Genomic DNA, 97,691 nt, shown 5'->3' with positions numbered 1-97,691 from the left:
GAGAAGACCTGCGGTCGACCCTGGCGGCATCACCAGCACGCGCCGACAACGCCAAGCCCCTCCGAGCGGTCCGCTGAAAGCGTCCCGCAGATCGATCCCCTAACGGGACGGCCACGCACGGTCCCCCGCGTTCTACCTACCGACGCCGAAACGCTTGATACAGCGCGCCGATGATTACCAGAACACCGATTCCGACGAGGACCCAGGTACGGGGGTCCTCATTGACGCTGGTGCACACGCCCGGCGAGTTCACATAGTCCGCGCAGCTACCCGAACGGTCCCCAGCGAGAAGGACCACCACCACTAGTGCAACGAACGCGGTCGCGAGCCACCACCATCGAACACGACGCCGTTCCGATGCACCCATGACGAGACTGTACGACGACCCCGCGATCGCAGGGTGGCCGGGCTTCAAGGTTGTGCACGCGACCGCGAGCATCGAAATGTGCACGGTCGTCTGCACGAGTGCCGCGACGTCGCGGTGAGCCATGCAGACGACCGCGGGGAACGACAACGTCTCTCGACGCCCGGGAGGCGTCCGGTGAACCACCCCTACCGGACGCCCTGGTAGCAGCGGGCGGTTCGCCCTCGCATGCGCGGCAGCCGCCGACCCGGTGAGTGACACGGCGGCCACACTCGTCACGATCGGCCTCTGCGGGCCTGCGTAGCTTGAAACGTTCCGCTCACCGATCCCCTTACGGGACGGGCTTGGGCTGAGCGTAGGTAGGACGGCTCGCCCTCCGCTACTCCGACGAGGCAGCAGGCTCGACGGGACGTCCTCACGCTCCCAGCGAACAGAGAGGGTGTCCCTGCTAGGTGCTGGCAGAATGGACACAACAGGTCGGACCCGCGGATTCGCAGGTGCCGGCCCAGCAACGGAGACACCCACACTGACGCCGCGCAAGCGATCGTCAATCGGACTAGCCGCGCAAGCGGTGGATCTCACGTTCTGCGAAAGACCTTCCTCACCGAAGATCGTCGAGTCACATGCTCCGCGTCCCGCGACGTAGAGCCGAAACCGCTCAGACGATGCATCCCGGCGCGGAAGTAGCAACGCCCCTAGTAGTCAATCGATCTAGGCGCGACTGCGCGGGCTGTTGCGCCGGCATCGAGACTCTTGTGAGCGACTTCCTCGCAGCGACCGGTACGGTCGCAATCTTCCCCGCCCTTCTGAGCGGGCTCGCGACCTTCGGGCCGTGGGTCATCGGAATCGTCTGCGCTCTTTTCCTACTGATCATGCTGGGGTCGCGGGCGATCGATCTGTTGGCGCAAGCGATCGGTACCGTCGTTGTGCCACTCGTCGCCGTGTTCGGGAACAAGACCCGGAGTAGTAACGCTCGGGCTGCACTCGAATCGCGCCCCGATGCCGTTGAGCCTCGGAAGAAGGGACCTTCGTGAGCGGCGTCTCTAGGTGAGGAGCTGCGCAGGGACGCCGGCGGCGACGTCTTCGCCCTCGATGGTGGCGAATCCGGTGACTGTCCCGATTGCGTCGACGCCGAGCGAGGAGTCCGGGAACCGGGCGACGAGCGAGGCACCACGGTCCGTGACGTGGGTGACGTCATAGTTCGCCTGGGTGGCGCTCTCGAACTCGAAGACGAACGCCTTCGTCTCCTGCTCTGAGAGGCGGACGCCGAAGTGCTTCACCAGGGCGCCATCGGCGCCGGTGAGCTCGATGCCGTAGGTGAACCACTCCGCCGGCTGTCCCGGCCCGATCGGGTCGCCCAGAGTGAAGGTCGCGGTGATCCCGGAGGGTCGACGGCGACGTGAACGGCCAGCAGCTCGCGCGGGGTCGGGGTGCTCATGCGCTCACCCTAGAACCGCTACGGCCCCGTGGACACGTCCAGGGTCCGGTGGGAGGGTGGGCGCATGTCGAAGCCTCGGACCAAGCTCGCGCGTGCTGCGCTGATCAGCAACGGGATGGTCTGGTTCGGGCTGTCGTTCATGCTCTTCGCGATCGCCGGCGAGCAGACGTACGCGGCGTTCACCGGTGAGTGGTTCAACGTGCTCGGATGGGCGCTGATCGTCGCCGTGGCCGCCGGCCTGGCGGTCGTCGGGGTGATCGAGAACCGGAACATCCGGGCGGGGAAGAAGTACAGGCCGCGTCCTCGCCGCTGACCATCGCTCGAGCGCGGGTGGCCGTTCCACGCGCGTGACTGGGGGGTCGAGGGGGTTCTCCCCCTCGTGCGGGCCGGCCCGTTTCGGGTCGGCCCGCGCACGCGCTCAGAGTGCGAGCGTGTGGAGGATCAGGGTCGTGGAGGCGATGGGCTTTCCGAAGTCGGTGTAGTCGAGGGTCGCGCGGCGGTTGCTGATGAGATCGAGGGCGATCAGTTCCTCCTGGGACTCGTCCGTCGTGTCGCCGGGCTCCTCGTCCCATTCGCGCAGCACCTGGCGGTCGGCGTCGAGGACTTTCCACAGTCCCCAGACGTGGGCGATGGGGCCGGTCGTCTCGTATGTGAAGACGAGGGCGGTCGCGGTGGGCCAGCCGTAGGCGGCCGCGGCGACGATCAGCGCTCGCGCTGCGGCGGCGGTCGCGTCGGCGTCGCCGGACGCGGCCGCGGCGTCGACGGCGACCTCGGCCGCTCGCAGCGTCGGGTCCTCCTGGTACGGGTCGAAGCGGTGGGCGGGGCGGGGTGCGGTGGTCGTGGTGGTCATGGTCGGGCCTTCCTGTGCAGCAGTGGGAGAAGAGGAGGGGCGGGGACTGGCGCGAGCCGGTCCCCGCCGGGTGGGCTAGCTGAGCCCTGCGGCGTCGGTGGGGGTGCTGTCGCCGGTGACGACCTGCTCGACCGGGGAGAGCGCGTATCCCCAGGCCGCGAGCTGGCGGAAGTGCTCGGCCGTGCGCTCGTCGCCGCGGCGCCAGGACTCCTTGCTCGTGTGCGCCTCCTGCCCTCCGAGCAGGACGGCCAGCGCGACCAGGCGGGCCTTCGCGGGGTTCGCCTCGACCAGCGCCGCGAGGGCGTCGACGCGGTAGCCGGAGGGACGCTCGATGCGCAGCAGCGCGTGCGCGAGATCGCTGCCGTTGCTCATCCCCGACGACACCGCGAACCGGTGCGCGGTGAGGCCGAGAGCGATGACGCGATCCGCGTCCTTGGGGAGGGTCTTGCGGGCGAGGAACGTCGCGATCCCCTCGCGGCGCACCTTCTCGGCCGCGTTCCACGCCTTGTTGTTGGCGATGAGCACCTTCCGCTCCGCGGACTTCTCGGCATGCTCCTCCTCGGCCTCCTCCTCGGTCTGCGGCTGCTCGGGGGCTCCGTAGGCGTAGGTGAATCCGGCGGCGGTCGGGTCCTGAACCAGGAGCGTGACCTCGACCTCGCCGCGCCAGCTGGTGTCGATGAGCACTCCGCGGCCGGGAGCGGCGGCGACCTGCTCGGGAGTGACGCTCTTCCCGTCCTCGCCGCGCAGCTGCCGGATGGGCGTCCACGTCGCCTGGTCGCCGTAGGCGTCGGAGCGGGTGAGGGTCTGGAATCCGTTGCCGGTGTACTCGGCGGCGGTCGCTGCGAGGAGCGCCTGGTGCGCGGCCTCGTCGCGGAGGGTCTGCGCGGTGTGCTCGAACCGGGCAGGGTCGTGGGTGGCGACCTCGATCAGGTTCGCGCGGGCGTCGGCGTCGTCCTCGAACTCCAACAGCACCGCCGCCTGGTCCAGGGTCAGCTCGTGCTCGTGCAGAACGGACGTGACGGTCGCGGACTCCGCGACCGCAAGCCCCTTCTTAACCGCGTCGGTCTTGGTGCCGGTGCGCTTGGCGATCGCTACGGCGGTGACGCCCTCGAACGCGAGCTGCGCCCACGCGGCGGTGCGGTCCGCGACGCTCAGCTCGGCGCGCTGGTCGTTCTCGATGATCTGCTGCACGATCCGGTCCGCGGTCGTCTCGTCGCCCTCCACGACGTAGACCGGGATCGTGACGACCCCGGCCTCGCGGGCGGCGAGGGTGCGGCGCTGTCCGGCGCGGACGATGACGTTGCCGTGCTCGTCGCGGCGGGCGAGGACCGGGGTGATGACCCCGTTCTCGCGGATCGACGCGATGAAGTCCTTCGTCAGCGGGGCGCTGGTTCGGACGTTCGCCTCGATCACGAGGGCGGTCGGGTCGATGTGCTGAACGGTCCCGGTTCCGGTGGTGATAGTCACGATGGTTTCTCCTCAATCGGTGTGCGATCATTGAGGCGACAAGTCCCGTGGTTCTAAGCCAACTACGGGGCTTTTGTCGTCTTCCTGATCGTTTTTCTTTGCCTCTCCGGCGAGTGAAAACCAATTGAGTGGAGTCGGCGGAGTGACGGCTCTCTCGGGCGAAATAAGGGAGCCTGCGACCGCGTCCGAGAGAGACGGCACGCAGCCGACGGAGCGAGATAGGTTGAAACCGCGGAGAGGTGAAGAAAACCTGGAAACGCGCCGCGTAGCGGCTCCCGCCGGCGGTGCTCCGTCGCCGCTGCGCGTGCGGAGCTCGCGCCCCGCCGGAGAAACGACGTCGGTAGGCTTCGGGCAGGTGACGCTTGATCACCCCGAACGGGAGAACGACATGAACGCCGTGATCTACCGCATTCGCTCCATCGCCGCATCGCTCCGCGCGAAGTTCACCACAGCGCCGACGGCGCTGCCGAAGGATCCGTTCGGGGAGCCGCCCCGCGAGGCTCACGACCCGCACTCGTATCAGGAAGAGTCGTGGAAGGCACCTGCGCCCTCCACGATCAACTTCCACTAAAGCCATGCTCCCCGGGGAGTGTGAGGGGATCGCCCCTCGCGGGCCGGCTGGAAGGCCGGCCCTCCCCCACCTGCGACCCCTGCATGTGAGACCGAGATCCGACTGCTGGACGCGGCGGATCTGGGGCACACCGAGATCTGATCGTCGCTGAAGGCCGGGGTCCCGCTCCCGGCCTTCGTCATTTCTGGTCCCCACCCGGAAAGGGGCCGCCGCGGAGGGACATCTGCCCGTTCCTGCACGGATGTTCACGGTAACGTCAGCCGACTCCTCAGCGGCGAGGAGGTCGGCGGGAGCTCGTGCCCCCGCCTGCTGCCGCTCGGGGCACTCAGCGAGGACCGACCCAGAGGACGACCATGCGACGACGACACGCCCTGCTCCCTGGAGCGCTCACCGGACTGCTGCTGGCCTCCGGGCTCGTCGCCGGAGGGCCCGCCGCGGCTCCAGCGGCGGCCGCTCCGGTGGCCCCCGCTCCCGCCGCTCCCGCTCCGGACCGCCCCGTCGCGGCTCCGGACGCCGAGCCCACCGTGATCGAGCCGGAGGCGGACGCGACGACGCAGCAGGCCGCCCTCGCCCTCGACGCCGACTTCGTCGACGTCGAGATCCCGGCGCGCGCCCAGGTGCAGACGCACCGCGTGACGATCGCGCTCGTCGCTCCGCAGGGCACCGTCCCGGGCGGGTACACGACCGCCGACGCCGTCCGCGCCCTCGACCTCGTCGACCGGTTCTACTCCCGCGAGACCAGCGGGGCGATCCGCTTCGAGCTCGACCAGGTCGTCGACTGGCAGGTCGTCGACCAGCCGATCGGCTGCACGAACACGGGCGGACTGCAGGACTGGATCGCGCAGAGGACCGGCTGGCAGCGCGGACCGGGCAAGCACCTGGTCGCCATGGTGCCTGAGGGTGACCCGTGCCCGAACTGGGCCAACGGCGAGCAGTCCGGCGATCCCGATGACGGCGGACGCGCGTTCCAGCCCGGACCGGACGCGTACTTCCTCGCGCACGAGCTCGGCCACAACCTCTCGCTGCCGCACGCCTACAGCGTGAACTGCGCCACGACCCGCGACTACGCCTCCACCCCGCTGCCCGCGGACTGCCGCCGCGAGGAGTACGGCAACCGGACCGACGTGATGGGCGGCGCCTGGTCGTTCCTGCCGCTGTCGTCCCCGTCGCTGGCGCGCCTGGGCACGCTGCCGAACACCCGCCAGCCGGTCTGCGGCGCACCCCGCACCACGACGCTCGACACCCTCGGAGCCGGACCCGCCGGCCGGCGTGCGCTCACCTGGAACGACCCGCAGGACACGGGCATCCGCTACTGGGCGCAGTACAACGACCGCGCCGACACGACGTCCGACGGCGGCGCGTACACGAGTCCCTTCCAGGTGCGCCGCGACGTCTCGGGCGTGCAGATCCTGCGCTCGAACCCGGGCCAGCCGTACGCCGGCGACCTGCTCGAGCGTCCGGGCGACGCGAGCGAGGCGAACGAGTTCGTGCTCGCCGGAGAGAGCGCAGTGCTCAACTCCGGCATGTCCGTGCGGGTCGACCGGATCGACGAGCTCACCCGGACCGCGACGGTCACCGTGACCGTGCCGTGCACCGACTACGTCGGCGACATCGCTCCGCTCGCCTCGTCGACGAGCGCTTCGTACACCTCGCCGTGGACCTCGGTCGGAGCGGTCGCCGACGGCGCCGCCTCGACGATCTGGGGCTCCTGGCCCCGGGTCGGAGAGCAGCACGTCGAGCTGCGCTGGCCGAGCGCCGTGACCGTCGACAGCGCCTCGGTGCTGTTCGCGAGCGACGCGGCCGACGCCGACGGACGCGGGCTGATCCCCGCGCGGTCGTGGCGGGTCGAGCACCTGGTCGGCGACGTCTGGACTCCCGTGAGCGGAGCGGCTCCCGGCCGCGAGCGCGACGTGCTGAACCGCGCGACGTTCGCTCCGGTGACCACGACGGCGCTGCGGCTCGTGTTCACGGCGTGGGGAGCCGGCGAGTACGGCGGGTCCACGGGCGTGGCCGAGATCGAGGTGAACGGCATCGCCCTCGCGGCCTCGGCGGAGGCGCGCGGGACGCTGCAGAGCGTGACGACCGCGACGACGCGCGACCTCGCGCAGTCCGTGCTGGTGCGCGACTCCTCCGGTCGCGCCCTCGCGGGCCGCTCGGTGGGCTTCGCGATCACCGGGCCGGCGGCCTTCGAGAGCGGAGCGACGACCGCCGCGGTGCTGTCGGGCGCCGACGGCGTCGCCGCGCTCCCCCGGATCCGCACCGGCTCCACCGCCGGCACCGTCTCGATCACCGCGCGCGTCGACGGCGTGACGACGGCGCTGGCCGGAGCGAGCGTTGCGCCCGGCGCCTCCGTCACCGCGAAGGCGACCTCGCGGCTGATCCTCGGGAAGGTCGTCGTCACGGTGACGGCGACGAACACCGGCCGCGCGGCCGCCGATCTGACCGTCGTGACGCCCTACGGCACGGCGTCCTCGGCCGCGGTCGCCCCGGGCGCCACGGTGACCAAGGTGTTCCGCACGGGCAAGAGCTCGATCGCCGCCGGCACCGGCACGGTCACGGCCGTCTCGGGCGCCTCGCGCGCGAGCGTCTCGGTGGTCATCCCGCGCGCGTGACCGGGACGGGGGCTGCCCGCCCGCCAGGACGACTCCGTCCGGGCGGGCGGCTGCTGTTGGCGTCGAGGTGACGCGCCCGGCGACGTGCCGCGGCGGAGTGATCGGGGGACACGATGAGGCGGACGACCGCAGGGATCGCACTGGCAGGAGCACTGCTGCTCGCCCTGACGGGATGCGCGGGCGGAGGCGGGACGGTGGGCGAGGTCCGACTTGTAAGCATGACAACAAGTCAGCGCGGCCCGCTCGTCAGAACAGAGGAGGGAGCTGCCCTGAGGTGAGGATCAGCCGCAGCCCGACCGCGAGAAGAGCGCCCGTCGCGATGACGACTCCGACGATGAGCCGCCGCTCAGCGGCGCTGTCCGCCGCGGCGATCCGGTTCGCTCGGATCGCCTCCTCCTGCTCGATCAGGCGGCGGCTCGTCTTCCGACTCAGCCCCGTCAGCCGCTCGCCGTGCAGGCGCACACGGTCGGCCTCCTGCTGGAGTCGGCCGCTGGACAGGCGCGAGAGCTGATGAGCCGCGCGCGCGGCCCCGGGCCGCTCATCGACACGGCTGCGCTCGATCACGTAGTCACCGCCGGGATGAGGAACGCGATCAGCGCGGCGGCGTGGTCGGTGCCGTCCTCCCGGACGGGGAACCCTCCGAGCACCCACACCCCGGGGAGGGTGAGCGTGCTGCGGACGCCCGCGAGCAGCCGTTCGGTGCTGTAGCTCTCGTGCTCCTCGTAGTAGTTGCGCTCGAACGCGACGATGAGGCCGATCTGCTCGGGCGTCGCGCATCCGGTGTCGGCGTCGATGACCGGTCCGGTGCGGGCGGGGTCCGGGGTGAGGAACGCGATCAGTGCGGCGGCGAGGGCGGAGCTGTCGTCCTCGACGGGCTCGGCGCCCGGCAGGGCGTGGGCGTTGCGGACAGCGGCGAGCATCACGTCGTCGCTGTCGTCGGCGTTCTGGTCCCAGTGAGCGCGCTGGTCGGTGATGATGAGGGCGACCTGATCGGGGGTCGCGAGGCCGGTGTCGGTGTCGGTGCGGTACATGGTCTGTTCCTCTCAGCGGGTTGCGGCCAGCGCGGTGTTGATGTCGACGGTGATCCCGCGCTCCGCGAGGCGGTCGAGGGTGGCGGGCTCCTTCGCGATCTGCTGCCAGCCCTCGGGCGAGATGACGACCGCGGGATCCCCGTCCGCGTCGTTGAAGACGACACAGGTGCGCGAGTCGAGAACGGCCCCGGTGCGCGGGCAGAGGATGTTCTTGCTGACGAGGTAGGTGACCGTCTGGTCACGGAGGATCGCTTCGAGGGTGTCCATGTGTGTTGCTCCCGCTCCTGGCTGATCGTTTTTCTTTGCCTCTCCGGCGGGGAAAACCGTTTGAGTGGAGCCGGCGGAGTGACACCGATCACGGGCGAAATAAGCCCGTAGGGCGCGTCCGGGATCGGTGGCACGCAGCCGGTGGAGCGAAATAGGTTGGAACCGCGGAGAGGTGAAGAATCTCAATCAGGTTGTCAACAGCGCCGCAGGCTCCTCCGGCCGGCTCCGTCCGGCAGGGCGTAGCCGGCTCTTTGGGCAACCCCCGTGCCCGTCTGCTGAGTAGCGTGGGCGCATGGAACGCGACTTCTTGGTTCGACCGGCCCGGCCAGCCGATGCGGAAGCGATGGCGTTGGTACACGTCGCGTCCTGGCGAGACACCTACCGCGGAACCCTGGTGTCAGACGATGTCCTCGATGCTCCCGACCTGCTCGAATCAAGGGAACGATTCTGGATCGGTGCTCTGACAGACGAGCGATGGGCCGACATTCGAGTCGCCGTTGCGGAACGCGAGGGCGTCATCTTCGGCATTGCGATGTCGAATCCCACCGAGGGTGAGGAATGGACGTGGCACTTGAACGTCCTCTACGTCGCAATGGAACACCACGGAACCGGAGCAGGCGAGGCTCTCTTGAACGCAGTGATCGATCCTGGCGAGCCCGCAGCGCTCTGGGTCGGGGACCCCGTTCCGCGGGCGCAGGCGTTCTACCGCAAGAGCGGGTTCGCCCCCACTGGGACCGTCAAGATCGAAGGCGGCATCAGAGAGATCCGCATGGTCCGCCCGGCGTCCTGACCCGCGACCTTGGTGTCGGCGGTGACGACCAGCTCGACCGGGGAGAGCGCGTAACCCCAGGCCGCGAGCTTTTGCTCGTGTTCGCCTCCTCACCTTCGGTCCGGCCGCGAGGGGCGTCCCCCTCGCGCTCCCCTTCGGGCGAAACGGCGGCGTGCGCCCAGCCGGTCCAATGGACGTAGTAGAGGGTGCTGCCGTAATCGAGATTCCCGGACGTGATTTGCATTTCGCGGTCCTCCACCTCCGTCTCCGCGTGGTTCGTCGAGTGAGGCAGAATCGATTGACTGGCGGTCGGTGCTGGTGCTTCCCGGGGGGATGAATGGGCTCCAGCAGCGCAAGATCGCTCCCCGCCTCCTTACGGGTGCTTCGCGTACTCGGCCAGGTGCTCTTGATCCTGGTGGTGGTCGCGGCGCTCCTGCTGCAGTTCGTGGCGTCCCTCCCGACTCTGGGCAGGGTCCTCGGGGACTGCTTCAGTCCGGGATACGTCCCCGCCGAGGCGTACTGGTACGCCGTAGCCATCGTCGTCATCGCTACAGGCGTGTGGGTCGCCTCTGAGAGGAACCGGGCGACTGGCCACTCAAGAGCTCTGGCTTTCACTCTTCTCACGGTCGGCATTCTGGGCGCAGCGGTGTTCACGTTCGTTGCGTTCTTAGGCGCTGCGTTCTGGCACGCGAAAACGACAACCTCTCCTCCGCCGATGGATGGGGTCAATTTGGCGTTTTCATTGCGGCCTATGCGACCCCGGCGTTCGCGCTGATCCTCGCCGCGAGCCTGATGCTCGTTCGGCGGAGGGCTGCACCAGTTGCGATACCCGTGCCGCCCATCACATTCCTCGCCGTCGTGATCGCGAGCCTGGCGTTCCAGATCATCCGATCCTCGGTCGTGTGCTGAGCAGGGCAGTGCGATTCCGTCCCCGAGGGGCCGCCCCTTACGGACCAGCGCTGTCTGCGCTCTGACTCGAGCAGTCCATATCGACTGCCGCGACGGCGCGCTGGTGCCGACGCCGGTCACGCCGTCTTGTGGAGGGAGGTGAGCAAGGGCTCGCCTCGCCTCCAATCCGCTCTTGACCTCGAACCCCTATCTTCCTATTCTTCGATCATGCCCAGACGGAAGCAGGGAGCTGTCCTCCCCCTCGAGCTCGACCTCTTGGACGCGCTCATCGACGTAGGCGAGCCGATGCACGGTTTCGCCCTTGCAGCTTTGCTCGCCACCGGCGACGGCCGCCCACTCACCGCGCACGGCACGCTCTACAAGGCGCTGGGCAGGATGCAGGAGCGCGGCCTGGTCTCGTCGTCGTGGGAGGACAAGGCGGAGGCGAATGCGCAGGGTCGCCCTCCGCGCCGCTGCTACGAGGTGACGGGCGAGGGACGCGCAGTTGCACATGCGGCCGCTGCCGCCCGACCGAGCGCCATCGGCCGCGCGGCCTTCATCGTGGGCGGAACGGCATGAGCGCCCGGTCGTCGGCGGCAGTACGCCGCTCAACAGGCGCTGCGCTGCGCTGGTGCCGCTTCTACACACGCGGGCTGGATCCGCATTTCGCTGTCGAGCGGGCGGATGAGATCGCCTCCGACCTCTTCGAGCACACCAGGTGGGCGCAGGAAGCCGAACAGGTTCCCGCCCGCACCGCTCATCAGATCAGGTCGCGCACCCTCCGGGGTGTCGGCTCGGATCTGCTGTGGCGCCGTGCCCGTCTGCACGAGGGCAGCGCGGATGTTCTATACAACGCGCGGGTCGGGTCGCTCTCCACTGCACTCTGGGCGGTCGTGTTCGTGCTTGTTCTCGCCTCCGTCGTCTTCGGCGGGTGGGCGAGCATCCGCCTGGCCACCGAGAGCCCCATGCCGTTCGACACGGTGGCGCCGGTCTATGCGGCGACCGCCGCCGCCGCGCTCGCGCTGCTGCTACTCCTGCACCACCGGACACGGAGCGCCGGCGCCGTGCTGGGAGCAGTCGCCGTCTCCGTTCTTCCCACCATCGCCGTCGACGCGCTCTGGTACGTCAGCGCCACGGTCCCCGTGCTCGTGTCGTCCGTGTCCTCTCTCGATCTCGTTCTCCTTCTGCTGGGGAACGCGCAGGGACTCGTCCTGCTCGCGACAGTCCTCTGCTGGTCGATCGCACGGCGCCCGACTGAAAGCCAGGTGACGCTGTGACTGATCTCCGCCCTCGAGGCAGCACACGCCTTCGCGCCGCGATCGCCCTTGCCTCGGCAGGCCTGCTGCTCGCAGCAGGTTTCGGCGCCGTCCTTGTCGTCAACGCAACGTCGGCCGTTCAGGACTACGACGACGGCTACGCCGCCGCACGGGCAGCTAACCCGCCTGTGATCGCGGAAGACGTGTCCTCGTCGCCCGTTCCCTCGTCCGCGCCGACCGCTCGAGAGCCGGGAATGCCGTTCGAGCAACCGACTCCGACCGCAGCCCCCGACGGGCACCGGTACGACCAGTGGGGTGCCCGCCTCTACGACGACTCCGACGCACCGGATGACTTCACCTACCCGGCAAGCCTCGTCGGCGACGAGCTCACCAACGCTGTCACCTGGGTCGATATGCAGCTTCGAATCGCCGCCTGCATGCGCGAGGAGGGCCACGACTACACCTTCCAGCTGTGGTGGGAACGCTCGCCCGAGAACCAGGGCTCCGGACTTCCGGCCGCGGGCAGCGAGGCGTGGACCGCCCTCTACGGCACCAACCTCACTTCCACCGGCCCCTACGACTGGACCCAGGCCGGCTGCGACGGCCGGATCGTGCACGAGATGGGCAACGATGACGCGAACTAACCGCCCGACAGCCGAGCCCCAGGCAGCAGACGAGGGCCAGGTATGACTGCCGCCGCTGGAGCTGGAATACTCTTGCCCGCCGCGATCGGGCTCGTCTGGATGATCGTGATCAAGGACCCGAAGAGCACTGGTATCCGTGCACGGCTGATCTGGGCGGCAGCAAGCGTCATCGGCGTCATCGTCGTGGCGAGCCTCGCCGCTGACGCATTCTCTCAGCCCACCACGGACCGTGATCCACTCAGCGGAGCCGTGTCCTTCGCTCCCCTCGAAGGCATGCTGCTCGCGGGCAGCGCCGCGGTGTCGGTCCTCGTCCTCACCGCCCTTCTCTTCCTGTCGGGGCCTCCACGCCCGTTCGCATCCACTGATGATCCAAAAGAGCCTCGGTCGGAGCAAACTTCGTCGCCGGCCTTCGGGGAACGTGGCAACCAGACGAGGCGTGTCGCTTCGAAGACGGAGGCGCGGCGGATCGCTGGCTCTTCCCTGCGAGCGCACTCTGCTGGAACGGAGCGCAACTCGTTTCGGGCTACCTCACGCTATGCACTGTCGCTCTTGCGAGTGCAGGCGTTGGGCTGGTGTGCGCGACTCTCGCCCGCAGGGTCAGACGATCGTTCTGGGGTGCCCTGATGCTCGCATCGGCATTCACAGCCGGGGTCCTGCTGGTCTCGTACGCCGTTCACCCGCTGCTACTCGCGAGCGGCGTAGGAGGCCACAACCAGCCCTAGACCCATGTGATCTACAGCGAGAGCTGCTGTAGCAGCGACGGTTTGGCGGGCCTTTGGGGCCAGCGACGGAGCTGCGCTTTCCTCAAAGGCACCGTCGGAGAGCGAAGGCGGATCGTAGGGTCGATCGTCTCGGAACATCGCCCAGATGACGTTCAGGCGGCGCCGCGCAAGAGCGAGAATCGCCTGCTTGTGCGACTTCCCCTCAGCGCGCTTACGGTCGTAGAACCCTCTCGATTCGGTCTTCTGCTGCACGCTGACCATCGCTGCGAGGTAGCAGGCGCGCAGCAGACGCCGGTCGTACCGGCGTGGCCGGTGGTGATTGCAGCTGATCCTGCCCGAGTCGCGCGGCGCCGGGGCGAGGCCGGCCACGCCGGCAAGCCGGTCGGCGCTGACGTAGACGCTGAGGTCAGCGCCGGTCGACGCGAGGAACTCGGCCGAGAGCAGCGGACCGAAGCCCGGCATCGACCGCAGGAGCTCGGCAGCACGGCTGGTCTCGACCCGCGCGGCGATGCGCTGGTCGATCTCTGCAATGCGGCTTTCGAGAGTGATGACATCGAGTGCTAGTCGGCGGGCGAGTTCCGCCGCGATCGCCTGGCCGGGGAGCACGCTCTGCTGGCTCTTCGCGGCGGCGACTGCAGTGGCGGCGGTCGCGACCGCGGTCCGGCAGCCTTGTGCACCAAGCCACCGGGCGAGGCGCGACTCCCCCATTCTCCGGATGGCCTCCGGTGTGGCGTAGCCGGTGAGCAGGATGAGCGAGGCGCGGCTGGCGGAGTAGTTGAAGGCGCGCTCGAGCGCGGGGAAGTACTCGAGCAGGTGACCACGAAGCCGGTTGATCGCTCTGGTCCGGTCGCAGACGAGGTCCTTTCTGTGTCCGGTCAGCGCGCGCAGCTCGATTCGGGTCTCGTCCTCCACGCTCAAGAGTTGAAGGTCGCGCCGCATCCGCGCTTGGTCGGCGATGATCGCTGCGTCCTTCGCATCGGTCTTGCCATCACCGCGATAGGCCTTCGCGGCGTGGTGCACGGCATGTCCCGGGATGTAGACGACGGGCAGCCCGTGCGCCGCGAGGAGACCGAGCAGCAGCGAGGCTCCGCCGCTGCTGAGGTCGATCGCCCATAGGCACTCGTCGCCGACAGCCAGGTCGGTGACGGTGGCGATCAGTGCGAGCAGCGCCGTCTCGTCGTTGGCGACGCGGGCGGAGTGGAGCTTGGCGCCGTCTGCGTCGATGACGACGCAGTGGTGGTGCCCCTTTCCCGCATCGATCCCGGCCCAGATTTGCGGCATGGTCGCTCCCTTCGCAACGTCAGGTGGTGGTGATGGTCGCGCCGACTTTTCCTTACGCAGCGATCTGGTCGCTTCTCTCAATTAGCGGTCGAACCATCGGGTGGACGGCGGGCGGCCATTCTTCACAAGCCGTCACAGCGGCCAAAACGCAGGAGCCCTACCCGCCGTCCTCGGACGATCGACACACTACGACTGCACCGAAACCGCCCGAGCAACAAGGTAAGGAAAACGGATGGAACGGGCCGCATCGCGGCCTCCCATTGGCGGTGCTCCGTCGCCGCTGCGCGAGTGCAGCTCGCGCCCCGGAACGGGACACCGGGGAGCGTGAGGGGGTCGCCCCTCACGGGCCGGCGCCGCCGGCCCCCACGCTCGAGCGGGTCGTGTCAGCGTCGGATGCGACGATGGAGGCATGTGGGAACTGGCACACCGGACGCGCGCGGAATCGGCATCAACGGTGGTGCGCAGCAACGCGGCGACGAGCGCCGCGGCGATCCCGGAAGTGCGCGCAGCGATCCCGGAGGATCACGTCATCCTCTACGCGGTCCGGATCGCGAACGGCTGGGAGTAGAACCCACCGGGATTCGCTCGGAACCACTAGCGTTGCGATCAGTTCCGGAAAGCGATGGTCTCGTGATGGCAAACGTGTTGAAGTTCGTCGGAAAGGCATTCGTGATCGTCTTCCGCCTTCTGGGCGCGGCGGTGTCCGCGGGACTCGCCGCTCTGGGCGTGGGCAGCTTCCAGCAGCCCAACCCCGGACCGCCTCCGTCCTCTACGGAGAACCGCGAATATAGGCCGTAGAACGGCGAACTCTGCGGCGGATGGCGGAGTATCTCGGAGGACCGAGTCCTACTCAGCCGCGGAGGCGGCGCGGCGGCGGGGTGCGCGTTGGGTGGTCGTGGTGACGACGGCGGTCGCGCGGGTGAGGTTGGGGTCGATGGCGTCGGCTTCGAGGACGCGGCCGGTGCGGCGGTTCTCTCCTTCTCCCCAGGCGACGGTGCGCTCGTAGCCGACGACGATCACGGCGTCTCCCTTGTGGAGGGAGGCGAGGACGTGCTCGCCGAGTCCGAACTTCGCTTCCACGTAATGCGTGGTCGGGGCGTCGTGCGGGGTCCACTCCCCCGCGCGGTATTCGCCGGTGTTCTCGATGACGCGCAGCTTCACGATCTGCACGCGGCCCGCCTGCACGGCCTCGGGGTCGGCGGCGAGGTTGCCGGTGATGGTCCTGGTGCTCATCTGTCGTCTCCGTAAGTTTGGTGGCGGCCCGAGGGGGCCGGATGTGGCTTATCTGTCGTCGCCGATCGTGTGGCTCAGCAGGAGTGGCCGTCCGGTCCTCTGGGGTGCCCCTGGCCGCTAATTGAGATGTGCGTTTCGGTCGCTGTTTACGGAGATGACGGTTGGGTGCTCCTCGGGCTTACACGAGGCAGATCACGACTGAGGAGGACGGGTTGAACGATCGACAAGCTCACATCTGGGTGGGCATCGATGCAGGAAAGGCGCATCACTGGGTGACAGCGATCGACGACCAGGGCGCGATGCTCTGGTCGCGCAAGGTCAGCAATGACGAAAGTGCGATCCTCGACCCGCTCGCCGAAGTGCTTACTCTCGGCGAGAACTTCACCTGGGCAGTCGACATCGTCGGCACCACCTCTGCGCTGCTTCTCGCGCTGCTCGCAAGCCACGGACAGTCCGCGCTGTACGTCCCCGGACGGATCGTCAACCGGATGGCCGGCGCATACCGAGGCGAAGCGAAGACGGACGCCCGCGACGCCTACGTGATCGCCGAGACGGCGCGGCACCGGCACGACCTGACCCCAATCAGGCTGCCGGTCGAGATCATTGCCGACCTCAAGCTCCTGATCGCACATCGCGGCGATCTCGTCGCTGATCGCGTCCGCATGCTCAACCGGCTCCGCGACGTCCTGACCGGCATCTTCCCCCGCCTCGACCGCGCGTTCGACTACGCCGAACACAAGGGCGCTCTCACCCTCCTCACCGGCTACCAGACGCCCACCGCGCTTCGCCGGATGGGGCAGGTGCGCCTGACGAAGTGGCTGGCTCGCCGCGGCGTGCAAGGCGCGCCGGCGGTCGCGGAGGCTGCTCTCGAGGCCGCGAGCGGACAACAGACGCAAATCGGGAACGAGACGATCGCGGCGCAGATCATCGCCGACATCGCAACGCAGATCCTCGCCCTCGACAAGCGTCTCCGAACGCTGGAGAACCAGATCACCACGATGTTCCACGCGCACCCGCAGGCCGAGATCATCGAATCGATGCCCGGGATGGGTCCGATCCTCGGAGCCGAACTCCTCGCCGCAGCCGGGCCACTCGACAACTACGCCGACGACGGCCACCTCGCCGCAGCGGCCGGGCTCATACCCGTTCCGCGCGACTCCGGACGCCGGACCGGGAACATGCACCGGCCGAAGCGGTACAACCAACATCTGCGCCGCTCGCTCTACCTCTCAGCGCAGACCTCCGTCATCCGCGAAGGACCAAACCGCGACCTTTACCTCAAGAAACGTAGCGAAGGGTACAAGCACACGCAGGCGCTCCTCGCTCTCTCCCGACGACGCGTGAGCGTGCTTTGGGCCCTGCTGCGCGACAACCGCACGTTCACCCCGGCGCCTCCGATTCGCTCTGCACAGATGAGCTGAACCGAGGTGATGAGCACTACGCCTCGTCAAACCCGATCGCCGCTTCGAGCGCCCACTGACCGATCCCCGTATCTAACGGTTCCTGCGATCGCTCCGTGTCGCCGTCGGCAACGTGTGGCTCCACGGCGGCCCCTGACAGCGTTCTCCCACCACTGCACGGCGAACGGCGGACTAAAGATCTGGCGTCAGCGGGCGAAGGTGCGCCCGTAGACCGCCACGTCCAGTCGTTTGTCCCCTAGAGGCAGCGCGCTGGTGAGGACGCCTTCCCGGGTGAACCCGAGCCGCTCAGCAACGCGCCAGCTGCGCACGTTCTCGACCGCCGTTCGTATCTCGACTCGACGGATTCCGCGGGCTGGGACCTCAGTCAGCAGCGCGGTGCAGGCGCGAGTCACGGCACCGCGACCCTCGGTGGCGGCGTCGATCCAGTACCCGAGTTCCGCTGTCTGCGTGTAGGAGTTCATTCGAAGAGACGCTGAACCGATGATGGAATCGCCCGACATGATGACGGTCGGCAACACGGATTCTGCGATGAAGTCCGACAGCTGAGCACGAGTGAAGGCAGCAGTGCCATCGAGAGTTTGGTCGTAGAAGGCCCATGGCTCCCACTGCCTTAGACGCTCAAGATTGGCCACCGTCAGAGCGTGCATCTCCTCGACGGTGTCGAGGGTGCGTAGCGCGAGTCGGAATCCATCGCCGAGTTCGTGAGTGAAACGCATGCAATCAGCATCTCGTACACGGGCTGGTCCGTGCAGGAGCCCGGTCCTCCAAGGCTCGACAACCAGTCCCCTATCGGGACGATCGAGATAGGCGCGCTGTGGGACGGCCCCGGCCACGACCCCCTCGGAGGTCCCCGTCGACGCTCAAACGAAAGTAGGGCGCCTTGACGTCGTCATTGAGACTCCTGCTCGTGCGGTTGGTGGGTCCCGTCGGCGTCGACGGGTTCTCGTTCGCGGCCTCGGCCGCGGGGGTGTCGGTGGGGGGTGTCTCGATGCCCCAGGACGCCAGAGTGTCGCGGCGGGTGACCTCGACCGGCGGCTCGGACAGCGCTCTGCGCTGTTCGAGCTCGGCGCGTGTGACGGTGAGGTCCTGGACGCGGCACTCGTCGCCGTAGGCGAGGCGGTAGAGCCGGTCGGCCTCGTTCTCCAGCCAGTCGACTTCGCCTTGCCGGTCGGCTTGTCCGGCGAGGTACCCGGCCCGGTAGTCGTCACCGGTGATGTTCGGGCCGGTCATGCGGCGTGCTTCTCGATGAGGTCGGGGCGGAACCCCGACCAGTGGTCCTGGTCGCTCGCGACGACCACGGGGGCGGCGGAGTAGCCCAGCTCCTCCGTGACGTACGCGAGCGCTGCGGGGTTGGTGGTGATGTCGACGGTGGTGTACTCGATGCCCTTCTTCTCGAGCACCCGGTAGGTCATGGTGCACTGCACGCATGACGGTTTCGATTAGACGGTGAGCATCAGTCGTCCCACCGGTCGCCGCGGTGCGGGTCGTGCTCGTCGTTGACCGGGGACCAGGCGTGCAGCTCGGCCCACTTCTCGGCGGCGTCGGTGTGTCCGGTCTGGGTAAGGATTCTCAATCAGATTTGTCAAGCCAGCGGGGGTGGTCTGGCTCGTCTGTTCTTCCTTCTCTCCCAGCGTTTTTTTGCCTGGAAGGCACGTAGTGCCGAGCAGGGTCGGAGGCGGGAGCGCAACCCGGAGGGCGGCGGCGGAGAGGTTGTCGGCGCGATGTGAGGGAGCGCAGCGACCGCGTGCTGAGAACGTCGGAGGAGCTGGCCGCGCAGCGGCTTGCGTGGACGCCGGAGGCCCGTACGCTGCCGAAGGCTTCCAGGCAAAATGCGCGCAGCGCACAGCACCGCGTCGACCGGAGGTCGGCGTACATGTCAGTGCCCGCATCCGAGATCGTCTGCGCACCAGGAACGTGCTGCTCGATCGGGGTGCACGTGCGCTGTCTCTGTATGCAGCGCGTACCGCTGAGAAGCCGCATATCTCCGCGGAGCAGGCCGGTTCCGCCGCGCCACGGGTGCGAGCATGACCGTAGGAGGCCGGGATGCGTGACGCGGTGATGGTCGTCGAAGACGACGTAGAGATGGGCGAGCTCATCAAGCGGGGTCTTACCGGCGACGGCTACGACGTCGCCCTCTTCTCCAACGGGGTCGACGCGCTGAACTCGGCGCGCGACGCGGACTACGCCGCCGCGGTCCTCGACGTGATGCTCCCCGGCATGAGCGGCTTCGAAATCTGCCGGCACCTGCGCGCGACCGGCGCCACGCTCCCGGTGATCATGCTCACCGCCCGCGACGCCCTGCAGGACCGTGTGTTCGGCCTCGACGCAGGCGCCGACGACTACCTCGCCAAGCCGTTCCACTTCGAGGAGCTCTCCGCCCGCCTCCGAGCCATGATTCGCAGAGAGCACCTCACGAATCGCGCGCCGGTCATGATCGGGAACCTGCGCATAGACCCGTACGCCCACTCCGCGACGATCGACGGCGCCGTCCTGCCGCTGAGTCCCAAGGAGTTCGGAGTCCTCCGCGCGCTCGCGGCGCGTGCCGGGGACTTCGTGCCGCGGGAGGAGATCCTGCTCGAAGTGTGGGGGTCGGCGGACTTCGTGGACCACAACATCGCGGAGCAGTACGTCAGCTACCTCCGCCGCAAGCTCGTCGCCGGTGCCGCGTCGGTCGAGATCGTCACCCGTCGGGGTGCGGGCTACCGGCTCGGGGGGAAGCCGTGAGCTGGCGGTCCCTGTCGATCCGGGTGCGGATCACGGTGTCGAGCCTGCTGGTCGCGATGCTGTTCTTCGGGATCGTCGCGATCGTCGTCCGCGAGCAGCTGGACCACATCCTCGACGCCTCCACCATCGAGCTGGTCCGCTCGGGAGCGTCGCGGGCGCTGATCGAGGAGAGCCGCGACACCGCCGAGGCGGTCGTCGGCGGCGTCAGCAGGACACTCCTCCTCGCCCTGGCGATCCTCTTCGTCGTGTTCGCTGTGACGTCCTGGGTCCTCGTCGGCCTCGCGCTGCGCCCCGTCGGCAGGATGCGCGCGATCGCCGACCGGCTGCGCCAGGGACGCTCCACCGAGCTGCTCCCGGTCGGGCCCGCCCGCGACGAGCTCTCCGACCTCGCCTCGACCCTGAACGCGCTGATCGCGGACCTGCGGGAGTCGGCGGACCGGGAGCGGCGGCTCGTCGCCGACGCGAGCCACGAGCTGCGCACCCCGCTCGCCGCGCTGCGCACCCGGCTCGAGCTCGCTGAGCGGGTCCGCGACGATCCGGCGGCTCTCTACGCCGACGTCGTCGACGCGCGCCGCTCGATCGACCGCCTGCAGTCCCTGACCGACGGGCTGCTGATCCTCTCGAGGATCGACGCGGGCATCGCTACCGGCGACGCCTCCTCGGCGGCTCTGCGGGAGGAGGTAGCCGACAGCGTCGACCGCGCCCGGATGCTCGCCCGCGAGCGGGACCTCGCGATCGACTTCGTCGCCCCCGCCTCGATCGTCGCCGCCCGGTACCCGATCTCCCCGACCGATTTCGGCCGGATCCTGGACAACCTGCTCGCGAACGCCGTCACTGCGACGCCCGACGGCGGCAGCGTCAGCGCGACCCTCGTCGAGCGCGCCGAAGAGATCGTCCTCTCCGTCGACGACGACGGCCCGGGCGTTCCTGACGCGTTCCTCGCGGTCGCGACTGACCGTTTCACCCGCCCGGATGCCGCCCGCTCCCGCGACGGCGGCGCCGGCCTCGGGCTCGCGATCGTCGCCGGTCTCAGCCGCGCCGCCGGCGGCGAGCTCCGACTCCGCAACCTCGCCCCCCACGGCCTCGGTGTCGACGTCCGCATCCCCGCGACGCAGCCCCACCCGACCTCTCGCAAGGAGAACCGATGATCGACCCCCAATCCCTCCTCGACGGCGCCGGCCCCTGGGCGATCGCCCTGGTCTGCCTGATCGCCTTCGTCGAGACGGGCCTGCTGATCGGGTTCTTCCTCCCCGGTGACACCCTCCTCTTCTTCACCGGTGTCTTCGTCGCGACCGGCGTGATCTCCCTGCCGGTGCCGCTGGTGATCCTGATGGTCGCCGCCGCCGCGTTCCTCGGCGACCAGCTCGGGTTCGTCATCGGCCGCGCGAGCGGGCCGCGGATCTTCGAGCGCAAGGACAGCGGGCTCTTCAGCCGCTCGAGCGTCGCCCGCACCCAGTCGTTCTTCGACCGGTTCGGCGGCTGGGCGGTCACCATCGCCCGCTTCGTGCCGGTCGTGCGCACCTTCGCCCCCGTCGCCGCCGGCGTCGGGAAGATGCACTACGGCCACTTCGTCGGCTTCAACGCCCTCGGCGCCGCCGTCTGGTCCACCGGCGTGATCCTCCTCGGCTTCTTCCTCGGGCAGATCCCCGGCGTCGCGGACTTCGTGGGGAAGTACATCGACATCGTCCTCGTCGGCATCGTCGTTCTCAGCCTCGCCGGCATCGCCCTCACCTACTGGCGGCAGAAGAACCGCGCCGGACGCGACGCCTGAGCCCAGCGCTCAGGGGGTCGCCGTGACGGCCGCGCGCGGTCGGCGGAGCGCGATCACCGCGACCAGCAGCAGGAACACCGCGAGGGCCGCGAGCGTGACCGGGCCGGTGCCCAGGCCCAGGCCCTTCCGGTCGACCGGATCCGCGAGCCAGTCGCAGACCGAGGCGCCGAGCGGTCGCGTGACGACGTAGGCGGCCCAGATCGCGAGGACCGCGTTCCGCCCCGTGAACCGGTGCGCGAGCGCCGGCACCGCGATGACCGCCGCGAACAGGACCGCGGACGGCAGGTAGCCGAACCCGAGCGTCGACGCGGTCAGATCGCCCGCGGCCGTGCCGAGCGCGAAGGTCCCGGAGACGGCGAGCCAGTAGAACGCGGCCCGGCGCGGCGTCGTGATCGAGTGGATCGACAGCGTCCGCTCCACCCGCCACCACACGACGAAGACCGCCGCGAGAGCCAGCGCGAACCCGAGAGTGGAGACGAGATACGGGACCCCGGCGACCACGTGCAGCACGTCGGCGGCCATCGTGCCGAAGACACTCACCATCAGCACGGCCAGCCAGTACACCCACGGGATGTACCGGCGGACCGCGAACTGCAGCGCCAGCGCGGCGAGGAACGCGAGCCCTGTCGCGCCGACCACGATCACCGGGTCGAACGCGGTCGCGAGGAAGTCCGACCCCGTCTCGCCCATCCCCGTCGTCAGCACCTTGAGGATCCAGAACAGCGCCGTCGCCTCGGGCACCGTCGAGGCGGCGTACCGGCCGGCGACGAGATGTGAGCGGATCCGAGGGAGCGGAGGGCGGCGCTGATCGGTGAGGTGCATCATGCCGCCATGCTCGGGCAGCCTGCGGTACCCGGGGCTGGGGGCTTCGCCGGGTCCGTTGAACAAGCGCACAGCGACCCGCTCACCGGCAGCGCTGCCCGCTGCCTTCCGCCGTCATCTGGTCGGACGGTGCCCGGAGAAGCGCCGCCAACGGAACGACGGTGATGCAGCACGTTCGGTGTGCAGCCTGACCGCGAGCGGCGCCCAGACGATCAACGCCACCCCGGCGCCCAGGAGCAGCCCGCCGACGGTGTCGGAGATCCAGTGCGCACCGAGGTACGTGCGGCTGAGCATCATCGCCACCGTGTAAAGGGCTCCGGCGATGCGGACCCACCACAGCGGGAAGACGATCGCGAGGACCATCGCGGTCGTGGCGGCGTTCGCGCTGTGGCCGGAGGGGAACGAGCCGAAGTCGGCGTTCACGAGGATCTCCAGCGGCCGCGGACGCCCCACCGCGTTCTTGAGGATCTGCACCAGCAGCCCGCTCAGCGGCGCGGCGATCGCGAAGTACGTCGCCGCCCAGCGACCCCGCCAGACCAGCAGCGCCACGAACACGACGAGCGGGACCACGATCGTGCCGACGATCCCGCCGCCGAGGCTGTTCATCACCAGCAACGGCACCAGCCAGAACGTCGACCGGTGCTCGATGATCTCGTTCATCCACGCGGTGTCGAACCCGAACGGCTTGTCGTGCTCGCGGTAGAAGATCAGCGCGGCCAGAAGTCCCGTGAGCAGCACCGCGAGGCCCGCCGAGATCAGCGGCCAGCGTCGCGCCGCCCGATACGCGATCGCACCGTCTGTCGCGGGTTCCCGGCTCGGCATCAGTGTCGTCCTCGTCTCCCGACGCGGAGCGCGCCGAAGGAGTCCACGCTACGAACGAGCGGCCTGTGGCGGCGGAGGATTCCCCTGCATCCGTTGTGAAAGCACAGAACCTCAGCCCCTCGGCCGGGCATCGACCTGAACGCGTTCGGGAGCTCCGGGTCGTTGTGAGCAAACACAACACAGCACGGCGCATCCCGAGCCGCCGCCCCCGTCCCGGCTGCGACTCTGCGGGCATGGACACTTCAACGACGACGACCCGCTTCCCGGTGCACCGGCTGCTCAGCAAGGTCCCCGAGGTCACGATCTGGTTCTGGATCATCAAGATCCTCTGCACCACCGTCGGCGAGAGCTTCGCCGACTGGATCAACATGGTCCTCGGCGTCGGCCTCATCGCGACCGCCGTGATCTTCATCATCGTCACCGCAGTCGTGCTCGCGATCCAGATGCGGCTGCGCCGCTACCTGCCCGCCGCGTACTGGCTGACCGTCGTCGTCATGAGCGTCACCGGCACCCTGCTCACCGACATCCTCACCGACCAGCTCGGCGTCCCCCTCTGGGCCAGCTCCCTCGTCTTCTCCGTGCTGCTCGCGATCGTGTTCAGCGTCTGGTACTCGAAGGAGCGCACCCTCTCCATCCACAGCATCGACACCACCCCGCGCGAGGCGTTCTACTGGCTCACCGTCCTCGTCACCTTCGCGCTCGGCACCGCCCTCGGCGACTGGACCCTCGAGCTCACCGGCTGGGGCCCCGGCGTCTCGATCCTCTTGCCCCTCGCCCTGATCGCCATCGTCACGGGCCTCTGGCGCTACGGAGCGAACCCCGTCCTCGCGTTCTGGATCGCCTACATCCTCACCCGCCCCCTCGGCGCCAACATCGGCGACTGGCTCGGCCTCTCCCCCGACGAGCAGGGCCTCGGGCTCGGCACCTTCGTCACCAGCATCGTCTTCCTGCTCGCGATCCTCGCAACGGTCGTGTACCTCTCCCTCAGCAAGGCCGACGTCGACAAGGGCGCGGCCGAGCACCACACCCCGCCCGTCGCTCGGGAGCGACGCTCGCTCGTCGCGTTCGCGGTCCTCGCCGTCGCTGTCGTCGGTCTGCTCGCCTTCACGAACAGCCAGCCGCACACCACTCCGGCACCGGAAGGCGCAGCCCCGGCCTGCGATGCGTCGGGAACGCTGTCCGCAGCTGACGCGAAGGCATCCGTTCAGACCGACTTCCCCTCCGCCGACGTGCAGAACTTCCAGACGATCACCGCCGACACCCTCGCCCTCGTCACCAGCGGCGATCAGGCCGGCGCGAAAGCCCGCGCCACCGACCTTGAGACCGCCTGGGACGACGCGGAGCCCGCACTGAGCGCCGCGAACTGCCAGACGTGGACCTACGTCGACCAGCAGATCGACCCCGTTCTCTCCTCCGTCCGCGCCGGCAGCCCCGACCCGGTTGTCGAGAAGACGAGCATCCAGGACCTGCTGACCACTCTCGCCGGACGCTGACATGAGGCGTCAAGGTCTTCTTTTGCGACCCGAATCTGGCCTCCTCCGACCAATTGATCACTGCCGCCCTGCCCTGCCGCCGCCGCATCGGCATCAGCGCGACTCAACACATCGATCGGAACCGGTCGGTGACAAATCGGTCCGCTACTGAACCCATGCTCGAGCTCGTAGACGCACTCCGAGCACACGGGGCTGCCGACCAGGCCGGCGTCCGCGAGGTGCTCCACCCAGGGGTGCGAGCACTCACCACAGACCTCAGCGAGCAGAACCCGGAACCGGGCGCGGCGCGAACGGCGAGCGTCAGCTCGCCGTTCGCCACTGCGAGAGGCCGACCATCACGTGAGCGTAGCGAGCGCGCCACCAAGCAATCGCGCGCTTCGCCTCATACGCATCGCCTCTGGCGTCCCGTTTGGGGATTCCCATACGGACGGTAACTAAGGATCTATCCGGCGGTGATCAGCTCGCCGGGCGCACCGAGAGACGCGAGGTCGACATCGCCCTGTGACGTCAGGAGCTTTCCGCTGATCCCGTCGTAGACGGCGGTGAAGACGTCCACCCGATGGAGGTCGAAGCCATAGGGCACGTCTGTTCTCTCCGCGGGCGCGTGCACGGTCAGCGCCCAGACCGGCTCGTCCTGTGCGACCCAGTAGTGGTCCGCGAGAGCGGGGTCATAAGCGGCGAGCTCCTCGTACGTGGTTCCGACCGCGTAGATCGGGTACTGCTTCTTCTCCTCCGCACTGAGCGTCGAGAGCTGGACTCCGGTGCCGTTAGCCAGGTCGAGCGCCGGGTTCGTCAGCTGCTGGACGTCGATGATCGGTCCCTCAGAGGCGGCGGTGGCAATGGGGGTGCCCGGCGGACCCTCTGGCGGAACGGTGGGTGTCAGGGACTCCGTCATCTCTGTTGGTTCGGCAGGCGTCTCGGTGGAGATGGGGGTCGTGCTGGCGGTGGCGTCGATAGTGACGGGGCCGGAGCGGATGCGCATCGTCGTGGAGGTCTGGGTGAGGCTGACGTCCTCGGCGCCCAGCACGTCCATGAGCCACTGCTCTCGTTCGTCGGCGGCGTCGAGGCAGCCGACGTACGTCGTCGCGGGGCCTCCGGTGACCACCCACACGGAGGTCTGCAGGCCGGCGGACTGGAGGTCGTAGGTGAGCGTGTTGCAGGGACCGTCGACGCTGAGCTGCGACCGGCCGTCGGTGCCGGTGATGCGAAGGCTGACGGGGTGATCGAGCAGCCATCCGCCCGATCCCTGGTCACCGACGACCGAAGTGGTCTCGTAGACGAGCCTGGTCGCGACTTCGGCGCCGAGCAGTTCACCCGGCACCTGCGCCGTCGACGGCGACCCGGGGCTGCTGGCGCTCGTCGCGCATCCACTGGCGAGGAGCGCCGCGGAGAGGCAGAGGATTATGAGGGGGAGGACTCTCGCCCGCCTGACGGTCACTGGTCCACTCCGGTCTGCGTCGCGGGCGGGTTGGTGCAGTCGACCGCGGTGGTCAGTCCCGTGAATATCTCGATCCGGCCGCCCTTTTGGCACACCTGCGTTCCTGCGAGGGAGAACAAGGCGGCGTCCGTCCCGTCTGCGTCGGTCCCAGCGAGCGCAGCACACGCCGCTGCGAGCGACGCAGTGGACTGCTTCGCGGGCGTCTGAATCTCGCCCGACAGGGCGACGCCCTGCCCGTCCTGTTCCCAGCAGGTGACGGGCGCTGCGACCGGAGTGCCGCGCTCCGTCGTCACCGCCGTGAGGACAGCGACGCTGAGAATCGCGCCCGCGATGCCGGCGAGGGTCACCGCCGCGGCCTGGCCGAGACGTCGGCGGCGGCGGATGCGGTGCGCGAGGCGTGCGCTGATGCGCTCGAGCTGCTCGTCGCTCAGGTCAGGATCGTCCATGGTCTTCTGTCCGTTCCGTCAGGGTTCTCGCCAGTGATGTCCGCACCCGCGAGAGGCGGTTGCGGACAGTCCCGTGGGACAGGCCGAGGGAGCGAGCGGCATCGCTGTAGCTGAGGTCGTCCTCGATGCACGCCGTCCAGATCGCCCGGTCCGTCGCGCTCATCTGCTCGACCAGACGCCGCACGTCGAGCAGCCGGTCGCTCGTCTCCGCGTCGACGCCGCGAGAGGCGGTGTCGTCGGAGAGGGGCAGGTGGCGTCGGCGCTGCTCGCGGCGGTTGGTCGAGAAGCTGAGGTTGCGTACCGTGACCAGCAGCCAGGGCAGCACCGACTCCCCCACGATGCGCACGCCCGAGCGGCGCTGCCAGAGCAGGAAGAAGCTCTCCTGCACGACGTCCTCGGCATGACCGGCGTCCGCGAGGAAGCTTCCCGCGGCCCGGTAGACCGCGCGGCCGTGCATCCGGAAGAGAGCATCCAGCGCCGAAGGGTCACCGCCGCGAAGACGATTTACCAGCGTCACCTCAGCAGCACCGACCATCCGACATCACCCCCTCAGTAGTGAATGCCCTCAGAGCACGGTTTCGTCTCAGGCGTCATTAACGAACTTTGTCGGTTCGACAGTGCCTCTGTGACCTATCCCCTACCGGACGCCCGCCAGATCATCATCCGCGCGCGACGGTCGGCCTGGCATCGCGCCGCCGTGATCATCGCTCGGGAGTCGAGGGACGGCCTTAAGGCATGTGGGAGGCGATGGCCGCGAGGGCGAAGCCGACGAGTGCGGTCGGCAACGCCAGGATGCACCAGACGATTTCCCACCCGTGGTGAGCATGGGCCCCGCTTGTCGCGCGAATGACGGTGAGGACCCAGACGCTGATAGCGCTGGTGAGGGCGACGATGCCAGCCGCGAGGAGGAAGGCTTTCCCTGCTGCGGCCTCCTCGTCGGTGGGCATCAATCCCATGCCGATTCCTCTCTCACTGATGGAGAGGTAGGTCAGCATGACGGGCGCGACGATCATCCCGAGGACGGCGATCGCGGCGATCACCGGACTCAGGGGTCCCTTCCGAGCGACGTCAACCACGCAGTGCACACTATCCGCGCGTCGCTAAGCCCCCCCTGCGAGCGGGCCGCTCGTCGTCCGGCATGGAGACGCCCTGCCGGACGCCCGCTGGACCATCCCCATACGGGACGCGCACAAGGCGCTCGGGTTCGCGAGACTGAACTGATGTCGGGGTTGCTGGTCATCGATCTCGTGTCGCGCGTGATCAGAGCCCGCTGCGGCCGAGCCGCGGCGCACGAGAGGTGACGCGCCCGACGTCGGGAATCAGCACGCCTCATGATTCACGGCGACGGAGAACAGGACATCAACCGGCCGATCTGCGGCGTCGGCTCAGTGCCCAGACGAGCGCGCCCGCAAGGAGCACCGCGCAGGTCAGCCCGGCGACGTGCAGGACGAGCGAGAGCGTCCCGTTCTCGGGGAGCAGGAAGCCGTAGGGCACCCACCCGTCGGTCGCTCCGCGGACGAGCACGACGACGACCCAGACGATCGGGTAGGGCAGGACCACCCACAGCCGGCGCCAGGAGAGCGGCCCGCGGTCGTTGACGACGATCCAGTCGAGGAGGACGAGCGCGGGGAGCACCACGTGCAGGACGGCGCTGACCCAGGGCGGGGCCGTCCCGGTACCGGGAACGAGGGTGTTGTAGATCACGGCGACGAAGATCGAGTAGGCCGTCGCCGCGCCGCGGACGTAGCTCAGCCACACGGGCGTCGGACGGCGGGCGAGCGCGACCGATCCGGCGACGATCAGCACCGCGCTCGCGAGCAGGCTGGTCTGGTTCGTGAAGTAGCCGAAGTAGTCGAACGGATTCGGGTCGCCGACCGCAATGCTCAGCGCGTAGGTGTGGAGGATCACCGCGACGGCGGCTGCACCGACGGCGATGCGCGCTACACCCACGAATGGGCGGGTCGGTGCCGGGGAACTCATCGGGTCAGCCTAGGAGCCGTCGGGCTTCCTGATGACCCGCAGCAGACCGGCTGACAGCGGTCAGCCCGCCGGCACCGTCCGCATCTCCTCGCCCACCGAGGTGTGCAGATCGCCGCTTCGACTGGGGCTCTGCACCATCGATGACTCTGTCCGAGTGCGAATGACGGGGGTCCGTGTCACCCTGACTGCATGGGTTAACTCCCGGCCGGCGCTGGGCTCTGCCTCTCCCCTTCGTCTCTTCCCAGCCGGTGCAGCACTGACGGGATCGGGCAGGCTCGCCTGGCTAGCGCTACCGAGGGGTGGGTGCTTGCATGGCCCTCATGTCGACCCCATTCACGCCTCAGCCCTCCTCGCCCCGCGCGGAACCGCACGACAGCGCGATTTCAGGGCGGCTGAACTGGTTGCGAGCGGGCGTGCTCGGCGCGAACGACGGCATCGTCTCGGTCGCCGCTCTCGTCGTGGGTGTCGCCGGAGCGACGACCGCCACGGCACCGATCCTGACGGCGGGCGTCGCAGGGGTCGTCGGCGGTGCGATCTCGATGGCGCTCGGCGAGTACGTGTCGGTGAGCAGCCAGAGCGACAGCCAGCGCGCACTGATCGCGAAGGAGCGGGTCGAGCTGGCCGAGGATCCCGACGGGGAGCTCGAAGAACTCGCCTGGCTCTATCGAGCGCGTGGCCTGACCCCGGAGACAGCGCATCAGGTCGCCCGCGAGCTGACCGAGAACGACGCTCTGACCGCACATCTGGAAGCGGAGCTCGGATTGAACGAGGAAGCGGTCGCCAGCCCGCTCGCCGCCGCCGGCGCCTCGGCGCTGGCGTTCCTCCTGGGAGCCGTGCTGCCGCTGCTGGCGATCCTGCTCCCTCCGCCGGACTGGAGGGTTCCGGTGACCTTCGCCGTGGTGCTGATCGCCCTCGCCGCGACCGGATACATCAGCGCACGGGTCGGCGGCAGCCCGGCTCTGCGCCCGATGATCCGCATCGTCGTCGGCGGCGCTCTGGCCCTCGCGGCGACGTTCCTGATCGGCCTGCTGCTCGGCACGTCCGGCGCAGTCTGATGTCCCGGATCCTCGTCGTCGAGGACGACCCGCAGATGGGTGCCCTCGTCGAGCGGGGACTGCGGGAGGACGGCTACGACGTGCAGCTCGTCGACAACGGCGTCGACGCGCTGATCGCCTTCACCGCGGGAGACGTCGATGTCGCCGTCGTCGACGTGATGCTGCCAGGGATGACCGGGTTCGAGGTCTGCCGACGGATGCGGGAGTCGGGCAGCACCGTCCCGGTCGTGCTGATCACGGCGCGGGACGCCGTCGAGGACCGGATCTTCGGGCTGGACTCGGGCGCCGACGACTACGTCACCAAGCCGTTCCACTTCGGCGAGCTGAGCGCCCGGATCCGCGCACAGATCCGGCGCCGAGCCAGCGGCCCGCAGCCAGTGGTCCAGATCGGAGCGCTGCGCCTGGATGCCCTGTCCGTGCGCGCGACGGTCCGAGAGCGTCCCTTCGCGCTGAGTGTCAAGGAGCTCACGCTGCTGCGCTTCTTCGCCGTGCATCTCGATGAGGTACTGACCCGGACGGAGATCCTCGCCGAAGTGTGGGGGTCTACGGAGACGTTCGAGCCGACCCTCGTGGATCAGTACGTCAGCTACCTCCGCAAGAAGCTCGCCCTCGCCGACACAGGCCTCCGGATCACGACCGTCCGCGGCGCCGGATACCGGCTGGAGCGCGCCGAGTGAGGCTGCTGCGCTCCCTGTCGATCAGCTCCCGGATCACCCTCGGCAGCCTCCTCGTCGCGCTGATCGGGGTCGGCGTGATCACCCTCGTGCTGCACGGGCAGTTCCGCAGCATCGTCGTCGCGTCCGAGGTGACCCTCGCCGAGGGCGACCTCGCCCCGTATCTCGCCGATCTGGGATCGGACCCGACCGAGACCCCCGACCCTCCGGCCGAGGGGATCCTGATCTTCGCGCGCGCTCCCGGCGGAGCGGTCCCCGTCGATACGATGCCGCACGACGTCCACGAGGTTCTGGAGCGCAGCACCGGCAGCGACGGCACCTCGACGGTGATGACCGACGAGGACGTCCGGTTCACGATCGTCTCCCGGACCCTGGACACGAGTGCGGGCACGTGGGAGCTGTGGGCGGCTCGCAGCGGCGCCGGCAGCGACCTGACCGTCGCGGCCCTGGACCGGACGCTGCTCGTCAGCGCCGCGGCCCTCGTGATCCTGTCCGCCCTCGCCGCATGGCTGCTCACCGGCGCCGCCCTGCGTCCGGTCGAGCGGATGCGCCGCACCGCCGCGTCGCTCGGCGACCGGCACGGCGGCGAGCTTCCCGTAGGCCCGGCGACTGATGAGCTGTCGGATCTGGCGGAGACGTTGAACGCGTTCATCGCCCGGACGCGGGACACCGCCGATCGGGAGCGGCAGATGGTGTCCGCGGCCAGCCACGAGATCCGCACGCCGCTGGCAGTCGTCATCACCCAGCTCGAACTCGCGCACCGGCACTTCGGCGACGCGGACGCCCTCGAAGAAGAGATCCGCGCCGCCGAGGGGTCCCTCGCCCGCCTGTCCCGCCTGGCGACGAACCTCCTGGAGCTCTCCCGGCTGGACGCCGCCCCGCCCGTCACCGCGCGCGCGACGGCGAGCGAGCTGGAGACCGAGCTGATGGACTCCGTCGACCGGCTGAGGACGATCACCGGCGGCACCGGCCCCGACATCGAGCTCGATACCGCGATCGAGCGCGCCGACGCGCCCTACCCGCTCTCGGTGAGCGCGTTCTCGCGGATCCTCGACAATCTCGGCGCGAATGCGATCGCCGCAACACCTCCTGCCGGACGCATCACCCTCCTCCTCGAGCAGCACGACTCCACCCTCGAGCTGCGCGTGGAGGACACCGGGCACGGCATTCCGGAGGAGTTCGTGCCGCACGCGTTCGAGCGCTTCTCTCGACCCGACGAGGCGCGCACCAGCCGCGACGGCGGCAGCGGGCTCGGGCTCGCCCTCGTCGCAGCTCTCGTTGACACCGCGGACGGATCGGTCACCATCGAGAACTGTCGACCCGCCGGAGTGAGGGTGACGGTCGTGCTGCCCGAGCGGTGACATGTGAGACCTCGAACACGAATCGGACTCCGGCGGGGAATCGGCACGCATCCCTCATAGTCGACACCAAGACTCCCCCGCGACGGTAGGAGCGCGCCCCCGGAAACCCGAGGTCGGCGCATGCGACACCGACCGGAGGGCGCCGCCGTGAGCACCACGATCCGACTGACCAACGCACCCGCACCCCACGCGCCGACCACGCTGCGGCGGTCGCAGGCCGACCGCGAGCGATCCCTGCGTCGGCGCCTGCGTTCCGCGGACGCGCTCGTCACCGCCGGCTGGGTCTCGGTCGCCCTCGCCATCGCGCTCTACCTCGCAGCCGGCGGGCCCGCGGAGGCCACCGATATCGCCGGAGCTCTCACGGCCGCAGGGATCGTCGCCGGCCTCGTCGGCACCGACCTGATCCTGGTCATGCTCGTCCTCGCCGCCCGGATCCCCTGGATCGACCGCACCTTCGGCCAGGACACCGCGATGGCGCTGCACCGTCGCCTCGGCAAGCCCGCCCTGTCTCTGATCCTCGGGCACGGTGCCCTGCTCACCGTCGGCTACGCCCTCACCGACGGGCTGACGCTGTGGAACGAGACACTCGCTCTGTACTCCGGCGCCGACATGCTCCTGGCGCTGCTCGGCAGCACCCTGCTGGTGCTCGTCGTCGTCACCTCCCTCGTCGCCGTGCGCCGCCGCTTCGCGTACGAGGCGTGGCACGCGATCCACCTCCTCAGCTACGCGGCGGTCCTCGTCGCCGTCCCCCACCAGCTCTCCGCCGGCCAGGTCCTCGCCGGGAGCACCCCGCAGCGCGTCTACTGGCTCGCCCTCTACGTCCTGGCGTTCGGAGCGATCGCCAGGTTCCGGTTCGCGGTGCCCGTACTCGCCACCCTGCGGCACCGGATCCAGGTCGAGGCCGTCGAGACGATCGCCCCCGGCGTCTTCTCGCTCCACCTCTCCGGCCGCGACCTCTCCCGCCTCGGCGTGATCGGCGGGCAGTACGCGATCTGGCGGTTCTGGAGCCGCGGCACCTGGTGGCATGCGCACCCGATCTCCTTCTCCGCCGTCCCGACCGACACCCGCGCTCGGATCACCGTCCGCGCACTCGGAGCCGGGACCGACCGTCTCGCACGACTGCGCCCCGGGACCGCGGTCTCGATCGAGGGCCCCTACGGGATCTTCACCGACGTCGCCCGCACCGCCCCGCGGCTCGCGATCATCGCCGCCGGCATCGGCATCACCCCCGCCCGAGCGCTCCTCGAGCACGGCGGCCTCCGACCCGGCGAGGCCACCGTCCTGCTGCGCGCCACCGACGACTCCCAGACCTACCTCTGGGACGAGACTCGGACACTGGTCCGCAGCAGCCGCGGCGCGCTGTTCGGGATGATCGGCCGGCGGCCCGCAGGGCTGGCGACGTGGATGTCCGCCGAGTCCGTCGCCCGAGGTGTGACGATCACCTCGGCACTGCCGGGCCTGCTCGAATCCGACCTGTTCGTCTGCGGTCCGACCGCCTGGGCCGACCTCGTCGTCCGCGACGCGCGAGCGGCAGGCCTGCCCGACCGGCAGATCCACGTGGAGAGGTTCGACTGGTGAGAACACGAGCAGCAGTCGCCAGCGTCCTCGCCTCCCTCGCCGTCCTCGTCGTCGGCTGGCAGATGGGATCCGCCGGCGCCACCGGGTCCCCGCTCGCCACCGGGACGAGCGACACCACAGCCACGGAAGGAGCGGCTCCCGCGGTGACCACGCCGACCCCGGCCGGCGCCCCCGCCTCGACGACGCCCTCCGCCGGCGCGCCCACCGACCCGTCGACCGGTACGAGCTCGACGGCCACTGCTAGCCCGTCCGCCTCGGCCGACGGCACGTGGACCGGCTCATCTGTTCCGACTCGCTTCGGCGCTGTGCAGGTCGCGATCACCGTCGCCGGCGGGCAGATCACCGACGTCACGGCCGTGCACCTCACGGACAAGGACGGCCGGTCCGTGTCGATCTCGCACCGGGCCGCGCCGATCCTGCGTCAAGAAGTCCTCGCCGCCCAGTCCGCGAACGTGCAGGCGGTCAGCGGAGCGACCTACACCAGCGACGGGTACCTCACCTCCCTGCAATCGGCGATCGACCAGGCCGGACTCTGACCGTGCACACGTTCACGACGATGGGCACCGTCGTCAGCCTGCGCGCCGCCGACGACACCCCGGTCGGCGACGTCGAAGCCGTCTTCGCCGACGCCGACGCCCGCTTCAGCCTGTACCGGCCGGAGTCGGAGGCGTCCCGGATCGCCCGCGGCGAGCTCGCGCTGACGGCCGCGTCCGAGCAGATGCGGACCGCCTACACCGAATCGCTGCACTGGCGAACGGCGACGGACGGCGCCTTCACCCCGCACCGGCCCGACGGGGTCATCGACCTCGCCGGAACCGTCAAAGCGACCACCATGGCGCACGCGGCCCGGCTGCTCGGCGACGGCGAATGGCTCCTCGATGTCGGGGGAGACGTCCTCACCTCGCCCGCCGACAGCTGGACGATCGGGATCGTGGATCCCGGCGACCGGCAGGCGCTGCTCTGCATCGTCCCCCTCGGCGACGGTCGCCGCGCGATCGCCACCTCCGGGACCGCCGAACGCGGAGAGCACGTCTGGCGCCGACCTGCCGAGCCCGGTGACGTCCCCTTCGTGCAGGTGTCCGTGATCGCCGAGGACATCGTCACCGCCGACGTCCTCGCGACCGCGATCCTCGCCGGCGGCGTCGGGACGCTCGACACCGTCACCGACCGCTTCGACGTCGACGTCCTCACCATCGACGCCGCCGGTGCCCTTCTCGTGACCGACCGGCTCCGCCGCCTGATCGCACCGGCGAGCCGGCACACGTCCTGACTCCGCTCGGTCGGCTCCTCGCATATCGGCGGTGAAGCGGGGAGTCGGCTCGGAGGACGGGCGAGTGATCGTTCGAGGGCTCACACGAATACGTCCAACGGCAGAGCGCGCAGGGCGGGGCGCGTTAGCGTCACGAGGACAGCCCCCCTCTCGACCGAAGGCGCCCCCGATGAACGACTGGCAGATCAACGGCCTCCCCCTCCACCCGCTCCTCGTGCACGCCGTCGTGGTTCTGCTCCCCCTCGCCGCACTGATGCTCATCCTCGGCAGCCTCTGGCCGGCCGCCCGCCGCAAGTTCGGGATCCTCACCCCGATCATCGCCCTCGCCGCGCTGATCGCCGTCCCGCTCACCACGCAGGCCGGTGAAGCGCTCGAACGACAGACGGAGCCGTCCGCGATCCTCGAGAAGCACACCGAGCTCGGCGACCACCTGCTCCCCTGGGCTGCCGGCCTGTTCCTCGTCGCCCTGGTCCAGTGGCTCTGGTTCCGCCGCACGCGACGAACCGAGGACCGAGCCGCCACCACCCGCCGCCCCCTCGTCGGAATCGTGCTCGCCGTCGCAGCGATCGCCATCTCCGTCGGAGCGACCATCGACGTCATCCGCATCGGCGACTCCGGCGCACAAGCAGTCTGGTCCGACTCCACCTCGAGCACCAGCACCGATCAGGCACCCGCGCCCGACAGCGACGACGACTGACCCACCCGCTCTCGGGCACTGCCCTCTCCGGCTGACACCGCCCCCTCTTCGCAGGAGGATGGTGTGAGTTCCTCAGCACTCGACGCCATCTGCGAGGTCCTCGGCTGCCAGGTGGGCGACATCCTGACTCACGTGCCGGACGACGTCGGGAGCAGTACGGATCGGCTCGGTGACCGAGCGGCCCGCTGACACGTCGCACCTCGGTGGTCGACTGGTCACCGCGGGCGTCGTCCAGCTGGTGGCCGTCGTCGCGCTCAATGTGCTGGGGCCGATCGTGCCCGTCTGAAGGATCTCCGGCCCGAGCGCTCAGGGTCCACTGCGGTCCCCGATCTGTCGCCTCTGCTCCGCTGGGCGATCGCCGCGGCGGTGTTCCTCGTCTGGGCCTGGTCGACGGCGTGGCCGGCCGGCCCGGAACGCACCCGCGACCTCGCCCGCCACGAGGACCGGTCCCGGAAGCTGGTCGACTCGCTCATCATCGCCGCCACCTTCTTCAGCCTCGTCCTCGTGGTCGTCGCACTCCTCCGCAGCCAGCAGAAGGACCCCGTCGGATCCGCGGCCGCGATCCTCGCGGTCGTCGGGGTCGTCGCGGCCTGGGCGCTCATCAACACCGTCTACGCCTTCAAGTACGCGCGCATGTACTACCTCGACGACCGCCACCGCTTCGACTTCGACCAGGACGAGGAACCGTCCTACAGCGACTTCGCCTACACCGCGTTCTCGATCGGGATGGCCTACAGCGCGAGCAGCATCACCCAGTCCTCCACCCCCTCACGCCGCGTAGCCCTGGCCCACGCCCTGCTGTCCTACTTCTTCGGCACCTTCGTCGTCGCCGTCGCCATCAACCTGATCACCGGCCTCACCCAGGGAGGGTGAGGAGTGCCGCACATCCTCAGGCAGGCGTGTCGGAGCTCGATACTGAGGTCATGGCATCACCGCTCGTCTCCGACGTCGCTCACTCCGGTCTCACCGTGGCCGACCTCGACGACGCGCTGGTGCTGTGGTGCTCCGGTCTCGGGTTCGTGCTCGAGCGCACCTTCACGCTCGACGTGGAGGTCACGGCGGCGACCACCGGCGTCCGTGGAGCCGTGATCCGCGCAGCGACGGTGACCCTCGGCCCCCACCGTGTGGAGCTGCTGCAGTACGACCCGCCCCGACAGCTCGAGTCCGCCGGCTCGCCCGCACAGGTCGGCACGGTGCACATCGCGCTCACGGTCTCGGACCTCGATCGTGTCCTCGAGCTCTGCTCTGGACACGGTTGGAGACCGGTCGGGACACCTCACCGGATGACCGCTGGCGCCCGAGCCGGCACGCGCATCATCTACCTCGAAGGTGCCCTCGGCGGATTCCTCGAACTGATCGCGCCCCCGCAGCTCCCGTAGGCCGCGTCGGCCGATCGCGTCGAGGGCCCGATCTCTCAGCCCGCCAACCTCGCCATCCACTCCTCCACCGCGTCGGGCGTGCGCGGCATCGCCGCCGAGAGCAGGATCGACGACGTCTCCGTGACCACGAGGTCGTCCTCGATCCGGATGCCCAGCCCCCGCAGCTCGGCGGGGACCGTCAGGTCGCCCGGCTGGAAGTAGAGGCCCGGTTCCACGGTGAGCGTGTGGCCGGCCGCGAGCACTCCGCCGAGGTACGTCTCGTGCGGAGCGTGGTTGCAGTCGTGCACGTCCATCCCGAGCATGTGCCCGGCGCGGGAGATGCTCCACCGGCGGTGGTACGACGCGGACGGGGCCACGGCCTCGTCGACGGAGCAGCGGATCAGGCCGAGGTCGATCAGCCCTTCGGTGAGGGCTCGCCCGCACGCGTCCTGGTAGTCCTGGAAGCGCACTCCCGCGCGCAGGGAGTCGATGCCGGCCTGCTGCGCGCGCAGCACGATCGAGTACACGTCCCGCTGCAGCGGGGTGAACTCCCCGCTGACCGGGAAGGTGCGGGTGATGTCGGCGGCGTAGAGCGAGGGCAGCTCGACGCCCATGTCCATCAGGACGAGATCGCCCTCGGCGAGGGGCCCGGTGTTCCGCGTGTAGTGCAGGGTCGTGGCGTGCGCTCCCGAGGCGACGACCGATCCGTAGGCCGGCCCCTGTCCCTCGACCAGGGCGCGGCGGGCGAAGGTGCCCTCGAGGTAGCGCTCGCCGCGGGGTATCGCGCGGGCGACCGGCCACGCCTCGAGGCAGTCGTCGAAGCCCCGCGCCGTGCCGTCGACGGCGAGCTGCAGCCGTCCGATCTCCCAGTCGTTCTTGATCAGGCGCAGCTCGTCGAGCGTCGCCTTGAGCACGAGGTGCGGTCCGAGCTCCGGCCCGCAGATGCTCCGCACCAGCTCGTCGACGCTCTCGTCGAGGGTGGGCAGGACCCGGATGCGCCGGGCCCGCCGCGCGGCCCGCTCCACGTCGCGGGTGAAGTCGGCCAGCGGCCGGGTCTCGATGCCCAGCGCCGCCTGCGTCTCGGCGAGCGACGGCCGCGGCCCGACCCAGAGGTCGCCGAGCGCGTCGTTCTGCCAGAACTCGTCTCCGTCGCGGCCGGAGGGAGCACGCAGGTACAGGATCGAGCCGGCCTCCCCTCCCGTCGTGTCGACGACGAGCACGCTCTCGGCGACTCCGTTGCCCGTCAGCCACACGTGGTCGGTGCCCGGGCGGAAGCGGTGGTCGCTGTCGTTCGAGCGCACCCGCGGCAGGCCGGCGGGGATGATCAGCAGCTCGGCGGGCAGCGCCTGCGCCAGTCGCGACCGGCGCTCCGCGGTGTAGGCGAGCACCGGGTCGTCGGGGTCGATCACCGGCTCCGGATCGGCCCAGCCGGCGGTCATGAACGCGCCGTCCCCGGGGAGCGGGCTGCGGTTCACGGCCCTCGGCATGCTCCAGAGTGCGGACTCCTCTGCCCGGGCCTCCTCCACCGCGCTCACGCGCCCGTCCGCTCCAGCGCGTCGGGCAGCTCCTCGAGCCAGGCCGCCCGGTCGGCGTCGAGTGGAGCCAGCGGCAGCCGCCCCAGGCCGTCCGGCAGCGGGATCGCCGCGAGCAGCGCTCGCGTGTACGGGTGCAGCGGGCTCTGCCACACCGTCTCGGCGTCCCCCGACTCCACGACCCGGCCGCGGTACATCACGAGCACCCGGTCGGCGATGCGCCGGACCACCGAGAGGTCGTGCGAGATGAACAGCATGCCCGCGCCGGCCTCGACGCTGAGCGAGCGCATCAGCGCGGCGACGCTCGTCTGGGTCGAGGCGTCGAGGGCCGAGATCGGCTCGTCGGCCACGAGCATCCGCGGCCGCGCCGCGAGGGCCCGCGCGATGGCGATGCGCTGCTTCTGGCCGCCGGAGAACTCGTGCGGGAACCGGCTCGCCATCGCCGGGTCGAGCCCGACGCGGCGCAGCCAGTCGGCCGGATCCGAGCCCTCGGCGCCCCGGGCGAGCGCCGCCCGGACGCCGTCGCCGATCTGCTCGCCGATGCGGCGACGGGGGTTGAGCGAGGAGTTCGGATCCTGGAAGACCATCTGCACGCCGGTCATCGCCGGACTGCGCCGACGGAGTCCGAGCGCGGGCACGTCGACGCCGTTCAGGCGCACGTCGCCACCGCGGCGCTTCTCGATGCCGACGACGGCGCGCGCGAGGCTCGACTTTCCGCAGCCGCTCTCGCCGACCAGCGCCACGACCTCGCCGGCCGCCACCCGGAAGCCGACCCCGTCGACGGCACGCAGCGGCGGTCTCCGCCCGTACTCGACGACGATGCCGTCGGCCTCGAGAACCACTCCCGCGCTCATCGCGCACCCCTCTCGACGTCGCCTGCCGCGGCCGCGCCCGGATCGTCCGCGGCGGCGGCCCTCTCGTGCCCCTCGACGAGCTCGGCGACCAGCTCCTCCGGGCTCTCCTCGAAGCTCGAGCCGGGCAGAGCCGCGAGCAGCGCCCGCGTGTACTCGTCCTCGGGCGCGGTGAACAGCCGCTCCCGCGGAGCCGACTCCACGACGAGCCCCTGGCGCATCACCGTCACCTCGTCGGCCACGGCGCTCATCACGCCGAGGTCGTGGGTGACGAGCAGGATGCTCAGCCCGCCGTCGTCGACCAGCTCCCGCAGCAGCTGCAGCACTCCGGCCTGCACGGTCACGTCGAGCGCGGTCGTCGGCTCGTCGGCCAGCAGCACGGAGGGCTCGCACGCGAGCGCCACCGCGATCGCGATGCGCTGCCGCTGACCACCGGAGAACTGGTGGGGGTAGCGCCCGAGGGAGGCCCGGGCGTCCGGCACCCGCACCCGCTCGAGCAGGGCCTCGGCCCTGGACCGCGCGGCCTCCTTGCCGAGACCGAGGTGGTGGCGCAGGTGGTCGGTGAGCTGGCGGCCCACGGTGAGCTGCGGGTGCAGGCTCGTCGACGGGTCCTGGAAGACCATGGCGACCCGGCGTCCGCGCACCGCGCCGAGCACCTGCCGGGACGCGCCGACGAGCTCCGTCGTGCCGTCGCCGGTGTCGTCGGCGAGGCGGATGCTCCCGCTGGCCGTCATCGATCCGGGCAGCAGTCCGAGCACCGCCAGGGCGGTCATGGTCTTGCCCGAGCCGGACTCGCCGGCGAGACCGTGGATGCCGCCGCGGCGCAGCGCCAGATCGATGCCGTCCACGATGGCGTGGCTGCGGGTGCGGATGCGCAGCCCGCTGATGGTCAGTGCGTCGCTCACAGCGTGGCGCCTCCTCCGCGGATCGTCTGCGACCGCGGGTCCAGGGCGTCGCGCAGGGCGTCGCCGACGAAGTTGAACGCGATGACGACGGTGAGGATGGCCAGGCCCGGGAAGACCCCGATCCACCACGCATCGAAGTTCTGGATGGCGTCCGACACCATCGAGCCCCACTCGGCGGTCGGCGGCTTCGCGCCGAGCCCGAGGAACGACAGGCCCGACAGCAGGAGGATGGCCGTGCCGATGTCCAGGCTCGCCAGGACGAGCACCGGGCCGACGATGTTGGGCGCGATGTCGCGGACGAGGGAGCGCAGCGGCGAGAAGCCGAGCAGCTGGCCGGACACGACGTAGTTCGACGAGCGGAGGCCGAGGACGAGACCGCGGGTCAGCCGGGCGTAGGACGGCCACGACACGATCAGCGCCGCGAGCACCGCGTTCAGGAGCGACGCTCCGAGCGCGGCCGCGATCACCATCGCCAGGATGACCGTGGGGAACGCCATCACGAGATCGGTGATGCGCATCGCGACCTCGTCGACCGCACGGCCGAGGAATCCGGCGACGGATCCGACGATCGCGCCGATCAGCACCGACATCACGACGAGCAGCAGGGCGAGCGGGATCGTGACCCGGGCACCCCAGATCACCCGCGAGAACACGTCCCGGCCGAGCGCGTCGGTCCCCATCAGCGTGCCCTCGCCGGGCGCCTGGAGGAGGGGCAGGTCCTGCGCGAGCGGATCGTGCGGGGCGATGACGGGGGCGAGCACGGCGATGAGGATCCAGAGCACGCCGACGGCGGCGCCGAGGAGTCCGAGCGGCGCCGACCAGCGGCCCAGGCGCAGGCGGGGGCGGCGCAGGCGGAGGCCGGGGGCGGCGACCGGGTCGAGCACTCCGGCACCGACGCCGTCGCGCGGACCGGCCGGAGCGCCGTCGCGCGGGTCGGACCGGGTGGTTCGCGGATCCGTCACGAGGCCAGCCTCACTCTCGGGTCGAGCACGCCGTACAGCAGGTCGACGATCAGGTTCACGAGCAGGTACATCACGCCGATGAGCAGGCCGACGCCCATGATGCCGCGCAGGTCGAGGTGCGACGCGGCCTGGTAGGCGTAGGAGCCGATCCCGGGCCAGCCGAAGACCGCCTCGACGAGCACGGTGCCGCTGAGCAGGCTGCCGAAGGCGAGGCCCACGACGGTGAGGATCGGGATGCTCGCCCCGCGCAGCACGTAGGAGAAGGTGACCGCGCGGTTCGGCAGCCCCTTCGCGCGTGCGGCCCGCACGTAGTCCTGGTCGAGGATCTCGAGCACCGCGGTGCGCACGAACCGGGTCAGCAGGCCCACCGTGTAGAGCGTCAGGACGAGCACGGGGAGGAAGAGGTGCGACGCCGCGTCGAGGAAGGTGTCGAGCTGGCCGGCGAGCAGGGCGTCGACCGTGTAGAGGCCCGTCACCGTCGGCGGCGTGGTGAAGTCGCTGCTCAGCCGGCCGGATCCCGGCGCGATCCGGAGCTGGAAGTAGAGGACGTAGTAGAGGACCAGCGCGAGCCAGAAGGTCGGCACGCTGAGGCCGGCCAGCGACACGACGCGCAGAACGTGGTCGGAGGCCCTGCCGCGCCGGTAGGCGGCGACGGTGCCGAACAGCACGCCGACGATCACGCTGAGCACGATGGCGCCGAAGGCGATCTCGAGGGTGGCCGGCAGCGCCTTCGCCAGGTCGGCGACCACCGGGTTGTGCGTGGTGGTGGAGACGCCGAGGTCGCCGTGCAGCAGGTTGCCGAGATAGGTGAAGTACTGCACGACGAGCGGCTGGTCGAGACCGTACTGGGCGCGGAACTGCGCGACGATCTCCGGATCCTCCGCAGCGCGCTGGCCGAGAGCGGCCGCCACGGGGTCGCCCGGCACGAGGTTGGTCAGGATGAAGGTGACGAGGGTCACGCCCACCACCAGCAGCAGCGAGGTGAGCACGCGGCGGAGCGCGTAGCGGAGGAACGGGTGGGCCGCCCGGCCCCCGCGCTGACGCGGGGTCCGGACGGCCGTCGTGGTGGTGGACACGGGCTACTGCGCGGTGAGGGCCGCGATGTCGATGGTCCACACCGCGTTGTAGACGACACCCGAGACGTCCTTCGCCGCGGCGATGTTGTTGCCGGGCTGGAGCAGCGGGATGAAGGGGCCGTCGGCGTTCAGCGCGGTCTGCAGCTCCTCGAAGCGCGACTGGCGCTCGTCGTCGCTGCCGCCGGTGGCCGCGGCGTCGGCCAGCGCCGAGATCGCGGGGGCCGCACCGTCGGTCCAGCCGGAGCGGAGACCCACGACGTCGCCCGGGGTGAAGACGAGGTAGTCGCTCGGGTCCGGGTAGTCCGGGCCCCAGTACCAGAGGCCCATGGTCTCGGTGCCGTTGCGGTAGGCGTCGAGCTCGGTGGCGACGGGGGCCGGGGCGAGCTCGACGGTGATGCCGGCGTCCTTCAGCTGCGACTGGATGCGCTGCGCGATGGTCGGGAAGTCGATGCCGTTCAGGCTGATGTCGCTCGGGAAGTTGAGCGTCACGGACTCGCCGGCGTAGCCGCTCTTCGCGAGGTCAGCCTTCGCGGCGTCGAGGTCCTGGGTGAGCGCGCCGCTCTCGGGCAGGGCGCCGAGCAGCATGCTCGGGATGACGCCGGACGCCTGGGCGGTGCCGTTGCCTGCGATCGAGACGAGGTCGTCGTAGTCGACGGCCTCCTTCACAGCCTTCACGAAGTCGGGGTTCGACGTGATCGCCGAGACGCTCGGGTTCTGGTTGAGTAGCAGGAAGATCACGTTCGCCGACGGGTCGCTGGTCACCGCGACCGAGTCGCCGAGCGCCTCCGCCTGAGTGCCCGAGAGGTCCAGCGCCACATCGGCGCTGCCGCCCTCGACGTTGATCTTCTGGGTCGCACCCTCGACGTTCTGGATGACCACGCGGCCGTAGCCCGGGGCGTCGCCGTCGTAGTTCTCGTTCGCGGTCAGCACGACCTGCGAGGCGAGGTCGAGCGTGTCGAGCACGTACGGGCCGGAGCCGGCGGAGGTGGTGTTGAGGAACGTCTCGGCGGTGTCGGTCTCGTCGGTGGTGCCGCCGTTCTCCTTCACGACCTTCGAGTTCAGGATGCCGAGCGCCGGGTTCGCCAGGATCGCCGGCAGGGCGGGCGTGGGGTTCTCGGTGGTCAGCACCACCGTCGTGTCGTCCTTCTTCGTGACGGTGACGCCGTCGAGGAGGAACGAGGGGTTGCCCTTGAGGCCGATCACGCGCTGCAGCGAGAACACCACGTCGTCGGCGGTCATCGCGGTGCCGTCCGAGAAGGTGTGCTCGCCGTTCAGGGTGAGGGTGAAGGTCTTCGCGTCGTCGGACTGCTCGAGGCTCGCGAGGCCGTCGACGACCTGCGAGACGTCGCCGCCCTCGAAGGTGAGGAGGGTCTCGTAGAGCGCCTTGTCGACCATCTGGCCGGTCGGCTCGTACATGCGGCCCGGGTCGGCGGTCTTCAGGTCGAACGCCTTGTTGATGGTGAGCGTCGCGCTGCTGCCGTCGGCGGTGTCGACGCGGCCCGAGGAGCAGCCCGCCACCAGAAGGGCGAGGGAGACCGCCGCAGCGGCGATCACCACTCGCGTCGGGGCGGAGCGCGGGGTGCGGGTGGAGCGGACAACCATGGAGGCCTCCTGGCGAGGGTTCGGCTGGACGTGTTGCGAAACGATGGCACATCGCGACGCACTCCGTTTCCAGAGGGCCGCTATCGTGGACGAACTGCCGCCCGCAGCGACGAAGGAGTGGATTATGTCGATCACCGATCCGGCCGCCGGTGCGGTCGCTGGACAAAGCGCGGGCGGGCTCGACGACCTCAATCTGCGCATCCTCGCCGTCCTGCGCGAGAACGGGCGCATCTCGATGTCCGCCCTGGCCGAGCGGGTGAACGTCTCGCGGGCGAGCGTCTACAACCGGGTCGAGCAGCTGACCGCATCCGGCGTCATCACCGGATTCTCGGCCCTGGTCGATCCGGGAAAGGTGGGGCTCGACGTCTGCGCCCTGGTGTTCGTGACGGTGCATCCGCAGTCGTGGCACCGGTTCCGCGAGGGCATCCTCCAGATGCCCGACGTGGAGTACTGCTGCATCACGACCGGCGAGCACGACGCGATGCTCCTGGTCCGCTCGCTCGACATCGGCGGCGTGCACGACTTCGTCACCGGCGTGGTCGCGGCCCGGCCCGAGGTGAAGTCGGTGGTCTCGGTCGTCGTGCTCGACGAGGTGGTGCGCAAGGCCTACCTGCTGCCCTCCGACATCCCCGACCGCTCCGGATCGACGAACCGGCTCGGCATGACGCGGTTCACCACCGCGGGGAACGGCCGCGACGCGGCGCGCTGAGCGTCAGACCTCGACGCAGATACTGACGTGGTCGTCGCCGTCGATCTCGAACTCCTCGACGAGCCGCAGCAGGCCCTCCCCGTCGAGCTCGACGCGGCTGCCGCCGGTGCCGCTGACCACGGTCCCGCCGTCGATCAGCTGGTGCACGAACGAGACCTGCAGGGCGTCGCCGGTGCGCGTGCCCACGAACCGGCCGAAGGTCACGGTGTCGCCGACGTAGTCGCCCCAGACCACTCCGTCGCGCTCGGAGTAGTGGAACCGCGACGGCGACTCCGGGTCGACCGCGCTGTTGGTCGAGGAGGTCATCACGAACTCGCGGCCGTCGAGACTGGGGGCGGTGGTGGCGTCGTTCACGTCATGGAGTATGCCGGAGAGGTCGAGGTGTCCTAGCCGCACGCCGGTTTCGTCTCGTTCTTCGGGTCCGCGACCCCCCGGGGCTGGACGAAAGCGCCGTCCGCACGTCTCTCGACGGTCCATTCGTCTGCGATCCTCCGCCGCCCGTCCCGATCCACCGAGCGACTCCGGGATCGGACGGGCGATCTCCGCGGACAGGCGGCGGCGAGGCGTCCGGACTTCCCTTGCCGCCTCGATACTCCATCGGCTCGTCCGTGATCGGAAACTTTCCCGTACTCTCAGGACCCGTACGGGGAATGAACCGGGGGCTCATTCGCATCCGGTTCGAATTCGACATCTTGGGGGCTCAATGGATCCGCAGCAATCGGTGAACAGTGATCGCGCCGTGTGCGCCCACGCGAGGAGCGGCGGATGACCGGGTCGAGTGCGACCGGCGCCGTGGTGAAGCGCCCCGAGTCGCGGGAGTGGATCGACTTCGCCAAGGGCGTCGCGATCAGCCTCGTCGTGCTCTACCACTCGTCGTTGTTCCTCGGATTCTTCGACCTCGCGGGGTACGTCCCGAAGCTCCGGACCGTGCTCCTCTACTTCCCCATGCCCGTGTTCTTCTTCATCGCGGGCCTCACGGCCGCCCGGATGCTGACGTGGACGTTCGCCGAACTGTGGCGCCGCAGAGTCCTCGCGCTGGTGTATCTCTACCTGCTGTGGTCGTTCATCCGGGTCGTCTTCTACCTCATCGTCCCGTTCTCACGGTCGGAGGCGACCTCGCCGACGGACCCGCTCAACGTGCTGGTGCTCCCCATCCTGCCGTCGAGCAGCTACTGGTTCATCTGGGCTCTCGCGATCTTCAGCATCCTCGCCTGGCTGATCCGCAAGGTGCCCCGATGGATCCAGCTCTCGGTGGCCGGGCTGCTGGCCGTCGCGGCGACGACCACCGGCCTGCTGGACACCGACAACATCGGCTGGGACCGGGTGCTCCAGAACTTCATCTTCTTCCTCGTGGCGATGTTCATCCCCCGCACGTTCTACCGCTTCGCCGCTCGCGTGAAGCTCTGGCAGGCGCTCGCGCTCGCGGTGGCCTACCTCGGCATCATCGCGGTGATCGTCGCCTTCGACGCCAACCGCGTTCCGGGCGTCATCCTGATCGCCAGTTCGGTCGCGATCATCGCGGGCATCGCCGGCTCCCAGTACCTCGTCAAGGTCCGCGCACTGAAGATCTTCGTCACCATGGGGCAGCAGAGCTTCCAGATCTATCTCCTGCACCTCTTCGTGATCGCGGTCGTCGTCGCATTCGTCCCCCTGCTCGGCGAGACGAATGTCCCACCCCTTCCGGCGACGGTCTTCCCGGTCGCCCTGACGGTGTTCTCCCTCTGGGCGTCGCTGTTCATCTTCCAGTCGCTGCGGCGCTTCTCCTGGCTGTGGGTGAGCCCGTTCAGCACCGGCAAGTCCCAGAAGAAGCGCCTCGCCGCCAGGAATGCGAGATCAGCCGAGGTCCAGCCCACCGCGGTCGAGTCCGCAGCTCCTGTCGCCCCGGCCGATGAGCCCGCTGACGCGGGGACTGCGGGCAGACCGGAGAAGGACTGACCAGCGAGCACGTCCCGGGCGACTCCCCGGGCGACCCTTCTGCAGGCCCGAGTCGTCTCGGGCGCTGGTGACTCCGCGTCAGACCGGGCCGGCCCGCACTGCTCGGTCTCGGGCGAGCCGAGGGAGCAGTCGGACGAGGACGACCATGCCGACGAGTTCCACGAGAGTCTGCGTGACGACGACGACGGGCGCGAGCGACAGCGGTGCCGGGAGCGCGAGTGCGAGGGGCAGCACGACGAGCGAGTTGCGGGTCGCGCCGCTGAACACGAGGGCGCGCGTCGCGGGCACGTCGAGTCGGAAGACGCGTCCAGCACCCAGCCCGAGAGCGGTCATGACCACGAGGAATCCCGCGTAGAGCGGGACGAGGACGAGAAGCCGGCCGGCCGAGGCGCCCACGGCGCCGGACTGGGAGGCGACGACGGTGAAGAGCGTGGCCGTCATGAGCGGCACCATGAGCCCGAGCATCGTGGACTCGACGATCCGGCCGGACACGTGTCGGCGCGCCAGGGCCTGCACCAGCCCGGCCGCGGACAGCGGCACCACGATCAGCAGCAGGAACGCCCGCGCGAACGGACCGGCGTCGACCACCGCCACCCCCGCAGGACCGATGAAGAGCAGCAGATACACGGGGAGGAGGAGGATCTGCGCGAGCATCAGCAGCGGTGCGGCGGCGAGCAGCCGGTCGGACGCCCCTCCGGCGAGCCCGGCGAACACGATCACGTAGTCGATGCACGGCGTCAGGAGCACCAGGAGGACCCCGAACAGCAGCACCGGAGTGTCGGCGACGAATCGGGACAGCCCGTAGGCGACGAGCGGCACGACGACGAAGTTCAGCACCCCGACCGAGGCGAGGAAGCGGCCGTCGCGCAGAGACCGTCCGATCGCGGCGAACGGGACCCCGAGGAACGTGGCGAACAGCAGCAGCGCGAGCACCGGTTCGATCGCGACCTCGAGGTGGTGCGCGGCGGGCAGCAGCAGTCCGAGAGCGGCGCCGGCGGCGATCGCGGCGAGGTAGAGCGGGATCTGGCGGTGCTCGAGCCAGGCGACGAGCGCTCTCACGACAGCAGGTCGGCGAGAAGGAGGGGCACGGGTGCAACGGTAGAGGTCCGAACCGCTTGAGGGTCGCTGCTCTGCCGCTCGTCGCGGCGGAGGGGCTTCTCCCTCGACCCCGCCCCGGTGAACGGACCGGGTCGAGACCTTCGACGATGCGGCACAGCCGGGGATCCGCTCCCGCACGGTCCTCCCCCGTGGGACGCGCGCCCAGGACAAAACGCCGTCGACAGCTCTTTCCCGCGCCACTCGACGGTCCTCATAAGCTTTCGCAACTTCTGGTGCAGAGGTGTCGGAAAGATACGAACGCATCATGTCGCATCAGGCGCGAAAGGTTCGAAGAGCTCAGAGGTATTGAGGCCTCGGCCAGTTAATGCTTTAATCCACATCGAACCGGTTCGATGATCTATGCAGCACTGTGCGGACAGGTTCGACCAATCGCTCGATCAATGGAGATACAGCAGATGAACAGATCCATCGCTCTAAGCGAGACGCCTCCCACGGATGCCGACCGGCGACAGCGCCGTCGGATCCGCGGGCGTCGTGTCCTCGCAGCAGTCGTCTCAGCGGCGGTCGTCGCAGCGGGGAGCGTCCTCGCCGTGGGCGCTCCCGCGGAAGCGGCACCCGGAGCCGCAGCCACGCTCGTCGTGGAGGCCGACCAGCCCTTCCGTCCCGTCACTCACATGGCCAGCGGGTCCTTGTACGGACTGGCGAGCGCCGGCGTCCCCTCCCTCGACAAGATCCTCCCCATCAAGCCGCACACCTTCGTGCAGAAGCCCGAGGGGGGCACACAGCAGCCGACCGGTGACGCCCTGTCGGTCGCCGACACCGCGAAGTCGGCCGGTGCGGGCGTCGTCGTCCGCCTGGTGGACTACCTGCCCGGCTGGCCCTATCGATACGACAAGGCCTCCTGGCTCCCGGCCGTCGAGAAGATGGTCGAGGACACCCAGGCGTCCGGCAAGACGAACATCGTCGCCTATGCCATCTGGAACGAGCCCGATATCACCTGGCAGGCGCCGAACGGCTCCTTCTTCGATCTCTGGACCGAGACCTACCGTCTGATCCGCACCCTCGACCCCGAGATGCCTATCCAGGGCCCCGCCTACTCCGACAACATCACGAACATGCGCGCGTTCTACGAGCACGCGAAGGCGACCGACACCCTCCCGGACGTCCTCGAGTGGCACGAGCTGATCCGCTCCTCGAAGATCAAGGGCGACGTCGAGAAGGTCCGGGCCATCCTCGACGACCTCGACCTCCCCGAGCCGCCCATCGACATCACCGAGTACGCGGCACCCGCCGAGGTCGGCCTGTCCGGCCCGCTGGTCGGGTACATCGCGAAGCTCGAGCGCTACGGGATCACCCGCGCCGAGCTCCCGTTCTGGAACCAGTCGGGCGCCCTGGGCGACCTCCTCACCGGACGGAACGGCGACCCCAACGGCGCGTACTGGCTCTACACCTGGTACGCCCAGATGAGCGGCCAGATGGTGACCACCACGCCGCCGTCGAACGAGAGCCCGCTCGACGGCGCCGCCTCCGTCAGCGACGAGGGCGACGAAGTGCGCGTCATCGCCGGCGGCAACACCGGAGCCACGTCCATCAAGGTCAACGGGCTCGACGAGCTGTCGCTCGGCTCGAAGGTCGACGTCCAGGTGGACTTCACCGCCTCCTACGGCCGCACGGTGAAGACCGACGGCCCGGTCACCATCTCGAACACGACCTACGAGGTCGCCAGCGACGGATCGATCACGGTGCCCATCGTGATGAACCCGACCTACGGCTACCAGGTGATCGTCACCCCGGAGAAGAGCCCGACCAGCCTGGCGGGCGACTACACCGTGGACAACGCGAACTCCGGTCTGCAGCTCGCCACGCAGGGCGGCGCGACCGCGAACGGGACGCCGGTCGTCCAGGCCGACTCCGCGACCTCGACCGGACAAGCGTGGAGGATCACGGCAGCGGGCCAGGGCCTCTACCGCGTCATCCACACGCCCAGCGGACGCACCCTGACCATCGCCGGCGCCGCGACGTCCAACGGAGCAGCCGCGGTGATCGCCGACGCGAACGGCGGAGACGAGCAGCTCTGGCAGCTCATCCCCGACGGGAAGGGGAAGGTCCGCCTCGCGAACTACGCGACGGGCAAGACGCTCGGGGTCCTCAACCTGAGCAAGGACGCGGGCGCTGCGGTCATCCAGTGGTCCGACGGCGCACCGACCTCCAACTGCCAGGTCAGCGGAGCCCGCCAGCCGGGCAGGTTCGGCACGGCACTGGACTTCTGCAAGACGGCGTCGTACGGGTCGCTCCCCAGCGGAATCGTCAGCGGACTCACCGGCGACTGGTCGGTCTCGACCTGGATCAAGCCGGCGTCGCTGACGAACTACTCCCGCGTCTTCGACTTCGGCACGGGCCAGAACGTCAACATGTTCCTCACCCTCAACGCCGGGGGCGCCGGACCGCGGTTCGCCATCACGAACACCGGCGCCGGGGGCGAGCAGCGACTGACCTACGGCGGTCAGAACTTCCCGCTCAACCAGTGGTCGAACGTGGTCGTCACCGTCTCGGGCACGCAGGGCACGATGTACCTCAACGGCACGGTCGTCGCCACGAACCCGAACATGACGGTGAAGCCGTCGGCTCTCGGGAACACCAACCGGAACTACCTGGGCAAGTCGCAGTACGGGGACCCGGCCTACGACGGCGCGATCGACGACTTCGCCGTCTACGACCGGGCGCTGTCCGCGGCCGACGTGGCCGCTCTGGCCGGCGGCCGGGCGGCGGCGGGCACCGTCGCGCAGTACGCGTTCGACGAGGCGTCCGGAGCCGCGCTCCAGGACTCCTCGGGGAACAACCGGAACGGGACCATCGTGCTCGGAACCGACGGAGCCACCACCAGCACCGCGACCGACGCCCAGACCGCCGACCGGTTCTGGACGCTCACGCCGGTCGCCGTCGCCGACACGACCAAGCCGGCGGTCACGCTGGTGTCACCCACCACGGCCGGACCCTTCTCCGCACTGGCCGTTCAGGTCGATGCGACGGACGACCGCGGACTGAAGCGCATCGTGGCCAACATCTACAAGGACGGCAAGCTCGTCAAAAGCACGCAGTCCCCGGTCGCCGGTGGAGCGAGGACCGGATCGCACTCGGCCACGGTGCAGCTGCCCGACGGGAACTACACCGTCAAGTACAACGCGGAGGATCTCGCGGGCAACATCGCTCCCACGAAGACCTTCGCGGTGACGCTGGACAGCACGGCGCCGACGGCCACGGTCAAGACCGAGCCCTCCTTCACCACCGGTGAGAAGGGCGTCTACGACCAGGTGAGCTTCAAGCTGTACGACGCGGGCAGGATCGACAGGGCGGTCATCAACGGTCGCGTGAAGGATCTCACCGACAACGCGTGGTCCGACGTGAACTTCATCAAGCCGGGCGTCTTCGGCGCGGTCAAGGGTGCCAACACCATGGTCGTCCACGACGTCGCCGGGAACACCACCACCGTCCAGTTCACCCTGAACTGACCCGGACCTCGAGGCGCCCCGTATCCGTACGGGGCGCCTCGAGCGTGTGCGGGGCATGCCACGGCAGGGTGGGCACAGGGAAGGCGTCCCCCGCTCGGACCGGCAGCGGCCCCTGGATGCAGGAGCATGAGGTGCGACCGCCGCGTGCTCTCCTGCACCTGAGCGGAGAGCCGGCAGCAGTCCGACCGGTCCTCGCCGTCCGACAGCCTCCGAGGAGAACGACAGTGGCCACCATCGCAGACGTCGCCCGCGAAGCGGGCGTCTCCCGCAGCACCGCGTCCTACGCGTTCTCGGGCAACCGCCCGATCTCGGCCGAGGTGCGCCGGCGAGTGCTCGCTGCGGCTCGTCGCCTGGAGTTCACGCCCAACGCGGGCGCGCGATCGCTGGCGACCTCGCAGACCCGGGTCATCGGCCTGCTGGCGCAGTTCCTCGAGGACGAGTTCGCCCCCGCGATGCTGCAGTACACCCTCGGCGTCTCGAACATGGCCCGCGAGCTCGGATACGACATCCTGCTGGTCACCGACGCGGACGGCACGAGCGCACTGCGACGCATCAGCGACTCCCGCATGGTCGACGGGATCGTCCTGCTCAATGTCGCCGTGGACGATCCGCGGCTGGACATCCTGCGCAACGCCCGGCAGCCCGGCGCCCTCGTCGGCCTGCCGAGGGACTGCTCCGGCGTCGACGTCTTCGACCTCGACTTCGAGGAGACCGGTCGCGCGATGATCGACCACTTCCACGCCCTCGGGCATCGGGAGCTCGTGCTCGTGTCCCCGCCCCAGCACGTCGTCGATCGCGGCGGCGCCTACGTCTGGCGCCTGCAGGACGCCGCTCTCCAGGCCGCCGATGCCCACGGCATCCGACTGCACACGTCGTTCGCGCCCTCCACCCAGCCGGACGTCGGCCGAGCGCTCGGAGATCTGCTCGACGCGCACCCTCGGGCGACGGGGCTGCTCGTCAACAACGAAGCGGCCGCAGCGGCACTTCCGAGCGTTCTGGGAGCACGGAGCACGAGGAGCCCGGAGGACGTCTCCGTGCTCGGCCGGTTCTCGGAGGAGTTCGCGCGCACCTTCTCGCTCCCCTACTCCTTCGTGGAGAGCGCACCCGACCGGCTCGGGAGCATGGCGGTGCGTCAGCTCGTCCGCCGGATCGAAGGCGCGACGGACACCGAGGAGGCGTACGTCGTGCGCCTCCTCGGCCCTGAGATCGTCGAACGTGGCAGCACGGCGCCTCCGCGTCCGGCTCCCGCGGCCTGAGCGGACGACCTCGCCCGGGGGCCCTCCGTCCACCCGGGACCACGACCACGAGGCGTCGGCAGCGGACCGCAGGAGGGCGTCGGGACCCCGGAGTCCGGCAGCAGTCGCGACCAGCGAGAGCATCAGCCGCGGATTCAGAGGTCGTCGAGAACCTCCCGAAGGATGCGGGTCAGCGCTGTCGTCCTCTCGTGGTTGGTGGCCGATCCGAACGTGTAGTGGGGCATCCTCCTCACGAACGACCGGGCGTCGGGTCCGAGGGCCTTCTCCAGTGCTTCGGCGATCCGGGTGTCCGGTCCTGTGCCCGACAGCCATTCGAACGCGGCGTCGCCCATGCCGACCACCACCGGCGTCCGGCCGTCGGCTCCTTCGCGACAGGTGGTCAGCTCCCAGGTCAGCAGCTCGGCGCAGCGTTCGACGTGGTCCCTGCCCGCCTGCTGCTCGTCGCGCAGAGTCGTCCGAAGAGCCCCCGCGTCACGGGTCGGAACCAGTTTGAAGACGTCCGACATGTAGGCGACAGGCGCACTCGAGTCGAGGACCTCGTCGTAGGCGGCGCGCACACTGTTCCGGAGTGCGCCGTCGCCCCGATGACCGGGCGAATGGAAGGTCTGCCAGAACGTCGGGTCGGAGGGAGGGTTCTTCCCGCCCCAGTTGATCGCGAACAGCACGACGGATGTCGTCATGGGCTGCAGCTCGACGAACTCCTCGGGACTGCTCGCCGTGACGGGGCCGGCCAGGTCACCGCGCTCGCCCCACCTCGCCCAGGACGTCGCGTGCCCGAGCTTCCAGCCCCCTCCCTCGACATCGGGATGGCTGATGTCCTCGTCACGCAGGGCCTGGTACGTGGCGTAATCGACAGGCGGGAAGCTCATAGCGGTCCTCTCGGGGCTGCAGGGCCCTGCCTCGGTGGCAGGAGGAGGGCGTGAGACCGGGCGTCTCGATCCAGAGGCTATCGAGACAGTGGTCTTATCCGTCCCTCGTTCTCGAGTCCCTCCGGAGCGTCGTGCCGACCTCCGATCGGCGGAACGGTCGACGGCCTTCCGGCACCACGAGCACGGGCCGGGCGGACGACAGGTCTCGCTCGACGCAGCGGCTCGCGCCCCGCCGTCGCGATCGCCACCGCCCGCTGGACCAGTACCCTGTCGCCCCGCACCGCGTGGACCATCACCACCGCGACCGCCGCCGCGGGAACCCTGGGCCTGGCGCTCGCCGCCGGCACGCCGTCCGCCCTCGCGGCCTGCCTGCTCTTCGGATGGGGATGCACCGCCGCCACCGGGTCGCTCATCGCCTGGACCGCCGCTCTCGACTCGGACCGCGCGGCGACCGGCACGGCCCTGCTCTTCGTGGTGCTGATCGCCGGACAGGCCGTGGGCGCAGTGGGGCTCGGAGCGCTGCTCGACGGGCTGGGCACGATGGTGGCCTTCGCCGCCGCTGCTGTCGTGACGGCAGCCGCCGGAATCACCCGCCGCCAGAAGTCGCCGAATGATCGGCTGTCGGCACGGTCGTCCGGTTCGTAGTGTCGGACGTATGGATCCGCGACCGCTTCCCGTTGTCGGCGCCCCGGCCACGCGTGCGCTCGAGGACACGGGCGTGCACGATCTGGACGACGTGAGGCGGGTGGGTCTCGACCGTCTCGGAACCCTCCACGGAGTCGGGCCGAAGGCGCTCCGGCTCCTCCAGCAGGCCCTCGACGCGGACGATCCCGCTCCGTAGCGATCCCTTCCCTGCACGGTCGCCTCGACCCGGAATGGTCGGAGGCTCGGCGTGCCGGTTCCCGGGGGCGATCCGACCGCGGAGGCGGCCGCCGGGGGAACGGTGGTCGGATGAACCAGGAGGCGCGATGAAGATCATGCTCGTGATGCGGTCCGACGGCAGCTACGCCGGGGGCGATGCGCCCGAGGACTACGCGGCCTGGGCGGACTACGACGCGTCGCTGAAGGCGGACGGCGTCCTCGTCGACTCCGGACGCTTCGCCGACGCCTCCGGGGACGTCTCCGTCGAGACGGATCTGACCGTGGCGGGCAGAGAAAGCGGCACTCCGGCCCCTTCCCGAGCGGAGGAGCGGTCAGCCCTCGTCGGCTACTACCTGCTCGACTGCCCGACCCGGGACGACGCCGTGCGGTACGCCCGACGCGCCCCCCTCTACGGCTCGGTCGAGGTGCACGAGCAGGCGCAGTACTGAGCCCAGCTCTGCGGGCGCTCGCGGCGGCCTCGGGCGGATGATGGTCGGGTGAACCGCACCGATCGTCTGTACGGGCTCGTCGAGGAGCTGCGGGCGGTCTCGCCCCGGCCGCGGAGCGCGCGCCGTCTCGCCGAGCGGTTCGAGGTGTCGGTGCGGACCATCGAGCGGGACCTGTCCGCGCTGCAGCAGGCGGGTCTGCCGATCTGGGCGGAGCCCGGCCGCACGGGCGGCTACGTCATCGACGCGTCCGCGACCCTCGGGCCGGCCGGATTCACGGTGGAGGAGGCCGTCGCCGTGCTGATCGGCCTCAGCGCGCTGCAGCGCAGTCCGTTCCGGCAGGCAGCCAGGACCGCTGCCCGGAAGACGCTCGCGGTCCTGCCGGACGACGTGGCCGCCCGCGCCGGCGCGGTCGCCTCCCGGGTGCACTTCCTCGAGAGCGAGGAGGAGGCGGTCGTCCCGGCGGAGTTCGCGACGGCCCTCCGAGCGGATCGTGTCGTCCGGCTCCGCTACCGCGACAGCAGCGGCGCGGAATCGGTCCGAGACGTCGAACCGCTCGGCTCGATCGGGAAGGAGGAGCACTGGTACCTGATCGCGTGGTGCCGGCTGCGGGAGGGGGTCAGGGCGTTCCGCGGCGACCGGATGCTGTCTGTCGAGGTGACCGACGAGCGGCCTCCGCAGCGCACCCTGCGAGCCGAGGACCTCGCGCTCCAGTACGGACGGCTGCGGTCCGTCGTCGACGACTGACCTGCTCCGGGGACGGCCGCCGCGGACCTCGCGGAGTCGCGGACGATCTGCGGAAACACCGACAGGACGGTGTCGCGACGACCGGCGAGCCTGGTGCCATCACCTCATCCCGGCCCTGAAGGAGCCCCATGTCGTTCACCTCCCTCCGCATTGTCACCGACGACCTCGACGGCCTCGTCGCCTTCTACGAGCAGGTCGTCGGCCGACCGGCCGAGCGCCCGGCGCCGGTCTTCGCGCAGTTCACGGGAGCGGGCGCGACCCTCGCGATCGCCCGCACCTCGACGGTCGCGATGCTCGACGGCGCCGTCGTCCCCGCGTCGAACCGCTCCGTCCTTCTCGAGTTCGAGGTGCCCGACGTCGACCGCGCCTTCGCCGAGCTCGCACACCGGAGCGAGGACGTGGTGCTCCCGCCGAGCACCATGCCGTGGGGCAACCGCTCCGCCCTCGTCCGCGACCCGGACGGGAACGTCGTCAATCTGTTCAGCAGGCCCGCCGGCTGATCGGGCGCACTCCGTCGGTCCGAGCACGCCCATGCCTGGCCGGTGGGACCCGACGGGGATCGCGGAGACCACCGGGGATCCTCTCTCGCGACGCGATCCTCCCGAGCGGGCGTGGCGTCGGGCCGAGCGCGATCGGTCTGCGGGTCGCAGGCGGGAGCACGGCGACTCCGTCCAGCGTGACGTCCCGACCGCACTCCGACCGGCGAGACGGCCACCCGCCGCCGGTGTCCTCGGCGGTACCCTCGCGGCATGACCTTCGTGAACGTCGGCACCCTCGGGGCCGTCCCCGGCAGACGCGACGAGCTCGTCGCCGTCCTCACCGAGCACAACGACGACCTCGTCGACGCCGGCTGCCTGCTCTACGAGGTCGGGGTCGACGACGAGCAGCCTGACACCGTCTTCGTCGTCGAGCTGTGGGAGAGCGCCGAGGCGCATCGGGCCTCCCTCGCCCTCCCCCGGGTCCAGGCCGCGATCGCGACGGCGCGCCCGCTGCTCAGCGGCGCCTTCGGCGGCTACCGCTTCGACGCAGCAGGCTCTCCCCTCCGAAGCTGACTCGCACCGAAAACGGGCGGGTCGACGGTACAAGCCGACCTGGAGGGAGCGGGCCGTCCGTCAACGGAAGACCTCTTCCTCTCCCGCCACCTCGACACCTCGAAGCGGAGCACCGTGATCAGCACGTTCCTCGTCGACCACGCCGCGCTCGTCCCGATCGCCTTCTGGATCGCGGTCGCGGTGGTCACGGCGATCGCCTGGCTGCTGCACCGGCGCGGCGCGGAAAGGTCTCTTCTCGTCCTCGCCGCGCTCGCCTTCGTCGTGGGGATCGCGCTGACCGTGTATCCGCCCGACGGGACGCCGCGGGTCTTCTGCACCGTGCAGTTGTCGGTGCCGTTCGACGGCATCGACACCCTCGCGAACATCGCGCTCCTGCTCCCCGGGGCCCTGCTGCTCGCGGTCGCGGTCGGCCGGCCCCTGCTCGTCGCCGCCGCCGTCTCCGGCCTGTCCGCCCTGATCGAGGTGGTCCAGGCGTGCGTTCCGGCGATCGGCCGCTCCTGCGACACGAACGACTGGTTCATGAACACCATCGGCGCACTCCTCGCCGCGTTCCTCGCGGCCCTGATCCTCAGAGGGGAGAAGCGGCGCGGGCGTCGGCGAATGGTCCGCTGACACCGCCTGTCACGTCGCCCTGCTCTCGGCCGGGTGTCTCGGCGGCCGACATCAGCACGGGTCCGTCGATCCACGTCCCTGTGACGCGGACCTGCTCAGAGGACGGCCGACGCCACGGGTGCCGTCTCGGCGACGCCGAGGACGACCGGGCGTCACCGGGTGCCGCGGTCGCGTCTGTCGACCGCCCCAGGAGCTGTCAAGTCTCTCCCCCGTCGGCCTCGGCGCTGCGCACGCTGGGGGCATGAAGCATCTCCTCTTCGCGAACAAGACGATGCTGGTCGGAGACGACGCGGCGGACGCTCTGGTCGAGTACGGCGTCGCCCTCGCCGTGAGCAGCACGGCGGACCGCGTGGAGTACACCGGCATCGGCGGCGACGGCGGCACCGTGCAGGCGGTGTTCCTGCTCAACGCCGGCGCCGCCCTGGTCGCCGAGACCACTCCCTCCGATCTCCCGGAGCCGGACAACACGGCCGAGGTCGCCCGCATCCGCGAACGCACCAGGACGCTCACGGGAGTGTTCCCCGTGCAGCCGAGCGAGGACGACATCACCTTCGACGTCGAGCTCGAGCACGAGCACGGCTTCGGACACTGACCGGCCCGCCCATGCCCTCCCTCCACGCCCCCTGGCCGACGCTCTGACCGGGGACACGGACGACGCCGAGGTCCGTCGCTGGGCGGCGTCCCGCGCCCCGCTCACGCCGGGGACGATCGCCGTGCTGCAGGCCGTCGGCTTCATCAGCGCAGCGCAGCGGGTCCCCGCCGACACGGCCCTCGCTCTCCTGCTGACGGCGGCGGAGGACGACCGGCGCGATCCGCCCGACGTGGCTCGCGATGTCCTCGCGCGCCGCCATCCCCTGGCCGATCCCGGTGACGATCGCGGCGCGTCGGGGACCCCGTGATCACCGCCCTTCGGGAGCCGTGGTCGGTCCGCCGCCGGGGGCGCTGTCTCCCGAGTCCGCGACGTGAAGTGCACCGCGCGCCGCCCGCCCCGCCCGCTGGATGCGCGCCCGCACCAGCCGCTGCAGCAGCGCGGGGTAGAGCTGGACGGCGATCGTCGACCCGAGCAGCCAGGCCGCGCCGCCCGTCGCACCCGTGACCGTCGCGGCGAGGGCGAGCGCGACTCCGACGGCCGTGCACGCGAGGTGCACCGCCTCGGAGCGGCGGGTGTGCTGATCGAGTGCGGCCAGCCCCGCGCGCGTGCCGTCGAAGCCGCGCTCCCGGGTGACGAGGCGGTTCCACCCGACGATGTCGAGCAGCCGGCCGAAGACGCCGACACCGAGCGCGCGCAGCAGCGCCGGCTCGCGGCGACCCACGTCGAACCAGGACTGCTCGAGCGGACGCGTGCGCGCACCGAAGGTCAGGGCCGCCCAGCTGGTGAGGACCACCTGCGCGACCGCGGCGAAGACCGGATGCGAGGGTCCGATCGCGGTCCAGCCGGCCGCGAGGAGGGCGGCCGCGAGGACGGTGGCGACGAGGATCCCGATCACGTCCGCTCCCTCCTGCTCGTGCTGCGGTGCTCGAGGCCAGTCCAGCAGATCCGCGGCATCCGTGCGCCGAGTCCTCCTCCGGACGCCCCGCGCCGGGCATCCACCGCCTACTCGGCAGCGCTTCCTTGACACCGCCGCCGGCCGGTCACCATCATGCAGTCACGACCGGCGGCGGCGCGCCACCGGCGTCCCGACAGGAACGGTGCACCGATGCCCACCATGCTCTTCGTCAACCTGGCCGTCGCCGATCTCGCCCGGGCGAGGGCCTTCTACGAGTCGCTCGGCTACTCGATCAACGAGGGCTTCAGCGACGAGAACGCCGTCAGCGTGGTGATCAGCGACACGATCACCGCGATGCTGCTCACGCGGGAGTTCTTCGCCGAGTTCACCAGCAAGCCGATCATCGACGCCACCACCTCGACCGAGGTGCAGCTCGCCCTCAGCGCCGACAGCAGGGAGGAGGTCGACACCCTCCACGGCAGGGCCCTCGCCGCAGGCGCGACCCCGGCCGGCGAGCAGGACCACGGTTTCATGTACTCGAAGAGCTTCGACGACCTCGACGGCCACCACTGGGACTTCGTCTGGATGGACCCGGCGGCCGCGGCGGGCGGTGCGCCGGAGCTGTCCGTCGAGGAGATCCGGGCGAACACGACGCACAGCTGAGGCACGACCCGCGGACTCCGAGCGGTCGACGTCCACGACCCGCGACAGCACCCCTCGCAGTCACACTCCGTCACGATCCGGCGCGCACTCCCCTCGGCCTGACAGGCTCCCGGCATCCGCCTTCAGGGCGTCTGGACAGGAGCACACCGTGACGATCACTGCACCGGCGACCACCGCGACCACCGCTGCGGCGACCACAGCGACCACTGCGGCGAGCGCCGCGACCTCGACCCCGGCGTCCGAAGACCGTGCCTCCGCGGCCGCCGGCTTCACCACGCGCCAGGTGCACGCCGGTGCCGCGCCCGACGGCGCCCACGGGGCGCGCGTCACTCCCGTGCACCTCAGCGCCGGCTTCGTGTTCGACAGCTTCGAGCACGCCCGCGAGCGGTTCGCCGGCGAGGACGAGGGCTACCTCTACACCCGCAACGGGAACCCGACCACCGAGGAGGTCGAGCGTCGGCTCGCCGATCTCGAGGGCGGCGCCGAGGCGATCCTGGTGGCGAGCGGCCAGGCGGCCACCGCCTCCGCTCTCCTGGGGATCCTGCAGGCCGGCGACCGGGTGCTCTCGTCGCGCCGCTTGTACGAGGGCAACCGCGGGCTGCTGGTGCAGAACTTCGGTCGGCTCGGGATCGGCGTGGACTTCGTCGACGACGCGTCGGACCTCGGCGAGTGGGAGCGGCGGATCGGGCCCGACACCCGGGTCCTCTTCGGCGAGCCGATCCCGAACCCGAAGAACGATCTGCTGGACCTCCCGGCGCTGGCCGCGATCGCGCATCGGCACGGGCTGCCGTTCGTGGTCGACAACACGCTCGCGACCCCGTACCTCCTCCGCCCGATCGAGCACGGGGCCGACGTGGTCGTGCACTCGACCAGCAAGTTCCTCGCCGGACACGGCTCCGCCCTCGGCGGCGTGATCGTCGACGCCGGCACGTTCGACTGGGCGGCGCGCCCCGCGCTCTTCCCGCACCTCAACCAGGAGGAGCGGTCGTTCGGCGGCCGCAGCTGGACCGAGCAGCACGGCCGGCGCGCCTTCGTCTCGTACACGCGGGACATCGTGGTCTCCCGCCTCGGACCGACGCCGTCACCGCTGAACTCCTTCCTGCTGCGGCAGGGCGTCGAGACGCTGTCGCTGCGGGTCGAGCGCCACTCGGCGAACGCCCTCGCCGTCGCCCGCTTCCTCGAGGGGCGGCCCGAGGTCGTGTCGGTCGACTACTCCGGCCTGGAGTCGAGCCCGTCGTTCGCCCTCGCGCAGCGCCTGCTCCCCCGCGGGCAGGGCTCCGTCTTCTCCTTCACCGTGGCCGGAGGCGAGGCGGGCGCGGCCGCCTTCATCGACGCCGTCGAGCTGTTCAGCCACATGACCCACCTCGGCGACGTGCGCTCGCTGGTGCTGCATCCCGCGTCGACCACCCACGCCGGACGCACCCCCGCCGAGCGCGCCGCCGCCGGGATCCACCCCGGGCTCCTCCGGCTGTCGATCGGGATCGAGGACGTCGACGACCTCCTCCGCGACCTCGAACGCGGGCTCGCCGCGGTGCGCGCACGCGCCCTCCCCGCGCTCGCGGAGGTGTGAGCGTGGCGCGCCGTCAGCACTTCGGCTGGTTCTTCTCCCGGGGCTTCGGACCGCAGGGATGGGGGCACCCCTACCGGGAGTGGAACCACGACTGGACGAAGCCCGGCCTCTACCAGCAGTCGGCCCGCGAGCTGGAGCAGGCCGGCTTCGAGCTGATCGTGATGGAGGACGCCGTCTCGCTCGGCTCCCCGGAGACGCTCGACCTGCGGGTGCGGGGAGCGTACGGCGGGCCGAAGCACGATCCGCTCCTCCTGGCGCCGTACCTGTTCGCGGCGACCGAGCGGATCGGGCTGGCGCCGACGATCAACGCCGGCATCACGCCCCCGTACCTCGCCGCCCGGCAGGCGGCGACGCTGCAGCACCTCAGCTCCGACCGCTTCGGGATCAACCTGGTCACCGACGTCGGCAGCGCCCGCCACGTGGGCCTGGAGCCGCTGTCGCACGACGCGGCCTACGACCGGGCGGACGAGTGGATGGCGGTCGTCCGCCGGCTCTGGCACAGCTGGGGCGAGGGCGCGCTGATCGCCGACCCCGGGTCGGGCCGCTACGCCGACGGCACCCGGATCGACGCGTTCCGGCACCGCGGGGAGCACTTCCACGTGGACGGACCCCTGAACGCCGTCCCCTTCGCGAACGGCGACCCGATCGTCGTCTCCCCCGGCGGGTCTCCGCGCGGCCTGGCCTTCGCCGGCACGCAGTCGGACGTGCAGCTCGCGCTCGCCCCTCTGGAGGCCCGGGCGGTGCGCGACTACCGGGCGCGCGTGCTCGCCGCGGCCGAGCAGCACGGGCGGACGGCGGACGACCTGCGCGTGCTCTTCGTCGTGAAGCCCGAGATCGTGTCGAGCCCGGAGGAGGCCGCGCGCGTCGTCGAGGCGTCGCGCCACCCCGACGAGGACGCGCTGCGGCGGATCGCGCTCGGCTGGTCGAGCGACCTGGAGACCGACCTCACCGGGCTGGACCTGGACCTCCCCGTCCCGCGGTCGGTGTTCGGCGAGCACGTCTCGCACGGCACCATCGCCGGCCTGTACGGCGGCACGGAGGACGCTCCGCTGCGGGAGCTGCTCACCAGGAAGGCGCGCAAGGGCCGCGTCGCCGAGCGCGCCGGCTTCGTCGGCACCGCGGAGGAGTTCGCCGACTTCGTCGAGGAGCTCGGCGACGACGGCGGCAGCGACGGGCTCCTCCTCTCCGGGGACCTGCACCCGGTCACCCTGCACCGGATGCTCGACGACCTCGTCCCCGTCCTGCGCCGCCGCGGGATCCTCCGCGACGAGCTCGCTCCCGGCGGGACCCGCGCCAACCTCTTCGGGACGTAGGGGGGGGTCCGCCCCGTCTCACTCCGGATCCTGCGCCCGGCCGGGCACCGGGCGGAAGAACCCGTGCTCGATCTCGTGGGCGAGCTGCACAGCCTCGACACGCGAGGCCGCCCGGTCCACCGCCGGCGGCCCGGCCTCATCGGGGGTGCAGAGGGAGCGGAGGCGCTGAAGGACGGCTCCTCGCCACTGTCGTGCGATGCCGCCCGCCTCGGTGCTCCGCCGTCCTACCTCGTCGAGTCCCCGCGAAGGCGCTCCGCCGTTCACACGGCGGCCCGCACGGCTTCGAGCGTCTCGAGGAGGAGGGGACGCGGCATGGCGAAGACGAGACGCACGTGGTCGGCGTATCCGGCGCCGCACAGGCGTCCGGAGGTGAGCGTCACTCCCGCCTCGCGCTGCAGGTGCTGCGCGGGATCGGCGAGGCCGAGAGCACCCAGGTCGAACCAGGCGAGATACGTCGCCTCCGGGGTGCGGTGCCCGATCCGGGGCAGCTCGGAGGCGAGGAAGTCGGCGATGAGGCGCCGGTTGCCGTCGAGGTAGTCGACGACCTCGTCGAGCCACGCTCCGCCCTCCCGGTAGGCGGCCGTCGAGGCGATCACGCCGAGATTCGAAGCACCGTGCTGCACCGCGAACCCGAAGCGCGAGTAGACGTCCTCGTCTGCGTCATTCGTGGTGATCAGCTGCGCGGCCTTCAGGCCGGGGATGTTCCACGCCTTCGAGGCGCTCGTTCCGGTGACGGAATGCCGGGCGGCCTCCTCCGAGACCGAGGCGTAAGGGATGTGGGGGACGCCGTCGAACCGCAGCGGCGCGTGGATCTCGTCGGCGAAGACCCGCCCGCCGTGGCGCTCGACGACAGCGGCGAGACCTTCGAGCTCGGACCGTGGCAGGACCGAGCCCGTCGGGTTGTGCGGATTGCAGAGCACCAGGGTGCCCGCTCCCTGCGCGAAGGCCGCATCGATCCCGTCGAGGTCGTGCTCCCAGCGGCGGTCGACGATCGTTCCCGGGACCTCGATCACCTCGCGTCCGATGGCCGACAGGTAGGTGAGGAACGGCATGTAAGCGGGGGTAGGCACGATCACCGGTGAGCCGGGGCGGGAGAACTCGGTGACGGCCACTCCGAGCGCGGCCATGACATCCGAGACGGAGTGCACGCGGGCGGGGTCGACCGTCCACGCGTACTGCTCAGCGAGGTACTCCGCGGCGGCCTCGCCCAGCTCGCCCGCAGTCGAGGGGGACAGATAGCCCAGCACGTCGCCGGCCACGGCGTCGTGCAGTGCCCTCCGAACGGCCGGCGCCGTACCGAAGTCCATCTCGGCGACCCAGGCTCCGATGGTGCCGGGGCGGAGGCTCCACTTGCGGCTCGTCGGGCGGTCGAGTCGTTCGCGCGTGAGCGAGTCGAACAGGTGCATGGGAGTCCTCGGGGAAGCGGGCGGAGGGCGCCCCGCTGGTCGATCGGGGCGCCCGAGGCGGGGGCGGCTCAGCTGTTGTCGAGCGGGAGCCCGGGCGGGTTCACCAGGGCCTCGTCCACGGCCTCGTCCTGCAGGCCGTAGGCCGACAGCCAGTCCTGGTACTGACCGTTCCCGATGAGGTAGCCGAGGGCCTGGGCGATCGGCTCGGCGAGTCCGGAGTCCTTCTTCACAGTCGCCGCGATCAGCCCGTCGAGCGATTCGCCCGCTCCGGAGAACGTGCCGGCGTTGCGGGTCGGGTCGGCGCCGTCCTCCGAGATCCGGTTCTGGTAGACCGTCGTCGGGTTGGGCCCGAAGTAGGCGTCGATCCGGCCGGAGCCGAGAGCGAGAGTGACGGAGTTGGCATCGGGCAGTCGCGTGATCTCCAGGGACCTGCCCTCGGACTGCAGACGGGCCTGCCACTCGAGCAGGATCTTCTCCTGGTTGGTGCCGCTGCTGACCGCGACGGTGAGTCCGTCGAGGTTCTCGTAGTCGCCGTCGAACTCCCAGTCGTTCGAGGCGAGGACCTGGAACGCGAGGGTGTCGGCGCGGTAGGAGGCGAAGTCGTACTTCTCCTTGCGCTTCTCCGTGACGGTGATGTTCGAGAAGCCGACGTCGCTGCCTCCGGTGTCGATGCCCACGAAGAGGTTGTCCCAGGTGGAGTTCTCCACCTCGGGCTGCAGCCCGAGGACGGCGGCGACGAGGCGGCCGAGATCGGGCTCCGAGCCGGTGAGGGTCTCGGTGTCGGTCCCGGTGAACGCGAGCGGAGGGAAGCCTGCGGGGAGAGCGCCGACGCCGATCGTCAGGGTCCCGCGGTCGAGGATCTCCTGCGGCAGCGTGCCGCGGATCTCGTTGACGACCGGCACGTCGATGTCCGTCTCGGTCGCCGCTCCGTTGGAGAGGGCACCCACGGTGACGGTGGTGGTGCCGGAGGCGGCTCCCGGGGAGGCCGGGTCGGAGGCGGCGGCACCGGAGCAGGCCGCGAGGCCCGTCGTCAGCGCGGCGGCAGCGAGAAGCGCCCCGACTCTGGTCCAACGAGTGATGTGCGGTCTGGTCATGATTCGATTCCTGTGTCTGTCGTGCGGATGGAGAGGAGGAGGAGTGCGGGGGCTCAGCCGAGGACTCGGCCGAGGAAGTCGCGGGTCCGCGGATTCTGCGGGCGGTCGAGGACCTCGCTCGGGCTGCCCTGCTCGACGACGAGGCCGTCGTCGACGAACACCACCCGGTCGGCGACCTCGCGGGCGAAGCCGATCTCGTGGGTCACGACGATGAGGGTGCGGCCGCTCTCGGCCAGCGACCGGATGACCTGCAGCACCTCCCCGACGAGCTCGGGATCGAGAGCCGAGGTCGGCTCGTCGAAGAGGATCACCTCGGGGTCGAGCGCGAGCGCACGCGCGATGGCCACGCGCTGCTGCTGGCCGCCGGAGAGCTGCCTCGGATAGGCCGCCGCCTTGTCGGCGAGACGGACGTGCTCGAGCAGGGCGCGTGCCCGCTCGCGGGCCTCCGCGGGCGGCTGCCCCTGCGAGATCGGCGCCTCGGTGACGTTCTCGAGGATCGTCAGGTGCGGGAAGAGGTTGAAGCTCTGGAAGACGAAGCCGATCCTCGCCCTCTGGCGCAGGATCTCCTTCTCGCGCAGCTCCTTGAGCCGACCGCCGCGCAGCCGCACCCCGATCAGCTCGCCGTTCACGGAGACGAACCCCTCGTCGAGCTTCTCGAGATGGTTGATCGCCCGCAGCAGGGTCGACTTGCCCGAGCCGCTCGGACCGAGGATAACCGTGACGGTGCCCGCCTCGACGCGCAGGTCGACTCCCCGGAGCACGGTCCGGTCGCCGTAGGACTTGGTCGCGTTGTGGATCTCGATGGCGGCGGTCATCGCGCACTCCTCAGGCCGGCGAGCGAGCGCCGCACCCGCTGGAGGGGCGTGGGCGCGAGCTCCCGGTGCGCGCCGCGGGCGTAGAAGCGCTCGATGTAGAACTGCACGACCGAGATCGCCGAGGTCAGCACCAGGTACCAGATCGTCGCGACGACGAGCAGGGGGATGATGTCCGTCGGGTACGTGCTGCCGAGGTTCTGAGCGACCCCGAACAGGTCGAGCAGCGAGACGTAGAACAGCAGCGAGCTCGCCTTCAGCAGGCCGATGATCTGGTTCACGTAGGCGGGCACGATCGAGCGGAGCGCCTGCGGGAGGACGATGCGGGTGAACTGGCGGCGCTGCGGGATCCCGAGCGCCTTCGCCGCTTCGTGCTGCCCCTGATCGACCGCGAGCACCCCGGAACGGACGACCTCGGCGCTGTAGGCGATCTCGGACAGGCTCAGGCCGATCACGCCGAGAGCGAGCGGAGGCAGCAGCGACACCGTCGGCACCGACCACTGCGGACCGAAGGGGATGCCGATGCCGACGGTCGGATACAGGTTGCCGAGATTGAACAGGAAGATGAGGACGAGGATCAGCGGCACCGAGCGGAACAGCCAGATGTAGACCCAGCTGAGCGTCGACAGCACCGGATTGCCCGAGAGCCGGGCTACGGCGACGACGATGCCTCCGACGAAGCTGATCACGGCGCTGATGGCGGTGGCGAGGAGCGTCAGCTGCAGCCCCTTCAGGATCGCCGGACTGAAGAGCCAGGTCCCGACCTTCGGCCACTCCCACGACGGGTTCGTGAAGAGGGTCTGTCCGGCGTTCAGCAGGAGCACGAGGACCAGTGCGGCGACCACCCAGCGCACCGGGTGGCGCAGCGGCAGCACCGGCCGCTCGCCGAGTCGGGCGAGGTCGATGCCTCCGGGAAGGGGGCCGGACGTGTCCCGCGGTCGAGGCGGCGCGATCGTGCCGCTCATGAGGCACGCCCCGTGACGCCACCGCGCAGGAGTGCTCCGCCGTCGGGCAGGGACGCGGTGAGCTGCGCGAAGGAGTCGTCGTGCGCGGTCCGGATCCTCGCGACGTCAAGCGGCCGATCGGTGAGCGTCCGCGCATAGCCGTGCAGGACGACCACCTCCGGAGGCTGGGTCACGTCGTAGAGCGGTGTGTAGCCCGCGGTGAGGTAGAGCCGCTGCGCCTCCGGCTGGAGCGGCCCGGTCGTGAGGTAGACGGTCGAGTAGCCGAGCCGGCGGGCCTCCGCCTCGAGCTCTGCGACCACGCGCAGGGCGAGTCCCTGCCGACGGTGCGCCGAGGATGTCCAGATGCGCTTGAGCTCGGCGGTCGTGTCGTCGAATCTCTTCAGCGCGCCTCCGGCGATCGCGGTGCCGTCGCGCAGAAGCAGGACGAAGGATCCTTCCGGCGGGGCGAACACCTCGCTCGGGTAGCGCGCGAGCTCGGCCGATGCCGGCTCGCCCCAGGCGGTGCCGTAGCGGGTGTCGTACTCGCGCTCGAGCTCGTCGAGCAGGGGCCGGGCCCGCGGGTCATCGGCCCGCACATGGACGAACTCGTCGGCCGCGACGGTGTCAGACGAGGACACGAGCGGCCTCCTCGGCGGCCTGGGCGGCCGCGGCGTCGCGTCGAGCGACCTCCTCGCGCACCAGCGGTATCACGTGGCGACCGAAGTCGAGGGTGTCGTCGACGTAGTCGTAGCCGCGCGCCGAGATGATGTCGACCCCGAGATCGACGTAGTCGAGCAGCGCGGCGGCCACCGTCTCCGGCGTCCCGACGAGGGCGTTCGAGTTGCCGCGCGCTCCCGCGGCGACTCCCGCCCTGGTCCAGAGCGCGCGATCGAAACGGTCGCCTGCGGCGGCGATCGCGAGGAGGCGCTGCGAGCCGGTGTTCTCCGGCGCGGCGAGGCCTCCGGGGGCGGTCTCGCGGGTGCGCGCCTCGATGCGGCGGAGGATCCCCTCCGCCTTCTCCCAGGCCTGCTCCTCGGTGGCCCCGAGGATGGGTCGGAAGGCGACCTGGATGCGCGGCGCGACGTCGCGGCCGGCCGCCGCCGCCGCCTCCCGGATGCTGCGGATCTGCTCGGCGGTGTCCCGCAGCGGCTCGCCCCAGAGCGCGTAGACGTCGCTCTCGGCGGCACCGACGGACAGAGCGGCGGGAGAGGAGCCTCCGAACGAGATCTGCGGCCGAGGCTGCTGCACCGGCCAGACGTCGCTGACGAACCGGGAGAAGCGGTAGTGCTCCCCGGCGTGATCGAACGGCTCACGGGTCGTCCAGACCTGCTTGACGATCCTGATGTACTCGGCGGTGCGCGCGTAGCGCTCGTCCTTGCTCAGGTAGTCGCCCTCCGCGGCCTGGTCCGCGTCCGACCCGCCCGTGATCACGTGGACGCTCAGGCGGCCTCCACTCAGCTGATCGAGGGTCGCGAAGGCTTTCGCCGCGACCGTGGGGTAGGAGACGTTGGGCCGGTGCGCCAGCAGCAGCTGGATGCGCTCGAGCCGCGACGCGATGAAAGCGGCGGCGACGGCGGGGTCGGGGGCTCCGGAGTGGTAGGCGAACAGGATGCGGTCCCACCCGCTGTCCTCATGAGCCGCGGCCAGACGCACCGTGTACTCCGGGTCGAAGCTCGCGCCGCTGCGTGCTCGTGTCTCGCTGCCGTCGTTGAGCGCGGCGATGCCGAGGAATTCGATGGGCACTCGAGGCTCCTGCCTGTCGGGGCGCACCGTTCTGCACGCCGTGGGGGCCGACGCTAGGGTCCGCGGCCACCCGGCTCCAACCCGCCGCTACACACTTCTTCACATCGTCACGAGTCGTCACAGAGCGGCGTCCTCACGGGGGAAGGGTCATCGTGGACGCATGTCAGCGCCATCGGACGGGACCCGCTCCCTCGTGATCGTCGGGGGAGGTCCCCGCGCGGTCGGGGTCCTCGAGCGCCTCGCCGCGAACGCCGCCGAGGACGCCCTCGGGCCGGCCGCGCTCGTCGTCCACGTCGTCGACCCGTACCCCGTCGGCCCCGGCCGGATCTGGCGCTACGAGCAGTCGACGTTGCTGAAGCTCAACTCGCTCGCAGCCGACGTGACGATGTTCACCGACGCGAGCGCGACGATCGAGGGGCCGGTGCGCCCCGGACCCTCGCTGATCGAGTGGGCGGAGGCGGTGCGGGCCGGCCGGATCGCGCTCGCAGAGGGCGACGAAGCCGTGCGCCGCGAGCTCGACGGGCTCCGCGCCGACAGCTTCCCCACCCGCCGGCTGCAGAGCCTCTATCTGCGCTGGTTCCACCGGGAGGCGCTCGCCGCTCTCCGCCCTGACGTCGAGGTCCGCGAGCACGCGGCGCGCGTCGTCGAGGTGCTCGGCCGCGACAACGGTGCGCAGCGGGTCGTCCTCGACTCCGGCGACGTGATCGAGGCGGACCTGGTCCTGTTCTCGCTCGGGCACAGCGGCGCTCTGCCGACGGTCGACGAGACCCGGCTGGCCGGGTTCGCCGAGCGCCACGGCCTCGCCTACCTGCCGCCGTCGTTCACGGCCGACGCCGACCTCGGATCCCTCCGCGCCGGACACGACGTGATCGTGCGCGGCCTCGGCCTCGTCGCGGTCGACCTCCTGGTGCTGCTCACCGAGGGCCGGGGCGGCCGCTTCGAACGGGACGACGCCGGCGGACTGCGCTACCACCCGTCGGGACGTGAGCCGCGCATCCTGATCGGCAGCCGCCGCGGGGTCCCCTACCACTCGAAGATCGGCTCGACGATCCAGGGAGCCGCGCCCGAGCCCCGCTGGTTCTCGGCGTCCGTCGTCGAGGAGCTGCGCTCGCGACACCTCCCGCTCGACTTCAGCGAGGACGTCTGGCCCCTGATCGCCCAGGAGATGCTCTGGGGCTACTACCGTGAGCTCTTCACCGGGCACCCCGACCGGGTGAGCACCGACTGGACGCACTTCTCGGAGGTGTTCTCGCGGCTCGACCCGCGCGCCTCGGTCCTCGCCGGCTCCCGCGGCCCGCGACCCGAAGCGGGACAGGGGTACGCTCTCCCCGCACTCGGGGCCGACGCCGAGCGGGTCCTCGGAGATGCGCGGACCCTGACCGCGCTCGTCGCGGACACTGTGCCGGACAGCCTCGACAGGCTGCTCCTCCCCGATCTCGACCGCCCGTTCGCCGATGTGCGGTTCGCCGACGGCTCGGCGCTGCAGGAGGCGGTGCGCGCCTACATCCGGGACGACCTGGCTCTGCGCAGCCGGCAGGAGCACAGCGCCACGATGGCGCTCTTCCTCGCGCTTCTGCGCAGCCACTTCCTCGTCGCCGATCTCACCGCGTCCGCGAGGTGGACGCCCCGCTCGCGGATCGAGGATCTGCACGGATGGTGGCTCGGCTGGTTCAGCTTCCTCGCGAGCGGGCCGCCCGCGCACCGTCTCGAGGAGCTGCTCGCACTCTCGGACGCGGGCGTCGTCGACTTCCTCGGCCCGGGCATCCGTGTGGAGACTTCCGAAGAGGAGGGCCGCTTCGTCGCGAGCGGCGGGGCGACCGATCAGGTCGTCCTCGCTGACGCTCTCGTCGACGCGCGCCTCCCCCGGACGTCCGTTGCGAGGAGTGACGACGCGCTGATGCGAGCGCTCGTCGCGTCGGGGTCGGCGGTCGAGGACCTCGTCGACGTCGGCGACACTCTCCTGTCGACCGGGAGGCTGCGCGTGCACCAGGACGACACCCTGCTGCGCTCGACGGCGGGAGGCCGCGTCGGCCGCCGGTACGCGATCGGCCCGTACACCGACTCGCCGTTCGTCGGCGCCTTCTCCCGGCCGGGCACGAACGCGGTGTCGTTCCGCGAGAACGACAAGGTCGCGCGCGCGCTGCTGCGCCGCCTCCGCGCACTCGACGACGAGGAGCTCGTCCGAGCCGGCACTCTGATCCGAGGAGCACGATGACCGCCGCCCCACCCCTCAGCCTCGCCGTCGCCCTCGAGGGCGCCGGCTGGCACCCCGCGTCCTGGCGCGAGCCTGGCGCCCGTCCCGACGCGCTCTTCACCGGCGCGTACTGGGCGGACATCGTGCAGCGGGCGGAGCGCGGCGGGATCGACTTCGTGACGATCGAGGACTCCTTCGCCCTGCAATCGGCGGACCCCTTCCTGGCCGACGACCGCACCGACGAGGTCCGCGGCCGGCTCGACGCGCTGCTGATCGCCTCCTACGTCGCCCCCCTCACGAGCCGCATCGGTCTCGTGCCCACGGTCACCGTGACGCACACGGAGCCCTTCCACGTGTCGAAGGCCGTCGCGACGCTCGACCACCTGAGCCGGGGGCGGGGCGGTTGGCAGGTCAGGGTGTCGTCACGCGTCGACGAAGCCTCGCACGTCGGACGACGAATCGCGGCGATCGTGCCGCCGGAGCCGGGCACGCCCCTTCTCGAGGACCCCGCGATCCGCGCCGTCGTCGACGAGCTCTTCGAGGAGGCGGCCGACGCCGTCGAGGTCGCACGGAGACTCTGGGACAGCTGGGAGGACGACGCCGAGATCCGCGACGTCGCCACCGATCGCTTCCTCGACGCCGACAAGGTGCACCGCGTCGACTTCGCAGGACGCTGGTTCTCGGTGCGCGGCCCCGCGATCACTCCCCGGCCGCCGCAGGGGCAGCCCGTCGTCGCCGCGCTCGCACACGCCGACATCCCGTACCGTTTCGCCGCGCGCTCGGCCGACGTCGTGTTCGCGACGCCTCAGAACGCAGCGGACGCCGAGAGGATCCTCCAGGAGATCGCCGAGGCGGAGCGCGGGGCGGGGCGCACGGGCGAGCGCCTGCGGGTCCTCGCCGACCTCGTCGTCGTCCTCGACACCCCGGCGGAGTCCGCCGCGGCCAGACTCTCGCGCCTCGACGCTCTCGGCCGACCGCTCACCGGCGACGCCGCCGTCGCCGCCGGGTCGGCCGCGTCCGTCGCCGACCGCATCGCCGAGCTCTCACGGCTCGGCTACGACGGCGTCCGCCTCCGACCCGCGGTTCTCGCCACCGATCTGCCGCTGATCGCCGACGACCTCGTGCCCGAGCTGCGCCGACGCGGTCTGCTCGTCGGGACGGAGGAGGGCCGCACCCTCCGCTCAGCCCTGGGCCTGCCCACGTCGATCCCGAACCGCTACGCCTCCGAGGAGCAGTCATGACGCGGCGACCGAAGCAGATCGTCCTCGCCGCCTACGTGGGCGGGGTGAACGAGCACACCCTGTGGGAGCACCCCGACGCCGGCAGCCAGGTCGACTTCTCGACGTTCCGCCGCGTCGCAGAGACCGCGGAGCGCGGGCGGTTCGACTACTTCTTCCTCGCCGAGGGTCTGGCACTGCGGGAGCGCGCGGGGCGCCCGTTCGACCATGACATCGCCGGACGACCGGACACTCTGCCGCTCCTCGCCGCGCTGGCCGCGGTCACGGAGCACATCGGCCTGGTCGGCACGCTCAACGCGACGTTCAACGAGCCCTTCGAGCTCGCCCGTCAGATCGCGACCCTCGACCACCTCTCAGGCGGACGAGCGGGGTGGAACGTGGTCACGTCCTTCGACGCCTTCACGGGCGCGAACTTCCGCCGCGGCGGCTTCCTCGACCGCGCCGACCGCTACGCCCGTGCCGAGGAGGCCGTCCGCGCGGTGACGACGCTCTGGGACACCTGGACCTCCGACGCCGTGCGAGCCGATGCCCCCTCCGGCGAGTTCCTCGCCGACTCGTCGACGGGGTCGTTCGCCGTCTCGAGCAGCCAGTTCGACGTCTCCGGCCGTTTCACCGTGCCGCGCAGCCCGCAGGGCCGCCCGGTGATCGTGCAGGCGGGCGTCTCTCCGCAGGGTCGCGACTTCGCGGCGTCGAGCGCCGACGTGATCTTCTCCCCCTACCACCGGGGACCTGAGGCGCACGAGTTCGCGCGCGACATCGCGGCCCGGGTCGCGGCGGCGGGTCGCCCGGCCGGCTCCGTGCGGATCCTCCCGTCAGCCGCCGTCGTCCTCGGCGGCACCGCTGCGGAGGCGGAGGAGAGAGCGCGGTGGATCCGCGATCAGCAACTCACACCGCGCACGATCCAGGTGCTCTTCGAGCAGGTCTGGAACCGGGACCTGTCGGGCTTCGACGTCGACGGGCCGGTACCCGATCTCGAGCCCGACCTCGAGGCGCCGCCGCTGATCGAGGGCCGCGCACTGATCCACGGTGATCGCGCGGGGACCGTGCGCGCCTGGCGTGCGCTCGCTCAGGAGCGCGACCTCACCCTCCGCGGTCTCGCCGAGACCGTCTTCGACCGCACGGAGTACGTGGGCACGGCTGAGCAGGTCGCCGACCGTCTCGACGAGTTCGTGCAGAGCGGAGGCGGCGACGGGGTCGTCCTCGGATCGCACCTGCACCCGGGTGGTCTGGACGAGTTCGTCGACCGGGTCGTGCCGCTGCTGCAGGAGCGCGGTTCGCTGCGCACCGAGTACGAGGGCACGACCCTGCGGGAGAACCTCGGCCTGGAGATCCCCGCCCGGCCGTGACCTCATCCCCTCCGCCCCCTCTCCGACCTCCGAAGGAAGACCATGACCGACGCCTACTACGACCGCGCAGCCGACCGCCGCTACACCGCCGCCTACAAGAAGGAGACCCCCGACGTCCTTGCGGCGTTCACCGCCTTCGACACCGCCGTCTTCGCTCCGCAGGGTCGCGAGATCCCGCTCAAGTACCGCGAGCTCATCGCCTACGCCGTGGGCATCAGCAAGCAGTGCGTCTACTGCATCGACGGCCACGGCCAGAACGCCGTGCGCGCCGGTGCGACCGAGACCGAGCTCGCCGAATCAGCCTGGGTCGCGGCCGCCATCGGAGCCGGAGCCGCCTTCGCGCACGGCCGACTCGGCTTCAAGCTGACCGAGGACCACCCGCACTGATCGTGCCCCCGCCCCAGTCCCTCCTACCGATCGGCCGATCATGACGAACGAACCCGCCTTCAGCATCACCCTCACCCCCTTCGACGAGGACTACTCGCCGGCCCAGAGCTCCCGGATCACCACCAACTTCGCGAATCTGGCCCGCGGCGAGCGCCGCCGGGAGAACCTCCGGACCGCGCTGCGGATGATCGACGACCGGTTGAACGATCTCGTGCCGGGCGACGATCCGAGCCGCGGCCGCTACACGGTCGGGCTCGACATCGTCTCCGTCGGGCTGCGGCTCACCACGGACGGCGAGGACCGGGAGTTCCCCCTGCTGGAGGTCCTGCGCACCCGGATCCTCGACCGCCGCACCGGCCGATGTCAGCCGGGGACACTGGGGAACAACTTCTCCTCCTACCTCCGCGACCACGACTTCAGCGTGCGGCTGCCGGCGGTCAACGCCTCGCAGGCCGGCTTCACCGTCCCCGACGACTTCGGCGTCCTGCACGGCGCGCTCTTCCAGCACTTCCGGGACTCCGCGCAGTACGCGGAGCTCTCGTCGACGCCGCCCGTCATCTGCATCAGCGTCTCGACGAGCAGGACGTACCGGCGCACCGGGACCCTCCATCCGATCCTCGGCGTCGAGTACCGGCAGGACGAGCTCTCGCTGACCGACCGGTACTTCTCGGAGATGGGCCTCGGGGTCCGCTTCTTCATGCCGCCCGGCAGCACGGCGCCGCTCGCGTTCTACTGCGGCGGCGACCTGCTGGAGGACTACTCGGACCTCCAGCTCATCGCCACGATCAGCACGATGGAGACGTTCCAGAGGATCTACCGGCCCGAGATCTACGGCGCGCGCTCGGCCGCCGCCGACGTCTACCGGCCGGACCTGGAGCAGCAGGACTACGTGCGGCCCGCGGTCTCCTACGACCGCGAGGAGCGCGGCCGGCTCGCGGTCGAGCAGGGGCGGTTCGCGGAGGAGCACCTCATGAAGCCGCACGGGGAGCGGCTGCGGCAGTGGGCCGCCGGGTACGCGGGAGCGGTCCGATGAGCGCCCGCGGATCCTCGACGTCCCTCCCGCTCCTGCCCACCTCGATCGCCGGCAGCCTGCCGAAGCCGTCGTGGCTCGCGCAGCCGGAGACCCTGTGGTCCCCGTGGCGCCTGACCGGCGACGCCCTGGCCGAGGGCAAGCAGGACGCCCTGCGCGCCGCTGTCCACGAGCAGCACCACCGGGGCCTGGACATCGTCAGTGACGGGGAGCAGACCCGGCAGCACTTCGTCACGACGTTCATCGAGCACCTCACGGGCGTCGACTTCGAGCGGCGCGAGACGGTGCGCATCCGCGACCGGTACGACGCGAGCGTGCCGACCGTCGTCGGCGCCGTGGGGCTCGAGAGGCCCGTGTTCGCCGACGACGCCCGGTTCCTGCGCGAGCAGACCGATCAGCCGATCAAGTGGGCGCTGCCCGGCCCGATGACGATGATCGACACCCTCTCCGACCGGCACTACGGGAGCCGCGAGAAGCTGGCGTGGGAGTTCGCGACCATCCTCAACGAGGAGGCGCGAGCCCTCCAGGACGCCGGAGTCGACATCGTCCAGTTCGACGAGCCCGCCTTCACCGTCTTCTTCGACGAGGTGCACGACTGGGGTGTGGCCGCGCTGGAGAGGGCGGCGGAGGGACTCCGCATCGAGACCGCGGTGCACATCTGCTACGGCTACGGGATCAAGGCGAACACCGACTGGAAGGCGACCCTCGGGTCGGAGTGGCGGCAGTACGAGGAGTCGTTGCCGCTCCTCCAGCAGTCCTCGCTCGACATCGTCTCGCTGGAGAGCCACCACTCCCACGTGCCGATGGAGCTGATCGAGCTCGTCCGTGGCAAGAAGGTCATGCTCGGAGCGATCGACGTGGCGAGCGGGACCGTCGAGACGCCCGAGGAGGTCGCCGACACCCTGCAACGCGCCCTCCGGTTCGTCGACGCGGACCTGCTCCTCCCGAGCACGAACTGCGGCATGGCGCCGCTGCCCCGCGACCTCGCCTGGGGGAAGCTCAGCGCGCTGAGCGCGGGAGCGGCGATCGTCCGCGAGGAGCTCGCGCCCTGACGGGCCTTCGGGGAGACGTGTCGCGGCCGGCCCGTCTCCCCGGAGGTCCCGCCCGCCTCACCCCTCCGCTCGCGCCTCCTGCGCCGCGATGTCCTTCATCGCCAGGTCCGCCCGGCGGAACTGGTCCGTCTCCGGAAGCGCGAGGTGCAGTCCGGCGACGGTCGTGAGCGAGACCGTCACCTCGGCCACGGTCACGTCGAGGACGTGCCCGCCCTTCTTGCGGGCGTCGTCGACGTAGTGCAGGTGGTACCCGGGGACCGACACGGCCTGCTCGAACTGCGGAATGCGGAAGCCCGCGATCGTGCCGCGGGTGTCGGCGATGCCGGTGACGCTCTGGTGGGCGGTCGCCTCGATCAGGGGCGGGTACGGCTCCGTCTGCTCGCCGACGGTCCGGGTGCGGACCTCGGTGAACCGGCCGTCGATCCGCAGGGCGACGGGGATGTTCCCGCCGTCGACCGCGTCGTCGATCAGCCGGGTGAGTCCGGCGAGACCGGTCGGCTCCTCGACCGTGAACGTCGTGGTCGCGTGGAAGGGCAGCACGGCCGCGAAGGGCGTCCGGTCGTCGCCGTCCGCGACCTGGACGGAGCCGTCGCTGCGCAGGTGGTAGCAGACGCCGTCGACGATCACCATCTCGCCGTCCAGGTGGTTGAAGGTGCCCAGGCCGAGATCGCCGTGGGTGAGCAGCTCGCGGATCGTCAGGTCCCCGTCGTAGACCCCGGCCAGCAGCGCGGCCATGGTCGAGCTCTGGTAGATCGCGTAGTCGTCGGTCGAGTCGACCGTGTGCGTGCTCATTCGAAGGCGTCCTCGATGAGGTGGGCGGCGATGTCGACGTTGCGGCTGTAGTCCACCGCGACGTCGATGATCGAGACGCCCGGCTCGGCGAGGGAGGCGCGGAAGGCCTCCTCGAACTCGGCGAGGCCGCTCACCCGCCTGCCCGTGGCGCCGAACGCCGCGGCGAACTTCTCGATGTCGTAGTCGCCGAGCTGGACCCCGGACTTGCGGCCGTACTTCAGCAGCTGCTGGAAGCCGACCATGTCGTAGGTGTCGTCCCGCATGATCACGTGCGTGAACGAGAGGCCGAGCCGCGTCGCCGTCTCGATCTCCGTCGCGGAGAACAGGAAGCCTCCGTCGCCCGAGACGGAGACCACCGGGGTCCCGGGGCGCAGGAGGCTCGCCGCCATCCCCCACGGGAAGGAGACGCCGAGGGTCTGCTGCCCGTTCGAGAAGAGCAGGTGCTTGGGCTCGTACACCCGGAAGTGCCGGGCCATGAAGATGTAGTTCGAGCCGATGTCGCAGGCCACGGTGGCGTCGTCCGAGAGCAGGTCGCGCATCAGGAGCAGGAGGCGGGCGGGATCGACGGTCCCGGGAGCCGCCTCGGCCGTCCGCGCCGCGTCGTCGATCCGCTCCAGCTCGCTCCGGTGCCGGGCGACCCGGTCGGCCGCGTCCTCGTCGAGCTGCAGGCCGGAGACGAGCGGCGTGAGGGCCGCGACGGTCTGCGCGAGGTCGCCCTTCAGCTCCAGCGCGGGCAGGTAGTGGTTGTCCAGCGGGGCGTCGACGGAGTCGATGTGGACGACCCGGCGGTCGACGTCGCTGTTCCAGATCACCGGGTCGTACTCGACGGCGTCGTAGCCGATCGCGACGACGAGATCGGACTCGGCGAGGGCGAGGTCGGCGGGCTGGTTCTTGAACAGGCCGACGCGGCCGAGGTAGTGGTCCTCGAGCTCGCGGGAGACGAGGCCGGCCGCCTGGAACGTCTCGATCACCGGCAGCTCCGTCTCGCTGATCAGGACCCGCAGTGCCGCCACGGTCGCCGGCTCCGACGCGCGGAGTCCCACGAGGAGGACGGGCCGCTCCGCGGTGTTGATCAGGTCGGCGGCGTGGGTGAGGTCCTCGGCGCGCGCCGGACCGCTCGTCGGCCCCGTGGCCGCCCGGGTGATGACCTGCGAGGTCGCCGCGGCCATCACGCTGGCCGAGAGGACGACCGCCGCGGCGCCTCGGGGCTCGGTGACCGCGGCGCGGAAGGCGTTGCTGACCGCCTCCGAGACGTCGTCCGGATCCGTCGACTCGACCGTGTACTTCGTCACGGTGGAGAGGAAGGCGGCCGCATCCATCGACTGGTGCGTGCGCTTGAGGCGGTCGGAGAGCTGCACGGCCCCGGCGAGCGCGACGACCGGGTCCTGCTCCGTGTTGGCCGTGAGCAGGCCGGTGGCGAGGTTGGTCGTGCCGGGACCGGAGGTCACGAGGACGACACCCGGGCTGCCCGTGAGCCGTCCCACCGCGGCGGCCATGAAGGCGGCGTTCTGCTCGTGCCGGCAGACGATCAGCTCCGGCCCCTCGTCGGCGAGGACGTCGAAGACCGCGTCGATCTTCGCTCCCGGGATCCCGAAGACGTACTTCACGCCGTTGGCGGTCAGGGTCTCGATCACCCGCCGTGCACTGCGCGTCTCGACGTTCGGCTGCTCCATGGTCGGCTCCGCTCTCTCCTCGGTTGTACCGACGAGCGTAGGAACGGGGGCACCCGGAGCGACCCGGTCAGATGACTCGTTCCCACCGGTGCATCTCCGCCGGCGTACCGATCGCAGTGACGGAGCGCTCGGGCGGGACACGCCCCGCTCCCCCGCCGACGGTCTGCTCCGAGAGTCGTCCGACGCTCGCCGCGACGTCCCCGGTCGTGATGGACTTGCCCGCATGATGATCTCTCCGCGCGAGTCCGCGCACGACACGAAGGCAGGCGTCTGATGGCCGAGGAGCGCGCGATCCTCGCGGGCGGATGCTTCTGGGGGCTCCAGGAGCTCATCCGCGACATGCCGGGCGTCTTCAGCACCCGCGCCGGGTACGCCGGCGGCAGCACGCCGAACGCGACCTACCGCCACCACGGCGACCACGCGGAGGCGGTCGAGATCGAGTTCGATCCCGAGCAGCTCTCCTACCGCGACCTGCTCGAGTTCTTCTTCCAGGTGCACGACCCGACGACGAAGAACCGTCAGGGCAACGACATCGGCACGGCCTACCGCTCCGTGATCCTCTTCCTCTCGCCTGAGCAGGAGAGGGTCGCGCGTCAGACGATCACCGAGATCGACGCGTCGGGCCGCTGGCCCGGACCGGTCGTCACCGAGGTCGAGCCCGCCGGCGAGTTCTGGGACGCCGAGGAGGAGCACCAGGACTACCTGCGCAAGCACCCCGGCGGCTACACCTGCCACTGGGTCCGGCCGAAGTGGGCGCTCGACGCCTGATTCCGGTCACGCGGGACGCGGGGCCCCGGGCTCCGCTCCCGCGGGCACGGCTCGCGTCCGGTGTGCGAAGAGCAGCACGACGGCGAGCGCCGAGAGCACGAGGGCCGGCGTCGGAGCCCAGGCCGGAGCGAGCGTCACGGTCGCCGCTCCGACGACGGCCCCGACCGCGAGGCTCGCGACGATGAGCGCCTGGAGGGTCCTCGACCCGGACGAGCGCTCGGCGAGCTCCTGCATCAGGCTCGTGAGCGTGCCCGTGACGAACGTGGTCGTCAGGCCGGCGGCGCCGGAGATCCGCTTCGCGAGCACGGTCTGCAGCCCGAGCGCCGCCGCGCTGGTCGCGATGAACGCGCAGTCCACGAGCAGCGATCTGCCGCCCTGCACCGTCGGCCAGGCGACCGCGACGGCGAGCTGGAGGACGACCCCCACGAGGGCGATCGCGCGGAGCGGACGTCTCCCGTCGCCGGTCGACGACGTGCGCGCCCGCGTCGTGCGGAACCCGGCGTAGACCGCTCCGGCGAAGAAGACGATCGCCGTGACCGCTCCGGCCGCGGTCGTCAGCCAGGCGGAGCGGGGGTACAGCCCCAGCAGCACCAGGTTGCCCGTCATGTTCGCGGTGAAGATGCCGCCGAGCAGGAGGAACGCGAACGCGTCGGTCGCGCCCGAGGCGATCGCCAGCAGCACCAGGGCGAGCCTGAGGCGCGCGGGCCCGGTCACCGCCGTCACGCGAGGCCCTCAGCCATGGAGCTGCCGCCAGGTGACGATCTGCTCTCCGCGGAGCTCGTAGCTCCCGAAGCAGCGGAGCCAGTGGCCCTCCCCCGTGTCCGAGCGGAGGTGCAGGGCGTGCTCGGTGAGGACGACGCTGCCGGCGACGGCGATCGTGACGAGGGCGATCCGGATCTCGGTGAACGCCCGGTGGACCTCGTCGCACATGTCGAGGACCCGCGCCCGCCCCGCGATCTCCTGCGAACTCGACGCGCTGTAGACGACCTCCGGATGCAGGAACGGGATGAGCTGGCGGCTGTCGCGAGCGCTCCACACCTCGAGGAAGTCGCGCACGACCAGCTCGTTCTCGATCATCGCGACGCCCCGCACCGACGCGTCCTGCCAGCTCTCGGCCATGGGTCCTCCCGCCGTCCCCGCACCGACACTCGTCGATGGCGACGAGCCTGCCCGAGAGCGCCCCGGGCGCCTACGCGTCGGATGACCCGATCTCCCCGCCGGCGGGCTCACCGCGCGTGGGCCGTCGCCAGCTCGCCCCAGTGCGTCGTCGCCCGGAGCGAGAGGGCGTCGCGCTTCATCGTCCACACCGGCCCCGTGCGGATGCCCGCCAGCCCGAGGCCGACCGCGGACCGGCCGTGGCGCTTCGTCACGGCGTCGATGGTGGCGCCGAGGCCCTTCGTGTCGAAGGCGGTGTCGAAGATCTCGAGCAGCGCGTGGGAGTTCCGAGGCGACAGGTTCGTGAGGATGACGCCGGCCCGCACGTAGCGCGCGCCCTCCCGCAGCCGCGGGCGCAGGGTGCCGATCGCGGCCCTCACCATCGCCACCGGGTCGTCCGTGGGGACGGGGAAGCCGGCCAGGCCGCCGGCGGACTCGTACGGCGCGTCCGCGAACGGCGACGTCGACGCGAACACGCTCATCGTCCTGGTGACCGACTCCTGACCGCGGAGGCGGTGGGCGGCGCGCTGCGCGTAGACGGAGAGCACCTGCTCCATGCCCGCGATCGTCGTCACGGGAGTGGCGAACGACCGGGAGAAGATCAGCTGGTCGCGGACGGTGCGAGCGGCCTCGAGGGGGATGCAGTCGACGCCGCGCAGCTCGTAGACGGAGCGCTGCAGGACGACCGAGAACTTCTTGCGGATCAGCGCGGGGTCCGCGTCGCGGAGGTCGCGGACGGTGTGGATGGACAGCTCCGCGAGGCGCTTCCCTGTGCGGCCGGCGACGCCCCACAGCTCGGTGACGTGCTGGGAGGCCATGAGCGCGTCGAGCTGCTCGGGCGTGTACCAGTCGGTGTCGCAGACGCCCCCCAGGCGCGGGTGCTTCTTCGCTCCGCCCTTGTTGACGAACTTCGCGAGCGTCTTGCTCGGGCCGAAGCCGACGCAGACGGGCAGCCCGACGTTCTTCGCGACGGCCGCCCGCATCGCCCGGCCGACCTTCGCCCGCTCCGCCACGTCGCCGTCGACGCCGAGGAAGGACTCGTCGATCGAGTACACCTCCTGCCAGGCGGAGTAGCGGCCCAGCAGCTCCATCACGCGCGCGGACAGCTCGCCGTACAGCTCGTAGTTGCTCGATCGGGCGATCACCTCCGGGAGGCGACCGGAGCGGATGAGCGGCTCGATCTGGAACCAGGGCGTGCCGTTCTCGATCCCGAGCCTCTTCACCTCGTCGGAGCGGGCGACGACGCAGCCGTCGTTGTTCGAGAGGACGACGACCGGCCGGCCCGCGAGCCTCGGATCGAACAGCCGCTCGCAGGAGACGTAGAACGAGTTCACGTCGACCAGGGCGATGCGCCGCTCAGAGCGCACGGTGCAGCCGGTGGAGGCAAACGGTGACGACGCCCCACACCTGGAGGTCGCTCAGCTCGGCGACGTGGATCGGCGGGTACTCCGGGTTCTCGGCCCGCAGGACCACTCCCCCGGAGTGCAGCTCGAGGCGCTTGACGGTCAGCTCGCCGTCGAGGATCGCGATGACGACGCTCCCGTGCGTCGGCGTGATCGACCGGTCGACCACGAGCTCGTCGCCGTCGCTGATGCCCGCGCCGACCATGCTCTCGCCCGAGACACGGACGATGAACGTCGACGTCCTGTCGCGGATCAGGTGGTCGTTGAGGTCGAGGGACCCGTCGAAGTAGTCCTGCGCCGGCGACGGGAATCCGGCCGCCACCGCCTCGCTGGTGACGAGGAACATAACGGCGACGGCGTCCGAGGCGGGGGTCGCGATGCGCTCCACGACGGTCACGCCCATGGTCGGCTCCCTCCTCGTGGTATCGAACGGGTGTTCGAACGCGTCCGAGTGTAGGTCGGGGGCACCGACATTCGGGAGGCGCTCGGCGCCGTCCTCGATCGCCGGCGGGGACGATCATCGGCGATGCCGCCGGTCGCCGGGAGGAGTGGCGCGTCGGCCGACGCGAGCCCAGCCTCCCTGGAGCCTTCTCCGGCACGATCCGACCTCATCCCCTCGGAAGGAGCCCCTCCCATGCGCGCATCCCGTCCTCTTCCCGGCGACCCCTGGCCGTCGCAGATGGTCATCACGGTCGAGGACAACCCCTCGGCGCTGCTCGAGCTCCTCTGGATCCGCGAAGCGTGGGGCTTCACTCCGGCGGTCGACGGGCCTCCGCCGCTCGAGCGGTCCCCGGAGCGGGTCGGGTCGGCGGAGCCCGGCGCCGACGAGCAGCGCGCCTGGCCTCAGCTGTGGCAGGACTGCGTCGAGCATCTGGCGGTCGAGACCGGCCCGCTCCTCCGGCAGCTCTCCAGCACCGCCGACGGATCCCCCGAGCGCGCACGCCTCCTCGACCTCGCGCGCGGCCCCGGCTGGCGGGAGCGCTTCGGCGACGACTCCCTCGGAGCGCCTTTCAGCGCCTGGCACGACGAGCTGCGATCCACCCAGATGGACGCGCGGGACGTCCCGCTGGACGCCGCCCCCGAGCGGCGCTGCCTCGGCTCCCTCGTCCCCGCCTGGGAGGCCGGACTGAGGACGGTGGTCACCCTCCCCTGCCGCAGCGAGTACACCCGCGCCGTCTCCGGCTCGGTGCTGATCCTGACCGACAGCGACCACCGGGACCCGGACCGCTACGCCGCCGCGCTCCGACGGTTCGCCGACGGCTCGCCGGAGTGACGGGGCACGGATCTCCGGATCGGATGAACGCTCGCGCGCTCCGGACGGTATCCCCCTCCGAGCCGCCGATCTCCGGCGACCGCAAGTCTCGAGGAGTGCACGATGACCAGGAAAATCAGAGTCGGTATTGCAGCTGTCGCCGTCGCGGGCGTGATGGCGGTGGCACCCGTGCTCGCCGGTGCGAGCAGCGTCGCTCCGGCCGCGGCGACCAGCGACTCCAGCAGCGCGTCGGACAGGAACCTGATCAACGCGGTCCGCTCCGTGGCGGCGAAGCTGCGGGTCGTCGGACTCTCCGACGGCGGCACGAAGCTCGTGCAGTTCAACCCGACCAAGCCCGGCAAGGTCACGAACCGCGTCGCCGTCAGCGGCCTGACCGGCGGCGACACCGCGCTCATCGGCATCGACTACCGCGTCCAGGACGGCGCCCTCTACGGCGTCGGCGACAACGCGGCGAGCGCCGGCGTCTACTCCATCAACCCGTCCACCGGCGCGGCCACCCAGGTGACCCGTCTCACCGTGGCGCTGAGCGGCACCTCCTTCGGCGTCGACTTCAACCCCGCCGCGAACGCGCTCCGCGTGGTCAGCGACACGGGCCAGAACCTCCGTCAGCCGTTCGCCACCGCGGGCGCCGCGACGGTCGCCGACGGCACGCTCAGCTACGCCGCGCCCGCCGTGGCCACCGGTGTCGCCGGGGCCGCGTACACGAACAACGACCTCGACGCGAACAGCGCGACCACCCTGTTCGTCCTCGACACGGCCCTCGACCAGATCGCGATCCAGTCCCCGGCCAACGCCGGCACCCTGGCGCCGACCGGGAAGCTCGGCCTCGACGCAGCGGGTGCGACCGGCTTCGACATCTACTCCGTCCTCCGCAACGGCAGCTCCATCGGCTCGGTCGGCCTCGCCGCCGTCAACGGGTCGCTCTACGAGATCGGACTGCTGAACGGCACGGCGACTCCGCTCGGCGCCATCGGCGCGAACGTCACGGACATCGCCGTCCCGCTCGTCCAGCGCTGACCCGAAAGGCTCCCGGCGACCGCGCCCCTGCCGACCGACGCTCCCGGTGAGCGCCGGTCGGCAGGACGCCGGTCGGCAGGACGCTCCGGCGGGCCGCCTTGGCCGAGAGCCCTCGTCGGAAAGTTCACTCAGCTATGCATCACCGTTCACCCACCGACGCGGCGATGAGGAGTGAGATGAGCGTGCCCCTTTCCGGGGTCTCACCTCTCAAGGAGTCCACGACGTGACACGACTGTTCCGCTCCGCGAACCGCGGACGCTCCGCTCTGGCCCTCTCGGCCGCTGCTCTGGTCTGCGCCGCCGCCCTGGCCGCACCCGGCGCCGCCACTGCTGTCGGTGCCGCCGACCTCTCCGCCACCGGCGGAGCCGCCCGCATCTCCCCGGTCGACGCCGACCTCTCCGACTCGCTGCGCGCAGCGGTGAAGGAGCAGGACGCGAAGAACGTCATCCTCCTCGTCGGGGACGGCATGGGCGATTCGGAGATCACCGTCGCTCGCAACTACCAGTACGGAGCGGCCGGCCGCTTCCCCGGGATCGACGCCCTGCCGATCACCGGCCAGTACACGACCTACTCGCTCTACCGCGCGGACGACCCGGCGACGGGCGCCGTCAAGGGCGCCCCGGACTACGTGCCCGACTCCGCCGCCACCGGCAGCGCCTGGGCCACCGGCACCAAGACCTACGACAACGCCATCTCGGTCGACATCGACCAGCAGCGCAAGGACACCCTCCTCGAGATCGCGAAGGCGAACGGCCTGAAGACCGGCAACGTCACCACCGCCGAGATCCAGGACGCCACCCCGGCCGTGCAGGCCGCCCACGTCGACGCCCGCAGCTGCTACGGACCCGACAGCGCGAGCTGCGGCGACGACGCGCTGGAGAACGGCGGACTCGGCTCGATCAGCGAGCAGATCCTCGACACCCGCGCCGACCTGACCCTCGGCGGAGGCTCGGCCAGCTTCGCGCAGGTCGCCCGCGCCGGCGACTGGAGCGGCGAGCCGCTGTTCCAGCAGGCCGCGGAGCGCGGCTTCCAGGTGCTCGGGGACGCCACGACTGCCGCCACCGCCGCGCAGCTCGACGCGCTGACCGTCGCCGACCAGGACACGCCCGTGCTCGGACTGTTCAACTCCGGCAACCTGCCCGTCCGCTACGCGCCCACCCCGGCGACGGTCGGCGGAGCGGACGCCGCCCCGCAGACCTGCGTCGCGAACCCCGACCGTCCGGCCGAGCAGCCGACGCTCCGCTCCATGACCGAGAAGGCGATCGACCTCCTCGACACCGGCGACAAGGGCTTCTTCCTCCAGGTCGAGGGCGCGAGCATCGACAAGCAGGACCACGCCGCGAACGCGTGCGGCCAGATCGGCGAGACCGTCGACCTCGACGAGGCCGTCCAGGCCGCGCTCGCGTTCGCCGAGGCGGACGGGAACACCCTCGTCATCGTCACCGCCGACCACGCCCACTCCAGCCAGATCGTCGACTCGACCCCGCCGACCTCGCTCAGCACCGCGCTGAAGACCGCCGACGGCAGCACCATGAAGGTGTCGTATGGCACCGCCGCCGAGGGCGGATCGCAGCAGCACACCGGAACGCAGCTGCGCATCGCCGCCTACGGACCGGGCGCGGCGAACGTCGCCGGGCTCACCGACCAGACCGACACGTTCTTCACCATCACGAACGCGCTCGGAGTGGACCGCGACATCCGCTCGATGAGCTTCGGAGCCACCGCCGAGCTCTCCGGCTCGTCGTTCGCCCCCGGAGCCGACGTCACTCTCACCGCGAAGGGCTTCAACGGAGACACGCAGCTGATCGGCTCCGCGCCCCTCTTCACGGACCGCACCGCGACCCGCGACCTCGCCGGCGGCGGCCTCACCGTCACGGCGAAGGCGCCCACCACGCCCGGCGACTACAGCGTCACGGTGACCGGCGACCAGACCGGCAAGGCGATCACCCTGCCGTTCACCGTCACCGAGCGCCCGAAGTCGAGCACCCCCATCACCGACAAGGTCAAGGACATCGGCGGGAAGCTGATCGACAAGATCCGCCAGCACTGAGCACTCGTCGGCCCGGCTCCTCTGGAGGAGCGCGGGCCGGCGGAGTCGCAGGAAGGGCCGTCCCTCGGGGCGGCCCTTCCTCGCGTCCGGGGGGATCGGCACAACCGAGCGGGCCGGGTGAGCCCGCCGTTCGATCAGGACGCGTCGGCTCCCGGCGACTCGCGACGCGGCACGGCCCCCGCGCGATGCACGATCGAGCGGATCAGCGCTTCGAGCAGGAGCGGCGCCCCGGCGAGCGCCACCGAGGCGGCGACGACCGACTCCGTCCAGGGCGTGGTGTCGTACGACTGGGAGCCGACGAGCGCGGGAGCGATCGCGAACGTCGCGACGAGGTAGCCGGGCAGCGTCGATCCGATCAGGAGGACGAACGACGCTGCGCGGAGGGGCGACGTCCTCGCCACGAGGACCGCGAGCGCGAGAAGAGCGGTGGGCGCGACCAGGCCCAGCACGACCGCCGGGAGCATCGCCTGCAGGATCGTCGGTGCGCCGAGGATCCCTGACAGGACCGCGTGCAGGCCGAGGCAGCCGAACGCCGCGGCGACCACGGTCCGCATCACCGCGACCGGGCGCCGCCGTCCCGGACCGACCGCGGCGAGGACGGCGAGAGCGACGAGGAGGTGCCCGATCCCGAGCAGCTGCGCTGCCGATCCGACGTTCTCCCACGGATCGGCGGGCCACGAGTAGTCGTACCGGTGGTCCTCGATCGCCTGCTCGCCCAGGATCGGCCCGGCGACGGCCCAGCGCTGGACGGCTGCGAGCTGCTGCAGCCCGGCCGAGGCGAGCAGCAGGGCGCCGGCCACGAGGATCCGGCTCGAGCTCCGCTCTCGGGCTCCGGGACGTCCTGACTCCGCTGCTGTCATGCGGCCACGGTAGGGGCCGGGCCGTCCGGCACGGGTGGCCGGGAGGAGAACGTCTCGCCGCGATCGGTCCGCGCGAGACGCCTGCGCGCGATCCGGCGGGACCGCCCCCGGGCACCGGAGGGGGATGCTCCGCGGGGGACGAGACGAGGCGACGCGTCCTCCGCGCACCGGCCCCTGCCCTGTTGCGGACATGTCCGCTAGAGGCTGTTGTCCGCGGTGGGACCGGGTGCCACTGTTCGGAGACGGCCGCCCACGGTCGACCCGATCGAAGGCTCCAGCATGCGCTCTCCCTCCGCCTCCCGCCCGACCGACCCGGACGCCGGCACGGCCCGCTCGACCCCTGAGCGGAGGACGAGGCCTCGGCCGGCGCTCGGCCTGCTCGCGCTGACGGCGACCGTCGCGCTCCTCCTCGGGACCACGGCTCCCCTGTCCGCGGTCGCCGCGGCTCCCGCTGCGACCGGTGTCGTCGGCTGGGGTGACGACTCCAGCGGGCAGGTCACTGCGCCGGCTGGGCTCACCGACGCGACGGCGATCGCCGCGGGCGGCTCCCACAGCCTCGCCCTGCGCAGCGACGGCACCGTCGCCGCCTGGGGCGAGGACAGCAGCGGGCAGGCCACCGTGCCGACCGGTCTGGACGACGTCGTCGCCGTCGACGCCGGCGTGAACCACAGCCTCGCCCTGCGGAGAGACGGGACCGTCACCGCCTGGGGCGACGACGGCGACGGGCAGGCCACAGTGCCGGACGGGCTCGCCGACGTCACCGCCATCGCTGCCGGCGGCTACCACAACCTCGCCCTGCACGGCGACGGGACCGTCACCGCCTGGGGATACGACTTCTACGGCCAGGCGACCGTGCCGGACGGGCTCAGCGGAGTCGTCGCCATCGCCGCCGGCCGATTCCACGACCTCGCGCTGCACCGCGACGGCACCGTCACCGCCTGGGGAGACGACGCCTTCGGGCAGACCGACGTGCCCCCGGGACTCACCGGCGTCACCGCCGTCTCCGCCGGAGCCTCTCACAGCCTCGCGCTGCGCTCGGACGGGACCGTCGTCGCCTGGGGCAGCGACAGCGACGGCCAGTCCGATGTCCCCGACGGCCTCGCGGACGTCACCGCCGTCGCCGCCGGCGGGTACCACAGCCTCGCTGTGCGCCGCGACGGCACCGTCACCGCCTGGGGCTACGACGGCTTCGGAGAGGCCTCCGTGCCGGCGGGACTCACCGGCGCCACCGCCGTGTCCGGCGGCAGCTTCCACAGCCTCGCCCTCGGCGCTCGGCCCATCTTCACGGCCGACGCCCCTCCGGCGACGGCGCCTCTCGGAACGCCCTTCTCCTACACCTTCGCCACCGGCGGCGCGTCGACGATCGAGCTCGCCTCCGGGTCCCTCCCGGCCGGCCTGACCCTCACCTCCGCGGGCGTCCTCTCCGGCACCCCAACCGTCGAGGGAGCGTCCTCCTTCAGTGTGTCCGCCCGCACCACCTTCGGCACCACCACCGGCGCGCCCCACACCCTCACCGTCGGACCGGCGGCGACCGCTCCGACCCTCTCGGGGACGGCCGCGGCCGGCGTGGTCGGCTCCGCCTACGACTTCACGTACACGGCGACCGGATCGCCAATGCCGGTCGTCACCGTCGCGTCGGGCACTCTGCCTCCCGGGCTCGCCCTCGACGGCTCAGGCCGCCTCACGGGCACCCCGACCACCGCGGGGACCTACGGCTTCACCCTCCGCGCGGCGAACCCGGCGGGCACCGTCGAGGCGGCGAGCACGCTGACCGTCTCTCCGCAGAAGGCGACCACGAGGGCCGACCTGCGCGTCGACGTCTCCGCTCCGACCACCGCGGTGAAGGGGAGGACGTTCACGTACACAATCATCACGAAGAACGCCGGACCCTCCGCGTCGACGTCCGTCTACTCGAAGGTGATCCTCCCCCCGACCGTGCAGTTCGTGTCCGCCACGGGCTCGTACAGCCGCATCGGGAGCATCGTGATCTTCCCGCGCTCGAGTCTCGCGAACGGGCGGACCGTCACCGAGAGGATCACCGTCACGGCCACCGGCACCGGCACCGCGACCGCCTTCGCCGCCGCGTTCTCGGTCAGGACGCCGGACCCGTCGATCCGGAGCAACGCCGACACCGCCGCGACGACCGTCCGCTGACGGCGGGCGCAGGGGGACGGCGGGCGGGCCTCCGGGATCGCCCGCCGTCTCGATCCGCGAGGTACGGATGCACCCGGAATCCCCGTTCACCGGCGCCCGACCCGCGGAGGGGGCGGCTAGAGCACGTCCGCGATCGCGGCGAACGTCCTGTCCGGGTCCTCGAGCTGCATGTCGTGGTGCACGCCCGGGAGCCGGCGCACCTGCCAGCCCCGCTGCTCGAGCCGCGCGGCCAGGGCGTCCGGCAGCACCGCCGGCGACTGGTCGGAGAGCACGACCGTCGACGGGACCGTCGGCGCCTCGACCGGGACCGGGTGGAAGGCGACGTCCCGGAACACGCCGACGGCCATCCGCGCGTCGAACCGCTTCTTCGCGTCGTCGAGGAGCGCGCGGGTCTCGGGGCTGTAGGCGGCGCGGACCGCGGCGCCCGCCCGCGCCTGTCCGAGCTGAGCGAGGCCGAGCGACAGGAGCGGCACCGCCCAGAACAGCCGTCCGGCGAGGCCGCTCGTCGGCAGCGACAGGGCGAACCCGGGATCGAGGTAGACGGCCCGGCCGGGCGCGAGTGCGGCGACGGCGCGCTGCAGCACCGCGCCGCCGAGCGAGTGGCCGACCACGCTGTCGAGCCCCGCCGGCAGCGACTCGACCAGATCAGCGGCCATGTCGTCGATCCGGTACGACTCCGCCCGCGGGCTCGCGCCGTGCCCACGCAGATCGACGGCCGTGACCGTGTAGCGGCCGGTCGCGACGAGCCGCTCGACGAACGGCCCCCAGGTCGTCGCCGACGCGCCGAGGCCGTGCACCAGCCCGACGTGTCGCGGTCCGGATCCGGTGGTGAGGGTCTGCAGGCGCATCCCCTGATCCTGCCGGAGACGGCGCCTGAGGCGGAGGCGCCGGGCGGATGCGGAGCCTGCTGCTGCACCCTCTGCGTCGACGATCGCGCCACATCTCCTGCCATCGAGGTGTGCGCTCTTGACTCCGCCGATGCGCGCTGGGAGGTTCTCCGGATGCGGTGGCACTCCGCCGTCCGCCCGAGCAGCCGGCCGAAGAGAGGACCTCCATGACAGCGACGAGCAGAGCCACGGGAACGGTCGGCCGGACCGCCGTCGTCTTCGGGGCGGCGGGTCTCGTCGTCGGGGCCGTCGTCGGCGGAGCCGCCGTCTTCGGAGCGGGGCTCCTCCTCGACGACTCGAGATCGAGGATCACGATCCGGGACGTCACCCGCGCGGAGCTGGACGGACTCGAGCGCGCTGCCGCTCCGAGCAGGGAGGCCTGCGGAGATCGTCGTGGGTGCGTGGAGGGCGTCGACGGGCCCGGGGCGTCGATCCACCGCTACCACTCCCTCGATCTCGCGCGGCAGGCGACGGTGTACAACACGACGGACGTCTACCGGTCGGACCGGCTCGTCATCGAGTTCGAACCCCACCTGGGTCCCGCTGAGCGGCACGACCTGATCCAGGTGATCGAAGGGACCTGGACCGGAAGCAGCGATTGACGGGCGTGAAGCGAGCCGCCCGGACGGCGTCGACGAGCGACCGGAGGGCGGGGCCCTCGACTACTCGCTCAGCGCCGATCCTCCCCCGGAATGCCCACCGGACAGGGGCCTCCGCAGGGGGTCCGCTCGGGTGCGGTCCGGGCCTACGCTCGCCCCATGCACCTCCGCACGGTCGCGATCAGGCCCGGCACCGCCGCCCTCGCGCCGGTCGGCGCGCCGCCTCGGACCGCGCTGGACGACGTGCTCGCCCACCTGATCGCGGCGCTGGCGATCGGATCCGGCCTGCTGCTCGTCCCGGCGGGCGTCGGCGGAGTGCCGCTCCTCGCCACCGGATCGACCGGAGCGAGCGCCTTCGAGGCGTGGGCGCTGATCCGGACGACGGTGGCCCTGCAGATCGGCATCGCCGTGCTCGCGATCGGTCTCGGCGCCGTGGCGCGGACGCGCGGACCCGCGGGAACCCGGGCGGAGCGCTGGTGCGTGGTCGCCGCGGTGAGCGCCGCGATCGGCGTGGTCCTGCTGGTCGTGCCGCCGGCCTGAGGAGCCTCCGGAGAGCGACGACCACCGGCCCGTCAGAATCGCCGCGCCCGGCCGTGACCGAACCGTCACCTCGCGCCGCGCGGCGTGATCGGATCGTTGCAGGATCTGGCACAGGCTGAGGTTCCGCATAGGACACACTCGGCCACAGGGGGCGATCGTCCCCCGCTCATGGGGAAGCCGACCGCGATCAGCGGCTCGGAGAAAGCAGGAATCGTGCGTTCTGCGCGACGACGCCACGGCGTCACCATCATCACCACTGCGGCACTGCTGGGGGCGCTCGCGTTCCCGTCCGTCGCCCTGGCCACCGAGGTCGTCCCTGACGCCGCCTCGAGCCCCGCACCGGCCGAGCCGGCTCCCACCGCGGAGCCGACCGCGACTCCGGAGCCCACGGCGACGCCGCAGCCGGCCTCGACTCCGGCGCCCACTCCGGCTCCGACCACCGCGCCCGTCGAGAGCGCGCAGTCGCCCCTGGCGATCGCCCTCGACCGCACCACCTACGAAGCGGGCTCGGCGTTCTCCGCGATCCCCTCGGCGGAGGGCTGGGCCGGCGGCCTGGACGTGTCCGGGACCGGTTTCCAGCCCGGCACCGTCGCCGTCGTCGTGCTCCGCGACGGCGCCTCGGAGGAGGCCGTCACCACCAGCGTGATCACCGCCTCCGGCGAGCTCCGCCTCCAGGACTGGCTCCCCACCGACGCGGACGGCGTCGCGGTGGACCCCCACCTCCCGCTCCCCGGCGAGACGATCTCCGTCGTCGCGGAGGGACTCGACGCCTCGGGCGCCCGTGTCGCCTCCGATGCCGTCGAGCTGACCGTGACGCAGCCCGACACGAGCGTCGTCTTCCAGAACCGGGAGGACGGCGGGGTGCTCCCGGCCGGTGCGGACATCCAGGTCGGAGAGTTCCGGATCTACGGCGTCGTCGCCTCGTTCCGCGGATTCGACCGCGGCGAGGACGTGTCCGTCACGCTCACCGCGCCCGACGGCAGCACCTCCGCCCTCGTGCCCCCCGCGCCGACCCCGCTCTCGGGCGAGGCCTTCGTCCTGCTCGACGCCGACACCATGGCGGACCAGCTGGGCACCTTCTCCGTCACCGCCACGGGAGAGACCAGCGGACGCTCCGTGACGTCGTCGCTGGAGCAGGTCCCCTCGCGCACCGCGATCCGGATCTGGCCCCAGGGGGCTTCGCCCGAGCCCGCCCCGGCGGACGGACAGCCCACCAGCGGTGGCGCTCTCCTCGGCTTCGGCGCGGACGAGACCGTCTCGATCGGCGTCTTCTCGACCTCGGGTGCGCGCCAGACGCTCACGGGCGGCGGCTCGAGCCTCGAGGTCGGCGTCGACGGGCTCGGCTGGAGCCTGATCTCCCTCGGCGAGTACCCTCTGCAGGACCCGGCGAGCGAGATCTACTGCGTCATCGCCCGCGGCACGTCGAGCGGTCTCGTGGCGAGCACCTCCTACGACTACACGCTGACGGAGGAGGACCCGATCGCCGGAGAGGCCGACTGCTCCGCCGCGGTCGCCGCCGTCACGGCGCACCCTGCCGGCGCCGGGCCCGCAGTGCACCCGGCCGGCTCCGGATCCGCGGCGCAGACGGGCGGCCACCGCCCCGTCCTCGCCTCGACCGGCGTCTCGACGACCGCGCCGCTCGCCCTGGCCGCCTTCGGCATCCTCGGCGGTCTCGCCCTGACGGTGCTCCGCCGCCGCCGCGCGTAGACGGCCGCGCACCGCGCACGACGAAGGCGCCCGGGCACACCGCCCGGGCGCCTTCGCGGTCGCGAGACCTGTCGGGTCAGTCGGACGGCACCGCGCAGGTCTCCTCCGCCGCGGTCTGACCCGGAGCGTCGACGGCGACGGGAGCGGGATCCGTCGGAGCCGCGCCGCCGTCCGCGGGCGCCTCCTCCGCGGGCGCCTCCTCCGCCGGAGCGTCGGATGCGAGGGTCACCGGCTGGTCGTTGAGGACGCGGTTCATGAGCTCGGCGCCGACCTCGGCGTTCGGCACGACCTTGCCCGGATAGTCCGGGTCGTCGAGCGCCGGGTACTGCACGAACACCATCTTCGAGAGGTCGACGTCCTTCAGCGCGAGGGCGAGCGAGATCATCGTCGCCGGGCTCGTGAGCGAGGTCGACAGGTGCACGTTCGACGAGGTCGCCTGCGCGAGTCCGTAGAGGGCGGGGATGTTCGAGAGGGTGTCGGCCGAGCGGACGGTGCGCATCAGGGAGGCCAGGTACTGCTGCTGCGACGAGATGCGGCTGAGGTCGCTCTGGTCGCCGACGCCGTGGCGGCTGCGGAGGAACGAGAGGGCCATCGACCCGGAGACGGTGGAGGTGCCGGCGGGCAGGTCGAGGCCCGAGTCGGTGTCGAGGATCGGACCCGTGAGGCAGATCGGGACGCCGCCGACGGCGTTGCTCATCTCGATGACGCCGTTGAAGGACACCCAGCCGGCGTAGGGCACCGTCAGGCCGGTGAACTGCTGCAGGGTGTCGTTGACGCAGGCGAGCCCGCCGTACTGGAACGCGGAGTTGAGCGGGACGCCGGCGGCCGCCTCGGTGACGACGCCCGTCTCGGGGTCCGTGCAGGCGGGACGGTCCAGGATCAGGTCGCGCGGGAAGCTGATCACCGTCGCGCTGCGATGGTCGGCCGAGACGTGGAGCAGGATGTTGACGTCGTTGAGCGTGTCGTCGCGGACGCCGAACGTGTCGCCCTGCGTGGCGTCGTTGTCGGTGCCGACCACCAGGACGTCGAAACCGCCCTCGACCGCGCCCATCTGCACGTTCCCGGCGGTGGGAGGAGCGACGCCGAGGTCGACCGCGTTGTCGGCGACGTTCCGGCTGATGCTCACCGTCGCGATCGCCACGAGCGAGGTGGCGCTGACAGCGAGGACGCCGACCACCGCCGCGATCCCGACCACCACTGTCCGCACCCCGGACCGCCGCCGGAGCCGCCCGTGCCGCACCGCGCGCTCGTGAACCCTCATGCGCTCCCACCCCTCGCCCCGCCCGCCCGTTCGCGGACGCAGTCGCTCGCCAGTGTAGGCAGGCCCCCTCCGATGCGGCGCGGAACGGCCCTGCTACCGTCGTGCGCGCATCGAGGAGCGGAGGAGGAGCCGTGGAACGCCGAGTCGTCGATCCCGTCACGCAGATCGAGTGGATCGTCCCGCCGTTCGCGACCGAGGAGGACACCCTCGCCCGCGCGCGGGCCGATCGGGAGGGGCGGCTCGCCGACCTCCGCCTGTACCCGGACCACTGCGCGGAGTATCCGCTCTGGGCGGTCGACGGCCCGATCGACGATCCGGGTACGATCGGCGTCCCGGAGGCCCTGCACGGACCGCTGCTCCGCTGGCAGGAGCTCTGGGCGTCCGGATGCGACGTGTTCGAGGGCTGGAGGAGCGCCGAGGCGGAGGAGCGCTGGCTCGCCCTCGGCCGGGAGCTGCACACCGAGCTCGAGGCCGCCCTCTGGCTGACGACCCGGGTGCTCGCCTGCTTCTGAGGACTGCTGCTCGGACATCCGCGGGAAAGCCGGCGCAACCCGTCCCCGGACCGGCCCCTGCGTGCCTACCCTGGACGGTGCGCTCTCCTCGTCTTCTGCAGCAGGTCGTCGGCAAGCTCGGCGGGCAGCGGCCCGCGGCCCCGGTGAGCCGTCGAGCGCAGCGGGCGCTCCTCGCCGAGCAGACGGTCCGCGGGGTGCTCGAGCTGGCCGTGCGGCTGGGCGAGACGCTGCTCTCGCTGGGGTCCGCGGCCGCCGAGGTGACCGAGACGATCCAGCGGGTGTGCCGCGCGTACGGCATCGAGTGCCAGGTCGACCTCACCTTCACGTCGATCCTGGTCGTGCACGACGGAGGCGACGACTCCCCCAGCGTGAGCGTGCTGCGCGTCGTCCCCTCCCGCAGCGCCGACTACGAGCGGCTCGCTCGCGTGACGGCGCTCGTCACCGCCATCACCGAGGGCTCGCCGGAGGTGCGGGTCGCCGATGCCGTCGATTCCGCCGAGGCCCGCGAGGAGGCCCGGCACCAGTTCGAGGCCGCGCACGACCGGCTCGACGCGATCCTCGTCCAACCGCACCGCTACCGCCGCGGAGTCGTCACCCTCACGCTCGCGCTGATGGCCGCGGGCGTCGCGCTCCTGCTCGGGGGCGGACCCCTCGTCGTGCTCCTCGCCGCCGCGACGGCCGCCGCGATCGACCTGGTCAACCAGCTGCTCGCCCGCTGGGGCCTGCCCGCCTTCTTCCAGCAGATCGCGGGCGCCGCGCTGGCGACCGGAGTGGCGGTGGTGCTGCTCGCGGTCGTGCCGCGTCTGCCCGTCGAGCTGGCGGTGCTGCCGCCCGCGCTCGTCGTCGCGTCGGGGGTGGTCGTGCTCCTCGCCGGGCTCTCGTTCGTGGGAGCGGCGGACGACGCGATCAACGGGTTCCCGATCACCGCGGGCGGCCGACTGCTCGAGGTCGGGCTGCTGACGCTGGGCATCGTCGTCGGGATCGCCGTGGTGCTCGACGGCGCGCGCTCGCTCGGGGTCGAGCTGGTGCTGGTCGACTCCTACGCCCGCCCCTGGCCGGCCGCCGTGCAGGTGCTCGGCGCCGGGGTCGCGGCCGGCGCCTGGGCACTCTCGTCGCACACCCCGCCGCGGCCCGCGCTCATCGCCGCCCTCACCGGAGCCGGCGCGTTCCTCGTCTCCGACTCGCTGACCACCTCGGGCTTCGCGCCGCTCATGGCCAACGCCCTCCCGGCGCTGGCGATCGGCCTGCTCGGCGAGATGCTGGCCGAGCGGATGCGGGTGCCCGCCGTGGTGACGACCGCGTGCGCGATCGTCCCCCTCCTGCCCGGCCTCACCCTCTACCGCGGCGTCCTCGGCCTCACCTCGAACGCCGGCCCGAGCGCCGGGATCGAGCTCCTGCTCCAGGCGGGCATGATCGCGCTGGGCCTCGCCGGCGGAGTCACGCTCGGCCGGATCGCCTACCGCCGCCTGCGCACCCCGATCGTGCGAGCGGTGGCGCCGGTCCGCGCCCGGACCCGCCGGGACCGCGGGATCGAGCAGGCCCTCGCCGCCGACGTCCTCTATCCCGACGGCGCAGAAGCGGGGCAGACGGACGCAGGGCAGGACGTCACGTTGACGGGCAGCGGATCCAGCCTCACGGCGTCCGACCCGTCGGCGCCGGCCGCGGTCGACCCCGCACCGCTGCCCGACGAGCCGGCGCCGGCCGCCGAGGAGCCGTTCACCCGCACCGGGATCGTCCCGATCGTCAGCACGATCGGCGTGACGGAGCCGGTGCCGATCGTCACCGAGGAGGATCCGGCCGACCGGGGCTGACGACAGGGCCTGCTCCCGCGGCCGGCTCCTCGCCGCAGGGGGGGGGCGCGCCGGTCAGTCCGCGTGGCCCCGCACGACCGCGGTCCGGCGGGTGTCGATCACGATCACCGAGCCGAGCACGATCAGGGCGAGCGACACCGAGGCGAGCGTGTCGGTCAGCCAGTGGTAGCCGAGGTAGAGCCGGGCGACGATCTGGCCGGCGATCATCCCGAGCGAGAGCGCGAAGCCCCCGATCATCCAGCTCCGGGAGGAGCGGCGGGAGGCGAGGAGGAACGTGGTGATCAGGAAGAAGTCGCTCACGCCGGTGACGTGGCCGGAGGGGAACGAGAAGGTCCCGTCGGGCCCGAGCAGCATGTACTCGACAGGCGGGCGCATCCGCATCACGAGGTGCGCGGCCAGCTGCACGCTGAGCATCCCGACGAGCATGCCGCCGGCCAGGAGGATCGGCCGCCAGAGGTGCCGCGCGAGGACGAACCAGAGCACGAGCACCGCCAGGATGATGACCGGCAGGTAGACCGGCCCGAAGACGGTGGCGAGCGCGTCCATCACGACCGTGCCCTCGGCGGAGCGCTTCTCGCGGAACCACTCGGCGACGACCGGATCGAGGACGGTGAGGCCGGTGGTGCTCGCGACCTGCGCGGTGAAGGCCGCGAAGAGGACGACGCCGACGCCGATGAGGCCGAAGCCGGCCCGGTCGAGGCCGCGGCGCGCCTCCGGGGCCATCACGCGCTCCTCCACGAGGAACCGCTGGTGGAAGCGGGCGCGGCGCGAGAGGGCGGGGGTGCTCATCCGCTCACCCTAGGGCTGCGGAGGCGCCGCCGACCGGGCCGTTCGCTCAGCGTCCTGCCGCGTAGTGCGTCTGGATCTGCTCCGGCGTGAGGACCGTCGAGTACACCGCGGCGTAGCGCAGGCTCCCGCCGAAGTACGAGGAGCCGACGTTCGGCCACTGGCCGCCCAGGCTGTCGTATCCGATCTTCCAGGTGCCCGTCGTGTTCTCGGCCGTGCGGTACGTGCTGTTCGAGGCGACCTTCACGCCGTCGACCCAGAGCGCGATGCCCGCCGTCGGCGAGAGCGTGGAGACGACGTGGTGCCAGAGCCCGTCGTTGACGGCTCGGGTGCTCGTGATGGTCTGCGCGGCGCCGTTGTAGACGCCGAAGACGAGCTTGCCGTCGGCACCGATGTAGGTGTGGCGGTCGTACTGGCCGCCGGGAGCGGTGGCTCCCGCGCTGAAGCTGAAGAGCTTGCCGCCCGCGTTCGTGGTCTTGAACCAGATCTCGGTGCTGAAGGTGCCGGGGTTCCTGATCTCCAGCGGCGTGCTCAGGTACTGGTTGGTGCCGTTCGGCGTCCAGGAGCCGCCCGCGTCGCGCGGGCAGGCCTTGGGCGTCGCGGCGGAGCTGGCCATCGCGGTCGGGAAGATGCTGGTGGAGCGGTAGGTGCCCGGGTACTGGCCGGAGTCCGTGTCGGGCGCGGTCGTCGATCCGCTCGGCTGCGCGAGCGTGTAGGCGAAGAGCGCGGCCCCGCGGTCGGCGGCGAGGGCGCCGTCGCAGGTGAAGAACGCGGCGGCGCTGCCGACCGTGTTGGTCGAGTTCAGGATCGAGGCGGTGTACGCGCCGGAGGTGGCAGGGGCGGTGAGCAGCACGGCGGCCAGGGCGGCGGCGGCGAGGGCGGCGACGACAGACCTCGGGCGGGCGAGGAGGGTGCGCAGCCGCGCGGCCGGCGAGGCGGCGGAGAGGCGGTGCCGGCTCATGCCGTCTCCTCCTCGCGGGCGGCGCGGCGGCCGCGCTCGGCGGTTCGCTCCGGCTCGCCGGGGAGGCCGACGAAGACCGTGTAGAGCACCGGGATCGCGCAGAGCAGGACGAAGAGGACCCAGCCCCAGAACGGCAGGTGCAGAGCGGAGGAGAGGGCGTAGGCGTCTCCGTCGTGCGCCGGGATCTGCAGGCGGCCGACCTGTCCGGAGACCAGGTCGACGGGGTCGGCGCCCTCGGCGCTCACGCGGATGGGGAGGACGCCCGTCGAGACGAGCGTGGCGTTCGTCGTGCCGCTGTCGACCGTGGCCTCGAGGACGACGATGCCGACCAGCGGGCGGAGCACGAAGACGGTGACGGACGCGACGAGCGAGAGGCCGAGGATCCGCATCGACGCCCGCTGGGTGGGCGAGGCGATGAAGCGGGTGAGCAGCTGCACGAGGACGGCGCCGATGATCAGCAGCGGCAGGCCGCGCACGAGCCAGCCGAGCACCGGCAGCGCCGTGGTGACGACTCCGATGAGCTGGTCCTGGCCGGTGGCCCACGGATCGACGGCTCCGTTGATGTCGCCCTGGGTGCGGAGCGTGCCGTCGTCCGCGATCTCGACGACCCGGTGGGTGTAGGTCTCGTCGGGCGTGGTGGTGGGGTGGAAGCTGACCGCGTCGCCGACCCGGACGTCCTCGAGGGCCGTCGGCTCGGTGAGGACGAGGGTGCCGACCGGGGCGGCCGTGCCCATGGAGGGCGTCTGCACGATGAACCAGCGTCCGCCGGACGCGTGGAACAGGAGCGCCGCCGCGACCAGGACGGCCAGCAGAGCGGTCGTCGTCCCGATCAGGGCGGTGCGGAGGAGGCGGACACGATGACCCTCGTCGACACCGCCGACCTCCGCCTCCCCGAGTCGCCCGCGACGCCCGAGTCG

At 71.0% G+C, this 97,691-nt stretch carries 98 protein-coding genes and 2 pseudogenes; 54 read left to right on the top strand and 46 right to left on the bottom strand.

Features of this window, described 5'->3' with window-relative positions; all coding sequences use genetic code 11:
• Window positions 1–1,407 precede the first annotated feature (1,407 nt).
• Window positions 1,408–1,644: a hypothetical protein gene (locus tag C5C30_RS09360; protein WP_104333597.1), complete on the bottom strand. Its 237-nt coding sequence runs from the start codon at window positions 1,642–1,644 to the stop codon at window positions 1,408–1,410.
• A gap of 222 nt (window positions 1,645–1,866) precedes the next feature.
• On the opposite strand from C5C30_RS09360, the gene C5C30_RS09355 reads away from it, so the two are divergent.
• Window positions 1,867–2,115 carry a hypothetical protein gene (locus tag C5C30_RS09355; protein ID WP_104333596.1) on the top strand — a complete coding sequence of 83 codons (249 nt, stop codon included), beginning with the start codon at window positions 1,867–1,869 and terminating at the stop codon, window positions 2,113–2,115.
• 105 nt (window positions 2,116–2,220) lie between these two features.
• On the opposite strand, the gene C5C30_RS09350 is transcribed toward C5C30_RS09355, so the two are convergent.
• Window positions 2,221–2,652: a hypothetical protein gene (locus tag C5C30_RS09350; RefSeq protein WP_104333595.1), complete on the bottom strand. Its 432-nt coding sequence runs from the start codon at window positions 2,650–2,652 to the stop codon at window positions 2,221–2,223.
• Between the two features lie 75 nt (window positions 2,653–2,727).
• On the bottom strand, window positions 2,728–4,119 hold the full coding sequence (locus C5C30_RS09345; RefSeq protein ID WP_104333594.1) for a ParB/RepB/Spo0J family partition protein: 1,392 nt from the start codon (window positions 4,117–4,119) through the stop codon (window positions 2,728–2,730).
• Window positions 4,120–4,474: 355 nt separating this feature from the next.
• Between C5C30_RS09345 and C5C30_RS09340 the strand changes: the two genes are divergently transcribed.
• Complete coding sequence (locus C5C30_RS09340; protein ID WP_146076862.1) at window positions 4,475–4,690, top strand: hypothetical protein; 216 nt, start codon at window positions 4,475–4,477, stop codon at window positions 4,688–4,690.
• Window positions 4,691–5,043: 353 nt separating this feature from the next.
• On the top strand, window positions 5,044–7,302 hold the full coding sequence (locus C5C30_RS09335) for an Ig-like domain-containing protein (protein ID WP_104333593.1): 2,259 nt from the start codon (window positions 5,044–5,046) through the stop codon (window positions 7,300–7,302).
• 246 nt (window positions 7,303–7,548) lie between these two features.
• Here C5C30_RS09335 and C5C30_RS09330 read toward each other — a convergent pair whose 3' ends face one another.
• The 3 genes from C5C30_RS09330 to C5C30_RS09320 are packed head-to-tail and all read right to left on the bottom strand — an operon-like array spanning window position 7,549 to window position 8,600.
• Window positions 7,549–7,866, bottom strand: coding sequence for a hypothetical protein (locus tag C5C30_RS09330; RefSeq protein ID WP_104260266.1), 318 nt, complete (start codon window positions 7,864–7,866; stop codon window positions 7,549–7,551).
• Complete coding sequence (locus C5C30_RS09325; RefSeq protein WP_104333592.1) at window positions 7,863–8,333, bottom strand: hypothetical protein; 471 nt, start codon at window positions 8,331–8,333, stop codon at window positions 7,863–7,865. Before C5C30_RS09325 ends, C5C30_RS09330 begins: the two co-directional genes overlap by 4 nt.
• A 12-nt stretch (window positions 8,334–8,345) precedes the next feature.
• Window positions 8,346–8,600, bottom strand: a complete 255-nt coding sequence (locus tag C5C30_RS09320) for a hypothetical protein (protein ID WP_104223237.1) — start codon at window positions 8,598–8,600, stop codon at window positions 8,346–8,348.
• Window positions 8,601–8,892: 292 nt separating this feature from the next.
• Between C5C30_RS09320 and C5C30_RS09315 the strand changes: the two genes are divergently transcribed.
• The 4 genes from C5C30_RS09315 (at window position 8,893) to C5C30_RS09295 (ending at window position 12,157) form a co-directional block, all read left to right on the top strand.
• The gene (locus C5C30_RS09315) at window positions 8,893–9,390 is read left to right on the top strand and encodes a GNAT family N-acetyltransferase (protein ID WP_219814210.1); all 498 of its coding nucleotides are present in this window, start codon (window positions 8,893–8,895) and stop codon (window positions 9,388–9,390) included.
• A 1,095-nt stretch (window positions 9,391–10,485) separates the two neighbouring features.
• Complete coding sequence (locus C5C30_RS09305) at window positions 10,486–10,836, top strand: PadR family transcriptional regulator (protein ID WP_104261440.1); 351 nt, start codon at window positions 10,486–10,488, stop codon at window positions 10,834–10,836.
• A complete protein-coding gene (locus C5C30_RS09300; protein WP_104333589.1) occupies window positions 10,833–11,534 on the top strand; it encodes a hypothetical protein in 702 nt (233 codons plus the stop codon). Before C5C30_RS09305 ends, C5C30_RS09300 begins: the two co-directional genes overlap by 4 nt.
• Before the next feature lie 233 nt (window positions 11,535–11,767).
• Window positions 11,768–12,157 carry a hypothetical protein gene (locus tag C5C30_RS09295; RefSeq protein WP_104247891.1) on the top strand — a complete coding sequence of 130 codons (390 nt, stop codon included), beginning with the start codon at window positions 11,768–11,770 and terminating at the stop codon, window positions 12,155–12,157.
• Between the two features lie 809 nt (window positions 12,158–12,966).
• Here C5C30_RS09295 and C5C30_RS09290 read toward each other — a convergent pair.
• Window positions 12,967–14,160 (bottom strand): annotated as a pseudogene (locus C5C30_RS09290) (IS110 family transposase); the annotation flags it as partial.
• 846 nt (window positions 14,161–15,006) lie between these two features.
• Window positions 15,007–15,393 (bottom strand): single-stranded DNA-binding protein, encoded by a 387-nt coding sequence (locus C5C30_RS09285; protein WP_104333588.1) that lies wholly within the window; start codon window positions 15,391–15,393, stop codon window positions 15,007–15,009.
• A gap of 212 nt (window positions 15,394–15,605) precedes the next feature.
• On the opposite strand from C5C30_RS09285, the gene C5C30_RS09280 reads away from it, so the two are divergent.
• Window positions 15,606–16,814, top strand: coding sequence for an IS110 family transposase (locus C5C30_RS09280; protein WP_104333604.1), 1,209 nt, complete (start codon window positions 15,606–15,608; stop codon window positions 16,812–16,814).
• A gap of 185 nt (window positions 16,815–16,999) precedes the next feature.
• On the opposite strand, the gene C5C30_RS09275 is transcribed toward C5C30_RS09280, so the two are convergent.
• The 3 genes and pseudogenes from C5C30_RS09275 to nrdH all read right to left on the bottom strand — a co-directional run.
• Complete coding sequence (locus C5C30_RS09275; protein ID WP_104247073.1) at window positions 17,000–17,530, bottom strand: GNAT family N-acetyltransferase; 531 nt, start codon at window positions 17,528–17,530, stop codon at window positions 17,000–17,002.
• 70 nt (window positions 17,531–17,600) lie between these two features.
• Entirely contained in the window at window positions 17,601–18,044 is a 444-nt protein-coding gene (locus C5C30_RS09270; RefSeq protein ID WP_104333587.1) for a hypothetical protein, read from the bottom strand.
• A pseudogene (gene nrdH / locus C5C30_RS09265) lies at window positions 18,041–18,253 on the bottom strand (glutaredoxin-like protein NrdH); the annotation flags it as partial. The pseudogene nrdH and the gene C5C30_RS09270, both read right to left, overlap by 4 nt.
• A 604-nt stretch (window positions 18,254–18,857) precedes the next feature.
• On the opposite strand from nrdH, the gene C5C30_RS09260 reads away from it, so the two are divergent.
• The 3 genes from C5C30_RS09260 to C5C30_RS09250 are packed head-to-tail and all read left to right on the top strand — an operon-like array spanning window position 18,858 to window position 21,309.
• Window positions 18,858–19,538, top strand: a complete 681-nt coding sequence (locus tag C5C30_RS09260; RefSeq protein WP_104333586.1) for a response regulator transcription factor — start codon at window positions 18,858–18,860, stop codon at window positions 19,536–19,538.
• A complete protein-coding gene (locus C5C30_RS09255) occupies window positions 19,535–20,686 on the top strand; it encodes a HAMP domain-containing sensor histidine kinase (protein ID WP_104260297.1) in 1,152 nt (383 codons plus the stop codon). The genes C5C30_RS09260 and C5C30_RS09255 overlap by 4 nt, the downstream gene beginning before the upstream one ends.
• Window positions 20,683–21,309 carry a DedA family protein gene (locus tag C5C30_RS09250; RefSeq protein ID WP_104226507.1) on the top strand — a complete coding sequence of 209 codons (627 nt, stop codon included), beginning with the start codon at window positions 20,683–20,685 and terminating at the stop codon, window positions 21,307–21,309. The genes C5C30_RS09255 and C5C30_RS09250 overlap by 4 nt, the downstream gene beginning before the upstream one ends.
• Window positions 21,310–21,318: 9 nt before the next feature.
• Here the strand turns inward: C5C30_RS09250 and C5C30_RS09245 are convergent, their stop codons facing one another.
• The gene (locus C5C30_RS09245) at window positions 21,319–22,134 is read right to left on the bottom strand and encodes a hypothetical protein (RefSeq protein ID WP_104333585.1); all 816 of its coding nucleotides are present in this window, start codon (window positions 22,132–22,134) and stop codon (window positions 21,319–21,321) included.
• 111 nt (window positions 22,135–22,245) lie between these two features.
• Entirely contained in the window at window positions 22,246–22,953 is a 708-nt protein-coding gene (locus C5C30_RS09240; RefSeq protein ID WP_181131526.1) for a phosphatase PAP2 family protein, read from the bottom strand.
• Between the two features lie 233 nt (window positions 22,954–23,186).
• On the opposite strand from C5C30_RS09240, the gene C5C30_RS09235 reads away from it, so the two are divergent.
• Complete coding sequence (locus tag C5C30_RS09235) at window positions 23,187–24,446, top strand: hypothetical protein (RefSeq protein ID WP_104333584.1); 1,260 nt, start codon at window positions 23,187–23,189, stop codon at window positions 24,444–24,446.
• A gap of 442 nt (window positions 24,447–24,888) precedes the next feature.
• Here C5C30_RS09235 and C5C30_RS09230 read toward each other — a convergent pair whose 3' ends face one another.
• The 5 genes from C5C30_RS09230 to C5C30_RS09210 all read right to left on the bottom strand — a co-directional run bounded on the left by C5C30_RS09230 (window position 24,889) and on the right by C5C30_RS09210 (window position 28,310).
• On the bottom strand, window positions 24,889–25,767 hold the full coding sequence (locus C5C30_RS09230) for a hypothetical protein (protein WP_146081506.1): 879 nt from the start codon (window positions 25,765–25,767) through the stop codon (window positions 24,889–24,891).
• A gap of 113 nt (window positions 25,768–25,880) precedes the next feature.
• Complete coding sequence (locus C5C30_RS09225; protein WP_104260259.1) at window positions 25,881–26,330, bottom strand: hypothetical protein; 450 nt, start codon at window positions 26,328–26,330, stop codon at window positions 25,881–25,883.
• Window positions 26,317–26,865 (bottom strand): RNA polymerase sigma factor, encoded by a 549-nt coding sequence (locus C5C30_RS09220; RefSeq protein WP_104308041.1) that lies wholly within the window; start codon window positions 26,863–26,865, stop codon window positions 26,317–26,319. The genes C5C30_RS09225 and C5C30_RS09220 overlap by 14 nt, the downstream gene beginning before the upstream one ends.
• Before the next feature lie 193 nt (window positions 26,866–27,058).
• Entirely contained in the window at window positions 27,059–27,406 is a 348-nt protein-coding gene (locus C5C30_RS09215) for a hypothetical protein (protein WP_146081505.1), read from the bottom strand.
• 283 nt (window positions 27,407–27,689) lie between these two features.
• Window positions 27,690–28,310, bottom strand: coding sequence for a Pr6Pr family membrane protein (locus tag C5C30_RS09210; RefSeq protein WP_104333582.1), 621 nt, complete (start codon window positions 28,308–28,310; stop codon window positions 27,690–27,692).
• A 320-nt stretch (window positions 28,311–28,630) separates the two neighbouring features.
• Here C5C30_RS09210 and C5C30_RS09205 point away from each other — a divergent pair, with 320 nt between their 5' ends.
• The 10 genes from C5C30_RS09205 to C5C30_RS09160 all read left to right on the top strand — a co-directional run bounded on the left by C5C30_RS09205 (window position 28,631) and on the right by C5C30_RS09160 (window position 36,324).
• Complete coding sequence (locus tag C5C30_RS09205; protein WP_258063407.1) at window positions 28,631–29,365, top strand: VIT1/CCC1 transporter family protein; 735 nt, start codon at window positions 28,631–28,633, stop codon at window positions 29,363–29,365.
• Window positions 29,365–30,042: a response regulator transcription factor gene (locus tag C5C30_RS09200; RefSeq protein WP_104226516.1), complete on the top strand. Its 678-nt coding sequence runs from the start codon at window positions 29,365–29,367 to the stop codon at window positions 30,040–30,042. The genes C5C30_RS09205 and C5C30_RS09200 overlap by 1 nt, the downstream gene beginning before the upstream one ends.
• Window positions 30,039–31,400 (top strand): HAMP domain-containing sensor histidine kinase, encoded by a 1,362-nt coding sequence (locus C5C30_RS09195; RefSeq protein WP_104333581.1) that lies wholly within the window; start codon window positions 30,039–30,041, stop codon window positions 31,398–31,400. The genes C5C30_RS09200 and C5C30_RS09195 overlap by 4 nt, the downstream gene beginning before the upstream one ends.
• Before the next feature lie 147 nt (window positions 31,401–31,547).
• On the top strand, window positions 31,548–32,978 hold the full coding sequence (locus C5C30_RS09190) for a ferredoxin reductase family protein (RefSeq protein WP_258065866.1): 1,431 nt from the start codon (window positions 31,548–31,550) through the stop codon (window positions 32,976–32,978).
• Window positions 32,975–33,514, top strand: coding sequence for an FMN-binding protein (locus C5C30_RS09185; protein WP_258065865.1), 540 nt, complete (start codon window positions 32,975–32,977; stop codon window positions 33,512–33,514). Before C5C30_RS09190 ends, C5C30_RS09185 begins: the two co-directional genes overlap by 4 nt.
• A 2-nt stretch (window positions 33,515–33,516) precedes the next feature.
• Window positions 33,517–34,248 carry an FAD:protein FMN transferase gene (locus C5C30_RS09180; protein ID WP_258059425.1) on the top strand — a complete coding sequence of 244 codons (732 nt, stop codon included), beginning with the start codon at window positions 33,517–33,519 and terminating at the stop codon, window positions 34,246–34,248.
• Window positions 34,249–34,417: 169 nt separating this feature from the next.
• Window positions 34,418–34,945 carry a DUF2231 domain-containing protein gene (locus C5C30_RS09175; RefSeq protein ID WP_104226519.1) on the top strand — a complete coding sequence of 176 codons (528 nt, stop codon included), beginning with the start codon at window positions 34,418–34,420 and terminating at the stop codon, window positions 34,943–34,945.
• Window positions 34,946–35,008: 63 nt separating this feature from the next.
• Window positions 35,009–35,134: a helix-turn-helix transcriptional regulator gene (locus C5C30_RS18225; protein ID WP_181127398.1), complete on the top strand. Its 126-nt coding sequence runs from the start codon at window positions 35,009–35,011 to the stop codon at window positions 35,132–35,134.
• Between the two features lie 93 nt (window positions 35,135–35,227).
• The gene (locus C5C30_RS09165; protein ID WP_104297593.1) at window positions 35,228–35,818 is read left to right on the top strand and encodes a DUF1345 domain-containing protein; all 591 of its coding nucleotides are present in this window, start codon (window positions 35,228–35,230) and stop codon (window positions 35,816–35,818) included.
• 50 nt (window positions 35,819–35,868) lie between these two features.
• A complete protein-coding gene (locus C5C30_RS09160; protein ID WP_104309656.1) occupies window positions 35,869–36,324 on the top strand; it encodes a VOC family protein in 456 nt (151 codons plus the stop codon).
• Between the two features lie 35 nt (window positions 36,325–36,359).
• Here the strand turns inward: C5C30_RS09160 and C5C30_RS09155 are convergent, their stop codons facing one another.
• The 6 genes from C5C30_RS09155 to C5C30_RS09130 are packed head-to-tail and all read right to left on the bottom strand — an operon-like array spanning window position 36,360 to window position 43,231.
• A complete protein-coding gene (locus tag C5C30_RS09155; protein ID WP_219827789.1) occupies window positions 36,360–37,778 on the bottom strand; it encodes an aminopeptidase P family protein in 1,419 nt (472 codons plus the stop codon).
• Window positions 37,779–37,834: 56 nt separating this feature from the next.
• Window positions 37,835–38,689, bottom strand: a complete 855-nt coding sequence (locus tag C5C30_RS09150; RefSeq protein ID WP_104333579.1) for an ATP-binding cassette domain-containing protein — start codon at window positions 38,687–38,689, stop codon at window positions 37,835–37,837.
• Window positions 38,686–39,591: an ABC transporter ATP-binding protein gene (locus C5C30_RS09145; protein ID WP_104317059.1), complete on the bottom strand. Its 906-nt coding sequence runs from the start codon at window positions 39,589–39,591 to the stop codon at window positions 38,686–38,688. Before C5C30_RS09145 ends, C5C30_RS09150 begins: the two co-directional genes overlap by 4 nt.
• Entirely contained in the window at window positions 39,588–40,553 is a 966-nt protein-coding gene (locus C5C30_RS09140; RefSeq protein WP_258063303.1) for an ABC transporter permease, read from the bottom strand. Before C5C30_RS09140 ends, C5C30_RS09145 begins: the two co-directional genes overlap by 4 nt.
• Window positions 40,550–41,629, bottom strand: a complete 1,080-nt coding sequence (locus tag C5C30_RS09135; RefSeq protein WP_104226525.1) for an ABC transporter permease — start codon at window positions 41,627–41,629, stop codon at window positions 40,550–40,552. Before C5C30_RS09135 ends, C5C30_RS09140 begins: the two co-directional genes overlap by 4 nt.
• A gap of 3 nt (window positions 41,630–41,632) precedes the next feature.
• Entirely contained in the window at window positions 41,633–43,231 is a 1,599-nt protein-coding gene (locus C5C30_RS09130) for an ABC transporter substrate-binding protein (RefSeq protein ID WP_104223258.1), read from the bottom strand.
• Between the two features lie 124 nt (window positions 43,232–43,355).
• On the opposite strand from C5C30_RS09130, the gene C5C30_RS09125 reads away from it, so the two are divergent.
• Window positions 43,356–43,940 (top strand): Lrp/AsnC family transcriptional regulator, encoded by a 585-nt coding sequence (locus C5C30_RS09125; RefSeq protein WP_104223259.1) that lies wholly within the window; start codon window positions 43,356–43,358, stop codon window positions 43,938–43,940.
• 3 nt (window positions 43,941–43,943) lie between these two features.
• Here C5C30_RS09125 and C5C30_RS09120 read toward each other — a convergent pair whose 3' ends face one another.
• Window positions 43,944–44,294, bottom strand: a complete 351-nt coding sequence (locus C5C30_RS09120; protein WP_258060307.1) for a hypothetical protein — start codon at window positions 44,292–44,294, stop codon at window positions 43,944–43,946.
• A 411-nt stretch (window positions 44,295–44,705) separates the two neighbouring features.
• Here C5C30_RS09120 and C5C30_RS09115 point away from each other — a divergent pair, with 411 nt between their 5' ends.
• Window positions 44,706–45,875 carry an acyltransferase gene (locus tag C5C30_RS09115; RefSeq protein WP_104223260.1) on the top strand — a complete coding sequence of 390 codons (1,170 nt, stop codon included), beginning with the start codon at window positions 44,706–44,708 and terminating at the stop codon, window positions 45,873–45,875.
• 78 nt (window positions 45,876–45,953) lie between these two features.
• Here C5C30_RS09115 and C5C30_RS09110 read toward each other — a convergent pair whose 3' ends face one another.
• A complete protein-coding gene (locus tag C5C30_RS09110) occupies window positions 45,954–46,934 on the bottom strand; it encodes an arsenic resistance protein (RefSeq protein WP_258065863.1) in 981 nt (326 codons plus the stop codon).
• A 674-nt stretch (window positions 46,935–47,608) separates the two neighbouring features.
• Here C5C30_RS09110 and C5C30_RS09105 point away from each other — a divergent pair.
• Entirely contained in the window at window positions 47,609–50,443 is a 2,835-nt protein-coding gene (locus C5C30_RS09105; RefSeq protein ID WP_219827788.1) for a LamG-like jellyroll fold domain-containing protein, read from the top strand.
• Window positions 50,444–50,667: 224 nt separating this feature from the next.
• Complete coding sequence (locus C5C30_RS09100; RefSeq protein WP_104223262.1) at window positions 50,668–51,699, top strand: LacI family DNA-binding transcriptional regulator; 1,032 nt, start codon at window positions 50,668–50,670, stop codon at window positions 51,697–51,699.
• A gap of 134 nt (window positions 51,700–51,833) precedes the next feature.
• Here the strand turns inward: C5C30_RS09100 and C5C30_RS09095 are convergent, their stop codons facing one another.
• A complete protein-coding gene (locus C5C30_RS09095; RefSeq protein WP_104223263.1) occupies window positions 51,834–52,568 on the bottom strand; it encodes a hypothetical protein in 735 nt (244 codons plus the stop codon).
• Between the two features lie 471 nt (window positions 52,569–53,039).
• Between C5C30_RS09095 and C5C30_RS17665 the strand changes: the two genes are divergently transcribed.
• From C5C30_RS17665 to C5C30_RS09055, 9 genes are all read left to right on the top strand, one after another.
• Entirely contained in the window at window positions 53,040–53,213 is a 174-nt protein-coding gene (locus tag C5C30_RS17665; protein ID WP_181069175.1) for a hypothetical protein, read from the top strand.
• Between the two features lie 73 nt (window positions 53,214–53,286).
• Window positions 53,287–53,409 (top strand): hypothetical protein, encoded by a 123-nt coding sequence (locus C5C30_RS18025; protein ID WP_258065861.1) that lies wholly within the window; start codon window positions 53,287–53,289, stop codon window positions 53,407–53,409.
• Window positions 53,410–53,536: 127 nt separating this feature from the next.
• Window positions 53,537–53,878, top strand: coding sequence for a YciI family protein (locus tag C5C30_RS09085; protein ID WP_181131524.1), 342 nt, complete (start codon window positions 53,537–53,539; stop codon window positions 53,876–53,878).
• 48 nt (window positions 53,879–53,926) lie between these two features.
• Window positions 53,927–54,622 (top strand): YafY family protein, encoded by a 696-nt coding sequence (locus tag C5C30_RS09080; protein ID WP_104262256.1) that lies wholly within the window; start codon window positions 53,927–53,929, stop codon window positions 54,620–54,622.
• Window positions 54,623–54,750: 128 nt separating this feature from the next.
• Window positions 54,751–55,122: a VOC family protein gene (locus tag C5C30_RS09075; RefSeq protein WP_104333575.1), complete on the top strand. Its 372-nt coding sequence runs from the start codon at window positions 54,751–54,753 to the stop codon at window positions 55,120–55,122.
• Window positions 55,123–55,371: 249 nt separating this feature from the next.
• Window positions 55,372–55,674 (top strand): putative quinol monooxygenase, encoded by a 303-nt coding sequence (locus C5C30_RS09070; protein ID WP_104226533.1) that lies wholly within the window; start codon window positions 55,372–55,374, stop codon window positions 55,672–55,674.
• A 114-nt stretch (window positions 55,675–55,788) separates the two neighbouring features.
• On the top strand, window positions 55,789–56,286 hold the full coding sequence (locus tag C5C30_RS09065; RefSeq protein WP_181074552.1) for a VanZ family protein: 498 nt from the start codon (window positions 55,789–55,791) through the stop codon (window positions 56,284–56,286).
• A gap of 241 nt (window positions 56,287–56,527) precedes the next feature.
• A complete protein-coding gene (locus C5C30_RS09060) occupies window positions 56,528–56,878 on the top strand; it encodes a hypothetical protein (RefSeq protein ID WP_104317858.1) in 351 nt (116 codons plus the stop codon).
• Window positions 56,879–56,999: 121 nt separating this feature from the next.
• The gene (locus C5C30_RS09055; RefSeq protein ID WP_104233977.1) at window positions 57,000–57,185 is read left to right on the top strand and encodes a hypothetical protein; all 186 of its coding nucleotides are present in this window, start codon (window positions 57,000–57,002) and stop codon (window positions 57,183–57,185) included.
• Here the strand turns inward: C5C30_RS09055 and C5C30_RS09050 are convergent, their stop codons facing one another.
• On the bottom strand, window positions 57,186–57,773 hold the full coding sequence (locus C5C30_RS09050; RefSeq protein ID WP_104333574.1) for a hypothetical protein: 588 nt from the start codon (window positions 57,771–57,773) through the stop codon (window positions 57,186–57,188).
• A gap of 210 nt (window positions 57,774–57,983) precedes the next feature.
• Here C5C30_RS09050 and C5C30_RS09045 point away from each other — a divergent pair, with 210 nt between their 5' ends.
• The 3 genes from C5C30_RS09045 to C5C30_RS09030 all read left to right on the top strand — a co-directional run bounded on the left by C5C30_RS09045 (window position 57,984) and on the right by C5C30_RS09030 (window position 61,319).
• Window positions 57,984–58,436 (top strand): VOC family protein, encoded by a 453-nt coding sequence (locus C5C30_RS09045; RefSeq protein WP_104238888.1) that lies wholly within the window; start codon window positions 57,984–57,986, stop codon window positions 58,434–58,436.
• Between the two features lie 283 nt (window positions 58,437–58,719).
• A complete protein-coding gene (locus C5C30_RS09035; RefSeq protein ID WP_104247137.1) occupies window positions 58,720–60,006 on the top strand; it encodes an O-acetylhomoserine aminocarboxypropyltransferase/cysteine synthase family protein in 1,287 nt (428 codons plus the stop codon).
• A gap of 2 nt (window positions 60,007–60,008) precedes the next feature.
• Window positions 60,009–61,319, top strand: a complete 1,311-nt coding sequence (locus C5C30_RS09030; RefSeq protein ID WP_104268974.1) for an LLM class flavin-dependent oxidoreductase — start codon at window positions 60,009–60,011, stop codon at window positions 61,317–61,319.
• A gap of 260 nt (window positions 61,320–61,579) precedes the next feature.
• Here C5C30_RS09030 and C5C30_RS09025 read toward each other — a convergent pair whose 3' ends face one another.
• The 6 genes from C5C30_RS09025 to C5C30_RS09000 form a co-directional block, all read right to left on the bottom strand.
• Window positions 61,580–62,725 (bottom strand): MalY/PatB family protein, encoded by a 1,146-nt coding sequence (locus tag C5C30_RS09025; RefSeq protein WP_104333572.1) that lies wholly within the window; start codon window positions 62,723–62,725, stop codon window positions 61,580–61,582.
• A gap of 68 nt (window positions 62,726–62,793) precedes the next feature.
• Window positions 62,794–63,819 (bottom strand): transporter substrate-binding domain-containing protein, encoded by a 1,026-nt coding sequence (locus C5C30_RS09020; RefSeq protein WP_104333571.1) that lies wholly within the window; start codon window positions 63,817–63,819, stop codon window positions 62,794–62,796.
• A 53-nt stretch (window positions 63,820–63,872) separates the two neighbouring features.
• Window positions 63,873–64,634, bottom strand: a complete 762-nt coding sequence (locus C5C30_RS09015) for an amino acid ABC transporter ATP-binding protein (protein WP_104223287.1) — start codon at window positions 64,632–64,634, stop codon at window positions 63,873–63,875.
• The gene (locus C5C30_RS09010; protein ID WP_104233982.1) at window positions 64,631–65,596 is read right to left on the bottom strand and encodes an amino acid ABC transporter permease; all 966 of its coding nucleotides are present in this window, start codon (window positions 65,594–65,596) and stop codon (window positions 64,631–64,633) included. Before C5C30_RS09010 ends, C5C30_RS09015 begins: the two co-directional genes overlap by 4 nt.
• Window positions 65,593–66,213 carry a GNAT family N-acetyltransferase gene (locus C5C30_RS09005; RefSeq protein ID WP_219827787.1) on the bottom strand — a complete coding sequence of 207 codons (621 nt, stop codon included), beginning with the start codon at window positions 66,211–66,213 and terminating at the stop codon, window positions 65,593–65,595. The genes C5C30_RS09010 and C5C30_RS09005 overlap by 4 nt, the downstream gene beginning before the upstream one ends.
• Window positions 66,200–67,318 carry an LLM class flavin-dependent oxidoreductase gene (locus tag C5C30_RS09000; protein WP_104233983.1) on the bottom strand — a complete coding sequence of 373 codons (1,119 nt, stop codon included), beginning with the start codon at window positions 67,316–67,318 and terminating at the stop codon, window positions 66,200–66,202. Before C5C30_RS09000 ends, C5C30_RS09005 begins: the two co-directional genes overlap by 14 nt.
• A 160-nt stretch (window positions 67,319–67,478) precedes the next feature.
• On the opposite strand from C5C30_RS09000, the gene C5C30_RS08995 reads away from it, so the two are divergent.
• From C5C30_RS08995 to C5C30_RS08970, 6 genes are read left to right on the top strand one after another with little or no spacing between them, the layout of a single operon-like run.
• On the top strand, window positions 67,479–69,533 hold the full coding sequence (locus tag C5C30_RS08995) for an FAD/NAD(P)-binding domain-containing protein (protein WP_104333570.1): 2,055 nt from the start codon (window positions 67,479–67,481) through the stop codon (window positions 69,531–69,533).
• Entirely contained in the window at window positions 69,530–70,753 is a 1,224-nt protein-coding gene (locus C5C30_RS08990; protein ID WP_104226542.1) for an LLM class flavin-dependent oxidoreductase, read from the top strand. The genes C5C30_RS08995 and C5C30_RS08990 overlap by 4 nt, the downstream gene beginning before the upstream one ends.
• Window positions 70,750–72,096, top strand: a complete 1,347-nt coding sequence (locus C5C30_RS08985; RefSeq protein ID WP_104223292.1) for an NtaA/DmoA family FMN-dependent monooxygenase — start codon at window positions 70,750–70,752, stop codon at window positions 72,094–72,096. The genes C5C30_RS08990 and C5C30_RS08985 overlap by 4 nt, the downstream gene beginning before the upstream one ends.
• A gap of 42 nt (window positions 72,097–72,138) precedes the next feature.
• Complete coding sequence (locus C5C30_RS08980) at window positions 72,139–72,483, top strand: carboxymuconolactone decarboxylase family protein (protein WP_104223293.1); 345 nt, start codon at window positions 72,139–72,141, stop codon at window positions 72,481–72,483.
• Window positions 72,484–72,523: 40 nt separating this feature from the next.
• Complete coding sequence (locus tag C5C30_RS08975; RefSeq protein ID WP_104333569.1) at window positions 72,524–73,516, top strand: putative oxygenase MesX; 993 nt, start codon at window positions 72,524–72,526, stop codon at window positions 73,514–73,516.
• The gene (locus C5C30_RS08970; RefSeq protein WP_104333568.1) at window positions 73,513–74,565 is read left to right on the top strand and encodes a methionine synthase; all 1,053 of its coding nucleotides are present in this window, start codon (window positions 73,513–73,515) and stop codon (window positions 74,563–74,565) included. The genes C5C30_RS08975 and C5C30_RS08970 overlap by 4 nt, the downstream gene beginning before the upstream one ends.
• A 57-nt stretch (window positions 74,566–74,622) precedes the next feature.
• On the opposite strand, the gene budA is transcribed toward C5C30_RS08970, so the two are convergent.
• Both budA and alsS read right to left on the bottom strand, forming a co-directional pair.
• Window positions 74,623–75,357, bottom strand: a complete 735-nt coding sequence (budA, locus tag C5C30_RS08965; RefSeq protein ID WP_104333567.1) for an acetolactate decarboxylase — start codon at window positions 75,355–75,357, stop codon at window positions 74,623–74,625.
• A complete protein-coding gene (alsS, locus tag C5C30_RS08960; protein WP_104333566.1) occupies window positions 75,354–77,030 on the bottom strand; it encodes an acetolactate synthase AlsS in 1,677 nt (558 codons plus the stop codon). Before alsS ends, budA begins: the two co-directional genes overlap by 4 nt.
• Before the next feature lie 273 nt (window positions 77,031–77,303).
• Between alsS and msrA the strand changes: the two genes are divergently transcribed.
• Window positions 77,304–77,798, top strand: a complete 495-nt coding sequence (gene msrA / locus C5C30_RS08955) for a peptide-methionine (S)-S-oxide reductase MsrA (protein WP_104226547.1) — start codon at window positions 77,304–77,306, stop codon at window positions 77,796–77,798.
• Between the two features lie 6 nt (window positions 77,799–77,804).
• Here the strand turns inward: msrA and C5C30_RS08950 are convergent, their stop codons facing one another.
• The 4 genes from C5C30_RS08950 to C5C30_RS08935 form a co-directional block, all read right to left on the bottom strand.
• Window positions 77,805–78,512, bottom strand: a complete 708-nt coding sequence (locus C5C30_RS08950) for a YoaK family protein (RefSeq protein WP_181131522.1) — start codon at window positions 78,510–78,512, stop codon at window positions 77,805–77,807.
• 18 nt (window positions 78,513–78,530) lie between these two features.
• A complete protein-coding gene (locus C5C30_RS08945) occupies window positions 78,531–78,917 on the bottom strand; it encodes a nuclear transport factor 2 family protein (protein WP_104268983.1) in 387 nt (128 codons plus the stop codon).
• Between the two features lie 107 nt (window positions 78,918–79,024).
• Entirely contained in the window at window positions 79,025–80,320 is a 1,296-nt protein-coding gene (locus C5C30_RS08940; RefSeq protein WP_104268984.1) for a Y-family DNA polymerase, read from the bottom strand.
• On the bottom strand, window positions 80,310–80,759 hold the full coding sequence (locus tag C5C30_RS08935; protein WP_104268985.1) for a LexA family transcriptional regulator: 450 nt from the start codon (window positions 80,757–80,759) through the stop codon (window positions 80,310–80,312). The genes C5C30_RS08940 and C5C30_RS08935 overlap by 11 nt, the downstream gene beginning before the upstream one ends.
• Window positions 80,760–80,990: 231 nt before the next feature.
• On the opposite strand from C5C30_RS08935, the gene C5C30_RS08930 reads away from it, so the two are divergent.
• The 3 genes from C5C30_RS08930 (at window position 80,991) to phoA (ending at window position 84,696) form a co-directional block, all read left to right on the top strand.
• Complete coding sequence (locus tag C5C30_RS08930) at window positions 80,991–81,629, top strand: hypothetical protein (protein ID WP_104333565.1); 639 nt, start codon at window positions 80,991–80,993, stop codon at window positions 81,627–81,629.
• Between the two features lie 102 nt (window positions 81,630–81,731).
• A complete protein-coding gene (locus C5C30_RS08925; RefSeq protein ID WP_219813058.1) occupies window positions 81,732–82,646 on the top strand; it encodes a DUF4394 domain-containing protein in 915 nt (304 codons plus the stop codon).
• Between the two features lie 223 nt (window positions 82,647–82,869).
• Complete coding sequence (gene phoA, locus C5C30_RS08920) at window positions 82,870–84,696, top strand: alkaline phosphatase (RefSeq protein ID WP_308471022.1); 1,827 nt, start codon at window positions 82,870–82,872, stop codon at window positions 84,694–84,696.
• A gap of 134 nt (window positions 84,697–84,830) precedes the next feature.
• On the opposite strand, the gene C5C30_RS08915 is transcribed toward phoA, so the two are convergent.
• Window positions 84,831–85,556 carry a hypothetical protein gene (locus C5C30_RS08915; protein WP_146081503.1) on the bottom strand — a complete coding sequence of 242 codons (726 nt, stop codon included), beginning with the start codon at window positions 85,554–85,556 and terminating at the stop codon, window positions 84,831–84,833.
• A gap of 279 nt (window positions 85,557–85,835) precedes the next feature.
• Here C5C30_RS08915 and C5C30_RS17330 point away from each other — a divergent pair, with 279 nt between their 5' ends.
• A complete protein-coding gene (locus C5C30_RS17330; protein WP_104338841.1) occupies window positions 85,836–87,710 on the top strand; it encodes a DUF11 domain-containing protein in 1,875 nt (624 codons plus the stop codon).
• 116 nt (window positions 87,711–87,826) lie between these two features.
• Here C5C30_RS17330 and C5C30_RS08905 read toward each other — a convergent pair whose 3' ends face one another.
• Window positions 87,827–88,558 carry an alpha/beta fold hydrolase gene (locus C5C30_RS08905; protein WP_104226554.1) on the bottom strand — a complete coding sequence of 244 codons (732 nt, stop codon included), beginning with the start codon at window positions 88,556–88,558 and terminating at the stop codon, window positions 87,827–87,829.
• 206 nt (window positions 88,559–88,764) lie between these two features.
• Between C5C30_RS08905 and C5C30_RS08900 the strand changes: the two genes are divergently transcribed.
• The 3 genes from C5C30_RS08900 (at window position 88,765) to C5C30_RS08890 (ending at window position 91,443) form a co-directional block, all read left to right on the top strand.
• Window positions 88,765–89,199, top strand: coding sequence for a hypothetical protein (locus tag C5C30_RS08900; protein WP_104309622.1), 435 nt, complete (start codon window positions 88,765–88,767; stop codon window positions 89,197–89,199).
• A gap of 156 nt (window positions 89,200–89,355) precedes the next feature.
• Window positions 89,356–89,736: a hypothetical protein gene (locus C5C30_RS08895; RefSeq protein WP_104262235.1), complete on the top strand. Its 381-nt coding sequence runs from the start codon at window positions 89,356–89,358 to the stop codon at window positions 89,734–89,736.
• A gap of 213 nt (window positions 89,737–89,949) precedes the next feature.
• Window positions 89,950–91,443 (top strand): LPXTG cell wall anchor domain-containing protein, encoded by a 1,494-nt coding sequence (locus tag C5C30_RS08890; RefSeq protein ID WP_146081502.1) that lies wholly within the window; start codon window positions 89,950–89,952, stop codon window positions 91,441–91,443.
• A gap of 76 nt (window positions 91,444–91,519) precedes the next feature.
• Here C5C30_RS08890 and C5C30_RS08885 read toward each other — a convergent pair whose 3' ends face one another.
• A complete protein-coding gene (locus C5C30_RS08885; protein ID WP_146081501.1) occupies window positions 91,520–92,704 on the bottom strand; it encodes an LCP family protein in 1,185 nt (394 codons plus the stop codon).
• 131 nt (window positions 92,705–92,835) lie between these two features.
• Here C5C30_RS08885 and C5C30_RS17660 point away from each other — a divergent pair, with 131 nt between their 5' ends.
• Both C5C30_RS17660 and C5C30_RS08880 read left to right on the top strand, forming a co-directional pair.
• Complete coding sequence (locus tag C5C30_RS17660; protein ID WP_104309620.1) at window positions 92,836–93,216, top strand: hypothetical protein; 381 nt, start codon at window positions 92,836–92,838, stop codon at window positions 93,214–93,216.
• A 77-nt stretch (window positions 93,217–93,293) separates the two neighbouring features.
• Window positions 93,294–95,027, top strand: a complete 1,734-nt coding sequence (locus C5C30_RS08880) for a threonine/serine exporter ThrE family protein (RefSeq protein ID WP_181131520.1) — start codon at window positions 93,294–93,296, stop codon at window positions 95,025–95,027.
• 54 nt (window positions 95,028–95,081) lie between these two features.
• Here C5C30_RS08880 and C5C30_RS08875 read toward each other — a convergent pair whose 3' ends face one another.
• The 3 genes from C5C30_RS08875 to C5C30_RS17655 form a co-directional block, all read right to left on the bottom strand.
• Complete coding sequence (locus tag C5C30_RS08875; protein ID WP_104333562.1) at window positions 95,082–95,816, bottom strand: phosphatase PAP2 family protein; 735 nt, start codon at window positions 95,814–95,816, stop codon at window positions 95,082–95,084.
• A 46-nt stretch (window positions 95,817–95,862) separates the two neighbouring features.
• Window positions 95,863–96,774 carry a LamG domain-containing protein gene (locus C5C30_RS08870; RefSeq protein ID WP_104333561.1) on the bottom strand — a complete coding sequence of 304 codons (912 nt, stop codon included), beginning with the start codon at window positions 96,772–96,774 and terminating at the stop codon, window positions 95,863–95,865.
• Window positions 96,771–97,691, bottom strand: a 921-nt coding sequence (locus C5C30_RS17655) for a S26 family signal peptidase (RefSeq protein WP_104333560.1), incomplete at its 5' end; no start/stop codon positions are given. The genes C5C30_RS17655 and C5C30_RS08870, both read right to left, overlap by 4 nt.

It is taken from the genome of Rathayibacter sp. AY2B5, assembly GCF_002931645.1.
Lineage (GTDB): Bacteria > Actinomycetota > Actinomycetes > Actinomycetales > Microbacteriaceae > Rathayibacter.
The sequence above is the reverse complement of the archived record's forward strand: the minus strand, read 5'-3'. Positions and strand labels throughout refer to the sequence as shown.

Excerpts from the sequence above, each read along its gene's own strand:
- budA (WP_104333567.1), bottom strand. The coding sequence starts at position 75,357 with ATGAGCACGCACACGGTCGACTCGACCGACGACTACGCGATCTACCAG.
- C5C30_RS09285 (WP_104333588.1), bottom strand. The coding sequence starts at position 15,393 with ATGAGCACCAGGACCATCACCGGCAACCTCGCCGCCGACCCCGAGGCC.
- C5C30_RS09115 (WP_104223260.1), top strand. The coding sequence starts at position 44,706 with ATGACCGGGTCGAGTGCGACCGGCGCCGTGGTGAAGCGCCCCGAGTCG.
- C5C30_RS09205 (WP_258063407.1), top strand. The coding sequence starts at position 28,631 with ATGTCGACCCCATTCACGCCTCAGCCCTCCTCGCCCCGCGCGGAACCG.
- C5C30_RS09325 (WP_104333592.1), bottom strand. The coding sequence starts at position 8,333 with ATGTACCGCACCGACACCGACACCGGCCTCGCGACCCCCGATCAGGTC.
- C5C30_RS09270 (WP_104333587.1), bottom strand. The coding sequence starts at position 18,044 with ATGACCGGCCCGAACATCACCGGTGACGACTACCGGGCCGGGTACCTC.
- C5C30_RS08995 (WP_104333570.1), top strand. The coding sequence starts at position 67,479 with ATGTCAGCGCCATCGGACGGGACCCGCTCCCTCGTGATCGTCGGGGGA.
- C5C30_RS09125 (WP_104223259.1), top strand. The coding sequence starts at position 43,356 with ATGTCGATCACCGATCCGGCCGCCGGTGCGGTCGCTGGACAAAGCGCG.
- C5C30_RS09245 (WP_104333585.1), bottom strand. The coding sequence starts at position 22,134 with ATGATGCACCTCACCGATCAGCGCCGCCCTCCGCTCCCTCGGATCCGC.
- C5C30_RS09355 (WP_104333596.1), top strand. The coding sequence starts at position 1,867 with ATGTCGAAGCCTCGGACCAAGCTCGCGCGTGCTGCGCTGATCAGCAAC.
- C5C30_RS09315 (WP_219814210.1), top strand. The coding sequence starts at position 8,893 with ATGGAACGCGACTTCTTGGTTCGACCGGCCCGGCCAGCCGATGCGGAA.
- C5C30_RS09075 (WP_104333575.1), top strand. The coding sequence starts at position 54,751 with ATGTCGTTCACCTCCCTCCGCATTGTCACCGACGACCTCGACGGCCTC.
- alsS (WP_104333566.1), bottom strand. The coding sequence starts at position 77,030 with ATGGAGCAGCCGAACGTCGAGACGCGCAGTGCACGGCGGGTGATCGAG.
- C5C30_RS09060 (WP_104317858.1), top strand. The coding sequence starts at position 56,528 with ATGAAGCATCTCCTCTTCGCGAACAAGACGATGCTGGTCGGAGACGAC.
- C5C30_RS08975 (WP_104333569.1), top strand. The coding sequence starts at position 72,524 with ATGACGAACGAACCCGCCTTCAGCATCACCCTCACCCCCTTCGACGAG.
- C5C30_RS09240 (WP_181131526.1), bottom strand. The coding sequence starts at position 22,953 with ATGCCGAGCCGGGAACCCGCGACAGACGGTGCGATCGCGTATCGGGCG.
- C5C30_RS08900 (WP_104309622.1), top strand. The coding sequence starts at position 88,765 with ATGACAGCGACGAGCAGAGCCACGGGAACGGTCGGCCGGACCGCCGTC.
- C5C30_RS09085 (WP_181131524.1), top strand. The coding sequence starts at position 53,537 with ATGAAGATCATGCTCGTGATGCGGTCCGACGGCAGCTACGCCGGGGGC.
- C5C30_RS09045 (WP_104238888.1), top strand. The coding sequence starts at position 57,984 with ATGCCCACCATGCTCTTCGTCAACCTGGCCGTCGCCGATCTCGCCCGG.
- C5C30_RS17330 (WP_104338841.1), top strand. The coding sequence starts at position 85,836 with ATGCGCTCTCCCTCCGCCTCCCGCCCGACCGACCCGGACGCCGGCACG.
- C5C30_RS09095 (WP_104223263.1), bottom strand. The coding sequence starts at position 52,568 with ATGAGCTTCCCGCCTGTCGATTACGCCACGTACCAGGCCCTGCGTGAC.
- C5C30_RS09235 (WP_104333584.1), top strand. The coding sequence starts at position 23,187 with ATGGACACTTCAACGACGACGACCCGCTTCCCGGTGCACCGGCTGCTC.
- C5C30_RS09015 (WP_104223287.1), bottom strand. The coding sequence starts at position 64,634 with ATGACCGCCGCCATCGAGATCCACAACGCGACCAAGTCCTACGGCGAC.
- C5C30_RS08895 (WP_104262235.1), top strand. The coding sequence starts at position 89,356 with ATGCACCTCCGCACGGTCGCGATCAGGCCCGGCACCGCCGCCCTCGCG.
- C5C30_RS09350 (WP_104333595.1), bottom strand. The coding sequence starts at position 2,652 with ATGACCACCACGACCACCGCACCCCGCCCCGCCCACCGCTTCGACCCG.
- C5C30_RS09020 (WP_104333571.1), bottom strand. The coding sequence starts at position 63,819 with ATGACCAGACCGCACATCACTCGTTGGACCAGAGTCGGGGCGCTTCTC.
- C5C30_RS09225 (WP_104260259.1), bottom strand. The coding sequence starts at position 26,330 with ATGGACGATCCTGACCTGAGCGACGAGCAGCTCGAGCGCATCAGCGCA.
- C5C30_RS09160 (WP_104309656.1), top strand. The coding sequence starts at position 35,869 with ATGGCATCACCGCTCGTCTCCGACGTCGCTCACTCCGGTCTCACCGTG.
- C5C30_RS09025 (WP_104333572.1), bottom strand. The coding sequence starts at position 62,725 with ATGCACCTGTTCGACTCGCTCACGCGCGAACGACTCGACCGCCCGACG.
- C5C30_RS08935 (WP_104268985.1), bottom strand. The coding sequence starts at position 80,759 with ATGGGCGTGACCGTCGTGGAGCGCATCGCGACCCCCGCCTCGGACGCC.
- C5C30_RS09105 (WP_219827788.1), top strand. The coding sequence starts at position 47,609 with ATGGCCAGCGGGTCCTTGTACGGACTGGCGAGCGCCGGCGTCCCCTCC.
- C5C30_RS09260 (WP_104333586.1), top strand. The coding sequence starts at position 18,858 with ATGCGTGACGCGGTGATGGTCGTCGAAGACGACGTAGAGATGGGCGAG.
- C5C30_RS09150 (WP_104333579.1), bottom strand. The coding sequence starts at position 38,689 with ATGAGCGCGGGAGTGGTTCTCGAGGCCGACGGCATCGTCGTCGAGTAC.
- C5C30_RS08870 (WP_104333561.1), bottom strand. The coding sequence starts at position 96,774 with ATGAGCCGGCACCGCCTCTCCGCCGCCTCGCCGGCCGCGCGGCTGCGC.
- msrA (WP_104226547.1), top strand. The coding sequence starts at position 77,304 with ATGGCCGAGGAGCGCGCGATCCTCGCGGGCGGATGCTTCTGGGGGCTC.
- C5C30_RS08930 (WP_104333565.1), top strand. The coding sequence starts at position 80,991 with ATGCGCGCATCCCGTCCTCTTCCCGGCGACCCCTGGCCGTCGCAGATG.
- C5C30_RS08985 (WP_104223292.1), top strand. The coding sequence starts at position 70,750 with ATGACGCGGCGACCGAAGCAGATCGTCCTCGCCGCCTACGTGGGCGGG.
- C5C30_RS08945 (WP_104268983.1), bottom strand. The coding sequence starts at position 78,917 with ATGGCCGAGAGCTGGCAGGACGCGTCGGTGCGGGGCGTCGCGATGATC.
- C5C30_RS08875 (WP_104333562.1), bottom strand. The coding sequence starts at position 95,816 with ATGAGCACCCCCGCCCTCTCGCGCCGCGCCCGCTTCCACCAGCGGTTC.
- C5C30_RS09335 (WP_104333593.1), top strand. The coding sequence starts at position 5,044 with ATGCGACGACGACACGCCCTGCTCCCTGGAGCGCTCACCGGACTGCTG.
- C5C30_RS09295 (WP_104247891.1), top strand. The coding sequence starts at position 11,768 with ATGCCGTTCGAGCAACCGACTCCGACCGCAGCCCCCGACGGGCACCGG.
- C5C30_RS08970 (WP_104333568.1), top strand. The coding sequence starts at position 73,513 with ATGAGCGCCCGCGGATCCTCGACGTCCCTCCCGCTCCTGCCCACCTCG.
- C5C30_RS08885 (WP_146081501.1), bottom strand. The coding sequence starts at position 92,704 with ATGAGGGTTCACGAGCGCGCGGTGCGGCACGGGCGGCTCCGGCGGCGG.
- C5C30_RS09305 (WP_104261440.1), top strand. The coding sequence starts at position 10,486 with ATGCCCAGACGGAAGCAGGGAGCTGTCCTCCCCCTCGAGCTCGACCTC.
- C5C30_RS08990 (WP_104226542.1), top strand. The coding sequence starts at position 69,530 with ATGACCGCCGCCCCACCCCTCAGCCTCGCCGTCGCCCTCGAGGGCGCC.
- C5C30_RS09200 (WP_104226516.1), top strand. The coding sequence starts at position 29,365 with ATGTCCCGGATCCTCGTCGTCGAGGACGACCCGCAGATGGGTGCCCTC.
- C5C30_RS09250 (WP_104226507.1), top strand. The coding sequence starts at position 20,683 with ATGATCGACCCCCAATCCCTCCTCGACGGCGCCGGCCCCTGGGCGATC.
- C5C30_RS08905 (WP_104226554.1), bottom strand. The coding sequence starts at position 88,558 with ATGCGCCTGCAGACCCTCACCACCGGATCCGGACCGCGACACGTCGGG.
- C5C30_RS09220 (WP_104308041.1), bottom strand. The coding sequence starts at position 26,865 with ATGGTCGGTGCTGCTGAGGTGACGCTGGTAAATCGTCTTCGCGGCGGT.
- C5C30_RS08980 (WP_104223293.1), top strand. The coding sequence starts at position 72,139 with ATGACCGACGCCTACTACGACCGCGCAGCCGACCGCCGCTACACCGCC.
- C5C30_RS08925 (WP_219813058.1), top strand. The coding sequence starts at position 81,732 with ATGACCAGGAAAATCAGAGTCGGTATTGCAGCTGTCGCCGTCGCGGGC.
- C5C30_RS08915 (WP_146081503.1), bottom strand. The coding sequence starts at position 85,556 with ATGACAGCAGCGGAGTCAGGACGTCCCGGAGCCCGAGAGCGGAGCTCG.
- C5C30_RS09070 (WP_104226533.1), top strand. The coding sequence starts at position 55,372 with ATGACCTTCGTGAACGTCGGCACCCTCGGGGCCGTCCCCGGCAGACGC.
- C5C30_RS09210 (WP_104333582.1), bottom strand. The coding sequence starts at position 28,310 with ATGAGTTCCCCGGCACCGACCCGCCCATTCGTGGGTGTAGCGCGCATC.
- C5C30_RS09275 (WP_104247073.1), bottom strand. The coding sequence starts at position 17,530 with ATGCGTTTCACTCACGAACTCGGCGATGGATTCCGACTCGCGCTACGC.
- C5C30_RS09010 (WP_104233982.1), bottom strand. The coding sequence starts at position 65,596 with ATGAGCGGCACGATCGCGCCGCCTCGACCGCGGGACACGTCCGGCCCC.
- C5C30_RS09320 (WP_104223237.1), bottom strand. The coding sequence starts at position 8,600 with ATGGACACCCTCGAAGCGATCCTCCGTGACCAGACGGTCACCTACCTC.
- C5C30_RS09175 (WP_104226519.1), top strand. The coding sequence starts at position 34,418 with ATGAACGACTGGCAGATCAACGGCCTCCCCCTCCACCCGCTCCTCGTG.
- C5C30_RS09300 (WP_104333589.1), top strand. The coding sequence starts at position 10,833 with ATGAGCGCCCGGTCGTCGGCGGCAGTACGCCGCTCAACAGGCGCTGCG.
- C5C30_RS09130 (WP_104223258.1), bottom strand. The coding sequence starts at position 43,231 with ATGGTTGTCCGCTCCACCCGCACCCCGCGCTCCGCCCCGACGCGAGTG.